The 115,343-nt window shown below is 71.4% G+C and carries 93 protein-coding genes, 1 pseudogene and 1 riboswitch (2 of these 95 running past the window's edge); of the genes and pseudogenes, 35 read left to right on the forward strand and 59 right to left on the reverse strand.

Going from position 1 to position 115,343, the window contains the following annotated elements:
* On the forward strand, nt 1-195 hold the end of the coding sequence (locus OG841_RS18425) for a protein kinase domain-containing protein (protein WP_371566143.1). The gene continues 1,470 nt to the left of window position 1, outside the view; only the last 195 of its 1,665 coding nucleotides appear in the window; its start codon lies beyond the left edge, outside the window; the stop codon is at nt 193-195.
* A 49-nt stretch (nt 196-244) separates the two neighbouring features.
* Here OG841_RS18425 and purH read toward each other — a convergent pair whose 3' ends face one another.
* A complete protein-coding gene (gene purH, locus OG841_RS18430; protein ID WP_328640478.1) occupies nt 245-1,819 on the reverse strand; it encodes a bifunctional phosphoribosylaminoimidazolecarboxamide formyltransferase/IMP cyclohydrolase in 1,575 nt (524 codons plus the stop codon).
* Nucleotides 1,816-2,463 carry a phosphoribosylglycinamide formyltransferase gene (gene purN, locus OG841_RS18435; RefSeq protein WP_328640477.1) on the reverse strand — a complete coding sequence of 216 codons (648 nt, stop codon included), beginning with the start codon at nt 2,461-2,463 and terminating at the stop codon, nt 1,816-1,818. The genes purH and purN overlap by 4 nt, the downstream gene beginning before the upstream one ends.
* Before the next feature lie 286 nt (nt 2,464-2,749).
* On the opposite strand from purN, the gene OG841_RS18440 reads away from it, so the two are divergent.
* The gene (locus OG841_RS18440) at nt 2,750-3,538 is read left to right on the forward strand and encodes a hypothetical protein (RefSeq protein ID WP_328640476.1); all 789 of its coding nucleotides are present in this window, start codon (nt 2,750-2,752) and stop codon (nt 3,536-3,538) included.
* Nucleotides 3,539-3,542: 4 nt separating this feature from the next.
* Here the strand turns inward: OG841_RS18440 and OG841_RS18445 are convergent, their stop codons facing one another.
* A complete protein-coding gene (locus OG841_RS18445; protein WP_371566144.1) occupies nt 3,543-5,330 on the reverse strand; it encodes a cell division protein PerM in 1,788 nt (595 codons plus the stop codon).
* Between OG841_RS18445 and OG841_RS18450 the strand changes: the two genes are divergently transcribed.
* Nucleotides 5,313-6,266 (forward strand): RNA polymerase sigma factor, encoded by a 954-nt coding sequence (locus OG841_RS18450; protein WP_405675211.1) that lies wholly within the window; start codon nt 5,313-5,315, stop codon nt 6,264-6,266. The two genes, OG841_RS18445 and OG841_RS18450, sit on opposite strands and share 18 nt — an antisense overlap.
* Nucleotides 6,267-6,378: 112 nt before the next feature.
* Here the strand turns inward: OG841_RS18450 and sucD are convergent, their stop codons facing one another.
* The 7 genes from sucD to OG841_RS18485 all read right to left on the reverse strand — a co-directional run bounded on the left by sucD (nt 6,379) and on the right by OG841_RS18485 (nt 18,193).
* Nucleotides 6,379-7,263: a succinate--CoA ligase subunit alpha gene (gene sucD, locus OG841_RS18455; RefSeq protein WP_046261564.1), complete on the reverse strand. Its 885-nt coding sequence runs from the start codon at nt 7,261-7,263 to the stop codon at nt 6,379-6,381.
* Nucleotides 7,264-7,284: 21 nt separating this feature from the next.
* Nucleotides 7,285-8,463, reverse strand: coding sequence for an ADP-forming succinate--CoA ligase subunit beta (gene sucC, locus OG841_RS18460; RefSeq protein WP_328640473.1), 1,179 nt, complete (start codon nt 8,461-8,463; stop codon nt 7,285-7,287).
* Between the two features lie 470 nt (nt 8,464-8,933).
* Nucleotides 8,934-10,847: a hypothetical protein gene (locus tag OG841_RS18465; protein WP_371566147.1), complete on the reverse strand. Its 1,914-nt coding sequence runs from the start codon at nt 10,845-10,847 to the stop codon at nt 8,934-8,936.
* Nucleotides 10,848-11,022: 175 nt separating this feature from the next.
* The gene (locus OG841_RS18470) at nt 11,023-12,036 is read right to left on the reverse strand and encodes a hypothetical protein (protein WP_371566148.1); all 1,014 of its coding nucleotides are present in this window, start codon (nt 12,034-12,036) and stop codon (nt 11,023-11,025) included.
* Between the two features lie 230 nt (nt 12,037-12,266).
* The gene (locus OG841_RS18475) at nt 12,267-13,583 is read right to left on the reverse strand and encodes a VWA domain-containing protein (RefSeq protein WP_371566150.1); all 1,317 of its coding nucleotides are present in this window, start codon (nt 13,581-13,583) and stop codon (nt 12,267-12,269) included.
* 241 nt (nt 13,584-13,824) lie between these two features.
* Nucleotides 13,825-16,473: a DUF5682 family protein gene (locus OG841_RS18480; protein WP_365119582.1), complete on the reverse strand. Its 2,649-nt coding sequence runs from the start codon at nt 16,471-16,473 to the stop codon at nt 13,825-13,827.
* Between the two features lie 589 nt (nt 16,474-17,062).
* Nucleotides 17,063-18,193, reverse strand: a complete 1,131-nt coding sequence (locus tag OG841_RS18485; RefSeq protein WP_365119580.1) for an ATP-binding protein — start codon at nt 18,191-18,193, stop codon at nt 17,063-17,065.
* A gap of 145 nt (nt 18,194-18,338) precedes the next feature.
* On the opposite strand from OG841_RS18485, the gene OG841_RS18490 reads away from it, so the two are divergent.
* Both OG841_RS18490 and OG841_RS18495 read left to right on the forward strand, forming a co-directional pair.
* Nucleotides 18,339-19,694: an SWIM zinc finger family protein gene (locus OG841_RS18490; RefSeq protein ID WP_328640467.1), complete on the forward strand. Its 1,356-nt coding sequence runs from the start codon at nt 18,339-18,341 to the stop codon at nt 19,692-19,694.
* Nucleotides 19,695-19,735: 41 nt separating this feature from the next.
* A complete protein-coding gene (locus OG841_RS18495; RefSeq protein WP_328640466.1) occupies nt 19,736-21,346 on the forward strand; it encodes a DUF5691 domain-containing protein in 1,611 nt (536 codons plus the stop codon).
* Between the two features lie 224 nt (nt 21,347-21,570).
* Here OG841_RS18495 and OG841_RS18500 read toward each other — a convergent pair whose 3' ends face one another.
* Nucleotides 21,571-21,987, reverse strand: a complete 417-nt coding sequence (locus OG841_RS18500) for a cobalamin B12-binding domain-containing protein (RefSeq protein ID WP_306977339.1) — start codon at nt 21,985-21,987, stop codon at nt 21,571-21,573.
* A 560-nt stretch (nt 21,988-22,547) separates the two neighbouring features.
* On the opposite strand from OG841_RS18500, the gene OG841_RS18505 reads away from it, so the two are divergent.
* On the forward strand, nt 22,548-23,417 hold the full coding sequence (locus OG841_RS18505) for a lipase family alpha/beta hydrolase (protein WP_328640465.1): 870 nt from the start codon (nt 22,548-22,550) through the stop codon (nt 23,415-23,417).
* 269 nt (nt 23,418-23,686) lie between these two features.
* Nucleotides 23,687-25,213, forward strand: coding sequence for a M23 family metallopeptidase (locus OG841_RS18510; protein ID WP_328643628.1), 1,527 nt, complete (start codon nt 23,687-23,689; stop codon nt 25,211-25,213).
* Between the two features lie 26 nt (nt 25,214-25,239).
* Here the strand turns inward: OG841_RS18510 and pcrA are convergent, their stop codons facing one another.
* Both pcrA and OG841_RS18520 read right to left on the reverse strand, forming a co-directional pair.
* Entirely contained in the window at nt 25,240-27,720 is a 2,481-nt protein-coding gene (gene pcrA, locus OG841_RS18515) for a DNA helicase PcrA (RefSeq protein WP_328640464.1), read from the reverse strand.
* Nucleotides 27,721-27,783: 63 nt separating this feature from the next.
* On the reverse strand, nt 27,784-28,158 hold the full coding sequence (locus OG841_RS18520; RefSeq protein ID WP_328640463.1) for a hypothetical protein: 375 nt from the start codon (nt 28,156-28,158) through the stop codon (nt 27,784-27,786).
* 156 nt (nt 28,159-28,314) lie between these two features.
* Nucleotides 28,315-28,482, forward strand: a riboswitch (cyclic di-AMP (ydaO/yuaA leader).
* A gap of 8 nt (nt 28,483-28,490) precedes the next feature.
* On the opposite strand from OG841_RS18520, the gene OG841_RS18525 reads away from it, so the two are divergent.
* A complete protein-coding gene (locus OG841_RS18525) occupies nt 28,491-29,624 on the forward strand; it encodes a C40 family peptidase (RefSeq protein WP_328640462.1) in 1,134 nt (377 codons plus the stop codon).
* A gap of 119 nt (nt 29,625-29,743) precedes the next feature.
* Nucleotides 29,744-30,727: a tellurite resistance/C4-dicarboxylate transporter family protein gene (locus OG841_RS18530; protein ID WP_371566156.1), complete on the forward strand. Its 984-nt coding sequence runs from the start codon at nt 29,744-29,746 to the stop codon at nt 30,725-30,727.
* Here the strand turns inward: OG841_RS18530 and OG841_RS18535 are convergent.
* Nucleotides 30,705-31,058: a hypothetical protein gene (locus OG841_RS18535; protein WP_326665331.1), complete on the reverse strand. Its 354-nt coding sequence runs from the start codon at nt 31,056-31,058 to the stop codon at nt 30,705-30,707. The two genes, OG841_RS18530 and OG841_RS18535, sit on opposite strands and share 23 nt — an antisense overlap.
* A gap of 458 nt (nt 31,059-31,516) precedes the next feature.
* Between OG841_RS18535 and OG841_RS18540 the strand changes: the two genes are divergently transcribed.
* Nucleotides 31,517-32,578: a C40 family peptidase gene (locus OG841_RS18540; RefSeq protein WP_328643627.1), complete on the forward strand. Its 1,062-nt coding sequence runs from the start codon at nt 31,517-31,519 to the stop codon at nt 32,576-32,578.
* Nucleotides 32,579-32,581: 3 nt separating this feature from the next.
* Here the strand turns inward: OG841_RS18540 and OG841_RS18545 are convergent, their stop codons facing one another.
* Both OG841_RS18545 and OG841_RS18550 read right to left on the reverse strand, forming a co-directional pair.
* Nucleotides 32,582-33,307, reverse strand: a complete 726-nt coding sequence (locus tag OG841_RS18545; RefSeq protein WP_328640460.1) for a response regulator transcription factor — start codon at nt 33,305-33,307, stop codon at nt 32,582-32,584.
* Nucleotides 33,304-34,629, reverse strand: coding sequence for an ATP-binding protein (locus OG841_RS18550; protein WP_371566158.1), 1,326 nt, complete (start codon nt 34,627-34,629; stop codon nt 33,304-33,306). Before OG841_RS18550 ends, OG841_RS18545 begins: the two co-directional genes overlap by 4 nt.
* Before the next feature lie 143 nt (nt 34,630-34,772).
* On the opposite strand from OG841_RS18550, the gene OG841_RS18555 reads away from it, so the two are divergent.
* Together OG841_RS18555 and OG841_RS18560 are read left to right on the forward strand one after the other, a co-directional pair.
* Nucleotides 34,773-36,251 carry a PspC domain-containing protein gene (locus OG841_RS18555; protein ID WP_328640458.1) on the forward strand — a complete coding sequence of 493 codons (1,479 nt, stop codon included), beginning with the start codon at nt 34,773-34,775 and terminating at the stop codon, nt 36,249-36,251.
* Nucleotides 36,238-36,495, forward strand: coding sequence for a hypothetical protein (locus OG841_RS18560; protein WP_328640457.1), 258 nt, complete (start codon nt 36,238-36,240; stop codon nt 36,493-36,495). Before OG841_RS18555 ends, OG841_RS18560 begins: the two co-directional genes overlap by 14 nt.
* 119 nt (nt 36,496-36,614) lie before the next feature.
* On the opposite strand, the gene OG841_RS18565 is transcribed toward OG841_RS18560, so the two are convergent.
* Both OG841_RS18565 and OG841_RS18570 read right to left on the reverse strand, forming a co-directional pair.
* Nucleotides 36,615-37,145 (reverse strand): DoxX family protein, encoded by a 531-nt coding sequence (locus OG841_RS18565; protein WP_328640456.1) that lies wholly within the window; start codon nt 37,143-37,145, stop codon nt 36,615-36,617.
* Between the two features lie 107 nt (nt 37,146-37,252).
* Entirely contained in the window at nt 37,253-38,542 is a 1,290-nt protein-coding gene (locus OG841_RS18570; protein ID WP_326665346.1) for a hypothetical protein, read from the reverse strand.
* A 218-nt stretch (nt 38,543-38,760) separates the two neighbouring features.
* Here OG841_RS18570 and OG841_RS18575 point away from each other — a divergent pair, with 218 nt between their 5' ends.
* Nucleotides 38,761-39,660 (forward strand): DUF4429 domain-containing protein, encoded by a 900-nt coding sequence (locus OG841_RS18575; RefSeq protein ID WP_328640455.1) that lies wholly within the window; start codon nt 38,761-38,763, stop codon nt 39,658-39,660.
* A gap of 14 nt (nt 39,661-39,674) precedes the next feature.
* Here the strand turns inward: OG841_RS18575 and OG841_RS18580 are convergent, their stop codons facing one another.
* Complete coding sequence (locus tag OG841_RS18580) at nt 39,675-40,481, reverse strand: class II aldolase/adducin family protein (RefSeq protein ID WP_328640454.1); 807 nt, start codon at nt 40,479-40,481, stop codon at nt 39,675-39,677.
* A 140-nt stretch (nt 40,482-40,621) separates the two neighbouring features.
* On the opposite strand from OG841_RS18580, the gene OG841_RS18585 reads away from it, so the two are divergent.
* The gene (locus OG841_RS18585; RefSeq protein WP_328640453.1) at nt 40,622-41,089 is read left to right on the forward strand and encodes a pyridoxamine 5'-phosphate oxidase family protein; all 468 of its coding nucleotides are present in this window, start codon (nt 40,622-40,624) and stop codon (nt 41,087-41,089) included.
* Between the two features lie 3 nt (nt 41,090-41,092).
* Here the strand turns inward: OG841_RS18585 and guaA are convergent, their stop codons facing one another.
* Entirely contained in the window at nt 41,093-42,670 is a 1,578-nt protein-coding gene (guaA, locus tag OG841_RS18590) for a glutamine-hydrolyzing GMP synthase (protein WP_328640452.1), read from the reverse strand.
* A gap of 316 nt (nt 42,671-42,986) precedes the next feature.
* Here guaA and OG841_RS18595 point away from each other — a divergent pair, with 316 nt between their 5' ends.
* Nucleotides 42,987-43,241, forward strand: a complete 255-nt coding sequence (locus OG841_RS18595) for a chorismate mutase (RefSeq protein WP_069762883.1) — start codon at nt 42,987-42,989, stop codon at nt 43,239-43,241.
* Nucleotides 43,242-43,817: 576 nt separating this feature from the next.
* Here OG841_RS18595 and OG841_RS18600 read toward each other — a convergent pair.
* A complete protein-coding gene (locus OG841_RS18600) occupies nt 43,818-44,924 on the reverse strand; it encodes a hypothetical protein (protein ID WP_328640451.1) in 1,107 nt (368 codons plus the stop codon).
* A 214-nt stretch (nt 44,925-45,138) separates the two neighbouring features.
* Between OG841_RS18600 and OG841_RS18605 the strand changes: the two genes are divergently transcribed.
* Nucleotides 45,139-46,161 (forward strand): LPXTG cell wall anchor domain-containing protein, encoded by a 1,023-nt coding sequence (locus OG841_RS18605; protein WP_328640450.1) that lies wholly within the window; start codon nt 45,139-45,141, stop codon nt 46,159-46,161.
* 104 nt (nt 46,162-46,265) lie between these two features.
* On the opposite strand, the gene OG841_RS18610 is transcribed toward OG841_RS18605, so the two are convergent.
* From OG841_RS18610 to OG841_RS18645, 8 genes are all read right to left on the reverse strand, one after another.
* Nucleotides 46,266-48,044: a GMC family oxidoreductase gene (locus tag OG841_RS18610; protein ID WP_328640449.1), complete on the reverse strand. Its 1,779-nt coding sequence runs from the start codon at nt 48,042-48,044 to the stop codon at nt 46,266-46,268.
* 28 nt (nt 48,045-48,072) lie between these two features.
* Nucleotides 48,073-49,686: a succinic semialdehyde dehydrogenase gene (locus OG841_RS18615; RefSeq protein ID WP_328640448.1), complete on the reverse strand. Its 1,614-nt coding sequence runs from the start codon at nt 49,684-49,686 to the stop codon at nt 48,073-48,075.
* A gap of 126 nt (nt 49,687-49,812) precedes the next feature.
* Nucleotides 49,813-50,763 carry a serine/threonine-protein kinase gene (locus OG841_RS18620; RefSeq protein ID WP_365119573.1) on the reverse strand — a complete coding sequence of 317 codons (951 nt, stop codon included), beginning with the start codon at nt 50,761-50,763 and terminating at the stop codon, nt 49,813-49,815.
* A gap of 56 nt (nt 50,764-50,819) precedes the next feature.
* The gene (locus OG841_RS18625) at nt 50,820-52,391 is read right to left on the reverse strand and encodes a serine/threonine-protein kinase (RefSeq protein WP_328640446.1); all 1,572 of its coding nucleotides are present in this window, start codon (nt 52,389-52,391) and stop codon (nt 50,820-50,822) included.
* Nucleotides 52,392-52,466: 75 nt separating this feature from the next.
* Nucleotides 52,467-54,050, reverse strand: coding sequence for a serine/threonine-protein kinase (locus tag OG841_RS18630; RefSeq protein WP_328640445.1), 1,584 nt, complete (start codon nt 54,048-54,050; stop codon nt 52,467-52,469).
* A gap of 367 nt (nt 54,051-54,417) precedes the next feature.
* Nucleotides 54,418-56,163, reverse strand: a complete 1,746-nt coding sequence (locus OG841_RS18635) for a serine/threonine-protein kinase (protein ID WP_328643626.1) — start codon at nt 56,161-56,163, stop codon at nt 54,418-54,420.
* A gap of 152 nt (nt 56,164-56,315) precedes the next feature.
* Nucleotides 56,316-59,141 carry a protein kinase gene (locus tag OG841_RS18640; protein WP_371566165.1) on the reverse strand — a complete coding sequence of 942 codons (2,826 nt, stop codon included), beginning with the start codon at nt 59,139-59,141 and terminating at the stop codon, nt 56,316-56,318.
* A gap of 174 nt (nt 59,142-59,315) precedes the next feature.
* Complete coding sequence (locus tag OG841_RS18645) at nt 59,316-61,397, reverse strand: serine/threonine-protein kinase (protein WP_371566167.1); 2,082 nt, start codon at nt 61,395-61,397, stop codon at nt 59,316-59,318.
* Between the two features lie 389 nt (nt 61,398-61,786).
* Between OG841_RS18645 and OG841_RS18650 the strand changes: the two genes are divergently transcribed.
* Nucleotides 61,787-62,830, forward strand: a complete 1,044-nt coding sequence (locus OG841_RS18650; RefSeq protein ID WP_371566169.1) for a serine hydrolase domain-containing protein — start codon at nt 61,787-61,789, stop codon at nt 62,828-62,830.
* 119 nt (nt 62,831-62,949) lie between these two features.
* On the opposite strand, the gene OG841_RS18655 is transcribed toward OG841_RS18650, so the two are convergent.
* A complete protein-coding gene (locus OG841_RS18655) occupies nt 62,950-64,656 on the reverse strand; it encodes a glycerol-3-phosphate dehydrogenase/oxidase (RefSeq protein WP_328640441.1) in 1,707 nt (568 codons plus the stop codon).
* Between the two features lie 285 nt (nt 64,657-64,941).
* Between OG841_RS18655 and OG841_RS18660 the strand changes: the two genes are divergently transcribed.
* Nucleotides 64,942-66,159: a nucleotide sugar dehydrogenase gene (locus OG841_RS18660; protein ID WP_057607855.1), complete on the forward strand. Its 1,218-nt coding sequence runs from the start codon at nt 64,942-64,944 to the stop codon at nt 66,157-66,159.
* Nucleotides 66,160-66,807: 648 nt separating this feature from the next.
* Here the strand turns inward: OG841_RS18660 and OG841_RS18665 are convergent.
* The 4 genes from OG841_RS18665 to OG841_RS18680 form a co-directional block, all read right to left on the reverse strand.
* Nucleotides 66,808-67,932, reverse strand: coding sequence for a GuaB3 family IMP dehydrogenase-related protein (locus OG841_RS18665; RefSeq protein ID WP_059204877.1), 1,125 nt, complete (start codon nt 67,930-67,932; stop codon nt 66,808-66,810).
* Nucleotides 67,933-68,049: 117 nt separating this feature from the next.
* Nucleotides 68,050-69,552, reverse strand: coding sequence for an IMP dehydrogenase (gene guaB / locus OG841_RS18670; protein WP_328640440.1), 1,503 nt, complete (start codon nt 69,550-69,552; stop codon nt 68,050-68,052).
* 149 nt (nt 69,553-69,701) lie between these two features.
* Nucleotides 69,702-70,289: a sigma-70 family RNA polymerase sigma factor gene (locus OG841_RS18675; RefSeq protein WP_007384137.1), complete on the reverse strand. Its 588-nt coding sequence runs from the start codon at nt 70,287-70,289 to the stop codon at nt 69,702-69,704.
* A 286-nt stretch (nt 70,290-70,575) separates the two neighbouring features.
* Nucleotides 70,576-71,187 (reverse strand): response regulator transcription factor, encoded by a 612-nt coding sequence (locus OG841_RS18680; protein WP_003948568.1) that lies wholly within the window; start codon nt 71,185-71,187, stop codon nt 70,576-70,578.
* A gap of 381 nt (nt 71,188-71,568) precedes the next feature.
* Between OG841_RS18680 and OG841_RS18685 the strand changes: the two genes are divergently transcribed.
* Nucleotides 71,569-71,895, forward strand: a complete 327-nt coding sequence (locus OG841_RS18685; RefSeq protein WP_328640439.1) for a WhiB family transcriptional regulator — start codon at nt 71,569-71,571, stop codon at nt 71,893-71,895.
* 52 nt (nt 71,896-71,947) lie between these two features.
* Here OG841_RS18685 and OG841_RS18690 read toward each other — a convergent pair whose 3' ends face one another.
* Nucleotides 71,948-72,844 (reverse strand): LysR family transcriptional regulator, encoded by an 897-nt coding sequence (locus OG841_RS18690; protein WP_365119564.1) that lies wholly within the window; start codon nt 72,842-72,844, stop codon nt 71,948-71,950.
* A gap of 74 nt (nt 72,845-72,918) precedes the next feature.
* Here OG841_RS18690 and OG841_RS18695 point away from each other — a divergent pair.
* The 3 genes and pseudogenes from OG841_RS18695 (at nt 72,919) to OG841_RS18705 (ending at nt 75,015) form a co-directional block, all read left to right on the forward strand.
* Nucleotides 72,919-73,436: pseudogene (locus OG841_RS18695) on the forward strand (MOSC domain-containing protein).
* Between the two features lie 51 nt (nt 73,437-73,487).
* Nucleotides 73,488-74,261 (forward strand): SDR family NAD(P)-dependent oxidoreductase, encoded by a 774-nt coding sequence (locus tag OG841_RS18700; protein ID WP_328640438.1) that lies wholly within the window; start codon nt 73,488-73,490, stop codon nt 74,259-74,261.
* Between the two features lie 64 nt (nt 74,262-74,325).
* Nucleotides 74,326-75,015 carry an ester cyclase gene (locus tag OG841_RS18705; protein ID WP_328640437.1) on the forward strand — a complete coding sequence of 230 codons (690 nt, stop codon included), beginning with the start codon at nt 74,326-74,328 and terminating at the stop codon, nt 75,013-75,015.
* 67 nt (nt 75,016-75,082) lie between these two features.
* Here the strand turns inward: OG841_RS18705 and groL are convergent, their stop codons facing one another.
* The 4 genes from groL to OG841_RS18725 all read right to left on the reverse strand — a co-directional run bounded on the left by groL (nt 75,083) and on the right by OG841_RS18725 (nt 79,025).
* Nucleotides 75,083-76,708: a chaperonin GroEL gene (groL, locus tag OG841_RS18710; protein ID WP_059204883.1), complete on the reverse strand. Its 1,626-nt coding sequence runs from the start codon at nt 76,706-76,708 to the stop codon at nt 75,083-75,085.
* 111 nt (nt 76,709-76,819) lie between these two features.
* Entirely contained in the window at nt 76,820-77,128 is a 309-nt protein-coding gene (gene groES, locus OG841_RS18715) for a co-chaperone GroES (RefSeq protein ID WP_003998759.1), read from the reverse strand.
* Nucleotides 77,129-77,328: 200 nt separating this feature from the next.
* Complete coding sequence (locus OG841_RS18720) at nt 77,329-78,126, reverse strand: polysaccharide deacetylase family protein (RefSeq protein WP_371566174.1); 798 nt, start codon at nt 78,124-78,126, stop codon at nt 77,329-77,331.
* Entirely contained in the window at nt 78,123-79,025 is a 903-nt protein-coding gene (locus tag OG841_RS18725) for a polysaccharide deacetylase family protein (protein ID WP_371566175.1), read from the reverse strand. Before OG841_RS18725 ends, OG841_RS18720 begins: the two co-directional genes overlap by 4 nt.
* A 129-nt stretch (nt 79,026-79,154) precedes the next feature.
* Between OG841_RS18725 and OG841_RS18730 the strand changes: the two genes are divergently transcribed.
* Nucleotides 79,155-80,330, forward strand: coding sequence for a class I SAM-dependent methyltransferase (locus tag OG841_RS18730; protein WP_371566176.1), 1,176 nt, complete (start codon nt 79,155-79,157; stop codon nt 80,328-80,330).
* Between the two features lie 21 nt (nt 80,331-80,351).
* On the opposite strand, the gene OG841_RS18735 is transcribed toward OG841_RS18730, so the two are convergent.
* The 6 genes from OG841_RS18735 to OG841_RS18760 form a co-directional block, all read right to left on the reverse strand.
* Nucleotides 80,352-81,560: an RNA polymerase sigma factor gene (locus OG841_RS18735; protein WP_365119657.1), complete on the reverse strand. Its 1,209-nt coding sequence runs from the start codon at nt 81,558-81,560 to the stop codon at nt 80,352-80,354.
* Nucleotides 81,561-81,688: 128 nt separating this feature from the next.
* The gene (locus tag OG841_RS18740) at nt 81,689-82,045 is read right to left on the reverse strand and encodes a YciI family protein (protein ID WP_037719081.1); all 357 of its coding nucleotides are present in this window, start codon (nt 82,043-82,045) and stop codon (nt 81,689-81,691) included.
* 137 nt (nt 82,046-82,182) lie between these two features.
* Nucleotides 82,183-83,583 (reverse strand): FG-GAP and VCBS repeat-containing protein, encoded by a 1,401-nt coding sequence (locus OG841_RS18745; protein ID WP_371566177.1) that lies wholly within the window; start codon nt 83,581-83,583, stop codon nt 82,183-82,185.
* A gap of 83 nt (nt 83,584-83,666) precedes the next feature.
* Nucleotides 83,667-84,701, reverse strand: coding sequence for an LCP family protein (locus OG841_RS18750; RefSeq protein ID WP_328640432.1), 1,035 nt, complete (start codon nt 84,699-84,701; stop codon nt 83,667-83,669).
* A 73-nt stretch (nt 84,702-84,774) separates the two neighbouring features.
* The gene (locus OG841_RS18755; RefSeq protein WP_328640431.1) at nt 84,775-86,118 is read right to left on the reverse strand and encodes an endo-1,4-beta-xylanase; all 1,344 of its coding nucleotides are present in this window, start codon (nt 86,116-86,118) and stop codon (nt 84,775-84,777) included.
* 82 nt (nt 86,119-86,200) lie between these two features.
* Nucleotides 86,201-87,271: a LacI family DNA-binding transcriptional regulator gene (locus OG841_RS18760; RefSeq protein ID WP_328640430.1), complete on the reverse strand. Its 1,071-nt coding sequence runs from the start codon at nt 87,269-87,271 to the stop codon at nt 86,201-86,203.
* Between the two features lie 129 nt (nt 87,272-87,400).
* Between OG841_RS18760 and OG841_RS18765 the strand changes: the two genes are divergently transcribed.
* Nucleotides 87,401-89,713: a glycoside hydrolase family 3 N-terminal domain-containing protein gene (locus tag OG841_RS18765; RefSeq protein ID WP_371566178.1), complete on the forward strand. Its 2,313-nt coding sequence runs from the start codon at nt 87,401-87,403 to the stop codon at nt 89,711-89,713.
* A 170-nt stretch (nt 89,714-89,883) separates the two neighbouring features.
* Here the strand turns inward: OG841_RS18765 and OG841_RS18770 are convergent, their stop codons facing one another.
* Genes OG841_RS18770 through tsaB form a run of 4 tightly spaced genes read right to left on the reverse strand, consistent with a single transcriptional unit; the run spans nt 89,884 to nt 92,423 of the window.
* Complete coding sequence (locus OG841_RS18770; protein ID WP_328640428.1) at nt 89,884-90,141, reverse strand: hypothetical protein; 258 nt, start codon at nt 90,139-90,141, stop codon at nt 89,884-89,886.
* Nucleotides 90,138-91,223, reverse strand: coding sequence for a tRNA (adenosine(37)-N6)-threonylcarbamoyltransferase complex transferase subunit TsaD (gene tsaD, locus OG841_RS18775; protein ID WP_328640427.1), 1,086 nt, complete (start codon nt 91,221-91,223; stop codon nt 90,138-90,140). Before tsaD ends, OG841_RS18770 begins: the two co-directional genes overlap by 4 nt.
* On the reverse strand, nt 91,216-91,770 hold the full coding sequence (rimI, locus tag OG841_RS18780) for a ribosomal protein S18-alanine N-acetyltransferase (protein ID WP_328640426.1): 555 nt from the start codon (nt 91,768-91,770) through the stop codon (nt 91,216-91,218). The genes tsaD and rimI overlap by 8 nt, the downstream gene beginning before the upstream one ends.
* Nucleotides 91,767-92,423: a tRNA (adenosine(37)-N6)-threonylcarbamoyltransferase complex dimerization subunit type 1 TsaB gene (gene tsaB, locus OG841_RS18785; RefSeq protein WP_328640425.1), complete on the reverse strand. Its 657-nt coding sequence runs from the start codon at nt 92,421-92,423 to the stop codon at nt 91,767-91,769. The genes rimI and tsaB overlap by 4 nt, the downstream gene beginning before the upstream one ends.
* A gap of 180 nt (nt 92,424-92,603) precedes the next feature.
* Between tsaB and OG841_RS18790 the strand changes: the two genes are divergently transcribed.
* Complete coding sequence (locus OG841_RS18790; protein ID WP_328640424.1) at nt 92,604-93,164, forward strand: hypothetical protein; 561 nt, start codon at nt 92,604-92,606, stop codon at nt 93,162-93,164.
* 6 nt (nt 93,165-93,170) lie between these two features.
* Here the strand turns inward: OG841_RS18790 and OG841_RS18795 are convergent, their stop codons facing one another.
* The 6 genes from OG841_RS18795 to OG841_RS18820 all read right to left on the reverse strand — a co-directional run bounded on the left by OG841_RS18795 (nt 93,171) and on the right by OG841_RS18820 (nt 98,767).
* Complete coding sequence (locus OG841_RS18795) at nt 93,171-93,341, reverse strand: hypothetical protein (protein ID WP_328640423.1); 171 nt, start codon at nt 93,339-93,341, stop codon at nt 93,171-93,173.
* A gap of 155 nt (nt 93,342-93,496) precedes the next feature.
* Nucleotides 93,497-94,000 carry a tRNA (adenosine(37)-N6)-threonylcarbamoyltransferase complex ATPase subunit type 1 TsaE gene (gene tsaE, locus OG841_RS18800; protein ID WP_069762847.1) on the reverse strand — a complete coding sequence of 168 codons (504 nt, stop codon included), beginning with the start codon at nt 93,998-94,000 and terminating at the stop codon, nt 93,497-93,499.
* Nucleotides 93,975-95,222: an alpha/beta fold hydrolase gene (locus OG841_RS18805; protein WP_328640422.1), complete on the reverse strand. Its 1,248-nt coding sequence runs from the start codon at nt 95,220-95,222 to the stop codon at nt 93,975-93,977. The genes tsaE and OG841_RS18805 overlap by 26 nt, the downstream gene beginning before the upstream one ends.
* Nucleotides 95,223-95,294: 72 nt before the next feature.
* Nucleotides 95,295-96,464, reverse strand: coding sequence for an alanine racemase (gene alr / locus OG841_RS18810; RefSeq protein WP_371566181.1), 1,170 nt, complete (start codon nt 96,462-96,464; stop codon nt 95,295-95,297).
* Nucleotides 96,465-96,540: 76 nt separating this feature from the next.
* Nucleotides 96,541-97,161 (reverse strand): M23 family metallopeptidase, encoded by a 621-nt coding sequence (locus OG841_RS18815; protein ID WP_328640420.1) that lies wholly within the window; start codon nt 97,159-97,161, stop codon nt 96,541-96,543.
* 130 nt (nt 97,162-97,291) lie between these two features.
* Nucleotides 97,292-98,767, reverse strand: a complete 1,476-nt coding sequence (locus OG841_RS18820; protein WP_328640419.1) for an NAD(P)H-hydrate dehydratase — start codon at nt 98,765-98,767, stop codon at nt 97,292-97,294.
* Between the two features lie 418 nt (nt 98,768-99,185).
* On the opposite strand from OG841_RS18820, the gene OG841_RS18825 reads away from it, so the two are divergent.
* A complete protein-coding gene (locus tag OG841_RS18825; RefSeq protein WP_328640418.1) occupies nt 99,186-100,625 on the forward strand; it encodes a non-reducing end alpha-L-arabinofuranosidase family hydrolase in 1,440 nt (479 codons plus the stop codon).
* Nucleotides 100,626-101,168: 543 nt separating this feature from the next.
* Here the strand turns inward: OG841_RS18825 and OG841_RS18830 are convergent.
* Nucleotides 101,169-101,540 carry a holo-ACP synthase gene (locus tag OG841_RS18830; protein ID WP_057607882.1) on the reverse strand — a complete coding sequence of 124 codons (372 nt, stop codon included), beginning with the start codon at nt 101,538-101,540 and terminating at the stop codon, nt 101,169-101,171.
* Nucleotides 101,541-101,570: 30 nt separating this feature from the next.
* Nucleotides 101,571-101,831, reverse strand: a complete 261-nt coding sequence (locus tag OG841_RS18835; protein WP_371566183.1) for a hypothetical protein — start codon at nt 101,829-101,831, stop codon at nt 101,571-101,573.
* A gap of 117 nt (nt 101,832-101,948) precedes the next feature.
* Here OG841_RS18835 and OG841_RS18840 point away from each other — a divergent pair, with 117 nt between their 5' ends.
* Nucleotides 101,949-102,572, forward strand: a complete 624-nt coding sequence (locus OG841_RS18840) for a histidine phosphatase family protein (RefSeq protein WP_328640416.1) — start codon at nt 101,949-101,951, stop codon at nt 102,570-102,572.
* Nucleotides 102,573-102,583: 11 nt separating this feature from the next.
* On the opposite strand, the gene OG841_RS18845 is transcribed toward OG841_RS18840, so the two are convergent.
* Nucleotides 102,584-102,991: an ATP-binding protein gene (locus OG841_RS18845; protein ID WP_365119551.1), complete on the reverse strand. Its 408-nt coding sequence runs from the start codon at nt 102,989-102,991 to the stop codon at nt 102,584-102,586.
* Between the two features lie 175 nt (nt 102,992-103,166).
* On the opposite strand from OG841_RS18845, the gene OG841_RS18850 reads away from it, so the two are divergent.
* From OG841_RS18850 to OG841_RS18865, 4 genes are all read left to right on the forward strand, one after another.
* Nucleotides 103,167-104,003: a helix-turn-helix domain-containing protein gene (locus tag OG841_RS18850; protein WP_371566185.1), complete on the forward strand. Its 837-nt coding sequence runs from the start codon at nt 103,167-103,169 to the stop codon at nt 104,001-104,003.
* Nucleotides 104,004-104,011: 8 nt separating this feature from the next.
* Nucleotides 104,012-104,200 (forward strand): DUF397 domain-containing protein, encoded by a 189-nt coding sequence (locus tag OG841_RS18855; RefSeq protein WP_371566187.1) that lies wholly within the window; start codon nt 104,012-104,014, stop codon nt 104,198-104,200.
* A 66-nt stretch (nt 104,201-104,266) separates the two neighbouring features.
* Complete coding sequence (locus tag OG841_RS18860) at nt 104,267-105,220, forward strand: hypothetical protein (RefSeq protein ID WP_371566189.1); 954 nt, start codon at nt 104,267-104,269, stop codon at nt 105,218-105,220.
* 14 nt (nt 105,221-105,234) lie between these two features.
* Nucleotides 105,235-107,007, forward strand: coding sequence for a M16 family metallopeptidase (locus OG841_RS18865; RefSeq protein WP_371566191.1), 1,773 nt, complete (start codon nt 105,235-105,237; stop codon nt 107,005-107,007).
* Here OG841_RS18865 and glmS read toward each other — a convergent pair.
* Nucleotides 106,994-108,841, reverse strand: coding sequence for a glutamine--fructose-6-phosphate transaminase (isomerizing) (gene glmS / locus OG841_RS18870; protein ID WP_328640410.1), 1,848 nt, complete (start codon nt 108,839-108,841; stop codon nt 106,994-106,996). The genes OG841_RS18865 and glmS overlap by 14 nt on opposite strands.
* Before the next feature lie 436 nt (nt 108,842-109,277).
* Here glmS and OG841_RS18875 point away from each other — a divergent pair, with 436 nt between their 5' ends.
* The 4 genes from OG841_RS18875 to coaA all read left to right on the forward strand — a co-directional run.
* Nucleotides 109,278-113,858 (forward strand): ricin-type beta-trefoil lectin domain protein, encoded by a 4,581-nt coding sequence (locus OG841_RS18875; RefSeq protein WP_365119543.1) that lies wholly within the window; start codon nt 109,278-109,280, stop codon nt 113,856-113,858.
* A gap of 75 nt (nt 113,859-113,933) precedes the next feature.
* A complete protein-coding gene (locus OG841_RS18880) occupies nt 113,934-114,353 on the forward strand; it encodes a hypothetical protein (RefSeq protein ID WP_328640408.1) in 420 nt (139 codons plus the stop codon).
* A gap of 75 nt (nt 114,354-114,428) precedes the next feature.
* Nucleotides 114,429-114,626 (forward strand): CbrC family protein, encoded by a 198-nt coding sequence (locus OG841_RS18885; protein ID WP_365119541.1) that lies wholly within the window; start codon nt 114,429-114,431, stop codon nt 114,624-114,626.
* Between the two features lie 101 nt (nt 114,627-114,727).
* Nucleotides 114,728-115,343: the 5' portion of a type I pantothenate kinase gene (coaA, locus tag OG841_RS18890; protein WP_328640406.1), read on the forward strand. Its footprint extends 353 nt past the window's final position; the window shows 616 of its 969 coding nt (coding positions 1-616); it begins with the start codon at nt 114,728-114,730; the stop codon falls past the right edge of the window.

Raw genomic sequence — 115,343 nt, forward strand, 5'->3', positions numbered from 1 at the left:
GACAAGGGCCAGCGGGTCGTGCAGGTGCAGTGCATGCTCACCAAGCGCGGCTACAGCGTGGGCGGTTCGGGCGTGGACGGCGAGTTCGGCAAGGACACCCAGTCGGCGGTCAAGCAGTTCCAGAGCGCCAAGGGGCTGGAGGTGGACGGGCAGGTGGGCCCCAACACGTGGGCGGCGCTGCGCAGTTCGACGTAGCGCCGCCCTCGGGTCGGGCCGGTTGTCAGTGTCAGTGTCAGTGTCAGTGTCAGTGGAAGAAGTGCCGCGTCCCCGTGAAGTACATCGTGACGCCGGCCTTCTTCGCGGCCTCGACGACGAGTTCGTCCCGGACCGAGCCGCCCGGCTGGACGACCGCCTTCACACCGGCCTCCAGGAGGACCTCCAGGCCGTCCGGGAACGGGAAGAAGGCGTCCGAGGCCGCGTACGAGCCCTGCGCGCGCTCGGCGCCGGCCCGCTCGACGGCCAGCTTCGCGGAGTCGACCCGGTTGACCTGCCCCATGCCGACGCCGACCGACGCGCCGTCCTTGGCGAGGAGGATGGCGTTGGACTTGACGGCCCGGCAGGCCCGCCAGGCGAACGCGAGCTCACCGAGCTCGTCCGCGCTCAGGGCCTCGCCGGTCGCCAGAGTCCAGTTCGCCGGGTCGTCGCCCTCGGCCTGGAGGCGGTCGGTGACCTGGAGGAGCGCGCCGCCGTCGATGGGCTTGACCTCGGCGGGGTGCGCGGGCGCGGCCGGGGCCTTCAGGACCCGGATGTTCTTCTTCTTGGCGAGGGCTTCGAGGGCACCGTCCTCGTAGTCGGGCGCGACGATGACCTCGGTGAAGATCTCCGCGACCTGCTCCGCCATCTCCTTGCTGACCGGCCGGTTGACGGCGATGACGCCACCGAAGGCCGACAGCGGGTCACACGCGTGTGCCTTGCGGTGCGCCTCGGCGACATCCGAACCGACCGCGATGCCGCAGGGGTTGGCGTGCTTGATGATCGCGACGGCCGGCTCGGTGTGGTCGTACGCGGCACGGCGGGCGGCGTCCGTGTCCGTGTAGTTGTTGTACGACATCTCCTTGCCGTGCAGCTGCTCCGCCTCGGCGAGGCCGACGCCGGTGCCGTCGACGTAGAGCGCGGCGGGCTGGTGCGGGTTCTCGCCGTAGCGCAGGGTGCTCTTGCGCTCCAGGGCCGCGGCGATGAACTCGGGGAACGGGGAGTCGTCCGCGGGGGCGTAGGCGCTCGCGAACCAGCTCGCGACCGCGATGTCGTACTCGGCGGTGTGCCGGAAGGCCTCGGCGGCGAGCCGCTTGCGGGTGGCGAGGTCGAAGCCGCCGTCCTTGACCGCGGCGAGGACGTCCGCGTACCGCTCGGAGCTGGTGACGACGGCGACCGACGGGTGGTTCTTGGCGGCGGCGCGCACCATGGACGGCCCGCCGATGTCGATCTGCTCGACGCACTCGTCGGGGGTGGCCCCCGAGGCGACGGTCTCGCGGAACGGGTAGAGGTTGACGACGACAAGATCGAAGGGCTCGACGCCCAGCTCCGCGAGCTGCTCACGGTGGCTGTCCAGCCGCAGGTCGGCGAGGATGCCGGCGTGCACGCGCGGGTGCAGGGTCTTGACGCGGCCGTCCAGGCACTCGGGGAAGCCGGTGAGCTCCTCGACCTTGGTGACGGGGACGCCGGCGGCGGCGATACGGCCCGCGGTGGACCCGGTGGAGACGAGTTCGACGCCGGCTTCGTGCAGCCCGCGGGCAAGCTCTTCGAGCCCGGTCTTGTCGTAGACGCTGACGAGCGCGCGACGGATGGCCCGCTTGCCGTTCTCGATGCTCTCGGCGGTCACTGGATAACTACCTTTCGTCCCTCAATGCGATAGCCGTTGCGGGCGAGCCGCCCCACGACCTCGACGAGCAGCCTTCGCTCGACTTCCTTGATGCGCTCGTGCAGAGCGCTCTCGTCGTCCTCGTCCCGGATCTCCACCACGCCCTGGGCGATGATCGGTCCGGTGTCGACGCCGTCGTCGACGAAGTGGACGGTGCAGCCGGTGACCCTGGCTCCGTACGCGAGCGCGTCGCGCACTCCGTGGGCCCCCGGAAAACTGGGCAGCAGCGCGGGGTGGGTGTTCACGAACCGCCCGCCGAAGCGCGCGAGGAACTCCTTGCCCACGATCTTCATGAACCCGGCGGACACCACGAGGTCGGGTTCGTACGCGGAGACGGCCTCGGCGAGGGCGGCGTCCCACTCCTCGCGGGTCTCGAAGTCCTTGACCTTGCGGACGAAGGTGGGAATCCGGGCCCGCTCGGCCCGCGCGAGCCCCTCGATGTTCTCGCGGTCCGCCCCGACGGCCACGATCTCGGCACCGTAGGCCGCCGCGCCGCTCGTCTCGATGGCGTCCAGCAGCGCCTGTAGGTTCGTACCGGATCCGGAGACCAGCACGACCAGGCGCTTGACCGGCCTGGCCTGCTCGGCCACGGGCTTGGCGGCCACGGCGGGGCCCTTTCTCGGGGGAGCGTTTGTACGGTCGTACGAATGCTTCGAGCCCCGGGATACGGGGAAGTCTACGAAGCGGCCGAACGTCAGCAACGATACCGGCACACCGGCAGGCCCCCACGGGACGGGGGCGTGGCCGGAAGGTAGCGTCTGGGAGGGACCGGTCCGGGAACGCGGGTGGTGCGCGGTGCGTTCACGGGGTGAGGCTCGCGCCGACGGGCCCACCGAACCGTTCCATCCACACCGTGCAAGTCACATCCTTCAAGGGGAAGACGCTCACTTGATGTCGGACCGCAGCCTGCGACTCCTCACGCTCCCCCCGCAGTCGGTGCAGGGAGGGGAGCGCAGCGGCATGCTGCTGCGGGAGCAGCCCGCCTCGCCGCCGGACGCCCCTTCCTCCGACAAGAAGAACGGCGAGGGACGGGGCGGGGCGGCCGAGGACGACAACCCCTTCGCCCCGCCGCCGGAGGGCACTCCGGACCGCCCGTGGCAGCCGCGCCGCCCCGAGGGCTCGGACGACGGCCAGGGCGACGGCAGTCGAGGCCGCACCCCGTGGGGCAGTCAGTGGAGCGACCGCCAGCCGGGCCGCTCCGACGGCGGCTTCGGCGAGCGCCCGGGCGCCGGCCCCGGCGGCGGCCCGGAGGGCCAGGGCAACGCGGGTCCGGGCCCGCGCTGGGACCCGACGGACCCCGCCCAGCGCCGCGCCCGCTACGCCCTGCTCTCCGGCATGTGGGCCTTCTTCTTCGCCCTCTTCGGCTGGTTGTATCTGGCCCTGCTCCTGGGCGCGCTGGCCCTGTACTGGGGCATCAGCGCGCTGCGCGCCAAGCCCCGCACCCCGGACCCCGACACCCCCGTTCCTCCCCAGTCCGCCCGCCCCCAGACCACGGCGGCGGTGAGCGGCCTGGTCACCGCCTCCCTGGCCATCGCGCTGGTGGCGGGGGTCTTCACCGCGCGGCTCGTCTACGACGACTACTACACCTGCACGAACGACGCCCTCACCAGCCAGGCGAAGCAGTCGTGCACGGATCTGCTCCCGAAGGAATTCCGGGGCCTGCTGGGCGAGAACAGCTGACGCGTCAGTCGGCGGGCGGGAGCTTCTCCGGGGATTCCTCCGGCGGCGTGGACGCCTCCTTCAGGACCGACCAGCGGGTCTCGCGCGACGTCTCGTCGTACCAGGGCGTCGGCGAAGGCACCGGCTCCGTCTGGGGCGCTGCGGGCAGGAAGCCGTACGGCTCGTAGGTGTCGTCCTGGTCGTGGCGGGCGTAGGTGTCGTCCTGGTCGTGGTGGGCGCCCTGGTCGTGGGTGTCGAAGGGGTCGTCCTGCGGGCCACTCGCCTCCACCAAACCAGTCCCGGGGGCAGTCCCAGAGCCGATCCCGGGGGCCGTCCGGGGGGCAGTCCCAGAGCCGATCCCGGGGGCCGTCCGGGGGGCAGTCCCGGAACCGCTCCCGGGGGCGGCCCCAAGGCCAGTCCCATGACCGGCCCCGAGGCCTGTCCCGGCGGCCGTCCCCGGGGCGGGCTCAGCCGCGCCCGTCGCCTTGCGCCGTGAGGGCCTGGGCACCGACGGCACCCACTGCCGCGGTCCGCCTCGCGAGCGGCCCCGCCAGGCCCGTACCGCCAACGCCACCGGAAGCCCCACCCCCGCGATCCAGCCCACCACCGCTCCACCCACCTGCCACCACACCGGCCCGAACCGTGCCAGCGTCCCCACCCCCAGCGGTCCACCGGCCAGCACCGCCAGCACGGCGACCGTCCCGGCGCACAGCACCGCCGCCCAGCACACCGCACCCGCCGCCCGCGCCCGTGACCACCCCGCGGCCGCGGCCCGCCCCACGAACCACCCCACCACCGCCCCGGCCACCACCGGTACCGCCCCCGCCGCCCAGTGCGTCGGCTCCCCGGGCCCCGCCTCCGGCACCGCGGCCAGCAGCGGGAACGACGGCAGCATCGGTGCGGGATCCGAGGCCAGCGGCCCCACCACATGCCCCGCACCGAGGACGAACCCGGGTCCGACGGCGTACCCCACTGCCCACACCACGGCGTTCGGCACCAGCGTCAGACACAGCAGGAGGACGGCGAAGCGACCGGACCAGCCCTCCGTGAGGTGCAGAAAGGAGCCTCGCGTCGCCGCGCCGTGCGCCACCAGCGACACCCCCAGCAGCACCGCCCCGCCCCCGACGAGCACGGAGATCCCGGCCGCCGCGGCTCGTGCCGCCACAGCGAGCCGGTCCCGGGCGTCCGCTCCGAGGACGAGCCGCCGCATCCCCCGGGGCAGCAGCACCAGCACGCCGTCCACGGCGTCGGAGGGACGGCCGTACGCCGTCCACACCCCCGCACCGGCCGCACCCATGACGAGGACCGGCAGGCACACGCAGGTCCACATCCAGGAGGGCCGCAGCGCTCCGCCGGACGCGTAGAGTGCGGCGGCCGCGGCGACCGGAAGGTACCCGAGCACGACCCCTGCCCACGCGGCCCGCCCGGAAGCCGCGGGCGACTCCTCGTCCTCCGAGGCCGCGTCCCGCGCCGCCCGGTGCACCAGCCACAACGGCAGCGCCGGCAACAGCAACGGGGTGACACCCACGGGCGCCGGAAACCCGGAGAGCGTGTCCGTCCGGACCAGCTCGGCCCCGTGCGCGAGCAGCCACAGGGCCGCAGCCACGTGCAGCGCGCCGCCCGGACCGCTGTCGGGATACGGCGAGCTGATCCACAACATGATCACGAGCACGGCGAACGAACCCAGCCCCAGTCCGGCGGCCACCGCGCCACCCAGGAGGCCGGCGGCCAAGCCGGGCGTTCGGTCCCGCAGACGGGCGAGCAGGGGCGGCAACGAGGTCCGGCGAGCGGTCATCTGGATCACGCCCGCCATGCTCCCAACGACACGCGCTTTCCCGTCGTAACAGGCGAACCTCCGATGTGTCGCTCAATATACATCTATGTACTTTTTCGTACGAAGGGGCGCCTTGTGACGGTTCCTCAGCAGGAGCACGAGGAGCTCCCTGCCACCCCCCTGACACCCGCTCAGGCCTTCGACGCGCTGTACGCGTTCTGCGCCCCCGCGCTCGTCCGGCAGGCCTACCTGCTCACCGGCCGCCGTGAGCTCGCCCGTGAGTCGGTCGAGCGGGCCTTCCAACTCGCCTGGCAGCGCTGGCCCGAGGTGGCGGTGGACCGGGACCCGGCGGGCTGGGTACGGATCATGACGTACGAGTACGCCCTCTCTCCCTGGCACCGCTTCCGCCCCCGCTACCGCAACCCCGAGGCACCGGTCACCGACCCGTCCGACCGCGCGCTGATGACCGTACTCATGGAACTCCCACCGGCGCAGCGGCGCACCCTCCTGTTGTACGACGGTGTGGGCCTCGATCTTCCGGAGGCGGCGGCGGAGACGGAGGCGAGCACCCCGGCGACGGCGAACCGGCTGATGAACGCGCGCGCGGCGATCGCGGCACGGCTTCCCGACCTGGCCGACCCGTCCGACCTGCACGACCGCCTGGTCTCGCTGGCCTCCAGGGAACGGTTGCGTGCCGCGCAGCCGCCCGCGGTGAGGAGCGGGAGTGAGCGCCGGGCACGCTTGTGGACCAGTGCCGCGATCGCGTTCACGGTGGCGCTGATCGGCACGACGGCGCTCACGGTGCGGACGGCTCCGACGCATTACGAGCCACCGATCGCGCCGGGGGCGGAGGTGCAGGGGGTGCCGGCGCGGGTGGCGCCGGGGGCGCTGTCGGCGGCGGAGGCGAAACTTCGGGAGAAGCTGCGGAAGGAGACGGCGAGCGGTCCGGAGAGGCTGGTGCCGGTGAGTCGTTGACTGCGGGCCACAACGCACCCGCCCAGCAACCCGACCCGACACCCTCGTGACGCGCCGATGGGCCCGCTCCAACCCACGGAGCGAGCCCATCAAGGTGCAGCTAGGAGCCTGTTCAGCCGGCCAGGATCTCGCGCGCCAGCTTCGCCGTCTCGGTCGGCGTCTTGCCGACCTTGACGCCGGCGGCCTCGAGGGCCTCCTTCTTCGCGGCGGCCGTGCCGGAGGAGCCGGAGACGATGGCACCGGCGTGGCCCATGGTCTTGCCCTCGGGCGCGGTGAAGCCCGCGACGTATCCGACGACCGGCTTCTTCACGTTCTCCGCGATGAACGCGGCCGCACGCTCCTCGGCGTCGCCGCCGATCTCACCGATCATGACGATCAGGTCGGTGTCGGGGTCGGCCTCGAACGCGGCGAGCGCGTCGATGTGCGTCGTACCGATGATCGGGTCGCCACCGATGCCGACGGCCGACGAGAAGCCGATGTCCCGCAGCTCGTACATCATCTGGTACGTCAGCGTGCCGGACTTCGACACCAGGCCGATACGACCCGGCTTGGTGATGTCGCCCGGGATGATGCCGGCGTTCGACTGGCCCGGGGTGATGAGACCGGGGCAGTTCGGGCCGATGATCCGGGTCTTGTTGCCCTGGGACACGGCGTACGCGTAGAACGCGGCCGAGTCGTGGACCGCGATGCCCTCGGTGATGACGACTGCGAGCGGGATCTCGGCGTCGATCGCCTCGACCACGGCGGCCTTGGCGAAGGCCGGCGGCACGAAGAGGACGGACACGTTCGCGCCCGTCTTCTCGATCGCCTCGGCGACCGTGCCGAAGACCGGGATCTCGTTGCCGTCGATGTCGACGGACGTGCCCGCCTTACGGGGGTTCACGCCACCGACGATGTTGGTGCCGTCCGCCAGCATGAGCTTGGTGTGCTTCATGCCCGTGGCACCGGTCATGCCCTGGACGATGACCTTGCTGTCCTTGTTGAGGAAGATAGCCATGGCTGTGTCTGTCCCTCTTCCTTACTTCGCAGCCGCGAGCTCGGCGGCCTTGTCGGCCGCGCCGTCCATGGTGTCCACGCGCTGCACCAGCGGGTGGTTGGCGTCGGAGAGGATCTTGCGACCCAGCTCGGCGTTGTTGCCGTCGAGGCGGACGACGAGGGGCTTGGTGACGTCCTCGCCCTTGTCCGCGAGCAGCTGCAGCGCCTGCACGATGCCGTTGGCGACCTCGTCGCACGCGGTGATGCCGCCGAAGACGTTGACGAAGACCGACTTGACGTCGGGGTCGCCCAGGATGATCTCCAAGCCGTTCGCCATCACGGCCGCGGACGCGCCGCCGCCGATGTCGAGGAAGTTGGCGGGCTTGACGCCACCGTGCGCCTCACCGGCGTACGCGACGACGTCCAGGGTGCTCATGACGAGACCCGCGCCGTTGCCGATGATGCCGACCTCGCCGTCGAGCTTGACGTAGTTGAGGTTCTTCTCCTTGGCGGCGGCCTCGAGGGGGTTGGCCGCGTCCTTGTCCTGGAGGGCCTCGTGCCCCGGCTGACGGAACTCGGCGTTCTCGTCGAGGGAGACCTTGCCGTCCAGGGCGAGGACGTCACCGGAGGCGACCTTGGCCAGCGGGTTGACCTCGACGAGGAGGGCGTCCTCTTCGATGAAGGTCTTCCACAGGGTGACCAGGACGTTCTCGACCTTGTCGGCGACCTCGGCCGGGAAGTTCGCGGCCTGGACGATCTGGCGGGCGACCTCGGGGGTCACACCCACGTTGGCGTCGATCGGCGTCTTGGCCACGGCCTCGGGGCGGGTCTCCGCCACCTCCTCGATCTCCATGCCGCCCTCGACGGACGCGATGGAGAGGAAGGTGCGGTTGGCACGGTCGAGGAGGAAGGAGACGTAGTACTCCTCCACGATCTCCGGAGCCGTCTCGGCGATCATCACCTTGTGGACCGTGTGGCCCTTGATGTCCATGCCGAGGATGTTGGTCGCGTGCTCGACCGCCTCGTCGGCGGAGGCGGCGAGCTTGACGCCGCCGGCCTTGCCACGGCCGCCGACCTTCACCTGGGCCTTGACGACGGACTTGCCACCGAGGCGCTCGGTGGCTGCGCGGGCCGCCTCAGGCGTGTCGATGACTTCACCGGCCAGCACCGGTACATCGTGCTTGGCGAAGAGGTCCCTCGCCTGGTACTCGAACAGGTCCACGCGCTTCCGTCCCTATCAGTGATCTCGCGGTTCGTTGTCTGCGTGGGCGTGCCGCGAGGGCAACGTGACGTCCGACCGTGTCTGTCACAAGGGAGGCGCACACGGTGTCCGAGCGCGCGGCATGTCCGTCTCGCAGGTTATCGCTGCTTGCGGGAGGCCCCTAAATCGAGGGTCACACCTGAGCGGTGATACCTGTCACATGATGCCGCGCTCACTGGCACGGCGTGCCGCGTGTGAGGGCACCGGGACGCTTCCCCGGGGCATGGGGGAGGCATGGGGAAGGGCCTCACCGGGGTGGGGTCGACCCGGTGAGGCCCCTTGTGCGGCCCCTTCCTCAAGGGGGCCCGGGCGGTCGATCCCCACCCCAATGGGGACCGCTTCGCCCCGTCCGTGAGCGTCCGGCAGGACAGACCGACGGCTTTCGGCCGTCCGGGGCCCGTCACCTCACGGAGTCGTTCGGCGGGGGACGGTCAGGCGCGGTACCGCATCTCCTGCGCGTCACCCGGGGTGAGGGACTCGGCCACGCCCTGGACGCCGGTGACGGCGTGCCCGGCGAGCGGTCCGGCGGTGTCCTGGACGGTCCCGGTCAGATCCCCGGCGAAGGGGCCGACCTGCCCGACGACGGGAACGGCCTCGCCGACGACGCCGTACGCGAAGGGCGTGACGTCGCCCGTGACGCCGTACGCCAGCGTCGTGGCACTGTCGGCGACCGGCTCGACCGTCCGGGTCACGGTGTCGACGACCGGCTGGACCGCTCCGGTGACACCGTGCGCGAAGGCCGGGACCTCACCCGTCACGCCGTACGCCAGGTCGGTGGTGTGTCCGGCGACGCCGTACGCGAGCGGCGCGACGTCGCCGACGACGCCGTACGCGAAGGAGTGGACGTCCTCTGTGACGCCGTACGCCAGGGTGGTCGCGTCCGCGACGGCCTGCCCGGCGACCGGCACCACGCCGTGCACGGCGGTGTTCGCGACCGGGGGCAGCACGGCGTCGGTGGTGTCCTGGGCGACCTGCCCGACGAGGCCGGTGGCGTAGGGCGGCACGTCGGCGACGACTCCGTCGACGACCGGAAGCACGCCGGCGACCGTGCCGGTGGCGTACGCGGCCACGCCGTGCTGGATCCCCCCGACTCCGGCGACCGCGCCGCCGACGACGGGCCGCACACCCTGGACGGTGCCGTCCACGACCGGGGACACGTCCCCGACGACTCCGTACGCCAGCGCGGTCGCGGCACCCACGGCGTGCCCGGCGGTCTGCGCGACCCCGCCCACAGCCCCTTCGGCGACGGGCGCCACGCCGCCCACCGCTCCGGTGGCGACCGGGGTCACGCCGCCCACGGTCCGCCCGACGGCGGGTACGACCCCTTCGGCGACCGGCACGACACCGTCCACCGCCTGCGCGGCGACCGGCACCACTCCGTCCACGGCGGCGCTCGCGACGGGCGGCACGACCGCGGCGACCGTCTGGTCGACGACAGGGGTGACAGTCCCGGGGACGCCCGCGACGGTGCCGAGAGCCTCCCGGTGGACGCTGTTCACGGTGCCCGTGATGTGGCTCGGGACGGAGGAGACCGTGGCCTCGGCGGCGGCCGTGACGGCGGTGGCCTCGGCCCCGGCCGTGCCGGAGACGCCGGCGATCCGGCCCTGCGCTCCGGCGAGCGTGGCGTGCGCGGCGCCGGTCGCGCCCGCGACGGTGTGCTGCTTCTTCGTCCGTACGACGCCGTCGACGCCCTGCGCCTGGGAACGGGCCGCCGCCTGGACGCCCTGCAGCTTCGTCTGGGCGCCGGCCAGGGCCCGCTCCACCTCGGGGGCGAAGGCCGAGAGGGGGCCGAAGAGGTAGTCGACGCCGTGCTCGGGGGCGGTGGGTGTGCTCGGCGCGGTGGGCGCGGCGACGTCGGAGGCCTTGACGGCGGCGGCCTGCGCGGCGTTGGACTTCGCCTCGGCCTGCGCGGCCCGGGCCGCCTTCGCGCCCTGGATGGCCGCGGCGCCCTTCACCTTGGACGCCTTGGACTGGGCTGCCTGGGACACCTGCGGGACCGTGACCTTCGTGTCTGCGTGACGGCGAGCCTGCTCGGTGGTGTCGGCGGTCGCCTTCCGCGCGGTGCCGGTGGTGCCGGTGGTGTCGGTGGTGTCGGCGATGGTGGTGGTGACATCGGAGACGACGCCGTCGACCGTGCCGTCGAGGGTGTCGGTGACCGTGGCGAGGGTGTCGGTGACGGTGGTGTTCGTGTCGGTCGCGGTGTCGGACACGGTATCCGTCGCCGTGTCCGTCGCGGAGAGGGAGGTGGCCGGGAGCTCGTCCGCGCTGGCCACGGCGGAACCGAGTGCCCACGCACCGGTGACACCGGCGGCTATGACGATGGAACGGCGGATGTTCTTGTTCATGAGTGCGTCAGATCCCTGGATCTTGGGGTGCCTGGGGAGGCATGGGGACATCCGGAGCCACGAGGCTCCAGGGGGATCCGTCCGGAGATCTGAGGAGATCTGGGGGGTGTCCGAACGGCTGGGGCAGACCTGTTCCGCCCCCGCGCGGCAGGTCGGCGGCGGGGGAAGGCCTGCCCTAGCCGGGGAAGACGGGGATGTCCCGGTGCCTGTCCCGGGTCCCGGCCGCGTCGACGCTCGCGGCGGCACCGGGCACGAGCCGCAGCGGCGCCCGGTTGTCGAGGGTGACGGCATGCGCGTCGCCGTGTCGCGACGAGCCGTTGTCCACGGCCGACTTGCCGCCCAGGGCTCCGCTCTGGTTGTCGGAGGGCACCTGGTGCGCGGGCGCGTGGGCGGTGGAAGGGATGGTGCGGTGGGCGGAGGAGTGTGCGGCGTCCTCGGCCACGGTGCCGTGACCGGCGACCCTCGGCCCGTAGACGGCACCGTCGCCCGCGGAGCCCTCGTCGTCGGCCGGCTTCGTCACCGCGTGATCACCCGGCTGGGGCTGCGGCGCCGAGGTGACCGGCGCCGGCGCGGGCAGCGTCCTGACCGGGATCCCGGGCAGGCCGGGCACCGTCGGGACACCCGGCACCGTGGGCAGGGTCGGCCACGACGGGGACTCCGGGAACGACGGCAGCGTCGGCCACCCCGGCAGGGTGGGCTCCGCCGGTGTCACGACCGTCTCGGTCAACCCCGTGGTCACCGTCTCGACCAGATCTCCGACGGGCCGCACGACGCCGTCGGCCACGGCCCCGACGACGTCCTCGGTCACCGGGCGGAGAACCTTGTCGCCGACCGGGTGGGTGAGGGCGTCGGGGGCGGGGGCGTCGGGGGCGGGGGCGGGGTCGGGGGCAACCGGCTGGGGAGAGCTGCCCTTTGCCGTGTCCGTCAATGCGGGGGTGGCGGTGGGTGCGGCGGTGTCCTCGGGCGTGGCAGTGTGCCTGGCCATCGGCTCTGCCGACGGTTTCACCAGCTGAGCGGCCGCCTTCCCCGGCAACGCCCCGATGCCGTCGGCCGCATGTGCCTGCTCCCCGCAGAGGAAGCCGAGCACGAACAACCCACCCACCAGCAGACCCACTTGCAGCGCACGCCGCCCGACCGCCGCGCGCAGCACGCGCACCGCGGTACCGGGAAAGGCTGCTGACCAGGTCAAGAGGGGCCGGGTCCTTCCGTGCGACGGAACGAAGCGAAACGGAATGGAATGGAACGGAACGAAGGCGAAAGGGAAACGGTGGGGAAGGGTGAAGACTGTGGAGAAGCCGATCCTTGCACGGGGTGCCCGAGGTCGCGCAAGTCCCCTGTTACCGATGCGTAGTCATGTCCGTTTTGGTGGGCGAAGCCGCAGGTCACTGGGTCGACAAATCACCAACGAGCGGCCCGGGTTCACACCGGGTCGGGTATCGGAAGCGGCCGCTTCTCGATGGCCGCCGCCATCACCTCCGGGAACAGGTCGGGGGTGCAGGCGAAGGCCGGTGCGCCCAGCGCGGCGAGCGCGGCCGCGTGCTCCCGGTCGTAGGCGGGCGCCCCCTCGTCCGACAGCGCGAGCAACGTCACGAACTGAACGCCTGAGGCCTTCATCGCCGCGACCCGCTTGAGCATCTCGTTGCGTATGCCGCCCTCGTAGAGGTCGCTGATCAGCACCATCACCGTCTCCGCGGGCCGGGTGATCTGCGACTGGCAGTACGCCAGCGCCCGGTTGATGTCCGTGCCGCCGCCGAGCTGGGTACCGAACAGCACGTCCACCGGGTCGTCGAGCTGGTCGGTGAGGTCGACGACCGCGGTGTCAAAGACGACGAGCCGCGTGTCGATCGACCGCATGGAGGCCAGCACCGCCCCGAACACGGACGCGTAGACCACGGAAGCCGCCATGGACCCCGACTGGTCGATGCAGAGGACGACCTCCTTCTTCACCGACCGGGAGGCGCGGCCGTATCCGATCAGCCGCTCCGGCACGATCGTCCGGTACTCGGGGAGGTAGTGCTTGAGGTTGGCCGAGATCGTGCGGTTCCAGTCGATGTCGTGGTGGCGCGGCCGGCTGATCCGGGCGCTGCGGTCGAGGGCACCGGTGAGCGTGGCGCGGGTGCGGGTGGCGAGCCGCTTCTCCAGGTCCTCGACGACCTTGCGCACGACGGCCCGTGCCGTTTCCTTGGTCGTCTCCGGCATCGCCTTGTTGAGCGACAGAAGGGTGCCGACCAGATGCACGTCGGCCTCCACCGCTTCCAGCATCTCCGGCTCGAGGAGCAGAGTGGACAACCCGAGCCGGTCGATGGCGTCCCGCTGCATGACCTGGACGACGGAGGAGGGGAAGTACGTCCGGATGTCCCCGAGCCACCGGGCCACGGACGGCGCCGAGGCGCCGAGCCCCGCCGAACGGTCCTTCCCCGTCTGCCTCTTCCCGTCCCCCCTGCCGTAGAGCGCGGTCAACGCCCCGTCCATCGCGGCATCCTGCGCACCGAGCGTGCACCCGGTTCCATCAGCCGCCTCCCCACCCAGCACAAGCCGCCAACGCCGCAGCCGCTCGTCTGCGGGGGCTGCGGGGGCTGCGGGGGCTGCGGGGGCTGCGGGGGCTGCGGGGGCTGCGGGGGCTGCGGGGGAGGCTGCCAGGGCATTGACCGGAACCAGCGTCGGGGCCGTGGCCGAATCTTCCGCAGCTTCGGTCGCCTGGTGGTTGCCCATGGGCGGACGCCGTGCTGGATTCATCCGCGGGCGCGGGCTCCTGGCCGGATCCGTCGTCTCCGGCTTCGTCAGGTCGTTCGGCTCGGTTGTCATCCCCGTGCCCCCGTCCGGAACCGGTCCCAGAGCGGGACCACGGCCACGCTGGTCACCGGGCCGTGCTTCGCCCGGGACCCGGTCCCGTGGCCGGCCGTATCTCCGCGCCCGTGCCCGACAGCGCCGGCTGTCCCGTCGCCCCCGCCTCTGGGAGTCCGCGATACCTCGGTCATCATCCCGCCACCCCCGCAAGGTCGTTGTCGTCGGCGTTCGCCATATCGTCGTCGTGGTCGTCGTCCAGGCCGAGCAGCAGCCGCATCACCGGCAGCACGGCGTCCGCCCGGTCGCCGTCGAGGTCGGCCCCGAAACCCGGTATCCCGGCCCCCGCCCCGGCCGCACTCCCCCGCTGTCCCGGCCCCCGACGGACCAGTTCGCCCAGGGTCCGGCGTACTCCCGGCTCGTACGCCGAGAACGTGCGCCGCAGCAGCGGCAGCACATCGGTGAACGCCTCCGCCGGAACTCCGGTCAGCCAGGCGTCGACAAGCCCGAGCAGCCGCTCGTCGTGCACGAGAAGCATTCCGCCGCCGGACCCACCACCGACGAAACCCTCGATCCACGCGGCCGCGTCCCCCGGCGCCGTCCCCGGCGACAGCACGAGACCCATGAGCCGCGCCGCCTCGTCCTGCGCCAACTCCCCGTCGTCCAGCAGCAGCCGCACAGTCCGCCCCCGAAGGACACCGGGCACGGTGTCCCGCAGGGACAACACCCTGAGCACGGCCTGCCAACGGCCACGGAGGCCGCGGTGAGCCGGAACCGGGGCATCTCCTCTGTCGTCCGGCCCGGACACGGCGGTGGCGGCCGGAAGAAGCTGTCCGGGTACGGCCGTTGCGGCGCCCTGGGAGTCCTTCTCCGTTACGGTCGCGGACGGGCCACTCGCGTCGCCGCCGCCACCCTGCCCTGAAGCCCCCGGCGGTTCCTGTGCCGGGGACGCCACCTCATCCAGCAGCCCCACCGACCCGTGGACCGCGTCCACATGACGCCGCATCTCCTCCGCCGCCTCCGCGTCCAGCGCGGCACAGGCCGGAGGCAGGCCGACGAAGATCCGCTCGGCAAGGCCTGCGGCGACCTCCGTCAGCGCGCCGGTGCCGGTGCCGCGCACATCGCCGTAGCGCAGTGAACGGACGAGGGCCGGCAGTGCCTGGGCGAGATGGCCGACGTCCGCGTCCAGCGCGGCACGGTCGGCCAGAATCTGCATCACCGTGGGCAGGGCGTCCGGGAGTTCGGCCAGCAGACAACGCTCGGCGAGAGCGGTGACGTCGGCGAGACCCGACGCGGAGACGGCGTCCGCCTCCGCCTTCGCCGTCGCGGCGGCGAGCACGGTCGTGCCCCATACCCCCGCCTCGGCGACCCGCACCGACAGCTCCGGCTCCCACCGCAACCGCCATGTCTCCCGGAACGTGCCCGTGCTCCCCCGCGAGGCCGCCGGCTCACCCCACGCCACGCCCAGCAGCCGCAACCGGTGCAGCAGCCTGCTGCGCTCGGCGTCGTTCTCCTTGCGCAGATCCAGCTCCAACTCCCGCTCCAGCGCCTCCGGTTTGAGCCGCAGCCGCCGCTGGATCCGGTCGAGGTCGCGCTGCAACGGAACCGCGGGTGCCGCCTGTGGAACCTCCCCCAGGACGTCCCCCACCACCAGCCGGTCGTGCACCAGCGCCAACGGCACGTCCGAGCCCTCGCACATCACCGCCCGCACCGCGTCGGTCGTCTCGCTCAGGCCGGGCAGGGGACGGCCGCGCATGGCCGCCAGAGTCTCCGCCAGCCGTACGGCCTCGATGACGTGTGCCGAGGACACCATCCGGTCCTCTTCCCGCAGCAGTCCCGCCACCTTGGTCAGCCACCGCTCGACGGGCCGGTCCGGTGCCCCGAACAGGTGCCCGTACCAGCCGGGCGAGTCGATCCCCGCGCCGTAGCCGCTGTGCCGTGAGAGCCGGCGGTACGTCCACGGCACCCACGTCATGTCCGCCTTGACCTTGGGGAGGCCCTTCAACAGCGCCTTGTCGGCGGCGACCGTCCTCTTCCGCCGCAGCGCGGGCACGTGCCAGGCCCCGCACACCACGGCCACGTCGTCCCCGAACTCCCGCTGCGCCGACCGCACCTGGAGCCGCATGTACGCCTCGCGCACGAGGTCGCGGTCATGTCCGCCGGTTCCGTACGTCTCCCGCAGCACCCCCATCGCCTCTTCCAGCACGGTGAACGGCTCGAACACGTCCCCCTGCCCCGTCCCCCGGTGCTCCACGACGTCCTCCCACCATCGCTCGGGACCGTCGTATCCGGCGGTCTCGGCGAGCACACCGAGCGGATCGACACGGACGGCGACGTGAACGGCGGGCTCGTCCTTCACAGCGTCCTCGCCGGACGGGCCGGTGCCGTGAGCGTCCGAGGGCGCCCCTGACCGGCTCGCCTCCGGCATCTCGCCGGCTGGATCGTCCGGGCGGGCCGCCGGGCCTTCGTCCCCCTCGTCCCTCCCCCATGCCAAGGTGTGCGTCGCCGGCAGGTCGATGAAACGGGCCGGGACCTGGTGGTCCAGCGCCCAGCGGATCGCCACCCACTCCGGGGAGAACTCGGCAAGCGGCCAGAACGCCGAACGGCCGGGCTCGTCCACGGCATGGGCGAGGAGGGCCACCGGCGGTCGCATGTCCTCCTCGGCGGCCAGCGGAATCAATGGGTCGGCCTCGGGCGGCCCCTCGATCAGCACGATCCGGGGCCGGGCCACGTCCAACGCCGCTTGCACGGACCGCGCCGACCCGGGCCCGTGATGCCGCACCCCGAGCAGCAACGGCCCCGCACCGGCCTCCCGGCTCCCAGGAACACGGATGCCCGTCACACCTGCGCTCCCGGACACACCGCCTCCGTCCACTCCCTCTCCGGCTGACGAGCGAGAGCCCCTCCCCTCTTCACTCCCCGACACACCACCCCGAGCCTCACCCTCACGTCCCGACCCGCCGTCAGACGTCCCCGCACTCCCGAGTCCCCCGGAGCCACTCGCCGACTCCCCACCCCCGAACCTTCCGGGGCTTCCGGCCCCTCCGCTACCGAACCCCCCGGAGCCGCCAGTCCCCCCGCTCCCGACCTCACCCGCGCCCGTCACACCGTCCCCCTCCCTTCCGAGGCCACTTGGAGTCGTCCTCGACGACCGTCCCGATCCCGCCCTTGCCGCCGTCCCGCTCAAGCCCTGTCACACCCGTCCCCCTTGCCTCCGCGACCCCGGCGGTCCGAGGCGACGCCCTCGCGACCATCCCCGGGATCCGAACCGAGGCCCCGCGACCATCCCCGGCCCTCGGCTGTCCGAACCGGAGCCCCGCCACCGTCCCCGACACCCCGTACACCCACGAACGACGAGTCGCCATCCGCCCACACGAGCCCACAGCCCCCGCCTGGATTCCCGCCCGCGAGGCCCCGTCCCAGGTCCTCGGTCACGCGCTCACCTCCCGGCAAGCCCGGTAGAAGTCCTTCCAGCCGTCCCGCTCGCGGACGACCGCCTCCAGGTACTCCTGCCAGATGACGCGGTCGGCCGCCGGATCGCGGACGACGGCGCCGAGGATGCCCGCGGCGACGTCTCCGGCCCGCAGGACGCCGTCGCCGAAGTGGGCGGCGAGGGCGAGACCATTGGTGACGACGGAGATGGCCTCGGCCGTCGACAGCGTGCCGCTGGGCGACTTGAGCTTCGTACGGCCGTCGGACGTCATCCCGTCGCGCAGCTCGCGGAAGACCGTCACGACGCGACGGATCTCCGCGACGCCGTCGGGCGCGGCCGGCAGGTCGAGGGAGCGGCCGATCTGGTCGACGCGGCGCGAGACGATGTCGACCTCGGCCTCGACGCTCTCCGGCAGCGGCAGCACGACCGTGTTGAAACGGCGGCGCAGGGCGCTGGAGAGGTCGTTGACCCCGCGGTCGCGATCGTTGGCCGTGGCGATGAGGTTGAAGCCGCGGACCGCCTGCACCTCCTGGCCCAGCTCCGGTATCGGCAGCGTCTTCTCGGACAGGATGGTGATCAGGGAGTCCTGCACGTCGGCCGGGATACGGGTCAGCTCCTCGACCCGGGCCGTCATCCCCTCCGCCATGGCCCGCATCACGGGGCTGGGCACGAGGGCGTCGCGGCTCGGGCCGTTGGCGAGCAGCTGGGCGTAGTTCCAGCCGTAGCGGATGGCCTCCTCCGGGGTGCCCGCCGTGCCCTGCACGAGCAGGGTCGAGTCGCCGCTGACCGCCGCGGCCAGGTGCTCGGAGACCCAGGTCTTCGCGGTGCCGGGCACGCCCAGCAGGAGCAGGGCGCGGTCGGTGGCGAGGGTGGTGACGGCGACCTCGACGAGCCGGCGCGGCCCCACGTACTTCGGAGTGATCACCGTGCCGTCCGGCAGGGTGCCGCCGAGCAGGTACGTCGCCACCGCCCACGGCGACAGCTTCCAGCGAGCCGGGCGCGGGCGGTCGTCCTGCGCGGCCAGGGCGGCGAGTTCACCGGCGAAGGCGTCCTCGGCATGCGGCCGCAACGCCTCGTCCGACTCCCCCTGCTTCGGTTCCACGGGCGTCGGTTCAACAGACACAGTCATGGCTGAGGCCCCCTCCAGCTCGGCCGGTTCGGATCTGTCACCAACCGTGCACCACGCCACTGACAATGCGATCCGACCTGCGGAAACGTGCTCGCGAGGGTCGGCTCGCGGCCGATTGTCAGTGGGGGGATCTACCTTCGATGTCATGACTCAGCAGGGGGTGCGCTGGACGGCGGATCAGGTGCTGGCACTGGCGCCTGACTCCGCGTCACGCAAAGCGGGAAGCAAACTCGGCGCGGCCGGGCCGTGGTCCGAGGCCGGGAGTTCCGACGAGGGGACGGTGTGGGGGCTGTGCAAGGGCAGTGGCAGCAAGCCGTATCAGACGGTCATCGACATCGCGGACGCCGCGGGGCCCGCGTACAAGTGCAGTTGCCCGAGCCGCAAGTTCCCGTGCAAGCACGCGCTCGGGCTGCTGCTGCTCTGGGCGGGCGGGGAGGGAGCCGTGCCGCCGGGGCCGACGCCGGACTGGGCGGAGCAGTGGATAGAGGGGAGAAGGCAGCGCGCGCAGGAGAAGCGGACGGCGGGCGCGGCCGGTTCCGCCGCCGGGTCCGGTGATCCGGAGGCGGCGCGGCGCAGGGCGGAGCGCCGGGCCGTGCGGATCACGGCGGGTGCGACGGAGCTGGAGCAGCGGCTGGCCGACCTGCTGCGCGGCGGCCTGGCGGGGGCGGAGCAGGCGGGGTACGGCATGTGGGAGGAGACGGCGGCCCGCATGGTCGACGCGCAGGCACCGGGACTCGCCGCCCGGGTGCGCGAGTTGGGCGTGATCCCCTCGTCCGGTCCGGGCTGGCCGGTGCGGCTGCTGGAGGAGTGCGCCCTCATCCACCTCCTCGACCAGGGCTGGCTGCGCCGCGAGCGGCTGCCGGACGGCCTCGCGTCGACGGTCCGTTCCCGGATCGGCCTGCCCGCCTCGGCGGACGGCCCGGCGATACGGGACCGCTGGCTGGTCCTCGCCCAGTACGACACGGCGGACGCCCGTCTGACGACCCGCCGGATCTGGCTGCACGGCACGGACTCGGGCCGCACGGCGCTGCTCCTCTCCTACGGCGCCGCCGGCCGCGCTCCCGAACTGGCGCTGCCGGTGGGGCTCGAGCTCGAGGCGGAGGTGTCCGCCTATCCCGGTACCGGTCAGTTGCGGGCGGCTCTCGGCGAGCAGTTCGCACCGCCGACGCCCACGGCGACCCGCCCGCCGGGAGTGACGACCGAACAAGCGGCCGCCCGCTATGGCGAGGCACTGCGGGACGACCCGTGGCTGGACTCCGTGCCCGTGACCCTGGACCGGGTGATACCGGTCCCGGACGGCGACTTCTGGCAACTGGCGGACGCCGAGGGCGACTCGGCCCTTCCGCTCAGCGCCTCCGCCCGTTCCCGCCCGGGCCTGTGGCGCCTGGTCGCGCTCTCGGGCGGCGCCCCGGTCAAGGTCTTCGGCGAGTGCGGCCACCGCGGTTTCACCCCGCTGACGGCCTGGCCGGAGGGGGCGGGCGAGGCGGTGCCGCTGTGCTGAACGGAACTGACCGGGCACCCGACCGGACGGAAAGGAACCCCATGGACAAGATCTCCGCTCCCGTGCCGGACGCCTGGGAGGAGCTGGTCACCTCGGCACTGCTCGGCACCGCACGCCGTACGCCGCCCGGCCTCGCGCCCGGCGCCGAGGCACCGGTGGCGTTGCTGGACGCGGCGGCCGTGGAGACCGTACGGCGGCGGGCCGGGCTGCGGCCGACGCGCGCGGCACAGCGGCCGCAGCCGGCGCCCGAGGACACACGCCCTCCGCTGCCCGCGGCGGCGGCCCGCAGACTCGCCATGCTGCTCGCCGACCGGCCGGGCACGGGCGGAGGCGGCCGCAGGGGTACGGCACCGGATCTGATGGAGCTGCTGCCGCAGTGGCTCGCGACGGCGAACGCCCGCGGTTACGCGGCGCCCCCGCAGCTGCTGCCCGTCCTGCTGGACGCGGCCAGGGGCCGTACGGATCTGCGGCCGGCGGCGCTGGCGTTCGCGGGTTCGCGTGCCACCTGGCTCGCCCGGCTGAACCCGGACTGGCGGTTCGCCCTGCGAGCGACACCCGGCGGCGGAACAGCCCTGCCGTCCCCGCAGGACACGGAAGGCGTCCGACGGCTCTGGGAGGAAGGGCTGTTCGCCGAGCGGGTGGCCCTCCTCTCGGCGATACGTGCCGGGGAGCCCGCCGCCGCGCGCGAGTTGCTCGCGACGACCTGGGCGACCGAGCGGGCCGAGGACCGGCTGATGTTCCTCGACTCGTTGCGGACGGGTCTGGGGGCGGACGACGAGCCGTTCCTGGAGCAGGCACTGGCCGACCGGAGCCGCAACGTACGGGCCACGGCCGCGGAGTTGCTGTCGGCGCTGCCGGGTTCGGCGCTGGCGGCGCGGATGGCGGTCAGGGCAGGGGCGTGCGTGGCCGTCGACCACACCCAGGACAGGCCGACGATCGTCGTCGAGGCGCCGCACGAGTGCGACTCGGGCATGGAGCGCGACGGCGTCGTAGCGAAGGCCCCCTCGGGGCGGGGGGAACGTTCTTGGTGGTTCGGGCAGTTGGTGGAGGCGGCGCCGCTGGGAGTGTGGCCGGGGCGGCTCGGTGGGCGGACGCCCGAGGAGATCGTGGCGCTGCCGGTGGCGGACGACTGGCGGAACGAACTGCATGCGGCGTGGTGCCGGGCTGCCGTACGGCAGCGGGACGCCGGGTGGGCGCGGGCGCTGCTCGGGACACCCGCGGCGCCGGAGGCCGGGGGCCCGGGGGCGGTGTCCCTGGCGGAGCGCGCCAGGCTGCTGAGCACGTTGGGCTCCGCCGAACGGGCCGAGTGGGTCGCGGCGTTCATCGCGACCCACGGATTGTCCGAGGCGTTTCAGCTGCTCGGGGTGTGCGGGGTGCCGTGGGCCGCGCCGCTCGGGCGGGCGGTGGTCGACGCGCTCAACATCGCACGGGACGCGGGGAGTTATCCGTGGAGTTTCAGCGGGGTGATGGGGCTGGCGGAGCGATGTCTCGATCCGGCCGAGGCGGGGCGGCTGGAGGGCCTGATGGCGGTGCCGGACGAGGGGGAGGACGCGAGCCCCGGGGCGGGAGGCTACTGGGCGGAAGCATTCCAGCGCCTGGTGACGACCTTGCGGCTACGCGCGACGATGGCGCAGGAGCTGGGGGTGGAGTAGCCCGCGCGCGAAGATCGGTTGCCACGCCCACACCCACACCCGCGGGCGGCGGGCGGCGGGCGGCGGGCGGCGGGCGGCGGGCGGCGGGCGGCGGGCGGCGACTACCTAGGGGCGCGGGGAACTGCGCGACCAGCCACAGCGCACCCGCACCCGCACTCGCATCCGCCTCCGCACCCGACAACACCCCCCCGAACCGCTTGCCCCGCTGAGGCCGAGCGCAGCGGCTACGCCCCGGCAGGCTGCCGAACGTTCTCCCGGACCCAGTCCACGATCGACCGAGTCGTCGCCCCCGGCGTGAAGATCTCGGCGACACCCTTCTCCTTCAGCGGAGGGATGTCCGCCTCCGGGATGATCCCGCCGCCGAACACCAGGATGTCCTCCGCCTCCCGCTCCTTGAGAAGGTCGATCACCGCGGCGAACAACGTGTTGTGGGCCCCGGAGAGGATGGACAGGCCGATCGCGTCGGCGTCCTCCTGGATCGCGGTGTCGACGATCTGCTCGGGGGTCTGGTGAAGGCCCGTGTAGATGACCTCCATGCCCGCGTCGCGCAGCGCCCTCGCGATCACCTTGGCTCCGCGATCGTGACCGTCGAGCCCCGGCTTGGCCACCACCACGCGGATCGGACCGGCTGCCACACCCATCACTGCCTCCAAGAAGCGACTGCGTCCATTCCTCTGCCCATTCCTACCGACTAGTACCGCACCGGCCGGGAATGTGAACGAACGTTATCGCCACCATCACGCACCGTGCAGTTTCGCGGCGGACGCCAAGGGGGAAAATCACACGTGGGACACGTTCGGGAGCCGCAACGAGGTCGCCGCACCGCCGCGCCGCAGGCCGCGCGCCACGGTGGTGCGGCGCGCCGGCGACGGCACGAAGGGCACGTAGGACAGGTAAGGCACGACAGCGGGGAGCCTCGTCGCCACACCGACAGGGCGGCTCGTCACGTCACCGGCGCAGCACCATCACCAGCACCACTCACATCAGTGACATCACCAGCACTACCGGTTACACCCGCTCCACCCGTTCCGTCGGCTTCGCCAGCATCCGCAGCCACAGCCACCCCGGAACCCCGCGCCGCCCGCCGCACCCACCCCCCGCGCCCCACTCGCGCCGCGTCGACGACGCCCTCCGCCGCGACTCCCCATGAGCGCACACGGGGGACGGAGCTGTCCTCCCGTGTGCCGACAGGAGGTCGGCCATGAAGGTCACCAAGGCGGCGCTGCCGTTTCTCCCGCTCTGCCAGCGTCTGCTTCCCGGCAGTCTGGCGGGACTCTCCCTGGCCCTCCTGAAGGCGACCGCGCTCGAGCTGGCGATCCTCGCGGGGCATCTCCTCCTCTATCCCTCCGGCATCACGCAGGAGCGCCGCTCCCCCCTTCCCCCGCTCCCCTCGCCCGAGGACGGCGCGGCACAGCTGCCGACGGAGGCGAAGCCCCCGGTCGTGCTGCTGCACGGCTTCATCGACAACCGCTCGGTCTTCGTGCTCCTGCGCCGCAGCCTCGCCCAGCACGGCAGGCAGCAGATCGAGTCGCTCAACTACTCCCCGCTGACCTGCGACATCCGTGCCGCGGCGGAACTGCTCGGCCGTCACATAGAGGGGATCTGCGAGCGCACGGGCAGCGAGCGGGTCGACATCGTCGGGCACAGCCTCGGCGGCCTGATCGCGCGGTACTACGTGCAGCGCCTCGGTGGCGACACCCGGGTCCGCACGCTGGTGACGCTCGGCACCCCGCACTCCGGCACCCGAGTGGTGCCGCTGGCGAACGCGCACCCGATCGTGCGCCAGATGCGCCCCGGCTCGGAGCTGCTCGAGGAGCTCACCCGTCCGGCCCCGGGCTGCCGTACGCACTTCGTCAGTTTCTGGAGCGACCTCGACCACGTGATGGACCCGCTGGAGACCGCCTGCATCGACCATGCGGACCTGATGGCGCAGAACGTCCGGGTGAGCGGGATCGGACATCTCGCCCTGCCCGTGCACCCGGCCGTCGCGACCGGCATACGGCAGGTGCTCGACACCGCGCGGGCCGGAGAGGAGACGGCCGGCCGGACCGGGGGACTGACCGTGGCGTAACGGTCGTATCGACCACCGGGCACAGACCGCCAACAGCTCCTCGACAGCCGTCGGACCGCGAACCGACATCGAACAACCTTCGAACACAAAGCCAAGGTCACGCCCGCAGTCCCCCGAATCACGGTCGAATGCCCGTTTCCTGCGCGCCCGAAACCAGTTGAAGATTGTCGCGCCCGCATACCGCCGGGTACAGTCGCCGCACTGCTCTGGCAGCCCCTGTTGTCGAGGCGAAAGAGAAGTTGGTGAACGACCGTCACCCGTCGGGGACCATGACCACCCCGACTCCGGCTTCCGACGCCGACTCGTCGCACTACGCGTCGTACGGAAACCAGGAAGCCCAGTACGGCGACTTCACCCCGTACGGCGGCTATGACGCCACTGGTTTCGACGCCGCGGGCACCCCTGGCACCGCCGACGCGCACGCCACCGGCACCTTTGAGGCCGACCCGCTCTTCGGCAACATGCCGGGCGACGGCACCGGTTCGTACGACGCCTCGACGTGGACCACGGGCGGTCATCAGACCCTGAACTACGACATGTACGCGGCCCAGCACCACGCCGCCTACGACACCGGCGCGTACGACGCCACGCAGTGGGGCGGCGCGGACCAGCAGCTGCTCTCCGTGATCCCTCCGCAGTCGGGCGGCACCGACCACAGCGGACAGTGGGACGCGAGCACCTGGAACCAGCAGGACCAGTCCGCGGGCCCGGCCGACCAGACCCAGCAATGGGAATGGGGCACGCAGGCCTTCGACACCGGGGCGTACGACGCCACGCAGTGGAACTCCGAGGGCACGACGGCCGACCCGCAGGCGACGGCCGCGTTCGAGCAGGTCGGGTACGGCGAGAACCACACCTACGACGAGACCCACGCGTACGGCGAGGCGAATCCCCACGGCGACGCCTACGCCGAACACGCCCCGCACGACGGCGAGTCGACGGCCACGGGTGAGATGCCCGCCGTCCACGACGCCGACGCCCCGCTCCTCGACGAGCAGGAAGAGGCCGGTCCGGCGCCGATCCCCGCCCAGGGCTCCCGCGTGGCCGCGCGCACCGCCAACCGCTCCCGGCGCCGTATGCCCGCCAAGCGCTCCGCGCTGCTGACCATCGCCGTCCCCTCGGCGTGTGTCATGGGCGTCGCCGGAATCGCCGCCGCCTCGGTCGGCACGCTGACCAGCGACGGCCAGGAGACCTCGACGACCCTGGCGGACACGACCGGCGTCAAACCGGCCGTCGCGAACAACAAGCTGGACAGCCAGCTCGAGAGCCTCTCGGCCGGTGCCGACGACTTCGCCGACCGGGCCAGCCGCACGCAGGAACGCATCGACCTCAAGGCCCAGCAGGTCGCCGAGAAGAAGAAGGCGGCGGAGGAGGCGGCCCGCAAGGAGCGGCTGCGTCCGAAGTTCGCGCTTCCGGTCGCGCAGCGGGGTCTCAGCGCCTACTTCGGCCAGGCCGGCGTCAACTGGATGTCCGTCCACACCGGAATCGACTTCCCGGTGTCGTACGGCACGACGGTGATGGCCGCGACCGACGGCACCGTCCGGACGCAGTGGAACAGCGCGTACGGCAACATGATGGTCGTGACGGCGAAGGACGGCACCGAGACGTGGTACTGCCACCTCTCCAGCTACCGCGTCGCCTCCGGTACGACGGTCAAGGCCGGCGACCCGATCGCGTACTCCGGCAACTCCGGCAACTCGACCGGCCCCCACCTGCACTTCGAGGTGCACCCGGCGGGCGGTTCGGCCATAGACCCGCTGCCGTGGCTGCGCAGCCACGGGCTGGACCCGACGTAGAACCTCGGGCCCAGCCCCCCCCGCGGCTACAGCTTCTCGACCGGCGCGTACCGCAGCAGCAGTCGCTTCGGCTTCGCTTCCCCGAAGTCGATCGTCGCCTCGGCGTTCGCCCCCGTGCCCTTCACTCCGACCACTGTGCCGAGCCCGAACTGGTCGTGGGTGACTCGGTCACCGACGGCCAGCGCCACCACCGGCTTCTCGGAGGTCCTGCGCGTCGCGAAGCCGGACGCGCCCGACGCCGAGGAGCGGGAACGGGAGGACGACAGCGAGGCGGCCACCCCCGAGACCGGTCCCGCGGGAGCGGCGGTCGGACCGGTGCGCTTCCAGTCCACGTGCTGCGCCGGGATCTCCTCCAGGAAACGGGAGGGCGGGTTGTACGACGGCTGCCCCCACGCGCTGCGCAGGGCGGACCGGGTCAGATACAGCCGCTCACGCGCACGCGTGATGCCGACGTAGGCCAGCCGCCGCTCCTCCTCCAGCTCCTTGGTCTGGCCGAGAGCGCGCATGTGCGGGAAGACGCCGTCCTCCATGCCGGTGAGGAAGACGACCGGGAACTCCAGGCCCTTGGCGGTGTGCAGGGTCATCAGGGTGATGACCCCGGAGCCGTCCTCGTCCTCGTCGGGGATCTGGTCGGAGTCGGCGACCAGGGCGACCCGCTCCAGGAAGTCGGAGAGGGAGACGGAGGCCTCGCCCTCGCCGGACTCCTGCTCGAACTCCAGGGCCACGGCGGCCAGTTCCTGGAGGTTCTCGATGCGGGTCTCGTCCTGGGGGTCGGTGGAGGCCTGCAACTCGGCGAGATAGCCGGTGCGTTCGAGGACCGCCTCCAGGACGGTCGCCGGGCCCGCGCCGGACTCGACGACGGTACGGAGCTCCTCCATCAGCACGTTGAACCGCTTCACGGCGTTGGTGGAGCGCGCGGCCATGCCGTACGCCTCGTCGACGCGTTTGAGGGCCTGCGGGAAGCTGATCTTCTCGCGCTGGGAGAGGGCGTCGATCATCGCCTCGGCACGGTCGCCGATGCCGCGCTTGGGGACGTTGAGGATCCGGCGCAGCGGCACGGAGTCCTCCGGGTTGGCGAGGACGCGCAGGTAGGCCAGGACGTCCCGGACCTCCTTGCGCTCGTAGAAGCGGACGCCGCCGACGACCTTGTAGGGCAGGCCGACGCGGATGAAGACCTCTTCGAAGACACGGGACTGGGCGTTCGTACGGTAGAAGACGGCCACGTCGCCGGCCTTCGCGTCGCCCGCGTCGGTGAGACGGTCTATCTCGTCGGCGACGAACTGCGCCTCGTCGTGCTCGGTGTCGGCGACATAACCGGTGATGCGCGCGCCCGCGCCCGCGTTGGTCCACAGGTTCTTGGGGCGGCGGGACTCGTTGCGCTCGATGACGGCGTTGGCGGCGGTGAGGATCGTCTGGGTGGAGCGGTAGTTCTGCTCCAGGAGGATCGTCGTCGCGTCCGGGTAGTCCTCCTCGAACTGGAGGATGTTGCGGATGGTCGCGCCGCGGAAGGCGTAGATCGACTGGTCGGCGTCGCCCACGACGCAGAGCTCGGCGGGCGGCAGGTCGTCCTCACCCGGCGGTACGTCGACGGGGTGCTCGCCGGTACCGACCAGCTCGCGCACGAGCGCGTACTGCGCGTGGTTGGTGTCCTGGTACTCGTCGACCAGGACGTGCCGGAAGCGGCGGCGGTAGTGCTCGGCGACATCGGGGAACGCCCGGAGCAGGTTGACCGTGGTCATGATCAGGTCGTCGAAGTCGAGGGCGTTCGCCTCGCGCAGCCGCGACTGGTACATGGCGTAGGCCTGGGCGAGGGTCTTCTCGAAGCCGTCGGTGGCCTGGGCGGCGAAGTCCTCCTCGTCGATCAGCTCGTTCTTCAGGTTGCTGATCTTGGCGCTGAAGGACTTCGGCGGGAACCGCTTGGGATCGAGGTCCAGGTCGCGGCAGACCAGGGCCATGAGCCGCTTGGAGTCGGCGGCGTCGTAGATCGAGAAGGAGGAGGTGAACCCGAGCTTCTTCGACTCCCTCCGCAGGATCCGCACGCACGCGCTGTGGAAGGTCATCACCCACATCGCGTTCGCGCGCGGACCGACGAGCTGCTCGACGCGCTCCTTCATCTCGCCCGCGGCCTTGTTGGTGAAGGTGATCGCGAGGATCTGACCCGGGTGGACGTGGCGCTCGCCGAGGAGATGGGCGATGCGGTGGGTGAGCACCCGGGTCTTGCCGGAGCCGGCGCCGGCCACGATGAGCAGCGGGGTGCCGGAGTGCACCACGGCCGCGCGCTGGTTCTCGTTCAGCCCGTCCAGGAGCGCGGCCGGGTCCACCACCGGGCGGGGGGCACCGTCGCGGTAGTACGGGTCCCGGTCCGGGGGCACGTCGAACTTCCCACCGAACAGATCGTCCGGAACGGGTTCCGGTACGTGCTCGTCCTCGGGCGGCGGCGGTTCTTCCCCATGGGCCCTAGGGGCCTGGAGGTCCGCCAGGAAGCTGTCGTCAAAGAGGCTGCTCATCGCTCTCCGAGTCTAGGGTGCCCCACTGACACCCCGCCGCCGCCCCGAGAACATCCACTCGGATCAGAGCCCGATGATCTTCCAGACCTGGCCGCCAGGCGCCTGCCCGCCCTTGGTCGTGACGTCGGCGAGGAGCCCGCTGACGTGCATCTCGCCGGCGTCGGGCCGGTCCAGGGGCCGACGCGCAGCAGCCTGCCGACACCCCGCACCCCGGCCTCCGGCCTCCGGCAGGGCGTAGGTCTCGACACCCCAGGCCTCGCCGTACAGCGCCCGAGGGGAGCCCCTGCACCAACCGGCGGTGCTTCCACGCGCCCCGACCCGGTAGATCTTGGTGACGGCAGAGCGGAGTCCGACGCAGGTCCGGCTGGTCCGGCCCGCCTCGGCGACGCCGCGACACGGGTGGGCAATGCCACTCCGAAGAAAATACGCCCAAGCCATGGCAGATCACTCCGGATCGGCCACGCGGAGCGACGCATGAGGCCAAGGTCACGAAAATGTATCGGGCATATCGAACATCAACCTTCACAGGGGCCACACCCGTTGGCTACCGTTCGGGCAGGCCGTACGACCCCCACCGGCGAACGTCGCCGGGCCGCACGGCCTCCGCCGAGTCCGCAGCGCCGCCGCGCGCCCGGAGCCGGGGACCCACCGAACTTGGGGTGAATCGGCCGACTCCCGCTCAGGGAGCGCCGTAGGGCAAACCTTCCGAAGCATCTCGCCCGAACCCGACAGCTAACTCGGCAGGCGGAGCACGGAAGGAGTCGCCTCCCTTGGCGTCGCACCGCAAGTCGCGTCCCGTGGGTACGCGCGTAGCAGGCATACGGACCCCGGCCCTCGCGACGGCCGCCCTCACCTCCGTGGCCCTGCTGTCCCAGTCGGCGAACGCCGCGCCGGCCGATGACAAGCCGAGTCTCGAAGAGGTGGAGAAGAAGGTCGACGACCTCTACCGCCAGGCCGAGTCGGCGACCGACAACTACAACGCGGCCAAGGAGAAGACGGCCACGCAGCGCAAGCAGGTCGACACGCTGCTCGACGACGTCGCCCGGCGCACCGAGAAGCTCAACGAGGCGCGGGAGGAGCTCGGTTCCTTCGCCGCCGCCCAGTACCGCACCGGCGCCGCGGCCCCCGACACGGCCACCTTCCTGCTCGCCGACACCCCTCAGGACTACTTCGACCAGACGCAGTTGATGGGGCGTCTGACGAACCGCCAGAAGGGCGCGGTCGACGACTACGTCTCCGAGCAGTCCGCGACGATGAAGAAGCGTCAGGAGGCCTCCCAGAGCCTTCAGACGCTCACCGAGACGCAGAGCGACCTGAAGACGGCCAAGGCGACCGTCCAGAAGAAGCTCGCCGACGCTCGCGAGATGCTGTCGGAGCTGACGGCCCAGGAGAAGGCGCGGCTCGCGGCGCTCGAGAAGCAGAAGCAGGAGGCGGCGGCCCGCAAGGCCGCCGAGCTGGCGCGGCAGCAGGCGGCCGCGGAGAAGGCCGCGCAGGAGGCCACCGCCCCACAGGAGAGCACGTCGACGGCGACCGACTCCTCGTACGCCACCAAGGCCGCCAAGGCCCTCGCCTTCGTCCGCGCGCAGATCGGCAAGCCGTACGTCTGGGGTGCCACCGGGCCCGACTCCTACGACTGCTCAGGCCTCACCCAGGCCGCCTGGAAGGCCGCCGGAGTCGACCTCCCCCGCGTCACCTACGACCAGGTCAACGCCGGCACCACGGTCTCCCTCGCCGACGCCCAGCCCGGTGACCTGGTCTTCTTCTACGACGACATCAGCCACGTCGGCCTCTACATCGGCAACGGCATGATGATCCACGCCCCCAAGCCGGGCGCGTACGTCCGCGAGGAGTCGATCTACTACGACGGCGAGTCGGCGATCCACAGCGTGGTGCGCCCCGCCTAGGCACCGCCGGTCACCAGCGCGCGGGCGGGACTCCTTCGCCCGCGCGTATTTCCGCGATTTCCGCACGCGCGCGTGCGCGCCCCTCCGGATCGGCAGGCGGAGCTTCCTAGCATCGGCACATGTCCGGTACCTCCCCGCACTCTCCCCTGCGCGTCTGGTGGACGCGGCGCCCGCCCGCGGCCGGGGCCGCCGTGATGGCGACCGGCATCGTGTCGGTCGGGCTGCATCTGGCCGACCACGAGACGCTGTCCCGGGTCGCCCTGGTGATCGGTTGTGCGGCCTGGCTGGGGCTGGCCGCCGATGTCGCCGTACGCCTGCTGCGGGAGCGCGCGCGATGGTTCGCGGACGCCGGGACACCGGGCGCCCTGACGGCCGTGGCGGCGACCACCGTCCTCGGCACCCGCTTCTCCGAGCTCGGCCGTCACACCCTCGCCGAGGCGCTGCTGGCACTGTCCGCGCTGCTGTGGCCGGTACTGATCATGCTCGTCGTCAAGCACGGGAAGCGGCGGATGCCCGGCGGGGTGTTCCTCGGCTGTGTGGCCACCCAGGGCCTCGCGGTCCTCTGCGCCACGCTCGCCGCGGCCGAGTCGGCGGCATGGCTCGCGCACACGGCGCTCGTACTGTTCTGGCTCGGCCTGGTCCTCTACGGCCTCGCGCTCTTCCGCTTCGACCTGCGCCAGGTGCTGGAGGGACCGGGCGACCAGTGGATCGCGGGCGGCGCGCTCGCCATCTCGGCGCTCGCCGGCTCGCAGCTGATCGCCGCCGACAGCGCTCGCCTGTACCTGTGGAACGACGACGACCACGGCGTCCTGCGGGCGGTGACCGTCGCCCTGCTGGTGCTCGACCTGGCCTGGTACGCCGTACTGCTGGTGGCCGAGTTCGTGCGCCCGCGCCCGCGCTACGACGCGCGCCGCTGGGCCACCGTGTTCCCCATGGGCATGACCGCGGCGGCAACCCTGTCGGTCTCCGCCACCCTGGATGTCCCGTGGCTCGAGACTCCGGGTGAGGTGCTGCTGTGGATCTCGGTGGCGGCCTGGGCGGCCGTCGCCGTGGGGGCGGTCGACTCCGCCCGTGCCGCCGTCAGGTCCACAGCACCGCGATGAAGATGTTGGCCGTGGTCAGCGCGCCGACCAGGCCGAACAGGCTTTTGTCCACTGTCTCGTCGTCCCGCTTCACATAGACGAGGCCGAGGATCACGATCAGCAGGGCGAGCTTCACGCCGATCTTGATGTTGTTGACGTGCTGGTCGTCGGCCTGGTTGAGGCCGACCAGGATCACCCCGGTGACCAGCATCGTCGCGGCACCGTGCAGCATCGCGGGGACGAATCGGGCGGTGCCCCGGCCCATCGCCTTCATCTGCGTGAGGAACCCGCCGAGCAGCGCGGCGATGCCGATGATGTGCAGGCCGACGAAGAGATGGATGAGTACGTCCATGAGGCCGGAGCCTATGCCGGGCCGCGAGCCGCACCCGCACCGGCCCCTTGAGAGATCTTGCATATATGCGGCCCATAGCATTCGGCACCCGCCCTGGGTCCCGGAATCCCGACTTCGGTCAGCGCACCGCGCGAAGTCGACGGAGCCGGCCCGCGATCACGGTCACCTTCGGTCAACCGGCGGTCCCCTGGCGGCAGTTCCGCACAACGCGTTACCTCCCCGTCACGGTCAGGTTTAGCGTCCTCCACCAGGTGACCGGCTCCCCACCGCCGCCCGGGCCAGGGGCGGCAGTCGGCCACCACCGCCGAGAAAGGTCCGGCGGCGGCCCGCTCCCCTGTGCAGGCCGCCGCCGGACGCGCACACCGCCCCGGGCGGTCGTACGGCCGCTCCCCCTGGCGTCCGTACGTCCGTGAAGCCCGGGACGGGCGGGCGGTCGAGGAAAGGACGTGCAAGTCCACGTGGCAGCGCACCGCAAGTCCCGCAGGCGCTCGGCCGGCGGCCACACGGTCCGTACGGCAGCGACGATCGCCCTCGCGGGGGCGGCGACGGCGACGGGCTTCGACGGGACCGGACACGCCGAGCCGCAGCTCACACCGACCCAGGTCAAGGCGAAGGTGGACCAGCTGTACCAGGAGGCCGAGGCCGCCACCGAGAAGTACAACGGCGCGAAGGAGAAGGCGGAGGCCGCCGAGACCCGGCTGGGCACCCTGCGGGACGAGGCGGCCCGCAGGACGGAGCAGCTCAACGAGGCACGGGACGCGCTGGGTACGATCGCCGCGGCGCAGTACCGCGGCGGCGGCCTCGACCCCGCGATGCAGCTCGCGTTCACCGACGACCCCGACCGGTACCTGGACAGCGCCGAGTTCGCCGAACGGGCCGGTACCCGTCAGGCCGCCTCCGTGGCGGACGTACGCCGGCAACTGCGGGAGATCGAGCAGTTGCGTGGGGCCGCGCACGTCGAGCTGGCCTCGCTGAAGTCGCGTCAGGCTGAGCTGAAGCGCCACAAGCAGACGATCACCGGAAAACTGGGCGCGGCCCGCCGGCTGATGTCCCAGCTGCCGGCCGGGGAACGGGCGGGGTTGCAGGCGGGCGGGGACCGCGCCTCCCGGGCCGCTTCGGGCGCGCGCGAGGATCTGACGGCCCCCGGCGCGGCCACCGAGGGAGCCCCCAACTCCCGTGCCGCGGAGGCCGTTTCCTACGCCTACTCCAAACTGGGCAGCCCCTATGTCTGGGGCGCCACCGGCCCGGACGCCTTCGACTGCTCGGGCCTCATCCAGGCCGCGTACCGCTCCGCGGGCATCTCCCTGCCCCGCACGACCTACGCGCAGATCGGTGCCGGCCAACGCGTCTCCCGCTCCGAACTCCTCCCGGGCGACCTGGTGTTCTTCTACTCGGGCATCAGTCACGTCGGTCTTTACATCGGCGACGGCCGGATGATCCACGCCCCGAACCCCTCGGCGCCGGTGCGGGTGGCACCGATCGACGAGATGCCGTTCGCGGGGGCGACGCGGGTGGGGTGACCGTCAGACCAGCCGCCGAGCCGTGGCCCACCGGGTCAGCTCGTGCCGGTTGGACAGCTGCAGCTTCCGCAGCACCGCCGAGACATGGGACTCGACCGTCTTCACCGAGATGAACAGCTGCTTGGCGATCTCCTTGTAGGCGTAACCGCGCGCGATGAGCCTCAGCACCTCCCGCTCGCGCTGGGTGAGACGGTCCATGTCCTCGTCGACCGGCGGGGCGTCGGTGGAGGCGAAGGCGTCCAGGACGAACCCGGCCAGGCGGGGCGAGAAGACGGCGTCGCCCTCCTGGACGCGGAAGACGGAGTCGACGAGGTCCGTGCCGGTGATCGTCTTCGTCACATAGCCGCGCGCACCGCCGCGGATCACTCCGATCACGTCCTCGGCCGCATCCGAGACGGACAGGGCGAGGAAGCGGACGGGCTGTTCGGCGTCGGCCATCAACGGGGCGCAGCGACGCAGCACTTCGACCCCGCCGCCGCCCGGCAGGTGGACGTCCAGCAGGACGACCTCGGGGCGGGTCGCGGTGATGACGGTGACGGCCTGGTCGACGTCCGCGGCCTCCCCGACCACCTCGACACCGGTCTCCTCGGTCCGGCCGATCTCGGCCTGGACACCCGTACGGAACATGCGGTGGTCGTCGACGAGGACCACGCGCACGTGCCGCTCGCCCGCGCCGCCGGCCGGCGTCGGTTCTACGGGGTCCGTGTTCGCCCCGGTGGGGTCGCTCATGACGTCTCCGCCCTCTCCATCTCCAGCTCGACCTCCGTGCCGCCGCCCGGCACCGCACGCAGCCGAGCCGTGCCGCCATGGCGCTCCATGCGGCCGATGATCGATTCTCTGACACCCATCCGGTCGGCGGGTATCGAGTCGAGGTCGAAGCCGGGGCCCCGGTCCCGGACGGACACGAAGACCGTCCGGCCCTCGACTTCGGCGTAGACCTGTACGGCGCCGCCCTCGCCACCGTACTTGGCGGCGTTGACCATCGCCTCGCGCGCGGCCTGCATCTGCGCGCCGGTTCTCTCGTCGAGCGGGCAGTCGCCGACGACCACGACCTCTATGGGGACGCCGTGCTTGTCCTCGACCTCGGCGGCATTGCGTCGCACGGCGTCGGCGAGCTCGGTGGGTTCGTCGGCCTCGTCCTTGCCGGTGCCCTCGGGTTTGTACAGCCAGGTGCGCAGGTCGCGCTCCTGGGCGCGGGCGAGGCGGCGCACCTCGTTGGCGTTCTCCGCGTTGCGCTGGATCAGGGTCAGGGTGTGCAGCACCGAGTCGTGCACGTGGGCCGCGACCTCCGCGCGCTCCTGGGCGCGGATGCGCATCAGCCGCTCCTCGGAGAGGTCCTGGGTCATGCGGACGAGATACGGCCCCGCGAGGAGCGTTATCCCGACGAGGACCGCGAGGGCCGCCTGCAGGACGGAGCCGAGGTGGGCGGCGGAGCCCTGCAGGACGAAGACCCCGGAGACACCGGCGGTGACGAGGAGGACACCGCCCGCGGCACGCAGCAGTGTCAGGGTGCGCCGGCGGCGGCCCACCTCCATCCAGCGGGCCCGGCGGGCGTTGTCCGCCTGGCGCCAGACGAGGGCCACCCCGGCGCCGACGAGGACGACCGGCCAGAGGTAGGCCTTGGCACCGTTGCCCACGTTGACGTTGCCGACGAAGACCATGGCCACGACGACCATGAGGAGCAGGGCCACGATCTGGCCCTTGTCGGGGCGGCGGGCGACGAGTCTGCGGCGGCCGTCCGGCGAGGTCTCGGTGGACACCAGGGACGGGGACCGCTGGCCGCCGACCCCGCCCACGCCGAGCGGCACGAAGAACCAGAACGCGGCATACAGCAACGCACCGAGCCCGTCCGCCATGAACAGGCCGACGAAGACGAGCCGCACCCAGATCACGGGCAACCCGAGATGCCCGGCGAGCCCCCGCGCCACACCACCCAGCCAGCGTCCGTCACTGCTGCGGTAGAGCTTGCGCGGCGGCCGCGGTTCGACGAGTGGCGCTGTGGCGGCTTCCGGCATGCCATCGATGGTCACACGGCCGGGATGCGGGGGCATCAGGGTTGGCCCCCGAGACTCCCCTGATCTTCGACCGGCGCGCCGCCCGAACGCTTCCCTCCCCCCTTCTCAGGGCCGATATCAGGGTCCGGCCAGGGTCGTTCCGACTCCCGCCACGCCCCCGCGACCGTCACCATGGACACATGACAGATCACCAGCACGCCGCGGGCGCCGGATCCGGCGGAGGCCCGGACCCGGGCACCGGCCCCGGCGCGGGCACGCGGAAGGAAAAGGAAGGAGGCACACCGGCGGACCCGCACACCGAGACCCTCGGGGGCCGGACAACGACAGACGCCCCCGCCCCGCCCACCACTCCCCAGGGCACGGCCCCCGCCGAGGACGCGCCCTCCGCCCCCCTCCGCTTCCGGCGGGACCGACGGCACAAGTTGCTCGCCGGGGTGTGCGCCGGACTCGGGCGGCAGTGCGACATGGATCCGGTGATCTTCCGGATCACGCTCACCGTGCTGTCGGCGACCGGCGGCATCGGCCTCATCTTCTACGGCTTCGCCTGGCTCCTCGTCCCCTACGACGACGAGGACGAGAACGAGGTGCGCAAGCTGCTCACCGGCCGGGTGGACGGGCAGGCCCTGACCGGCGTGCTGTTCGCCCTGGTCGGCTGCGGGGTGTTCCTCACCATGCTGAGCAACACCAGCGTGCTGACCTTCGCCGTGGTCCTCTCCCTGCTCCTCGCGGGCGCCGGGTACTGGTCGCGCAACCGCGGCACCCCCGACCCCGACCCGCTCTCCGCACAGGCCGTCGCCGACGCCCCGCCGGAGGCCCAGGCCCCGCCGGTGCCCGCCGGCTACCCGTCCTGGTGGCGCGACCCCATCGTCAAGGACGGCACGCATGTCGGCGGCACGGGCTATCTGTGGGGGCCGGGAGACTCCCGCGACCGCGACGTCGCGGCGGCCGTCAACATCGGCCTGGGCGCCCCCTGGAGCCGACGCGAGGACATCCGCGCGGCCCACACCCGCGGGCCGAAGCCGCGCGGCCCCCGCTGGATCGGCGGCTGGGTCTTCCTCCTCGCCCTGCTGGCGGGCGGCCTCGGCACCGGAGCGACGTGGGAGCACCACGCCCTGGGCACCAGCCTGCAGACCGGTCTGTCCTGCGCGCTGATCGTGCTGGGTCTGGGCATAGCGATCAGCTCGTTCCTGGGCCGCACAGGAGCGGGCTCGATCTTCCTGGCGATCGTCACGGCGGGCCTCCTCGCCACCGCCGCCGCTCTTCCGAAGGACATCACCACCCACTGGGTCCGCACGAACTGGACACCGGCAGCCGTGCGGGACATCCGTCCGGAGTACGAACTCGGCACCGGCGTGGGCACCCTGGACCTGTCCCACGTCGATTTCACGAAGGGCCGGACGGTGACCACCCAGGCCGACGTCGGAGTGGGCCGGCTGGTGGTGATCGTGCCACCCGACGTGACCGTGCATGCGGCCTTGGACGTGGGCGTGGGCGACATCCAACTGCCGGGCGACGACCAGGAGGACGTGGACGTGGCACCGGGCAAGCGCAAGGAGGTCACCCTGACACCGGTCTCGGGCGCCAAGAACAGCGGCACCCTCGACCTCGATCTGCGGGTCGGCATCGGCCAGGCGGAGGTGAGCCGTGCTGCGTCATGAGTTCCGACCGGGAAAGCTGGTCGCCGGGTGCTTCCTGACCCTCGCGGGCATCACCTACGCCGGTGACGCGGGCGACGCCTGGGACACCCCGTGGTTCGCGGTGATCCCCATGGTCGTGGGCGGCCTGTGCCTGGCGGGCGTGGTGGGCCTGCTGACCCGGGCCATCCGCAACCGACGTGACAGCCGCCGTCCGACCACGCCCCCGGAGGTCGACCAGTCGCCCCAGCCGCCCGTGCCCCACTGATCACGAGCGGGACGGCTGATCACGAAAGGGACGGCTGACCAAGACGCCTCCCCGGTGCGGAGACGACCCGCACCGGGCAACCGCCCCCTCCCCGCCACCGGTGGCTCCGCCGACCGGAGCTACCGGTACGCTCCCGCCCGCTGCCGTCGTCGGGCCCGCAAGGCGGCATCCACGGAGAACACGGAGGCGCCCGCGAGGACGAGGGGCAGCCAGGCCATCAGGTAGGCGAGGTCGTTGCCGTAGTAGTAGGGATCGGAGCTCCAGCTCACGGTCAGCCACAGGCTGAGCGAGATCAGCGCACCGCCCAGGGCTGCCAGGCGGGCGAGGATGCCGAGCAGGGTGCCGATGCCGACGGCGAGCTCACCGAAGGCGATGGCGTAGCCGAAGCCGACGGGGTTCTTCAGGGACAGGTCGACCAGTGCGGGGATGGCCGAGGAGTCCCGGACGCCGCGCATCATGTCGCCGATGGAGCCCGAGCCTGAGCTCTTCATGAAGGCACTGTCGGTCAGCTTGTCCAGGCCCGCGTAGATGAAGGTGACACCGAGGAAAATGCGCAGCGGCACCAGGGCGTACTGGCTGATGCTGTCCCGCCAGGACCGTTCTTCGCCGTAATAGGGGGCGTGCGTGTCCGTACGAAAACTGTGAGTCATCGCTTCGAGCCGCCTCTCACCAGCATGCCGAGACCCCTCACCAGACGATACGCAGGAAGGAGCCGCGGTGCTCAATGCGACGTCAAGTTTGTGCGTACCCCTGCCGTTCAGTCCGTCACATCGATCGCGTACCGGTTCGTCTCCGCCCCCGCGGCCGTCACCACCTGCACCTCCACCCGTCCCGGCTCCACATCCGCCGGCACCGGCACGGTCAGCACCTCGTCCGTGGGGTTGCTGAAGCCCCCGGCCACCGGTACCAACGGCACGTGTACGTTCACCGGCCCGATCCGTACCACCATCCGGGACAGCCGATCGGCCCGCTGGGCCCCCGGCGGCACGAACCCGGCGCCCCGGATCTCGATGTCGTCGCCGGTACGGATCGGCCCGTCCAGATCCCCGGCCTCCCGCGACCGCACCACGGACAGGATCACCGGCCGCCCGCCCTCCGCGTACTTCCCCGCCACATAGGTGGCCGCGGACACCAGCACCACCACCGCCAGGCCCCACGGCAGATCCGGCAACTGGTCCGGCCGCCGGGCGAGCCGTACACCCGCGAACAGCAGAGCGACCGCGCCGATCACGACGTACTGGATGTCGGCGAAGGTCCCCCGCCCGGAGTCGTCCGTCAGCAGGTCGGCGGCGCGGGGCCGATCCGCCCGTACCTTCTGCAACCGCTGCCCGAGCACCCGCAGCCCGACGACCCGCCGCACCAGAACGGCGATCCCGCAGACCACGGCGAGCACGGTCACCACACCCGCGCCGCGGGCGAGTTCGAGCCCGGAGAGCAGCGCATCCCGCTCACGACCGTCGGAGGCCGCGGCCAGCCGCCCCACCAGCACCAGCACCGCATAGGCGACGAACAGCACCCACGCCACCGCGACGGCACGCGAGGTGGACAGCCGGTTGTCCTCACCGATGACCGGCGCGAGCACCCCGCCCCGCGCCCGGTGGAACCACGACGCCGCGGTCAGCGACCCCGCCACCACGAGCGCCGCGACCAACCCGGCCGTACGCGCCGCGGTCCAGCCCGCTCCGATGGCCGTCAGCGCCTGGACGAGGAGCAGCACCACGACGGAGGCCCACACCGCGTACGCGGTCCGCCGCCACAGCCGCGCGAGCCAGGCGGCCCCCTCCGCCCGTCCCCGCTCGGCCACGGCCTCCGCGGACTGGGTCAGTTCCTCCGAGACCCACTGCCGGGACGCCGACGCGGAGTGCGCCACGGCCGCGGGCAGCCCCTGTCCGGCCGCGAACCCGTCCCGCATCAGGAGGAATTCGGCCACCGCGCGCCGATGTCCGGCCCGTGCCCCGTGCGGACAGTCCCCGCAGGTGCAGCCGCCTTCGTGCGCACCCCAGGGCTCGCCCCCGTCCGCGCCCTGTCTCGCTTCCTGCACCGCCACGCCCGACGCCTGCCTTCCCACGACCCTCGTGACCCACTGACCCCACACGACCTCGCGGCCCGACCGGCCGCACGATCCACAAACCCTCACGAAGAACCCCGGACAACTCCCCGGCGACAGCGAATTGTGCCCTACGGCACACCATCCCCGTCCGGCAGGTCTGGTCAGCGCGGGTGAAGCGGGGCCCGCCGTGTTGACCCGGCTGCGAGAATTTCCGTATGGCCGAGATCATCCAGCGTGACGGGACCTGGGCCTTCGACGGCACAACGGTCAGGATCACGCCGGGACTCCACCGCTCCGTGCCGCTGTTCCGGCAGACGTACGGCGAGGTCGCCGTGCCCCTGGAGGCCATTTCGGGCGTGGCGTTCGAGCCGGAACGCAAGCGCGGCCGCTTGCGGATGCGGCTGCGCGAGGGCGCGGATCCGCTGCTGCACGCGACCGGCGGACGCCTGCCGGACCCGGCGGACCCCTATCGGCTGATCGTGGACGTCGACCGCGCCGGGGTCGCCGAGTACGTGGCCGAGGAGATCCGCCGCGCCCTCCTCCTCGACCAGATCCCCAAGGAGCCGACGAAGACGTATCTGCTGCCCGGCCCACCGGTCCCGGTCTCGGTGCGGTCCTCCGACGGCACGGTCTCCTTCGACGGCACCCAGGTCCGCATCGACTGGGCCGACACCTCCGACCGCGTCAAGCGCGCGACCGGTCCGCGGATCATCGAGGTGGGGGACCTCGTCCAGGTCGAGTGGCTGCCCAACTCCGGTTACGAGGACGGTTTCATGCGGTTCGTGACCCGCGAGACGTCCTTCTCGAAACTGCCGCCGGAGAAGGACCCGTACGCCCTCGACCTGTGGGGCAGCACCCGCCGCGATCTGCTCACCGCCCTCGTCGCGACGGCGGTCACGGCCCGGCTGCCACACCCGTCCACCCGCGGCGACCTCGCGTACGACGACGAACGCACCCACCGTCCCCGGCTCGCCGCGGCCGCCGTTTCCCCGCCGGCCGACCATCACGACGTACTCCTGCGCAGACTGCGGGAGTTGGGTGAGCTGCATCGGGCCGGGGTGCTCACGGACGAGGAGTTCGCGATGACGAAGGCCGCGGTGCTGCGCGGCTTCTAGCTCATGCGGGGTTTCTAGCTCAACAGGTCCGGCTCGCTGCGGCTGATGTCCTGCCACACCGGTTGATAGTTGATCCACGCCACCAGATCTCCGCCCAGTTGCTCCCGGGTCGCCACCGCTGCCCGGTGGTCGATGAGCACCGGCCGTCCCGCCGCCCGGGCGAGCAGTTGCACCTGGCTGGACCGTTCCATCGACAGGAACCACCAGGCCGCCGCGTCCACCGAGTCCCCGACGGTCAGCAGCCCGTGGTTGCGCAGCACCAGCGCCTTCCGGGACCCGAGCGCGTCGGCGATCCGGCGGCCCTCGTCGGCGTCGACGGCGACCCCGGTATAGGCCTCGTACAGCGCGTGGTCCTCGTAGAAGGCGCAGCTCTCCTGGGTGAGGGGATCCAGGAGCTCGCCGAGCGTCGACAACGCCCGCCCGTGCACGGAGTGGCAGTGGGCGACGGCGACGACGTCGGGGCGGGCGGCGTGCACCTGGGAGTGCACGGTGAAGGCCGCCTGGTTGACGTGGTAGCGGCCGTCGAGCACCTGCCCGTCGGAGTTGGCGAGCACCAGGTCGCTCACGGTGACGTGCTTGAAGGGCATGCCGAAGGGATTGACCCAGAAGCAGTCGGTGAACTCCGGGTCGCGTGCGGTGATGTGCCCCGAGACCCCGTCCTCGAAGCCGAGCCGGCCGAAGATCCGCAGCGCACCCGCGAGCCGCTCTTTGCGGTGCCGGCGTTCCTCCTCGACGGAGTCGTGCATCGGCGGCATCGCGAACTGCAGCTTCTCGGTGGGCAGCGGCATCGGCGGAGTGGGCCCGAGGGGCGTCTCGTGCATGTGCTCCTCCAGCACTGGATTGCTTTACGGGGCGGAAGTTACCGTCGGTCAGCGCAAGAGAACAGGGGTGGTTTGTAAAGATGGCGCACACAGCGAATACCTGACAACAGATGTCGGGTATCGACGGAACACTGACCGGTATGAACTGGGCTGCTTTCATCTCCGCGGAACCCGATCTGGCCAAGACCGTCGAAGAACGCTTCGGTGCGTTCACTCACCATGTCCTCGCCACCCTCCGCAAGGACGGCTCCCCCCGCACCACAGGCCTGGAGGTCCGCTTCCTGCACGGCGAACTCTGGCTCGGCATGATGCCGGACTCGCTCAAGGCGCTCGACCTGCGACGGGACCCGCGGTTCGCGCTCCAGGCGAACCCCGGGGAGGGACAGACCATGGGCGGCGGCGATGTACGGCTCTCCGGGCGGGCGATCGAGGTCGAGGACGCCGACGCCAAGGGGGCGTATGTGACAGAGGTGGAACCGCCGGAGCCGTTCCACCTCTTCCGCACCGAGCTGACGGAGGTCGTCAGGACCTCCGTCGAGGACGAGAAGTACCTCGTCCTCCAGGTCTGGAAGCCCGGTCAGCCCTTGCGCACGATCAAGCGCACCTAGGACTTACTCCCACTCGATCGTCCCCGGCGGCTTCGACGTCACGTCGAGCACCACGCGGTTGACGTCGGCCACCTCGTTGGTGATCCGCGTCGAGATCTTCGCGAGGACGTCGTACGGCAGCCTCGACCAGTCGGCGGTCATGGCGTCCTCGCTCGACACCGGGCGAAGGACGATCGGGTGGCCGTAGGTCCGGCCGTCGCCCTGGACGCCGACCGAGCGGACGTCGGCGAGCAGGACCACCGGGCACTGCCAGATGTCGCGGTCGAGGCCGGCCGCGGTCAGCTCCTCGCGGGCGATGGCGTCGGCGTCGCGCAGCAGGTCCAGGCGCTCCTTGGTGACCTCGCCGACGATCCGGATACCGAGGCCGGGACCCGGGAACGGCTGGCGCTGGACGATCTCGTCCGGGAGCCCGAGCTCCTGGCCGACCATCCGCACCTCGTCCTTGAACAGCTTGCGCAGCGGCTCGACGAGCTGGAACTCGAGGTCCTCGGGGAGCCCTCCCACGTTGTGGTGGGACTTGATGTTGGCGGTGCCGGTGCCGCCACCGGACTCGACCACGTCCGGGTAGAGCGTGCCCTGGACGAGGAACTCCACCGCCGGACCCTCGTCCGCGATGATCTCGGCCTGGGCCTGCTCGAAGACCCGGATGAACTCCCGGCCGATGATCTTCCGCTTCTCCTCGGGGTCGGAGACCCCCTTGAGTGCGGTCAGGAAGCGCTCCTCCGCGTCGACGACGACCAGCTTCACGCCGGTCGCGGCCACGAAGTCCTTCTCGACCTGCTCGGTCTCGCCCTTGCGCATCAGACCGTGGTCGACGTACACACAGGTCAGCTGGTCACCGATGGCGCGCGCGACCAGGGCCGCGGCCACCGCGGAGTCCACGCCGCCGGACAGACCGCAGATCGCGCGCTTGTCGCCGACCTGCTCGCGGATCGCGGCGACCTGCTCCTCGATGACATTGCCGGTGGTCCAGTCGGGCTTCAGGCCGGCGCCCCGGTACAGGAAGTGCTCAAGGACCTGCTGGCCGTGCGTGGAGTGCATGACCTCGGGGTGGTACTGGACGCCGTAGAGCTTCTTCTCGTCGTTCTCGAAGGCGGCGACCGGGACGACGTCCGTGGACGCGGTCACGGTGAAGCCCTCGGGGGCGGCGGAGCAGGCGTCGCCGTGGGACATCCACACCGACTGCTCGTCCGGGGTGCCCTCGAAGAGGGTGGAGCCCGACTTGGAGACGTGAAGCGGCGTACGGCCGTACTCGCGCGCGCCGGTGTTGTCGACGGTGCCGCCGAGCGTCGTGGCCATCAGCTGGAAGCCGTAGCACATGCCGAAGACCGGGACGCCGGCCTCGAACAGCTCGCGGTCCAGACGCGGGGCGCCCTCCGCGTACACCGACGAGGGGCCGCCGGAGAGGATGATCGCCGCCGGGTTCTTGGCGAGCATCTCCGCGACCGGCATGGTGCTCGGCACGATCTCGCTGTAGACCCGGGCCTCGCGGACACGACGGGCGATGAGCTGGGCGTACTGCGCACCGAAGTCGACGACCAGGACGGTGTCGGGGGCGGCGGCGGGGTTCGCTGATGACACGGGTTGCCTTCCGGCGGTGAGCGAGGTGTGTGTGGGGCCGAGTCTACCGGGAGCCGCGGGCCCGAACCGGGGCCGAGTTCCGTCTCAGGATGCGAACCGGCTTGGACACTCCCGGGGCGCCCGGCATACTGCTCCCATGCTCCCGCAGACGACCTTCCTGTTTACCTATGGCACCCGGCCCGCCGGCTGCCATGGTCGTGCTGCTTGAGCAACTGACAAGCGACTTCCCAGGCGCCCCGGGCCGACAAGGTCCGGGGCGCCTGGTGTTTTCCGGACCGTGCCGCTCCGGGGCACCCACCCCACCCAGGAGCCCTACGTGACCACCACACCGGAAGCGACCATCGCGGACGCGCGTGAGCGCATCGACGCGCTCGACGACCGGATCATCGGTCTGATCCAGGAACGGATGGCCGTCTCGTCCGTCGTCCAGCAGACCCGTATCGCCTCCGGCGGCCGGCGGGTCCACCTCGCCCGCGAGATGGAGATCCTCGGCCGCTACCGCGAGGCGCTCGGCAGGCCGGGCACCTCCCTCGCCATGACGCTGCTCGAACTGTGCAGGGGTCGCATCTGAGTTCGGTCCCGGTCTCACCCGTACGGCGCGTGACCGGGACCCGAGGCGCTTCGTTGGAGGTGATGTCCGTGCCAGCCAGGGGCGGGCCCGCCAGAACCACGCGTGGCTCGCTGGAGCGATGAGACGTACGGATCTTGCCGTGTGTCGTGGGACCTCGCTCCAGGAAGTGACCGGACGGCAGGGGACAGCAGCCCGGTCACCAAGAGAACGGCCGGCTCCGGGGACGCCCGGGGCCGACCGGCGGGACAAGTACCGGCACAAGGCTGGGTCAAACGGTTGCGGAGGCCGTGTCCATCCAGCACGATGCCTAGAAAGCCCCCAAGTCCCTCCGCAGACAACTGCATTCGCATTGCGTCGACGTACCGCCAAAGGTCCAGACCATTCGTGCGCCCCTTGTGCGCCGGGGCGCCGACCGGGGGCATGGGCAGGCGGCGAGGACGCAGCGCACACCAGCATGGAGAGCAAGCGGCGCAACCCCCCGGCGCCGCTCCCAGGCACCGGCGCAGCCCTGACGTCGGTGCTGACGAAAGAAGGGCCCCACGGATCCGTCCCGTGGGGCCCTTCGCCTGGGTGGACTCAGACGCGGGACACCGTTCCGCAGGCTTCGTCACCGTTCGGGGCGAGGGTCCGGCTGCGGTCGTACGGGTCCGTCGTCGGCCCCGAGGGAGCCGGCCCGGTCGGCTCGGACGACGCGAAGTCCGGGTGCAGATAGCCGTCGTAGACATCGCAGGCCGAGTTGTTGATGTCCTGGTCCCAGTTCACGACCGTGAGCTTGCCCGGGGTCACCCGGTACTTGGCCGGGTCGGAGATCTCGACGTCGAGGACCCGGCGGATGATCGTGCGGGTGACCTCCGTGGAACCGTTGGTCTGGACGACCGGGTAGACGAAGGTGTAGTCGGCGTGCACGGCGACCGAAGCGTGATCACCGGCCTTCAACGTCATCCGGCCGCGCGTTTTCACGACGTCGCCGACCAGCCGGACCTCCTTGGGGTCGAAGCGGCTGAACATCCACAGCGGGTCGTGTTTCTTGTCCGGCTTGATCAGGGCGGTCTCCAGGAGCCCACGGACGTCCTTCTGCACCGGGTCCAGGACGTCGAGCGCCGCCTTCGGGCGTTCGCCGCGCAGGGTGCCCGGGTCGAGGTTGGACTCGACCAGGAGCTTCCTGGTCAGCTCCAGGGCCTGCTCGGCCTTCGCCTTGGACAGGCCGCCGACGGCCTTCGCCTCCGGTACGGCGATTCCGGCGGCACCGTCGGCCCAGCGCTTGGCGGGCGAGCCGGCGAACGGGTCGTCCAGGGTGGGGATCTCGGAGGCCTCGGCGGAGGGCGCGGCGGTCGGCGCCGCCGTCTCCTCGGGCAGCGGGGAGGACGCCGCCTCGGCGGAGGTTCCCCCGCCGAAGGGGTCACCCGGCACCAGCGAGGGCTTCACCGCCACGACGGCCACCACGACCGCGACGGCGACACCGAGGACGCCCCACAGGCCGCGTCGGCTCTTCTTCTGCCGCCAGGCCGGTCCGGTACGCCAGCCCTCCGGCAGTTCACCGCGCGCTTCCTGTCGCCGCAGTCGCTCCGTCACCTCACGGGCCCGCGCGGACGGTTCCTTGGGGGCGGAGTCTCGGATGTCCCGCTCTGAGTCACGGGCGAACCGTTCCCAGACGTCGTCGGGGATCTTGGGGTCTTCTGACACGTGAGTCAGTTGTAGGGCCTGGGAAAGCCCGTTCACAAGGAGAACTCATGTGTGACTCAGCCCACATAAGTTTTCTGTGAATGGCCGCACAACCATTCACAGGTGTCGCGGATCAAACCTCACGAACCACGGGCCCCACCCGCGCCCCACACGCGGAGGCCTCTCCCTGACGCGTGCTGCGGGAAACGCGGCACACCTGAATTCCGAGGTCTTCATGAAGCTTCGCCGTGCACTGGCCGCCGCGGCCGCGACCGCCGCGATAGCGCCGCTGGCCCTGTTCGCCGCGCCGACCGCGTTCGCGGACGAGTCCGAGTCCCCCGCTCCGACCACGACGGAGAGCACGCCCGCCGACACCACCACGACGGCACCCGAGAGCACCCCGACGGACCCGGCGACGACCCCGGCAAGCACGCCCTCAACCGGCGCGCCCTCCACGACTGCCTCCAGCTCGGCCACGGCGAGCACCAGCCCTTCCACGAGCCCGTCCGGCTCGGCCTCCGCCAGCAGCAGCCCCTCGCCGAGCGCGAGCGACGAGCCCGTCGACGAGTGCGAGGTCGACGAGGACGGCGCCCCGGTCATCAACGACAGCGACGCGCTGCACAGCTCGCTGACCGGTCTGCCCGAGAGCATCGTGGCGGGCAGCGGCTGGACGAACTTCAAGTTCAACGTGAAGAACTCCGGTGACGACACGATCAAGGACATCCAGCCCTTCGTCGGTGTCGGGGCGGTCGACTGGGACTTCGAGGAGGACTACAGCGACCTGGTCACCGTGCAGGTGAAGCAGGGCGGCACCTGGGTCGACGTGTCCACGCAGTTCGGCGAGGGCGGCTCGTTCAACGCCTTCGCCCTCGACGGCGGTGACTCCCTGAGCTACCAGCTTCGAGTGAAGGTCGACCGTGAGGTCCCGAGCGCGATCGGCATCGCCATCGGGCTCGCCCAGTACTCGGACGACAAGGGCTGCTGGGTCTCCGACGACGAGAACGCCGGCATCTACTTCTTCGAGGTCCTGCCGGCCGGCTCCGACCCCGGCAAGCCGAACGACGCCAAGCCGCAGACCGGCGGCAAGAGCCCCATCTCCGACGTCAACGACGTCGACGTGGACGGCCAGCTCGCCGAGACCGGTTCCAGCTCGGCCCTGCCGGTCCTCGGTCTCGTCGGCGGCTTCGCCGTCGTCGCCGGTACCGGTGTGGTCTTCGCGGTGAAGCGGCGCAAGGGTGCGACCGGCGCCCACGCCTGAGTCGTAGGGCCGTGAAAGCCGTACACACAGCTTGACCGCAAAAAGAAGAGAAGGACCTGTGCTCGGAGGGGGGTGCAGGTCCTTCTCTTTGGCGTTTTCGGGCTCTACGACTTCTTCGGCACCGCCGGCATCCCCAGGAACGGCAGCTTCAGCGCGCCGAAGGCCTCCGCCGGGACCGCCGGTGACGTGGGCTCGACGGGGTTCAGACGCTCGTACGCCTCGCCCTGCGCCGGACGCGGGTCCTGCTCGCCCTTGTTGGGCCAGTACGACATCGCGCGCTCGGCCTGCGCGGTGATCGTCAGCGAGGGGTTCACGCCGAGGTTGGCGGAGACCGCGGAGCCGTCCACGACCGAGATCCCGGGGTGGCCGTAGAGCCGGTGATACGGGTCGATGACGCCGGTGTCGCGGGAGGAGCCGATGGGGCAGCCGCCGAGGAAGTGGGCGGTGAGCGGGGCGCCCATCAGCTCGCCGACGTTGGAGCCGGCGAAGCCGTTGATGTCGGCGGCGATCGCGGAAGCGGCCTCGGAAGCGGCCCTGATCTGCTTGGGGTTGGGGGCGCCGTGGCCCTGGCGGGCGGTGAGCAGGCCCTTGCCGACGCCGTCCGCTTTCAGGTACGTCGTCAGGGAGTTGTCCAGTGACTGCATGACCAGGCCGATGATGGTCTTCTCCGACCAGCGGCGGTTGGAGAGGGAGCGCAGGACGAGAAGCGGGTGCTTCGCGGCGTTCGCCAGCCAGGCCATGGCCCTCGACGAGCCCTCGGCGTACGGCACCTGGAGGATCGACAGGCCGCCCATCGAGTTGGAGCCCTTGCCGTAGCGGACCGGCTCGATGTGGGTGTTCTCGTCCGGGTGGACGGACGAGGTGATGGCGACGCCCCGGGTGAAGTCGACCTTCTGCGCACCGGTCGCCCTGCGGTAGCGGCGGTTGTCGGTCTGAGCGCCCACCAGGGCCTCGGAGTTGGTGCGGGTGAGCTCGCCCAACCGGTCCGAGATGTACGGCAGTTGGCGGCCCGCCTTCATGCGGTGCAGGAGGGTCTGGGTGCCGTAGGTGCCGGCGGCGATGACGACCTGGCGGGCCTTGAAGGTGCGGCCCTTCGCCCTGCGGCGCTCATCGGTGGGGAGAGTCGCGACCGCGTAGCCGCCCTGGGAGTCGTCGGTGATCGACACGACGGAGGTGAGGGGGTGCACGACCGCGCCCGCCTTCTCGGCGAGGTAGAGGTAGTTCTCGTTCAGGGTGTTCTTCGCGCCGTGCCGGCAGCCGGTCATGCACTCGCCGCACTCGGTGCAGGCCCTGCGGGCGGGGCCCGCGCCACCGAAGTAGGGGTCGTTCACCTGCTCACCGGGGTTGGCCTTGGCGGCGCCGTCCGCGTCCTCGCCGTCCCCGAAGAACACGCCGACGGGGGCCATGTGGAAGGTGTCGCCGACGCCCATCCGCTCGGCGGCCGCCTTGAGGTGGACGTCGGAGGGGGTCATCGTCGGGTTGAGCCGCACGCCCAGCATGCGGCGGGCCTGGTCGTAGTACGGCTTCAACTCCTCCTGCCAGTCCGTGATGTCACGCCACTGCGGGTCCTCGAAGAAGGGCTTCGGGGGGACGTAGAGGGTGTTGGCGTAGTTGAGGGAGCCGCCACCGACGCCCGCCCCCGCGAGGACCATGACGTTGCCCAGGAGGTGGATGCGCTGGATGCCGAACATGCCGAGCTTCGGCGCCCAGAGGTAGTTCTTCAGGTCCCAGGAGTTCCTGGGGAGGGTCTCGCGGGTGAAACGGCGGCCGGCTTCCAGGACACCTACGCGGTAGCCCTTCTCGGTGAGGCGAAGGGCGGTGACGCTGCCGCCGAAGCCTGATCCGACGACGATGACGTCGTAGTCGTAGGTGTCCTGTGGCACGTGCTCTCCTCGTTGAGAACGGACGTTTCTACTTGAAGCGGAAGGCCTTCATCACCTTCAGGCTCCGGCTCATGAACTGCGCGTACTTCTCGTCGTCCATCCCCAGCGAGGGCGCCATCGGCAGCAGCCGCTGCTGGGCGACCGTCTGGGCCTCCGTGTACTTGAGGATGCCCTCGGAGCCGTGGCGGCGGCCGAGGCCGGAGTCCTTCATGCCGCCCATCGGGGACTGGACGCTGCCGTAGGCGGAGGCGTAACCCTCGTTGACGTTGACGGTGCCGGCCCGCACCCGGGAGGCGATCTCGCGGCCGCGCCTGCCGTCCTTCGTCCACACCGACGAATTCAGGCCGTACGGCGTGGAGTTGGCGAGCTCGACCGCCTCGTCCTCGGTCTTGAAACGGTAGAGGGAGACGACCGGGCCGAAGGTCTCCTCGGCGCACACGGCCATCGGCTCGGCGACGCCGTCGAGGATGGTCGGCTCGAAGAAGTAGGGGCCGATGTCCGGGCGGGCGACGCCACCGGCGACGACCTTGGCACCCTTGGACACGGCCTCCTCGACATGCCGGGTGACCGTCTCCAGCTGCCGCTCCCCCACCAGCGAGCCCATGTCGGCGCCGTAGGCGAGGGACGTGCCGAGCCGCATCGCCTTGGTGCGGGCGGCGAAGCGCTCCAGGAAGGCGTCCGCGATCGACTCGTGGACGTACAACCGCTCGATGGAGATGCAGAGTTGGCCGGCCGAGGAGAAGCAGGCGCGGACGGCACCGGCGGCGGCCTTCTCTATGTCGGCGTCCTCCAGGACCAGCATGGCGTTCTTGCCGCCGAGTTCGAGGGAGACGCCGATCAGGCGGGCGGCGGCGCCCTGGGCCACCTCGCGACCGGTGCGGGTGGAGCCGGTGAAGGAGACGTAGTCGGCGTGCCGGACGACCTCGGGGCCGACGACGGGACCGTCGCCGAGGACGACCTGGAAGACCTCGGCGGGCAGGCCGGCCTCGACGAGCAGGTCGCGGGCCCACAGGGCGGTCAGGCAGGTCTCGGTGTCCGGCTTCATGACGACGGCGTTGCCCGCGACGAAGGCGGGGAGCGCGTCGCCGACGGACAGCTCCAGCGGGTAGTTCCAGGGGGCGATCTGGCCGACGACCCCACGCGGGTGGCGCAGCTCGGTGACCTTGGTGAGGGTCGGCACGGCGCCCGTGTGCCGCTTCGGCTTGAGATAGGCGGGCGCCTTACGGCCGTAGTGCCGCGCCGCCACGGCGACCGCCTGCACCTCCTCGTGGGCGTGCAGACGCGCCTTGCCGGTCTCCAGCTGGATGAGGTCGAGGACCTCGGCCTGGCGTTCGAGGATCAGATCGTGGAAGCGGAGCAGAACGGCGGCGCGCTGCCGTACCGGAGTCCGCTCCCACACCGCCTGCGCCTTGCGGGCCGCCTCGAAGGCCTTCGCCACGTCCTCGGGCGTCGACTCGGGAAGGTCGGCCAGCTTCTCGCCGGTGAACGGCGTGTGGTTGGCGGTACGACCGGACCCGGTCACGCCCTTGGTGAGCTGGGCGACCAGCTCCGGGGTGACCACGTCGGCCGCGGTACGGGCGCCCTCCGGGGCGGGGGCGAGGGGGTTCGTGCCGGTCTTGGCCGTGGCCTGCGCGTCCGTCATGAGCCGCAGGGTATTCGGGAGCGGGGGCTTTGGGTACCCGTCGGTAACGGGCGTTCACGACGTACACACACATCGCCAGTGATGACTGGCAGTGAATGTGCTGATCAGGGGGTTGGACGGGGATGATCAGCCGCGTTCGGGTTTTTTCTGGAGCAGGAGGCCGAGGGCGGAGAGCGCTGTGAGACGACGGGGCTCGGGGACGGTCGACGGACCGGCGGCAGGGTCATGGAGGTCGGCCGCGGGGGGCCCGGACTCCATGGCCGCGGCCTCCCTCCCGGACCCCTCTCCCGCCCCCGGTGCGTCCGCGAGCAGGGCCCACTCCGGCGAGCTCGTCCCGGCGACCTCGGCCAGCAGGCGTGCGGCCTCCTCCGCCGACGGCCGCTCCTCCGGCTCGGGGACGAGGAGCCGCTGCAGCAACGGCCCCAGTGGGCCGGCCTGCGCGTCCGCCACCGCCGCCCGGAGCACCGCCCCCAGCGACCACAGATCGGAAGCGGGCCCCGCCCCGGGCCCCGACGCACACTCCGGAGCGACGAACCCGGTGAAGGTCTCCCCGCCGCCGATGTGTCCGGCGCCACCGATCCCGAAGTCGGTCACCACCACCCGTCCGCTCCCCGTTTCGAGAAGCACATTGGTGGGCTTGAGGTGCCGGTGGACGATGCCGACGCCATGGGCGGCGTGGAGGGCACCGAGGACGGCGAGCCCGATCAGGGCGGTCTCGGCGGCCGGTAAAGGTCCCCGCCTGGCGAGCACCACGTCCAGCGACTCCCCCGCCACCAACTCCATGACGACCCACGGAAGGTCGTCGTCGAGCAGTACGCCGTCAAGGGTGACGGCGACCGGATGATCGACCCGCGCGGCGGCACGGGCCTCGTGCGCGAGGCGGTGCATCACCCGCCGCCGTTCCTCGTCCTCGGCGTCCTCGCTCAGCCGGAGTTCCTTGACGGCGACGTGCCGTCCCTCCCGCTCGTCGAGAGCCCGCCACACGGTGCCGTTGGGCCCGGACCCGATCCGCCCGACAAGCCGGTAACGCCCATCGATCAGACGTCCGTCGGGCGAGTGTTCGCCGCCTTCGCTCATGGCACATGACTACCGCGTGCACCACGCCGTTGTCGAAGCAGCAGGCCCGGAGCCACTCAGAGCCTGTCCACGCCCAGATTCGCGATCGCCGTCCGCGCCACCTCCCGCCCCCGCCCGGTGAAGTCCCCCTTGCCGGGATAGCTGACGGTGAGTTTGTACATGTCTCCGGTGGAGGTCCGGTAGTAGAAGATCTGGAGTTCGCGGGGGCGGGGGTTCTGCGTGTCCGTGGTCTTGTAGGTGACGGTGGTCTTGGCGGCCTTCCGGCCCTGGTACGTCTGGTCCTCCGGCCGGGTCTTCGCGGTGTCCGGCATGCTGAGGTCGTAGTCGCCGCTCTCCTTGAACCGACCGTCGTCCTCGTACATCTCGGCGGCCGCGGAACCCGCGATGTCGTGGGCGGTGTCCTCGGCCTTCCGGTCCAGCCTCAGTCCGATCCAGATGCTGCCGCTGTAGTCGGAGTACGTGATCCAGTGGGTCTTGTCCGTCTTCCGGTCGGGCGTGGTGGGCTGGTAGTCCGCGGGCACCGCCAGCGTCGCGGCGACGTCCTTGGTGTGCTTCTTGCTCCAGCCGTCCGGCAACGGCCCCGCGAACGGGTCCGCGATCACCAGATACGCCGCCACCGCGGCCGCGACGACCGCCCCGCCGAGCCCGAGCCATGCCTTGCGGCCCAGCCGGAGGCCGCCGCCCGCCGGGACCTCCACGGTCCGCACGATCTGCGTGGGCTCGGGGACGGGCGGGTGGGCGGTGGCCTCCAGGAGTGCCCTGACCTGCGCGGCGTTCGGGCGGCGCGCCGGGTCCTTCTGGAGGAGGCCGTTGATGGCGTCGGCGAGCGGGCCGTACGCGGCGGCGGGCGGGGCGGGCGTGGCGTTGAGGACGGACTGGAGGGTCGCGGGGGTGTTGCTGCGGCGGAACGGCGAGACGCCCTCCGTCGCCGCGTACAGGACCACGCCGAGAGACCAGAGGTCGGAGGCGGGGCCAGGACGCTGGCCCAGCACCCGCTCGGGGGCGATGAACTCGGGCGAGCCGACGAAGCCACCGGTGTCGGTCAGGTTGGTCTCGCCCTCGATCTGAGCGATGCCGAAGTCGGTGAGGACGACCCGGTCGTACCGGCCGAGCAGGACGTTGTCCGGTTTCACATCCCTGTGCAGGATGCCCGCCGCGTGCGCGGCCTCCAGCGCGCCGAGCACCTCGAGGCCGATTCTCGCCGCTTCCCGCGCCCCGAGGGTGCCCTCCTGCAACGCGTCACCCAGCGAACGGCCCTGCACCAGCTCCATCACGATCCACGGCCGGCCGTCCACGACCGCCACGTCGTGCACGTTCACGACCGAGGGGTGATCGAGCCGGGCCGCGGCGCGCGCCTCCCGCCGCATTCGCTCGAAGGCGTTGCCTCGTTCGCGTTCAGGAAGATGGTCCGGGACACGGGGTTCCTTGACGGCCACCTCGCGGTCCACCGTCTCGTCCTTGGCCCGCCACACCGTACCCATGCCACCGTGCCCGAGCTTGGCGAGCAGCCGGTACCGGCCCGCGACGAGCCGGCCGACGCCCGACTCCGGCTGAGGGGGCCTGGGAGGTTGCAGAACATAACTCGTCGTCTCGTCGGACTCGTGGCCGACTCCCCCGCTGCTGCTCATGGGTTCATCCATATCGCGCCAGACCCGCAGGCATCCAGAGGTGATGCATTCCGGTCACACACCCGTGACGTATCTCTACGGCGTGGTGAAGGTGTCAATCGCCACGTCGAAGTGCTCCTTGGCCTCCCGTACCTTCCCGACCGGCGCCGACACCCACACGTCGTACAGCCGCCCGCCCTCCTCCCAGCACAGGTCGTAGGTGTGCCGGGCGCCCTCGGCCGCGCTGAAGCCGTCCCAGGTGAACTCCCAGAGTGCGGCGGGGTGTCCGCGGTGTGTGAGCGAGGTGACCCGGCCGTCGCGGTAACCGGGGTTGGCCTCCGGGCCCTTGGCGGCCGCGCGCCGCATCACACCCAGCGGGCCGCCGGGTTGGCGATCGGTGACCTTGACGCCGAGACGGAAGGTGTCGCCGGACGACAGGTAGAAGACCCGCTCCCCCTGCGGCTCACGGGTGAACCCGTCGGGCACGGCGAGCGCGAACCCGGCGGGGTCCTCGGCGACGTGGTAGCCGGAGGGTGCGGAGGGCAGGGTCGCGGTGGGTGCGGGCCTCGCCGTTCCGGTCGGGCTGCTCGTGGATGTTCCGGGCACCGGACTACCGGCGGTCGTACGGCCGTCACCGCCGCTCCGGTCCATCAGCAGCACCGCCGCCGACACCCCCGCTCCCGCCGTCACGGCGGCCAGCAGCACCGCCGTGAGCACGCCCCGCCGCCACCGCACCGGCGCCATGAGCCCACCGCGCCCGGCCCGCTCCGGCGCCGGGGAACGCCGTAGCGGAAGATCCCGCTGGGTGGGCGTGTACGCACGCTCGGGTGCCCGGCGCGGCGGCGTGCGGCCCGTCTCGCCGAAGGCCCGCAGCATCCGCTCCGCCTCCACCGCGTCCAGGCGCCGCTCGGGATCGCGCTCCAGCAGTCCCCGTACGACGGGAAGGAGCGGCGCGGCCTGCACGGGCGGCCGGATCTCGTCGATGACGACGGCGTGCAGGATGCCGCCCAAGGAGTCCCGCCTGAACGGCGATTCACCGCTCAGGACCGTGCACAGCAACGCGCCGAGGGACCACAGGTCGGCCTCCGGGCCGGTTCTGACCCCGGACATCCGCTCGGGTGCGGTGTACTCGGGCGAGCCGACGAACGAGCCGGTCTCGGTGAGGGTGGTGGCGCCCGCGACCTGGGCGATGCCGAAGTCGGTGAGCACGACCCGGCCGGTGCCGGACTCGACGAGCACGTTGGCGGGCTTGATGTCCCGGTGCAGCACCCCGGCCGTGTGCGCCGCGCGCAACGCGCTCAACAGGTCGGCGCCGATCCGGGCGGCCTCGGCGGCGTCGACCGGGCCGTGCGCGGAGATCCGGTCGGCGAGGGAGCCGCCGTCGATCAACTCCATGACGATGTACGGCCGTTCGTCCTGCTCGACGACGTCGTGGACCACGATGATGTGCGGGTGGGACAGCCGGGCCACCGCGCCGGCCTCACGCAGGGTCCGGTCGCGCTGGAGCCGGGCGTCCTCGGCGGAGAGTGTCTCGTCGAGGGGGATCTCCTTGACGGCCACCTGCCGGCCGAGCAGTTGGTCGGTCGCCCGCCACACCACGCCCATGCCGCCGCGCCCGATCCTCGCCTCCAGGCGATAACGGCCCGCGATCACACGGAAGGTGTCCCCCTCGGTCCCCATGCGCCCCATCATGCCGCAGCGGACGGATGCCCTCCGGGGCGGTGACCGGCCAAGTATGCCTCCGCCCCGGGACAGCAGGTGCACACTCCACGGAACTCAGGCCCAGGCGCGGACCGTGCTGGACCGGCTCGACGCGGCCACGTCGACACCGCGCCGAGCCCGAACAGTGTCGTGTGGTCGAGCCGGGTGCCGCCTTTTGACGCCCCCTCGGGCGCCTGCACCGCCTGAGTCGCGGCCACCGCAGCCGCAGCCGCGAGGGTCGAGTTGAAGACGGACTACAGGTTCACCGGGGTGGTGCCGCGGCGGAATCGCGGGACGCCGTTCGCGGCCCCGTACTGCACCACGCCGAGCGACTGTTCCACTCGGATCAACCCTCCTGGAAGCCCCGCAGGATCCGGTCGAACTGCTTTCTGGTGGTAGGCCAGTCGTCGGCCGGCGAAGCCGCGTAGATCGCGTACTCGGTGCCGTCACCGTCCACGTACCCGACGTCGATCGCACGGTAGGGCCCCGGGAAGTAGTGCGGCGGGTCTTTGGCCAGTGCGTTCCACGTGTACTCCCACCGGACGCCCGGCAGGTCGCGGAACAGCTCCTCCTTGAGGCTCAGCTGCTTGTAGTGCTGCAGCTTTGAGACCCGCTGTTCCAGGTTGCTCATGTGCTCGTACGCGGTACTGAAGTCCGGCGCGGTGTCGACGGCAATCCGCACGAGGTGGATGCCCTTGTCGGGCGAGTAGTCGACCTGCCGAAGGCCGTCCTGGTCGATGGAGACGGACCGCTTCCACCCCTTGGGCAAGGGGACACTGAACCCCACCGGGTCGTTGCGCCGCTCCCAACCGGCCGGAACCTCACCCGTGGCCGGGCTCGGCGTGGAGCTGGGCGAGGTACTCGACGAGGCCGAGGGGCCGCCGGTGTCCCGTCCCTCGTCCCATTTCTGCAACGCGACCGCAGTCCCGGCGCTGACGACCGCGGCGAGCGCGACCACGAGCACGACGGAACGCAGCCGACGGCGCCTGGGCGGGGCTGCCGGGGCCATGCCGGTGTGGTGCGGCGGCCCGACGACCGTGGAGACGGGGGCCTGGGCGTACGGGGCGCCCGAGTGGTACGTCGGGCCCGAGCCCGAGGAGTACGACGGTCCCGTGGCCGAGGGATACGACGGCCCCGCGGCTGAGGGGTACGACGTTCCGCCGACCGGTGTGCCCATGGTCGGTGTGCCGGGCCCACTGTGGGAGCCGCTGTGCGCCCCCGGCTCATGGCGGGAACCCATGTGCTGCGTCGGCAGATACGCCTGTGCCGTGCCCGGCCGCCGTCCCTCCGCCGCTTCGGCGAGCATGTGCTCGGCCTCGGCCGCGTCGGGCCGCACGGCGGGGTCCTTGTGCAGCAGGGCGGCGATGACGGGCCCGAGCGGACCGGCGTTGCGCGGCTCGGCGGGTTCCTCGTCGACGACGGCCTGCATCGTTGTCAGCGGGGTCGTACGGCGGAACGGCGAGCGTCCCTCGACCGCCGTGTACAGCGTGGCGCCCAGCGCCCACAGGTCGGCGGACGGGCCGGGGTCGGCGCCGCGGACCCGCTCGGGGGCGAGGTAGTCGACCGAGCCGACGACCTCTCCGGTGCGGGTGATGGTGGTGTCGCCCTCGATCTGGGCGATCCCGAAGTCGGTCAGCAGGACGCGGCCGTCCCGCGCGAGAAGGACGTTGCCGGGCTTGATGTCCCGGTGCAGCACCCCGGCGGAGTGCGCGGCCCGCAGGGCCCGCAGCACCCACAGCCCGATCCGGGCCGCCTCGCGCGCCTCGATACGGCCGTCCTCCTTGACGGCGTCCGCCAGCGAGCGGCCCTCGACCAGCTCCATCACGATCCAGGGCCGGCCGTCGTGGTCAAGCACGTCGTGCACGGTGACGACGGCCGAGTGGTTGATCCGGGCGGCCGCGCGCGCCTCGGCGCGGGTCCGGGCGAGCAGCACGGCCTGGTCGCTCTCGGAAACGTAGAGCGCGGCGGTCAACTCCTTGATCGCCACGGCCCGGTGCAGCACCTCGTCATGGGCACGCCAGACCCGGCCCATGCCGCCCTTGCCTATCGGGTCGGCGAGCCGGTAACGCCCCGCGAGGAGCAGGCCCTGCATCTGATTCACGTTTCCCCGCAATGCTCTTGACGCAGTCAGACTAAGGACCGGCCCGCGCCGAGGGGAACCAGGGGGGCGTCAAGGAGACCTCACTGTGACGGTTGTCGCTTCCGCGAAGTACGAGTGAACCCTCGCCGCCGGTACGGCGTCCGTCAGCCGGTCACCTGGTAGGTGGCCGACGCCTGCTCGTACAGCCGGGTCACCTCGTCCCGCTCCGCCTCCGGGCCGCGCACCTGCACGATGTGGTACTTCCCGCCGATCAGGATCGCGACATTGCGCACGTACAACTCGCGCCCGTCGTCGCCGGTCCAGGTGAACTGCCCCTCTGCCATGCTCCGCGTGCCCACCTGGATCGACTTCAGCCCGGTGGCGGTGGCCCAGCTGGAGTCGCGGTACGGCTGGAGCTCTGGCTCCTTCTCCCGCTGGTAGACCATGGGATCGCTGCCGTTCGCGGCCGCGGTGTCCCGCCCGGGGACGACGATCAGCTCGAAGTTGCCCTGCGAGTAGACCACCTGACCGCGGCCGTTCCTCGGGGTGCGGTCCCAGCCGCCCGCCACCGCGACCTTGAAGCCCTCGGGGTCCGTGCGCAGGGTGAAGCCGTCGGCGACCTCGGGCCCGGCGGTCTGGGTCTCGGCGGCCCCGCTGGACCGCGACGGCTCGGGAGTCGTCTGCTCGGGCCGCGGTTCACTGCTGGTCGACGGGGACTGCGCGGGGCCGGCCTGACTGGTGGAACCGGTCTTCTGCCCGGCGCCCTCGTCGTCGGGGTCCGCCTTCGGCATGAAGTACATGGCGTACGCGATCGCCGCGGCCATCACCAGCAGGATGAGCAGCAGCAGAGTGCGGCCCAGGCGGCGCGGCGAAGGAGCGGCCTCCTCCCGGGCTCGCTTGTGCCGTCCGTGCGTCGCGGGCAGCCCGGCGCGCCGCCTGCGCACCAACTCGCCCCGGCGCCGCACGATCGGCAGCCGGCTCCTGTCCACCGGGGGCGCGGCGACGACATGGGCGCCGGCCTCCGGCTCGGGCGCGGACCGCACCAGCGACCGCAGCCAGCCGCGCAGTTCCTCGAAGTCCAGCCGCTCGGTCGGGTCCTGCCGCAGCAGCGACTCCACGACCGGCCTGAGCGGCCCGCACTCCTCCGCGAAGGCGGGCGGCTCGGCGCACACCAACTGCACCAGCTCGGCCGTCGACTCCTCGGGATAGGGCGCATGCCCCTGGACGGCGCGGAACAGCAGCGCCCCGAGAGCCCACAGATCGGTCGCGGGCCCGATGGGCGCGGCGAGCTGCCAGTTCTCATGCACCGGCCCGGCCTGCTCCGGCGCCCAGCGCTCGGTGACCGGTCCCACCACGGCCATCCGGGCCTGCCGCGCCCGCTCGGCGGCGAGCGCGGTGGCAGGACCACGACGGGCGGGGGCATCGGCAGGGGGGAGGTCCTCCCAGCGGGTGGGCGCGGACGCCTGATCAACGGCAGGCACGGCGTCAAGAGCGGGAACGTCACCCACGGGCCCCGCGGCCCCGCCGCGCGGCACGGCACCGTGCCAGGGAGCCGGGCGCGCTCCATAGGGGTCGGCTGTCTGCCCCGGAGCCCCGGCACCGGGCGCCTGCTCGATGCCGTTCACCGCCGGATACGGGGACCGTGCAAGGCCGTTGGCCGAGGGATACGGCGGCTGCGGCACGCCATTGCCCGACGGATAGGGCGGCTGCGCCACCCCGTCGGTCTGTACGGCGGGGTCGGCGCCGGGCGTTCGTGCGCCGGGGTCGGCCTCCGGTGCCGGGCGGGCTCCGGGCAGGGCGGCCCTGCTGTTCTGCGCCTCCTGGACCCGGGCCGCGGCGCGGGCCCCCGCCCGATACGCGGCGATCGCTCCGGCCCGCGCCGCGCGGATGTCCGTATCGCCGTCGGGCTCCCTGCGGACGAGCTCGGCCGAGGGCCCGGTCCCGTTCGCCGCCTCCACCCCGGCGCTGGGCAGCCCACGGGCCTCCCGTGCCTCGATCGCGGCCCGCCGGGCGGCCTCGGGATCACCCCCACCGAAGGTGACCGCACCACCCGGGCCCGGCCCGGCGCTTCGGGCGTCCAGCCCGAAGGCCGCACCCGTGCCACCGTTCCCGAGAGCCGTACGAGCGCCACCCGCCCCGCCGGGCGCCCCGGCACCACCACTTCTGCCCGCGGCGCCGAACCCACCGGCCGGACCCGTCGCCTGCCCGGGAACCCCGTATCCACCGGGTTCCCCACGCCCGTCGGCCCCACCGAGCCCACCACCCGGACCCACGGCAGACTCACGCGGCCCCGCACCCGCACGTCCACCGCCCGGACCGTCATCCGCCCCGGCCCCGGACTCCCCGTCCCCGGCGCCCCACTCACCCGCCTCGACCGGCACCGGGTCGTACCCGCACAGTGCCTCCTCGGCCGCGCCGACCGCGAGGCCGGTCAGCATGACGCGGCCGTCGTCGCAGACGAGGACCGTACGCGCGGTGATGTTGCGGTGCACCCAGCCGTGCGCGTGCAGCACCCGCAGCGCCATGAGCACGTCCGAGGCGACCTCGGCCGCCCGGTACGGCGTCAGCGGCTTCTCGGCGAGCAACGCCGCGAGCGGCCGCGCGGGCACCGACTCGCTGACGATCCACAGCGAACCGCCCTCGGCGAACACGTCGAAGACCTGGTCGAGCCGTGGATGGTCGGGTATCCGGGCGGCGGCCTGCGCCGCCTCGACGGCCCGCCGCACGGCGGGCTCCGTGGGCCGGCGGGTACCGCCCCGCCCCGAGGTCCGCCGCGCGCCCCGGGGATCCCGGGCCGTGAACCCGTCGGGCAGCCCCTCCGCGTCGAGCACCTCCGCCTCGACGACCTCGGGCAACGGCACCTGCCTGACCAGGACTTCCTGCCCGCTGTAGGTGTCGAAGGCGCGTGTCTCGGTGAGTTCGTACTCGTCGGACGGAGGCAGCGGAAGGCGGTAGCGGTCGGCGAGCACCCGACCCGCATAGTCGTCCACGTTGCCTCCCCCGGCCGCCCGGTTGGTCAATTCCGTTCGCCTTGCGGCCCGTTCCGTACCGATACCTGGATGCGGACGGTCCACAAACACTCACGATACGTGCCGGAGGCAACCCGCAAAGAGGGGATTCCATATCTCAGGGTCCAAACACATGACCGTCTACCGCAGAGCGCGTCACGACTTCGGTTCGAAGGTACGAGCGAGCGTGTGCCATGTGTCCTTGCGCAGCTCAGTGCCCCAGTTCGCGGCTTTCGCGGTGTACATCAACGCATATCCGAGATGGCCGTTCACGACGAATCCACGGTCTATCGTCCGGTACTTCGTCCCGCTCTCCACATAGGTGAACTCCCAGTCGGCCGCGTTCCAGCCCCGGTAGCCCACCTTCTCTATGCGGATCTTGGTGTACTGCGAGCGGCGCATGCCCTGCTCCTGGTTCTCCCAGTCCGTCACCGGGTCGCCCTTGGGCGTGGTGGTCCAGGCCACGAGCAGCTTCTGCCCGTCGGGCCCGGTGAACCGGTCACCCGCGGAACTGCTGGTCCGGAACTTCCACCCCTCCGGCAGCCCGATCGAGTACCCCTGACTCCCCTTGTGCGTCGAGGTCACCGCACCGTCGTCGGCGGAACCCCCCGAACCGGAGGACCCTTGCGAACTCCGGCCGCTCTCCTCGGTGCTCGGCGTGTTACCGGCCCCCGCACCGGTCTCCGGCGAGGCGGACCCGGTGGTGGACCCGTCGCTCCGGGTGCCCCCGCTCTCGTCCTCCTTGGTGTCGGCACCGGCGCTCGCGCCCGCCGTCACCTTGGAGCCGCCGCCCTTCGCCCCGTCGTTGTCGTCCCCGCCGAGCGTGAGGGCCAGCACGGTACCGATCACCGCGAGCGCCACGACCACCGCGATGATCACCAGAGTCCGCCGCGGCACCACATCGGTCAGCGGCGCCCTGGGCACCGGCCTCGGCGCCAGGTCCGGCGGTGGCGTCATCACGGGCCATCCCGAACTCCGCCCGTCCGAGACCGCGTTGGTCTGCTGCGTCTTTCCGTCCCGGACCCCGGCCGCCCCGCTCGGGGCCGACGTCGAAGCCGACCCGGACGGCGCACTCGCCGTCCCCTTCCCCTGAGACGCAGACGGAGCCGAGGTGGCCGGAGAGGTCGAGGCAGCGGGAGAGGCCGAGGCAGCCGGTGCCGCCTCGGAAGCCTGGGCCGGTACCTTTCCGCCGCCCGAACCCGCAGTACCGCTGCCGGACTTGGTGCGCGTCGCGGCCGCGGACGTCGCCGCGGCCCCGGCGGCCTTGCGCACGGAACGCAGCGCCCCGCGCAGCCCCTCCCCGCCCGCACGCTCCTGCGGCTGCGCCGGCAACGGCACCACCCGGGTCGCGTCCGCCGCGGGCTCGGGCTCGGCCGGCTTCGGCTCGGGCGCGTGGATCACCGCGGTGAGCATGGCCCGGGCACGGCCGTCGTCGAGCCGCTGGGCAGGGTCCTTGGTGAGCAGGCCGTAGATGACGTCCTTGAGCGGTCCCGCGTTCTTCGGCTCCTCCAGCGACTCGGTCATCACCGCAGTGAGCGTCGCGATCGCGGAGCCCTTGTCGTACGGCGGGGCGCCCTCGACCGCCGCGTACAGCAGCCCGCCGAGCGACCACAGGTCGGCCGCGGGTCCCGGCTTGTGCCCACGGGCCCGCTCCGGGGAGATGTAGGAGGGGGCGCCGACGAGCATGCCGGTGGAGGTGATGGACGGGTCGCCCTCGACCTGGGCGATGCCGAAGTCGGTGAGCACGACCCGGCCGTCCTCGGAGATCAGCACGTTGGACGGCTTCACGTCCCGGTGCAGAATGCCCTCGCGGTGCGCGGACCTGAGCACATCGAGTACCGCGAGGCCCACCTCCGCCGCGCGCTTGGGCTCCAGCAGGCCGTCCTCCCGGATGACCTCGGCGAGCGACTTGCCCTCGACGAGCTCCATCACGATCCAGGGCCGGTCGTCCTCGTCGACCACGTCGTACACGGTCACCGCGCTGGTGTTGCGGATCCGCGCGATCGCCTTGGCCTCACGCAGCGTGCGCGTGATCAGCCGGCGCTTCTCGTCCTCGTCGATGCTGGACGGGAACCGCAGTTCCTTGACGGCCACCGTCCTGCCCAGGGTCTCGTCCTCGGCACGCCACACCGTGCCCATGCCTCCGCGGCCGAGCACTCCTCCCAGCCGGTACCGCCCGGCGAGGAGACGGTGGTTCTCGTCCTGCCGGGATGCTCCCGCCCGCTCCGCGTCCGACATGCGTCCCCTCATGAACCCGCCCTGACAGAGCCTCCATTGTCCCTCACCCGACAAGTGCCCGACGCCCAGGGTGCCCCTGGCTCCACCTCGCCCGCAGCACGGCCCGGGGATGCCGCCACAGAGGCCCCGCCGGCCCGCGTCACCCCTCGGCCCACAGCTCCCGCCCGCCCGGACCGAGCACACGTGCCAGGCGTGGCCGGGGGAGTCCGACGACAGGGCCCAGGGACTCCTCCGCCGCACCGCCACCGCACACCGGTCGCACCCGTCGGCGCCCAGCCGCCACCCGGCCTCCGGTACTCCCCGGCACCGCGGCGGCCACACCCGCGAGGACCGGGTGGAGTCCCTGTTCCGCGACCCTGCATGATGGCTCCGACAAGGAAGGACCCGCCATGCCGTCGCTACGGACACTACTGGTCGTTCCTGTGTCCCTGGCGCTGCTCGCCCTGGCACCGGCAGCCTCCTCGGCGCCCTCGGCCCCGCCCACGGACGCGACGCTCCCGCTGCTGGTCGCGCAGGGCGGCGCCCCCGCCGCGGCGTACCTGGCCCGGGAGCAGAGCGGAACCCGTTACGCCGAGGCGGGACCGGGAATCGCCCGCGCCGACCACTTCCGCGCCGGCAGCATCACCAAGACCTTCATCGCGACGGTCGTCCTCCAACTGGCCGCGGAGCACCGGCTGAAGCTGTCCGACACCGTGGAGCGGCACCTGCCCGGCCTGGTGCGCGGAGCGGGCAACGACGGCCGCGCGCTGACCCTTCGCGCCCTGCTCACCCACACCAGCGGACTGAACGACTTCACCACGGACACCCGGGGCCTGATTCCCCTCACTCCTGCTCAAGCCGTCCGTATCGCCCTCAGCCACCCTCCGGCCGACCCCGGTCGCTACTTCTACTCGAACACCAACTACGTCCTGCTCGGCATGGTGATCCGTCAGGTCACCGGTGACTCCTACGCGGTGGAGGCCGAGCGGCGGATCATCGCCCCGCTGCGTCTGACCGGCACCTCCTTTCCTGGTTCGCGCACCTCTCTCCCCTCTCCACACGGCCGTGCCTACACCGCCGACGGGTCCGACATCACCGCGCTCGACCCGCGGGTGGCCGGGGCCGCGGGCGAGCTGGTGAGCACCCTCGCCGATCTGGACCGCTTCTACGCGGCGCTGCTCGGCGGACGGCTGCTGTCCCCGTACTGGCTGCACGAGATGACGGACACCCGCACCGCACACGGCTTGTACGGCATGGGGCTGTTCCCGGTGAAGCTGCCGTGCGGCACGACGGTGTGGGGACACAACGGCCGCATCACCGGCAGCTACGTGCGCACCGCAGCCACGGTCGGCGGCCGTCGCGTCCTCACCTTCCGCGTGAACACGACGTCGATCGCAGACCCCGACCTCGAACCGGCCCTGCTCGCCGCCGAGTTCTGCCCCCGCACCTCGTAGAACGACCGGGTTCCGAACGAAGATCCCGGCTCACGACACTCGTTCGAGTGATGCTCTCGGTCCAGTGGTGCTCGGTCCATTGACACTCGGTCGAGCTGCGGCCGAACTCACCCGGGGCTTCAGAGCGGCGCGATGTCCGGCGCCCCCAACCGCGCCGCGTCCGCGGTCAGGTCGTCCGGCTGCCGCTGCGACTCGCGCTCCGCCTCGACCCGCTTCTCGTAGTGCTCGACCTCGCGCTCGATCTGGTCCTTGTCCCAGCCGAGCACCGGCGCCATCAGCTCGGCGGCCTCGCGGGCGGAGCGCACACCCCGGTCGAAGGTCTCGATGGAGATACGGGTGCGCCGGGTCAGCACGTCGTCCAGGTGTCGCGCTCCCTCGTGCGAGGCGGCGTAGACGACCTCGGCGCGCAGATAGTCGTCGGCGGCCTGAAGCGGCTCGCCCAGCGTGGTGTCCGAGGCGATGAGGTCGAGGACCTCTTCGGCAAGGGCGCCGTACCGATTCAGCAGATGCTCCACGCGGACGACATGAAGCCCGGTACGCGCCGCGATCCGCGCCCGCGCGTTCCACAGCGCCCGGTAGCCCTCGGCGCCCAGCAGCGGCACGTCCTCCGTGACGCATTCGGCGACCCGGGTGTCGAGTCCGTGCACCGCCTCGTCGACGGCGTCCTTGGCCATCACCCGGTAGGTCGTGTATTTGCCGCCCGCGACCACGACGAGTCCCGGCACCGGGTGCGCCACCGTGTGTTCGCGCGAGAGCTTGCTGGTGGCGTCCGACTCCCCGGCGAGCAGGGGCCTGAGGCCCGCGTACACGCCCTGGACGTCGTCCCGGGTCAGCGGCACCGCGAGCACCGAGTTCACGTGCTCCAGCAGGTAGTCGATGTCCGCGCTGGAGGCGGCCGGGTGGGCCTTGTCGAGGTCCCAGTCGGTGTCCGTGGTGCCGATGATCCAGTGCCGGCCCCAGGGGATGACGAACAGCACGGACTTCTCGGTGCGCAGGATCAGCCCGGTCGAGGAGTGGATGCGGTCCTTCGGCACGACGAGGTGGATGCCCTTGGAGGCGCGGACGTGGAACTGTCCCCGCTCGCCGACCATCGCCTGGGTGTCGTCGGTCCACACCCCGGTCGCGTTGACCACCTGCCTGGCGCGGATCTCGTACTCCCCGCCCGCCTCGACGTCCTGCACCCGGGCCCCGACCACGCGCTCGCCCTCGCGCAGGAACCCGGTCACCCGGGCGCGGTTGGCGGTCTTGGCGCCGTAGGCGGTCGCCGTGCGCACGAGGGTGGCCACGAAGCGGGCGTCGTCCATCTGGGCGTCGTAGTACTGAAGTGCCCCGACCAGCGCGTCCTTCCTCAGGGCGGGCGCGACGCGCAGGGCGTGACGATGGCTCAGGTGCCGGTGCGTGGGCAGACCCCGACCATGCCCGCGGGCCATCGACATGGCATCGTAGAGCGCGACGCCCGAGCCGGCGTACAGGCGCTCCCAGCCCTTGTGCTGCAAGGGGTACAGGAAGGCCACGGGCTTCACGAGATGCGGGGCGAGCCGCTCGAGGAGCAGTCCCCGCTCCTTCAATGCCTCGCGGACGAGGGCAAAGTCGAGCATCTCCAGATAGCGCAGACCGCCGTGGATCAGCTTGCTGGAGCGGCTGGAAGTGCCCGAGGCCCAGTCACGCGCCTCGACCAGTCCCACGGACAGGCCCCGGGTCACCGCGTCGAGCGCGGTACCCGCACCGACCACGCCGGCTCCCACCACCAGGATGTCCAGTTCGCGCTCGGCCATTGATGCGAGTGACTCGGCACGCTGTGCCGGCCCCAGTGTCGCTGTCCTCACCACTGCCTCCCGCTGTCGGTCGCGCCGGTCTCACACGTACCCGCCCGTGCCCAAAGTCTGACCGGCTTGCCCGACTTCGGCCACCAGTCGCCCTCAGCCTGTGGATAACTTTCACCACCGCGTACCCCGAAGGCCACTCGGGCTCACAACCCTGCAGGAAGACACACGGAACCAATGACGTATTTCGGTCATATTTACTCCTAGTCTGACATTGCGCTCGCTCGTCCAGTCCACAGGGCTTGCGCACCTGTCCCGCTTCGGTTACTGGGAAGGACGGCCCACGCCATGCCCGCAGATCTCGCCGTGATCGGACTCGGCCCCTACGGACTGCCCCTGGCCCAGGCCGCTGTCGCCGCCGGCATCTCCACCCTCGGCTACCGCACCGGCCCCGAGGCCGGATCCCTCAGCCCCGCGGAACTGCGCCGGATGCTCTCGGGGGGCTTCCGGACGGCCGCGGGGCCGGCCGAACTCGGCCGCGTCCGTACGGCGGTCATCTGCGCACCGACCCCGCCGGCCCCGGACGGCGGCCTGGACCTGAGCCAGGTGGAGGGGGCCGCCCGCACCCTGAGCACACACCTGCGCCCTCACACCACCGTCATCCTGGAGTCCCCCGTGCCCCCGGGCACCACCGAGGAGTTCCTGCGCCCGCTCCTGGAGAAGGGCTCGGGTCTGCGCGCGGGCCGCGACTTCCACCTCGCCTACTCCCCCAGCCGCGTCGACCCCGGCAACCGCGACTTCACGCCCGCCAACACTCCCAAGGTGATCGGCGGCCTCACGCCCGCGTGCACGGAGTCGGCCGCCGCCTTCTACTCGCGCCTCACCGACAAGGTGGTACGCGCGCGTGGCCCGCGAGAGGCGGAGACCGTCCAGCTCCTGGAGACCAACTTCCGGCACGTCAACATCGCCCTCGTCAACGAGATGGCCGTCCTCTGCCACGACCTCGGCGTCGACCTCTGGGACGTCATCCGCTGCGCGGAGACCAAGCCGTTCGGCTTCCAGGCCTTCCGCCCCGGCCCGGGCGTCGGCGGTCACGCGGTCCCCCGCGACCTGACCGGCGGCAGCCTCGGCGGCGGCCGCACCCTGCGCATGGTCGAGCTCGCCCGGCAGGTCAACGACCAGATGCCCCGTTACGTCGTCCAGCGCGGCGCCGCTCTCCTCAACGAGCACGGCAAGTCCGCGCGGGGTGCCCGCGTCCTCCTGCTGGGCGTCACCTACAAGCCCGACCTCGCCGACCAGCAGGGCACCCCCGCCCAGGAGGTCGCCGTACGCCTGATGGAACTCGGCGCCGCCGTCAGCTACCACGACCCCCACATCCCGTCCTGGAGCGTCCTGGACCGCCCGGTCCCGCGCGCGGACTCCCTCTACGAGGCGGCGGCCGACGCGGACCTGACGATCCTGCTCCAGCAGCACCGGACGTACGACCTGCAAGGCCTGTCGGTGAAGGCCCAGCTGCTGCTGGACACACGGGGGGCCACGCCTACAGGGGCGGCGCACAGGTTGTGAAGGGGGGCGCGCGGATGGACCCGGCTCCGGAGCCGGTGGCATGCGGGACGCGGCGCGGGTACCTTACGGAGACAGGTGGGTCCTCCGCAGTGGCCACTGCGGCAGGCTCCTGGATGGTTCACGGAGTGTGCGCCCCTAGTTGCCATGGGGACGGCCGATCACCAGCCCACCAACAAGGTGGAGCCCACCGCAGTGGCTGCTGCGGCAGGCTCCTGATGGTTCACGGAGTGTCCGCCCCTAGCTTCCTTGGGGGCGGCCGCTCACCATCCGAAAATCCGCAAGATCCACCTCCTCCGGCACTTCACCATCCGCAGACGGATCTGATCCCAGCGAGTGGGCTTGCGGTGACGTCCCATGGACGCCCCCTTCCACGACACCGCCCAGTAGCCCGGTGGACGGTCCGTCGGAAATCGGGCCGGGCCCCGAGGAGCGGGGTCCGGAACCAAATCCTTGGAAGGGGGCGCTCCAGGAACCTGGGGCGCCGACACGGACGTTATCGCCCTCGGCCCGGCTGACCAGCCCGTTTCCACCCCGAACACAACCGCGCGCCGCCGCACCACCCCACGCGCCGCCCGCCTCGCAAAGCCCCGGGCATACGAAAGGGGGCCGGTCACCACCAGGTGACCGGCCCCCTTCCCGCCGTAAGCCCTACCGCTTGTGCTGCGAGTCCGCGACCGTCACCTCGACCCGCTGGAACTCCTTCAGCTCGCTGTACCCGGTCGTGGCCATCGCCCGCCGCAGCGCGCCGAAGAAGTTCATCGAGCCGTCCGGGATGTGCGACGGGCCCGCCAGGACCTCCTCGATGGTGCCGACCGTGCCGAGGTCGACCTTCTTGCCGCGCGGCAGCTCCTCGTTGACGGCCTCCATGCCCCAGTGGTGGCCGCGGCCGGGCGCGTCCGTGGCACGGGCCAGCGGGGAGCCCATCATGACGGCGTCCGCGCCACAGGCGATCGCCTTGGGGAGGTCGCCGGACCAGCCCACACCACCGTCCGCGATGACGTGCACGTACCGGCCGCCGGACTCGTCCATGTAGTCCCGGCGGGCGGCGGCCACGTCGGCCACGGCCGTCGCCATCGGTACCTGGATGCCCAGCACGTTCCGCGTGGTGTGCGCGGCGCCGCCGCCGAAGCCGACCAGGACGCCCGCCGCGCCCGTGCGCATCAGGTGCAGGGCGGCGGTGTACGTGGCGCAGCCGCCGACGATCACCGGAACGTCGAGTTCATAGATGAACTGCTTCAGGTTCAGCGGCTCGTGCGAGCCGGAGACGTGCTCCGCCGAGACCGTCGTGCCGCGGATGACGAAGATGTCCACACCCGCGTCCACCACTGCCTTGGAGAACTGCGCCGTGCGCTGCGGGGAGAGCGCGGCCGCGGTGACCACACCCGAGTCGCGCACCTCCTTGATGCGCGCACCGATCAGCTCCTCCTTGATGGGGGCGGAGTAGATCTCCTGCAGGCGCCGGGTCGCGGCGTCCACGTCCAGCCCGGCGATCTCGTCGAGCAGCGGCTGCGGGTCCTCGTACCGGGTCCACAGGCCCTCGAGGTTCAGGACGCCGAGGCCGCCGAGTTCTCCTATACGGATCGCGGTGGCCGGGGAGACGACCGAGTCCATGGGGGCGGCCAGGAAGGGCAGCTCGAAGCGGTAGGCGTCGATCTGCCAGGCGATCGAGACCTCCTTCGGGTCGCGCGTACGACGGCTGGGGACGACGGCGATGTCGTCGAAGGCGTACGCCCGGCGGCCGCGCTTGCCGCGCCCGATCTCGATCTCAGTCACGATGTGTGGCCTTTCCCTGATGCGTTCAGCGTCTTCCAGTATCGCCGACGGGTACGACAAGGGCGGCCCCGGATGCTCCGGGACCGCCCTCACGCGCGCGTGGCTCTCAGCAAGGGCTCACTTGCGGCTGTAGTTCGGGGCCTCGACCGTCATCTGGATGTCGTGCGGGTGGCTCTCCTTGAGGCCCGCCGAGGTGATCCGCACGAAGCGGCCCTTGGACTCCATCTCGTCGATGGTGGCCGCGCCCACGTAGCCCATGGTCTGACGCAGCCCGCCCACGAGCTGGTGCAGGACGCTGGACAGCGGGCCGCGGTAGGGCACCTGGCCCTCGATGCCCTCGGGCACGAGCTTGTCGTCGGCGGCGACCTCGGCCTGGAAGTAGCGGTCCTTCGAGTACGACTTGCCCTGGCCCCGGGACTGCATGGCACCGAGCGAGCCCATGCCGCGGTACGACTTGAACTGCTTGCCGTTGATGAACTGCAGTTCGCCGGGCGACTCCTCGCAGCCCGCGAGCAGCGAGCCCAGCATCACGGTGTCGGCGCCGGCGGCGAGCGCCTTGCCGATGTCACCGGAGTACTGCAGGCCGCCGTCGCCGATGAGCGGGATGCCCGCGGGACGGGCGGCGAGGGAGGCCTCGTAGATGGCGGTGACCTGCGGGACGCCGATGCCGGCGACCACGCGCGTGGTGCAGATGGAGCCCGGTCCGACTCCGACCTTGATGCCGTCGACACCGGCGTCGATCAGCGCCTGGGCGCCGTCACGCGTGGCGACGTTGCCGCCGATCACGTCGACGCCGACGCTCGACTTGATCTTCGCCATCCAGCTGAGGGCGTTGCTGTTGTGGCCGTGCGAGGTGTCCACGACCAGGAAGTCCACACCGGCCTCGGCGAGCGCCTGGGCGCGCTCCAGGGCCTCGGGGCTGGCGCCGACGGCGGCACCTACGAGGAGGCGGCCTTCGGAGTCCTTGGCGGCGCTCGGGTACTTCTCCGCCTTGACGAAGTCCTTGACGGTGATCAGGCCCTTGAGGACACCGGAGTCGTCGACGAGCGGCAGTTTCTCGATCTTGTGCTTGCGCAGCAGGTCCATGGCGTCGGCGCCGGAGATGCCGACCTGGCCGGTGACCAGCGGCATCGGCGTCATGACCTCGCGCACCTGGCGACTACGGTCGGACTCGAAGGCCATGTCACGGTTGGTGACGATGCCGAGGAGCTTGCCGGCCGGGTCGGTGACCGGGACACCGCTGATGCGGAACTTGGCGCACAGGGCGTCGGCCTCGGCGAGGGTCGCCTCCGGGTGCACGGTGATCGGGTCGGTGACCATGCCGGACTCGGACCGCTTCACCAGGTCGACCTGGTTGACCTGGTCCTCGACGGAGAGGTTGCGGTGCAGCACGCCGACGCCGCCGAGGCGGGCCATCGCGATGGCCATGCGGGACTCGGTCACCTTGTCCATGGCCGCCGAGAGCAGGGGGATGTTCACCCGGACGTTGCGGGAAATGAGGGACGAGGTGTCGACCGCGTTCGGGAGCACTGCGGACGCTCCCGGCAGCAGCAGCACGTCGTCGTAGGTCAGCCCGAGCGTCGCGAATTTGTCGGGCACTCCGTCGACGTTTGCAGTCATGACACCTTCCCCAAATGGCCTTGATCGGTGCGGATGTCCATGCTAACGGGAAGCAAGCGCGTCACATTCCACGGATTCCACGGTTCGGACCCGCTCCGGGCTTCGTATGTTCGTACGGAAGCGGCGCGCCGCCCGTTCAGGAGCGCGCCCTACTGCTCGGCCAGCGCTCGCAACCTGCTCAGCGCCCGGTGCTGCGCCACACGGACCGCACCGGGTGACATTCCCAACATCTGACCCGTCTCCTCCGCCGTCAACCCCACGGCGATGCGCAGCAGCAGCAGTTCGCGCTGGTTCTCGGGGAGGTTGGCCAGCAGCTTCTTGGCCCATTCGGCGTCGCTGCTGAGCAGCGCCCGCTCCTCGGGGCCGAGCGAGTCGTCGGGCCGCTCCGGCATCTCGTCGGACGGAACCGCCGTCGAACCGGGGTGGCGCATGGCCGCGCGCTGCAGGTCGGCGACCTTGTGCGCGGCGATGGCGAAGACGAACGCCTCGAAGGGGCGCCCGGTGTCGCGATAGCGCGGCAGGGCGAGGAGGACGGCTACGCAGACCTCCTGCGCGAGGTCCTCCACGAAGTGCCGGGCGTCACCCGGGAGCCGGGACAGCCGGGTGCGGCAGTAGCGCAGGGCCAGCGGGTGGACATGGGCGAGCAGGTCGTGCGTGGCCTGCTCGTCCCCCTCCACTGCACTGTGGACGAGCGCACCGATCGCCCCATGGGGATGAGCCGCCTCGTCGTCGCGCATCGGTCCATGGTGCCCTGGCGTCGTTGGATCCGTGGCATCGCGCTGGTTGTTGTGCACCGAAGCGTTATGAGCAGGTGCGCCGGAAGCCATACCCTGCGCCCTCCCCTTCCGCTCGACCGACTCGTCCCCGAGAGACTCCACATCTCCAAGGATGCGGCATCCGCCACGAAACAGGCAGCGGGGCATCGAAGGGGCCGCTCGACCGCGCCCCGTCAGGGGCGCGGGGAACTGCGCGACCAGCCACGAACAACCCGCAGCCTTACTACGACCGCACGTGACGCAATGCTCAGCGCACCAGGCCCCAGCGGAAGCCGAGCGCGACCGCATGCGCCCGGTCCGAGGCACCCAGCTTCTTGAACAACCGCCGAGCGTGCGTCTTGACGGTGTCCTCGGAGAGAAAGAGCTCACGCCCGATCTCCGCGTTGGAGCGACCGTGACTCATGCCTTCGAGCACCTGGATCTCACGCGCGGTGAGCGTGGGCGCCGCGCCCATCTCCGCCGACCGCAGCCGACGCGGGGCGAGCCGCCAGGTCGGGTCGGCGAGCGCCTGCGTCACCGTGGCGCGCAACTCCGCGCGTGAGGCGTCCTTGTGAAGGTAGCCCCGGGCACCCGCGGCCACCGCGAGAGCGACCCCGTCGAGGTCCTCCGCGACCGTGAGCATGATGATGCGCGCACCGGGGTCCGCCGACAGCAGCCGCCGCACGGTCTCGACGCCGCCCAGACCGGGCATGCGTACGTCCATCAGAATCAGGTCCGAACGGTCCGCGCCCCAGCGGCGGAGGACTTCCTCGCCGTTGGCCGCGGTCGTCACGCGCTCGACGCCGGGCACGGTCGCGACCGCGCGGCGGAGCGCCTCTCGGGCAAGCGGGGAGTCGTCGCAGACGAGGACGGATGTCATGGCCGTCCTCCGCAGCTGATGCACGTCACCTTGAGCCTCCAGGCTGGTACGAAATCGTCACCTGTGCGGTCGACCGACTCGGACGCCTGTCCGAGCGCTTGTGTTTTCAACCGCCTCCGCACTCTCAACGACGGTCACCCGAAAGAGTTACGGGGCTGCGCACTGTCTTCGGCACTCTACGTGAGGGCGCGGACACGGTGCAGACATGCACGGCGGACCCACAACGTTTCATCACAACCCATGCCCCATTCAGACCCTTTTCTTCCCATTTCCTGGTGTCTGAGGCTAGATTCGCAATGAGTCATATTTTCATCTCCTTAGATCGTAGATGTACGGTCGTGGACACCGTATCCGCCCAGAACGGCTACAAGGGGTCACGCAATGGCAGATTTCTCCCGCCTTCCCGGACCGAACGCGGACCTTTGGGACTGGCAGCTCCTGGCCGCCTGTCGCGGGGTGGACAGCTCGCTCTTCTTCCATCCGGAGGGCGAGCGCGGTGCGGCCCGGAGCGCTCGCGAGAACTCGGCCAAGGAGGTCTGCATGAGGTGCCCGGTACGCGCGCAGTGCGCGGCGCACGCGCTCGCGGTGAGAGAACCGTACGGCGTATGGGGCGGGCTGACCGAGGACGAGCGCGAGGAGCTCATGGGGCGGGCGCGGCACCGGCTGGTGTCCGCGTCGTCCGTGGGGAGCGCCGCATCGAACAACTGAAGGAACGTTTCTCCAGGAAGGGCACGCACGCGTGCCCTTCATTCTTTTCGGCCTACCGGTCGGCCGCGCGCGCCAGTTGCTCCAGCGTCGCCGCCACCGCCGGCACCTGGGCCAGATCGGGCAGCGTGAGCGCGACGATCTCCCGCCGGACCGCCGGTTCCAGTGTCACCGTGCGCGCGCCTCGTGGCCGTACGGACTCGACCGCGAGCTGGGGCAGGACGGCGACGCCGAGGCCCGCGCCCACCAGGCCGACGACCGCCGGATAGTCGTCGGTCGCGAAATCGATGCGGGGCGTGAAGCCGGCTCCCTCGCACACCTCGACCAACTGGCCGCGGCAGCGCGGGCATCCGGCGATCCACGACTCCCCGGCGAGCTCCCCGATGGACACGGCCCCCGCGCGCGCGAGCCGGTGCCGCTCCGGTACGAGGGCGACGAGCCGGTCGGTCAGCAGGGGCCGTACGACGAGGTCGTCCCACTCGTCACCGCCCCCGGCACCCTCGTACCGGAAGGCGAGCGCGATGTCGCAGTCGCCCTCCCGCAGCAGGCCGACGGACTGCGGGGGTTCGGCCTCCTCCAGAAAGACGCGGGTGCCGGGGTGGGCGGCGCGCAGGGCGGCGAGGGCGGTGGGGACGAGGGTGGAGCTGCCGCTGGGGAAGGAGACGAGCCGAACGCGCCCGGCCCGCAGGCCGGCGATGGCGGCGACCTCCTCCTCCGCCGCCGTCAGCCCCGCCAGGATGCCGGCGGCGTGCCGCACCAGCGCCTCGCCCGCCTGCGTCAGCCGCATCTCGCGTCCGCTGCGGATGAGCAACGGCGTGCCCACGGACGTCTCCAGGGCCTTCATCTGCTGGCTGACGGCGGGCTGGGTGCAGCCCAGTTCACGCCCCGCGGCGGAGAAGGAGCCGGTCGCGGCGACGGCACGCAGAACACGGAGATGTCGGGCCTCGATCACGTTTCGAGGATAAGCCCTGCTTTGATACGGCGACGAATAATGCATGGCATCTTTGGGTTCCGGTCCCTTGCCGTATCGACAAGCGGCCGGTCGACGGGCCGGTGCGGGTGGCCGCGCCGGGTCCCCCAGGGCATCCGTGGGAATGGGCTCGCCGGGGACGCGGTGTGCAAGAAGCAGCACCACGGCGGCGACGACCAGGCCGTGTACGCCATGGCGCGCGAGGACCTGGACGCGTGGGAGGGCGAGCTGGGCCGCTCGTTGGCCAACGGCGCCTTCGGTGAGAACCTCACGACGCGGGGCATCGACGTCTCCGGCGCGCTGATCGGCGAGCGCCGGCGCCTCGGGCCCGCGGTGGTGCTCGAGGTCACGAGCGCGCGCATCCCGTGCGGCACCTTTCAGGGCCACATGGACGAGAAGCGGTGGGTGCAGCGGTTCACGCAGAGGGGCGCGCCCGGGGCGTATTCGCGGATGATCCAACCGGGCGATGACCACCGAACGGCCGCTCCAGCCACGGCTGCTGGCGGCGGGTGGGGCACTCCATTCGGAGCTGCGGACGTGGGCGCTCGCGTATGTGGAGCAGAACGGCGCCTGACGGCGTCCTCCGCAGGCGGACGCTGTCGGTCCCGGTCATTAACCTTGCGCCATGACAACGGCATTGATTACGGGATCGACCGCGGGCATCGGTGCCGCGTTCGCACGACGGCTGGCGGCTGACGGGCACAACCTGGTGCTGGTGGCCCGCGACACCAAGCGGCTCCAGGAACAGGCGACCGAACTCCACGACCGCCACGGCATCGAGGCCGAGGTCCTCACCGCCGACCTCGCCACGGACGCGGGCATCGAGGCGGTCGCCGCCCGCCTCTCCGACCGCAGGTCCCCCGTCGACCTCCTCGTCAACAACGCCGGCTTCGGCAACAAGGGCCGTTATCTCGACGTCTCCATGGCCGACGAGCTGAAGATGCTCAAGGTGCACTGCGAGGCGGTGCTGCGCCTGACGTCGGCGGCGACGGAGGCGATGCGGGAGCGGGGGCGCGGGGGTGTGGTGAACGTCGCGTCGGTGGCCGCGTTCGTGCCTCGTGGCACGTATGGCGCCTCGAAGGCGTGGGTCGTGCAGTTCACGCAGGGCGCGGCGAAGGACCTCGCGGGCAGTGGCGTACGGCTCATGGCGCTGTGCCCCGGCTTCGTGCGCACGGAGTTCCACCAGCGGGCCGGGATGGGCACGGACAACATCCCGGGCTGGATGTGGCTCGACGCGGACAAGCTGGTGGCCGCGGCGCTGAGCGACCTGTCCCGCGGGAAGTCGCTGTCTGTCCCGGACCCGCGGTACAAGGCGCTGATGGGGTTGGTGAAGGTGGCGCCGCGGGGTCTGCTGGGCGGGATCTCGTCGCGGACGGGGCGGAAGTACGGGCCGCAGTAAGGCCCGAAAAGGCGGACAATGGTGCTGTTCGAACCGGACCCAGGGGGGCCGGAGGTGATCGCGTATGACGTTCGTACAGCTCATCGACTGCAGGACCAGCCGTTTCGACGAGATGGACCGGCTGATGGACACGTGGGTCGAGCAGACCAAGGGAAAGCGGACCGCGACGCACGCGGTGGTCGGCAAGGACCGGTCCGACACGTCGCACTTCGTCGAGATCGTGGAGTTCCCGTCGTACGAGGAGGCGATGCGGAATTCGGGACTGCCGGAGACCGAACGGATCTTCCAGGGGATGGTCGCGCTGTGCGACGAGATGCCGACCTTCACGGATCTGGACGTGGTGCGGGACGAGCAGCTCAACCCGGCGACGTCACGGGAGTTCTTCGAGCGGGCCGGGCGGTCCGAGACGGACGCCGTGTTCGAACGGTTCTCCGACGACTACCTGGAGCATGACCCGGCCAACCCCGGCGACGTCGGGCTGCAGAGGTCGCGCGAGGTGTATGCCGGGTGGGTGCAGGCCTTCGACCTCGCCTTCCGGGTCGACGACCAGATCGCCCAGGACGACCGGGTGTGCACCCGATGGACCGTGGCCGGCCGGCACAAGGGCGATTTCCTCGGGATCCCGGCCACCGGCCAGAACGTCACCATGAGCGGCACCACCTGGCACCGGTTCCGGGACGGGATGATCTGCGAGGGCTGGTGGCAGTACGACCGGGCCGGGCTGATGGAACAGCTGGGAGTACTCGGGGAGTGACCCGCGAAGGGGAAGGGCCCCGGTCCGGCACGGGTGTGCGGAACGGGGCCCTTTGCGAGCGCTGGGCTCAGTGGGAGTGGCCGTGGCCGTGACCACCGGCGGCCGGCTCCTCCTCTTCCTTCTTCTCGACGACCAGGGTCTCGGTCGTCAGGAGGAGGGAGGCGATGGAGGCGGCGTTCTCCAGGGCGGAGCGGGTGACCTTGACCGGGTCGATGACGCCGGCCTTGACCAGGTCGCCGTACTCGCCGGTCGCGGCGTTGAAGCCCTGGCCCTTGTCGAGCTCGGCGACCTTGGCGGTGATGACGTAGCCCTCGAGGCCGGCGTTCTCCGCGATCCAGCGCAGCGGCTCGACGACGGCCTTGCGGACGACCGCGACACCGGTGGCCTCGTCGCCGGTCTTGCCGAGGCCGCCCTCGAGCACCTTGGCGGCGTGGACCAGAGCGGAGCCACCACCGGAGACGATGCCCTCCTCGACCGCGGCGCGGGTCGCGGAGATGGCGTCCTCCAGACGGTGCTTCTTCTCCTTCAGCTCCACCTCGGTGGCGGCGCCGACCTTGATCACGCACACGCCGCCGGCCAGCTTCGCGAGGCGCTCCTGGAGCTTCTCGCGGTCCCAGTCGGAGTCGGTGTTCTCGATCTCGGCCTTGATCTGGGCGACGCGGCCCGTGACCTCGGAGGAGTCGCCGGCACCGTCGACGACCGTGGTGTCGTCCTTGGTGACGGTGACGCGGCGGGCGGTGCCGAGCACGTCCAGGCCGACCTGGTCGAGCTTGAGGCCGACCTCCTCGGAGATGACCGTGGCGCCGGTGAGGACCGCCAGGTCCTGGAGCATCGCCTTGCGGCGGTCACCGAAGCCGGGAGCCTTGACGGCGACCGCGTTGAACGTGCCGCGGATCTTGTTGACGACCAGGGTCGACAGGGCCTCGCCGTCGACGTCCTCGGCGATGATCAGCAGCGGCTTGGAGGCACCCGACTGGATGACCTTCTCGAGCAGCGGCAGCAGGTCCTGGATCGAGGAGATCTTGCCCTGGTTGATCAGGATGTACGGGTCGTCGAGGACGGCCTCCATACGCTCCTGGTCGGAGACCATGTAGGGCGACAGGTAGCCCTTGTCGAAGGCCATGCCCTCGGTGAAGTCCAGCTCCAGACCGAAGGTGTTGGACTCCTCGACGGTGATGACACCGTCCTTGCCGACCTTGTCCATCGCCTCGGCGATGAGCTCGCCGACCTGGCTGTCCTGGGCGGACAGACCGGCGACGGCGGCGATGTCGGACTTCTCGTCGATCGGGCGGGCGGTCGCGAGGAGCTCCTCGGACACGGCCTTGACCGCGGCGTCGATGCCCTTCTTCAGGGCGGCCGGGGAGGCACCCGCGGCGACGTTCTTCAGGCCCTCGCGGACCAGCGCCTGGGCCAGCACGGTGGCGGTGGTGGTGCCGTCACCCGCGATGTCGTTGGTCTTGGTCGCCACCTCCTTCACCAGCTGGGCGCCGAGGTTCTCGTACGGGTCCTCGATCTCGACCTCACGGGCGATCGTGACACCGTCGTTGGTGATGGTGGGAGCGCCGAACTTCTTGTCGATGACGACGTTGCGACCCTTGGGGCCGATCGTCACCTTGACCGTGTCGGCAAGCTTGTTGACGCCGCGCTCGAGGGCGCGACGGGCGTCCTCGTCGAACTTCAGGATCTTCGCCATGGGAGCGTGAGCCCTCTCGGAAATCTAGGTGAAAAGAGACTGCGCCCCGGGCGCCCGGCTTGTTAGTGGTCGGGGGGCCAGGGGCGCAGCTCAGAGAAATGCTTCGGTGAATTACTTCTCGATGATCGCGAGCACGTCGCGAGCCGAGAGGACGAGGTACTCCTCGCCGTTGTACTTCACCTCGGTGCCGCCGTACTTGCTGTACAGCACGATGTCGCCGGTCTTGACGTCGAGCGGCAGGCGCTCGCCGTTCTCGAAGCGGCCCGGGCCCACGGCCAGGACGACGCCCTCCTGGGGCTTCTCCTTGGCGGTGTCCGGGATGACCAGGCCAGAGGCGGTGGTCTGCTCGGCGTCGAGCGGCTGGACCACAATGCGGTCCTCGAGCGGCTTGATGGCAACCTTGGAGCTGGTGGTCGTCACGATCCGACCTCCCCCTTCGGAGATCACGGGGTTGACTGTCTGAGGTGGCGACCAGGTGGATCCGTCGTCGCGGGTGCCGGACCTGCCCGTCGCTGTGTTGGCACTCTCCAGGGGGGAGTGCCAGACCCGAGACTATGACCGCGATTAGCACTCGGTCAAGCGGAGTGCCAATCGCGTCTCCGGTGGCGTGGCCGGAGCACCTACAGATAGTCCTCCAGCCGCCCCACCGTCAGCCCGCGCCGCTCGATCTCCCGCAGCACCCTCGTCGTCCGTTCCGTCAGCGTCGGTCCCGACGCCTCCCCCGATGCCACCGAGACGATGTCTCCCGCCCGCAGCGGCCGCTGCGGCGCGCCACCCGCCGGCGACACGCTCCACAGCACCACCGCCGAGAGCCCGCAGTCGGCCGCCGCGCGCAGGGTCGTGCGGTCGTACGTGCCATAGGGCGGCCGGAACAGCCGCGGCCGGATCCCGAAGCGGGACCGCACCTTCTCCTGCTGGCCGCAGATCTCGGCGCGCTGGCCGGGGTACGGCAGCCCGCGCAGGGCGGGGTGGTCCAGGGTGTGGTTCTGGATGCTCGCGCCGACCGACTGGAGGCGCGCGAAGTGGCCGTACCCGGGGCCGACGACACTGTCGGTGAGGAACATGCTGACGGGCAGCCGCAGTTCACGGACCATGTCGACGAACCGCGGATCCCTCTCGGCACCGTCGTCATAGGTGAGGAAGACGACCTTGTCGGACGTCCCGACACGTCTGACGACCGGCGGCAGGCCGGCCCGGCGCACCGCCGCGCGCACCGGCACCCGCGGGGGCGTATGCAGCGGGGCCAGGAGGCCCCAGTGGCGGTACGGCCGTCCGTCCGCTCCGTCCCCGCCCGGTCCGTCCGACCCCACCCGCTGCGCCGCCTTCTTGCCCAGCCGTTCGATGGGATCGACGGACTGGGCACAGCCGGTGAGCAGGACGGCGGCCAGCCCGCCGGCGACCAGTGCCCGCGCTCTCACAGGTAGTCCTCGAGGCGGGCCACCGCGTACCCCTCGGCCGTGATCCTGTTCAGGAAGCGGCGGACCATGTCGGGCATCGTGCCCTTCCAGTCCTCCCGGCCCCGGAAGTGGCTGAGCACGATGTCGCCGGGGTGGATGTCCTGGTCCGGCTCGCGGTACTCCCAGTGGTCGACGAAGACCTCTTCGTTCCAGATGGGCGCGTACTTGATGCCGCAGGACCTGGCCGCGCGCAGGGTGTCCTCGTTGTAGTTGCCGTAGGGCGGGCGGAAGAGCGTGGGCCGCTTGCCGAACCGCCTTTCCATGACGTCCTGCATCCCACAGATCTCGCGCTGCTGGCCGGCGTACGACAGCGCGGGCAGGTAGGGGTGGTGGAGCGTGTGGTTGTTCAGCACCACCCCCGTGTCCCGCATCCTCGCGAAGTAGCCGTAGTCGTCCTTGACCAGGTAGTCGCTGAGGAAGGCGGTGTACGGGATCTTCAGCTCGCTCATCATCCGCAGGAATGCGGGGTCCTTCTCGGCGCCGTCGTCGATGGTGAGGAAGACGATCTTCTGCTCGGTGGGGACCGTGGTGAAGACCGGGGGCAGCCCCTTCTCCTCGTGGCCGTCGACCTCGAAGCCGTGGCGGGTGGTGATGCGGGGCTTGGCCACGGGCGCCGGCGGGGCCGTCAGTGGCACCTCCTTCAGGCCCCAGCGCCTGGCGGCGGCGATCCGGATCTGCTCGGCGCGGAGCCGGGCGGCCCGGATACGGGTCTTGTCGGCCTGGAGGTCTCCGGCGGGAGCCGGGGGCGCGTTGAGGGGCTGCTGCGGCCGTACGCCGGTCCCGGCCGGGCCGGCGCAGCCGGAGACCAGGGCGGCCACCGCCAGGAGGACGAGGCCGCCACGGATCGACACCGACACCATCAACGCACCATTTTTATACTTTTGTCCTACTGTTCCCATGAGGCCGGATCCTCGCAGGTCACGGCCTCGCACCCGAGCCGACACCGCCGCTGGAAGCGGACCGTCCACCGACTGGCCCACAATGACCCGGTGAACGACCTCGCCCCCCTCCTCGCCCCCGAGGGCCGTGCCCTCCTCGACGAAGTGCGCGGTACCGCCCCCGCCGACGAACTCGCCGTCGCCACCCGGCTGCGCCGCGAGCATCCCGCCGAACTCGTCTCCGCGGCGCTCGGCCAGGCGCGGTTGCGGCAGCGGGCGGCGGCCAAGTTCGGGGCCGAGGACGCGGAGCGGATGTTCTTCACGCCGAACGGGGTGGAGCAGTCGACCCGGGCGAGCGTGGCGGCATACCGCGCGGAGCGCCTGCGGGCCCTGGGCGCCACCTCCGTCGCCGACCTGTGCTGCGGGATCGGCGGGGACGCGATCGCGCTGGCCCGGGCCGGGATCCGGGTCCTCGCGGTGGACCGGGATCCGCTGACGGCGGCGGCCGCGCGGGCGAACGCGGACGCGCTGGGACTCGCCGGCCTGATCGACGTACGCGAGGCGGACGTCACGGAGGTCGACACAGCCTCCTACGACGCCGTGTTCGTGGATCCGGCGAGGCGGGGCGGGCGTGGCCGCATCTTCGATCCGGAGGCCTACTCGCCGCCCCTGTCGTGGGCGGTCCGGGCGGCTCTGCGGGCCCCACACGCCGCGCTGAAGGTCGCGCCCGGCATCCCGCACGAGGCGGTTCCGGCGCAGGCCGAGGCGGAGTGGATCTCCGACGGCGGGGACGTGAAGGAGGCGGTGCTGTGGTTCGGCACCGCACCGGGAGCCGTCCGGGCCACGCTGCTGCCGGGACCGCGGAGCCTGCTCGGCCGGGGGCTCCCCGACCCCGGAGTCCGTTCCGTGGGGCGGTACTTGTACGAGCCCGACGGCGCCGTCATCCGGGCCCATCTGGTGGCCGAGGCGGCCGAGGAGCTCGACGGCGGGCTGATCGACCCCACCATCGCCTACGTCACCGCGGACGCGTTGCGCGCGACCCCGTACGCCACGGCGTACGAGATCACCGACCGACTCCCCTTCAACGTCAAGAAGTTGAAGGCGCTGCTGCGGGAGCGGGAGGTCGGGATCCTGACCGTGAAGAAGCGCGGGTCGGCCGTCGAGCCGGAGGAACTGCGCCGCAAGGCGCTTCCGAAGCCGCAGGGACCCAACTCGGTGACCGTGTTCCTGACCCGGGTCGCGGGGGCACCGACCATGCTGCTGGGACGGCCGGCGGGACTTACGTGAGCGGCTCCAGGTGACAACGGATCACCGACCGCACTCCCGCGCCCGGTCCAGCAGCAGCTCCCGCTCCCGCTCGTTGCGGGTCAGCGCGGCCGCCCGCTCGAACTCGGCCCGCGCCTCGGTCGTACGTCCGAGGCGGGCGAGGAGGTCGCCGCGCACGCTCGGTAGCAAGTGGTAGTCGAGCAGCGCGGGTTCGTCGGTGAGCGCGTCGACGATCTCCAGGGCCGGGCCCGGGCCCTCGGCCATCGAGACGGCGACCGCGCGGTTGAGTTCGACGACCGGGGAGGGGGCGCGGGCGGCGAGCAGGGCGTAGAGGGTGGCGATGGCCGGCCAGTCGGTCTCGTCGTAGGAGTACGCGTGCGCGTGGCAGGCGGCGATGGCGGCCTGGAGGACGTAGGGGCCGGGGGCGCCCGCGGCCGTGGCCTCCGCGCGGCCCAGGGCCTTGATGCCGCGGGCGATGAGCATGCGGTTCCAGCGGCTGCGGTTCTGGTCCCTGAGCAGGACCGGTTCGCCCCGCGGTCCGGTGCGGGCGGCCGTGCGCGAGGCCTGGAACTCCAACAGGGCGGCGAGGCCGTGCACTTCGGGTTCCTTGGGCATGAGGGCGGACAGCAGGCGGGCCAGCCGCAGGGCGTCCTCGCACAGGGAGGGGCGCAGCCAGTCGTCGCCTGCCGTGGCCGCGTATCCCTCGTTGAAGATCAGGTAGATGACGTCCAGGACGGATCCGAGGCGGGCCTCGCGGTCGGGGCCGTAGGGCACCTCGAAGGCGATGTTCTTCGTGGCGAGGGTCCGCTTGGCGCGCACGATGCGCTGGGCGACCGTCGCCTCCGGGACGAGGAAGGCGCGGGCGATCTCGGGAGTGGTCAGACCGCCGAGCAGCCGCAGGGTGAGGGCGGTGCGGGCCTCGGCGGACAGCACCGGGTGACAGGTGGTGAAGACGAGTCTGAGCAGGTCGTCGTCGATGTCCTCGGGGTCGGACGGTTCCTCCGGCGGGGCGGTCTCCGACAGGTCCCGGCCGATCTCGGCCAGCTTGCGGGCGTAGTTCTCCCGGCGGCGGACCAGGTCCACGGCCCGTCTGCGCGCGATGGCCATGAGCCAGGCGCCGGGGTTGTCGGGGACGCCGTCGCGCGGCCACTGCTCCAGTGCCGCGACCAGGGCGTCCTGGGCGAGCTCCTCGGCGATGCCGACGTCCCGGACGACACGGGTGACACCGGCGATGATGCGCGGCGACTCCATGCGGAAGACGGTCTCGACGGAGGCGCGGGCGTCGGCTTCGGCGGAGGTGCGGGCATCGGCTTCGGGGGGCTGTGAGGTCACAGCCCCCCATTCGACACCCGTACGGCCCCGCAGCCAAGGAAGCGGGCTCAGCCCTCCGCGATCTCCCGCACCTCGCAGGTGACCGTCCAGTGCTCCTCGTGCACCTTCAGGAAGCGCTTGGTCCACTCGATCGCCTCGGCCATGTCCTTGGCCTGGACGATGGCGTACCCCCCGACGACCTCCTTCGCCTCGGTGAAGGGGCCGTCGGTCACCGACAGCTGCCCCTTCTCCCAGCGCACCCGGGCCCCCTGCGCGGTCGGCGTCAGCCCGGCGGTGTCCAGCAGCACTCCGGCCTTCGTCATCTCCTCGATCAGCTCGCCCATCCGCTGCATCAGCGCGTCGCTGGGGCCCTCGGCGGGGGCGGTCTTCTCGTCGATCTGGACCATCGACAGGTAACGCGGCATGGTGACTCCTCGGTCGCTACGGGGCCGGTCCTTCCCGGCCTCTCACCAGTGCGTCGATCGGGAGAGGCCGGGATCGACAGACCCCGCGGATTTCTTCGGAGATTTTTTCCAGGGCCCCGAAACAGGGTCCTGACCTGCTACGACAGCACCCCGCCGAACCACGCCTTGGCGGACGGCGCCCCGATCGTCACCGGGCCGAAGGTGAACGCCGCGTCCGTCACGATGCCGGTCGGACGCCCCCGCAGCGACCAGACCGCGCCGTCGCCGGTGTTCTCGCGGGGCGCCGCCGCAGCGAGGTCCGCGTAGCTGTTGCCGTTGATGTCGAGGAGGCTGACCGAGCCGCCGAAGTTGTCGCTCGACTCCGCGGCACCGGGGACGCCGTCGGTGTCCTGGGTGAAGCCCTGGGCGGCATTGCCGGTCAGGCCGTCGTGGCTGCCGTAGAGGACGTTGACCATGCCCGCCCCGTCCTTGTCGCCGAGCCTCTCGCCGGGCGCGCCCACGGCCACGTCGGCGTAGCCGTCGCCGTTGACGTCACCGGCGGCCACCGCGTCGCCGAAACGGTCCTCCTCCTCCGTGGCGCCGGGGACCCCGTCGGTGTCCTGGCTGTACGACTTCCAGGTCGACGCCGGCTTCAGACCGGAGGTCGAGCCGAGGGCCACGGTGACCGTGGACTCGTTCGGGACGCCCCGGACGACGTCTGCGAAACCGTCGCCGTTGACGTCACCGAAGGCCACCTGACCGCTGCCCTCGGGGCCGGCGGCATAGGTGAAGGCGCCTCCCGAGGCGTTGGCCAGGTAGAGCTGGGAGCCGATGCCGCCGTCGCCGGTGTAGACGGTCAGCGCGAGGTCGTCGCGGCCGTCGCCGTTGACGTCCCCGGCGGCCGCGTACATCACGTCGAAGGGCTCCACCTTGGTCGAGCCGAAGTCCTGCGTGGCGGTCGGCTTCCCGGCCCGGGAGATCGGGCCCCGCCAGACGGTGGCCTCGGTGCCGAGCGGGTCGTCGCCCGGGGAGCGGCCGCCGCGGAACAGGACCAGGTCCTGCTTGCCGTCGCCGTCGAAGTCTCCGGCCTGAGTGGTGGCCGCGGGCACGGACACCCCGCCGGACAGGCCGTCCTGGCCGCCCCAGACGACGACCGCGTCCCGGGTCGAGGAGGCCTGCCCGATGATCAGGTCGGTGCGCCTGTCGCCGTCCAGGTCCCCCGTGGACAGCTGGTAGCCGAAGTTCTCGCCCGCGGCGGGATCGCCCGGGATGCCGCTGGTGGAACGGCTGATGATCGTGCGGTGGTCCTTGGTCAGACCGTGCGGGCCGCCGTACATGACGGTGACGTAGCCCGCCCCCTGCTTGCCGCCGACCGTGGCGATCGGGGCGCCGACGGCGAGGTCCTTGTAGCCGTCGCCGTTGAAGTCGTCCACGACGTCGTGGACGGACTTCGGGGCGGCCGCCGCGGCGGTGCCCGCCAGGGCGGGTATCCCGCCGAGCGCGAGCACGCCGGCGATCAGTGGCACGGACCAGGCTTTGTACGAACGCGAGTTGGACATCGGTGATCCCCCTGATTACTGCAATGTGGTCACCGCAACAGACACCACTGGACGCCCGATGGTTGCAACCGTCGTCCCGCTCTTCAGCGCAGCGACTCCCACAACTCGCTCGCCGCGGGTTCCTTCGCCACCACCCGGTTCGGGTTCGAGGGCGCGGTCACGACCGGCATGGTCACCGTCTTCACGTCGTCGCTCGACAGGCCCTTCAGGCTCTCGCCGAGGCTCATCAGCTCGGTCAGGGAGTCGAGGCCGGTGTCGGTGGTGAGACTGCCGGTGATCGCGTCGGCGACGGAGTACAGCTTGGTGGGGCTGGTCAGCAGGTTCGTCGAGGAGATCTGCTCCAGCAGGGCCTTCACCAGCTTCTGCTGGAGGCCTATGCGGCCCAGGTCGCTGCCGTCGCCTATGCCGTGCCGGGTGCGGGCGAACGCGAGGGCCTGCGTGCCGTTCAGGTGGTGGGTGCCCGCCTTGAGGGTGAGGTGGCTGTCGTCGTCGTCGATGTCCTCGTCCGTGGTCACCGTGACCCCGCCGAGCGCGTCGACCAGCTTCGCGAAGCCCGAGAAGTCGATCTCGACGTAGTGGTCCATGCGGACGTCCGTGATCGACTCGACGGTCTTGACCGCGCACACCGGACCGCCCACCGAGTAGGCGCTGTTGAACATCGCGCCGTACGCCGCCGACGTGGAGCCCCCGCTCTCCAGGGGGCACGACGGGCGGGTGACGAGGGTGTCGCGCGGGATGCTGACGACCGTCGCCGCGGTGCGGCCCGCGTCGATGTGCACGACCATCGCGGTGTCGGACCGGGCGCCGGTGCTGCTGCCGCCCCCGAGCGCCTGGTTCTCCTTGCCGCTGCGCGAGTCGGAGCCCAGGACCAGGATGTTCACCGCTTCCGTGGGCAGCGGCGCCTCCTGCGAGGCCGAAGGGGCCGGCGTCACCTTCGCGGGGCGGTCGTCGCCGAGCGCGCTGTTGATGTCGACGCTCTTGATGTTGCTGTTGAGGTGCCAGTACGCCCAGCCCGCCGCGGCACATCCCAGGACCAGCGTGCCCACGAGCGTGAGGCCGACGGCCTTCAGTACTCTCGGCCGCCGACCCGCTCGTCTGCCCTCGTCGTCTCCCGCCACAGGGAGGAACGTACGTCCGAATTATTACGAGGAAGGCCTCCTGGACGGCTTTCTTCGGAAAATCTCAGACTTCTCATTCCAGCGTCACGGCCGGTACCGGATTGCTGCCGTTCCACGAGGCGTTGAATCCGAAGGTCACCGAACCGCCGTCCGGCACGGTCCCGTTGTAGGCCGCGTTCGAGCAACCGACCGCGGTCCCCGACTGGGTGCAGGTCGCGTTCCAGGCCTGGGTGATCCGCTGCCCGCCGCCGTACGTCCAGCCGGCCTTCCACGACGACAGCGCGGCACCCGAACAGGAGATCTTCACCTGTCCCGTGAAGCCGGTGTCCCACTGACTGGTCACGCTGTACGCCGCGGTGCACGCGCCGGTCGGCGGAGGCGTGGTCGTGCCGCCGAGCGCCGCCGCGATCGCGTGGTACGCGGGTTTCGGCGCGTAGTTCTCGTCGTACGGGGTCGCCGCGCCCTCCCCCGGGAAGGTGCTCGGGATCCAGGAGTCGGAGTCGGTGAAGCCCCAGACGGTGACGCCGGCGCAGCGCGCGACCGCCACGCACGCGTTCATGACGGCCTTGTAGTCGGCGGCCTGCTGCGCGAGCTTCGTGCTGTCGGAGGGCAGCGGCATCCGGATGTCGAGCTCGGTGATCGCCACGTCGACTCCGAGGTCGGCGAAGCGCTGGATGTTCTGCTGGAGGGTGGAGGGCACCTGGCCGACGATCAGATGGGCCTGGAGCCCGACCCCGTCGATCGGGACGCCCTGTTCCTTCAGCGACTTGACCAGGTTGTAGAGGGCCGTGGACTTCGCGTTGACACCCTCGACGTTGTAGTCGTTGATGTAGAGCCTGGCGGCCGGGTCGGCGGCGCGGGCGGCGGTGAGGGCCTGGGCGATGTAGCCGGTGCCGAGGCCGTTGTACCAGAGGGTCTGGCGGTAGGTGCCGTCCTCGTTGAAGGCCTCGTTGACGACGTCCCAGGCGGCCAGCCGGCCCTTGTAGCGGCCGACCTCCAGCGCGATGTGGTCGTTCATCAGCTGACCGAGCTGAGCTGCGGTCCAGGTGCCGTTCGTCAGCCAGCTCGGGTTCTGGTTGTGCCAGAGCAGGGTGTGGCCGCGCACCTGCTGGCCGTGGGCCTCGGCGAAGTTCACGATCTGGTCGGCCTCGGCCCAGTTGTAGCTGCCCCGGGTCGGCTCGACCGAGCCCCACTTCATGGCGTTGCCGGGCGTCAGCGAGTTGAACTGCGCCCCGGCGAGGTCGCCGTAGGTGCCGGTGAGCTTGGAGCCGGTGACGGCCGTGCCCATGACCTTGCCCTTGGCCGCGGCGAGGTCGCGCAGGGGTACGTCGGCGGCGCTCGCCGTGGGGGCCGGGGCGAGCAGCGCGAGGCCGCTCAGGAGGGACACAAGGGATAAGCCGGTTCTCAGAGATCTCATTGCGGGTGCCTCCGAAAGTTTCGGTCATGCAACCGATTGGCTTCGGAGGAGTGTGGGCGCACACACCCCACCCGTCAATGGCTCACCCCTCGGCCTCAGCGGTACTGCTGCGCACCACCAGGCTCGTCGCCAGCTCCACCCGGGTCGCCGCCGGGCTCCCGCCGTCCCGCCCCAGGTCCAGCACCAGCTTCGCCGCGGCCTCGGCCATCTCGGTCAGCGGCTGCCGTACGGTCGTCAGCGGCGGACCCACCCAGGGTGCCACCGGAAGGTCGTCGAACCCGACCACGCTCAGGTCCTCCGGGATGCGCAGCCCCAGCTCGCGGGCCGCCTCGTACAGACCGAGCGCCTGGAGGTCGTTGCCGGCGAAGACCGCGGTGGGCCGGTCGGGACGGCGCAGGAGCGCCAGGCCCTGGCGGTAGCCGGTCTCGTGGTGGAAGTCGCCGGCCATGATCAGCCCGGGGTCGACGGGCAGCCCCGCGGTCTCCAGGGCGGCCCGGTAGCCGTCGATGCGGGCGCGGCTGCACATCATGCGGGAGGGGCCGGAGATCGCCCCGATCCTGCGGTGCCCGAGCTCGACGAGATGCCGGGTCGCGGCGAGCCCGCCCTGCCAGTTGGTCGCGCCGATGGAGGGCACGTCGGCACCCGGATCGCCCGCCGGGTCCATCACCACGAACGGGATCGACCTGCTGCTCAGCAGCGCGCGCTGGGACTCGTCGAGCCCGGAGAGCACGAGGATCACGCCGTAGGGGCGGCGGGCGGCGACCTGGTCGGCCCAGGTGCGCCCGGGGGTGAGCCGGCCCGCGCTCTCGCTCAGCACGACGCTGAGCCCGGCGTCGCGGGCCACGTTCTCCACGCCCCGGATGACCTCCATCGCCCACGCGCTCTCCAGCTCGTGGAAGACCAGGTCGATCAGGGGCGAACGGCTCGCCTCGGCGCGCCGGCGCCGGTAGCCGTGCGCGCGCAGGAGGCCTTCGACGCGGGCGCGGGTCGCGGGAGCGACGTCGGCCCGGCCATTGAGGACCTTCGAAACTGTCGGCGCCGAAACGCCGGCCTCCCGGGCGATCTCGGCGAGCGTGGCGGTCTGCGGCGACCGGCCGGCTGTCGAGGGTGTCGGGGAAGTCGTCCGGGTTTCTGCGGGCTCCGGGGGTGTCATGGCGGCGATCGTATCCCTGCGCGACCTCTTGACGAACCCTTCCGGCGGCCCTAGGTTCCCAAAACATTCGGATTACATATCGAAACATTCGTGAAGGTCGGCCCGACAGTCGAGCCCGACAGGAGTTACATGACCACCGCGCCCTGGCGTGACCCCGCCCTGACCGCCTCCGCCCGCGTCGACGACCTCCTCTCCCGGATGACCCTTCAGGAGAAGACCGCCCAGCTCTACGGCGTGTGGGTGGGCGCCAGCACGGACGGGGACGGAGTCGCCCCCCTCCAGCGCGAGATGACCGCCGCCTACGACTGGGACGAGCTGATCACCCGGGGCCTGGGCCAGCTCACCCGCCCCTTCGGCACCGCCCCCGTGGACCCGGCGCTGGGCGCGCAGGCACTGGCCCGCGCCCAGCGCCGTATCACCGAAGCGGGCCGTTTCGGCATCCCGGCGCTGGCCCACGAGGAGTGCCTGGCCGGCTTCACCACCTGGCGGGCCACCGCCTATCCGGTCCCGCTCGCCTGGGGCGCGAGCTGGGACGCCGATCTCGTCGAGGAGATGGCCGGTGCCATCGGCCGCGACCTGCGCGCGGTCGGTGTCCACCAGGGCCTGGCCCCCGTTCTGGACGTCGTGCGCGACCCGCGCTGGGGGCGGGTCGAGGAGACGATCGGCGAGGACCCGTACCTGGTGGGCACGATCGGCGCGGCGTACGTCCGGGGTCTAGAATCGGCGGGGATCGTCGCCACGCTCAAGCACTTCGCCGGGTACGCCTCCTCGGCCGGCGCCCGCAACCTCGCGCCCGTGCGCGCGGGCGTGCGGGAGTTCGCCGACATCACCCTGCCGCCCTTCGAGTTCGCCCTGCGCGAGGGCGGGGCCCGCTCGGTGATGGCCGCGTACACCGACACGGACGGCGTCCCGGCCTCCGCCGACCCCGGACTGCTGACGGAGCTCCTGCGCGAGGAGTGGGGGTTCACCGGCACGGTGGTCTCCGACTACTTCGGCGTCGGCTTTCTCCAGACCCAGCACCGGATCGCCGGCACCGAGGCGGACGCGGCCCACGCGGCCCTCGCGGCGGGCCTCGACGTCGAACTGCCCACCCTCAAGTGCTACGGCACCCCCCTGATCGATGCCGTCCGCGCGGGTGAGATCCCCGAGTCCCTGATCGACCGGGCGGCCCGCCGGGTCCTGCTCCAGAAGTGCGAGCTGGGCCTCCTGGACGAGGACTGGAGCCCGGAACCCACCGAGCGGATCGACCTGGACTCGACGGCGAACCGCGCCCTGGCCCGCCGCCTCGCCGAGGAGTCGGTGGTACTCCTGGACAACCCGGGCGGCCTGCTCCCATTGGCCCCCGACACCCGGATCGCGGTCGTCGGCCCCCGCGCCGCCGACGCCCTCGCCATGCTGGGCTGCTACTCCTTCCCCTCCCACGTCCTCACCCACCACCCCGACGTCCCGATGGGCATCGAGATCCCCACGGTCCTTCAGGCCCTGCGCACCGAACTCCCCGACGCCAAGGTGACGTTCACCGAGGGCTGCGGGGTCGACGAGCCGGACACCGGGGGCTTCGAGGAGGCGGTGGCCCGGACGGCGGAGGCGGACGTCTGCGTGGCGGTGCTCGGCGACCGGGCGGGCCTCTTCGGCCGGGGCACCTCGGGCGAGGGCTGCGACGTGACGGACCTGCGCCTGCCGGGCGTCCAGGGGGAGTTGCTGGACTCCCTGGTCGCGACCGGTGTCCCGGTCGTGCTGGTCCTGCTGACCGGCCGCCCCTACGCGCTCGGCCGCTGGCACGGCCGGCTCGGTGCGGTCGTCCAGGCGTTCTTCCCCGGCGAGGAGGGCGGCCCGGCCGTCGCCGGAGTACTGTCGGGCCGGGTCAACCCCTCGGGCCGCCTTCCGGTGAGCGTCCCGCAGGTGCCCGGCGGCCAGCCGTGGACCTACCTCCAGCCGCCGCTCGGCCTCGCGGGCGAGGTCAGCAACCTGGACCCGACCCCGCTGTACGCCTTCGGACACGGGGGCTCCTACACGGAGTTCGTGTGGGAGGACTTCACGGGCGGCGGGGCCCGGGAGGAGATCGGCACGGACGGCACCCACGACGTGTCGCTGACCGTGCGCAACGCGGGGGGCCGGGCGGGCGCCGAGGTCGTCCAGTTGTATCTGCACGACCCGGTCGCCTCGGTGACCCGCCCGGACGTCCGCCTGATCGGCTATCGGCGGCTGGAGCTGGAGCCGGGCGAGTCCCGTCGCGTGACCTTCCGCTTCCATGCCGAGCTGTCGGCGTTCACCGACCGCAAGGGCCGCCGCGTCGTCGAACCGGGCGACCTGGAGCTGCGGCTGGCGGCGTCGAGCGCGGAGGTCCGGCACACATCACTGCTGCGTCTCACGGGCCCGGTCCGGGAGGTGGGCACGGACCGCCGGCTGCGCTGCGGGACGGAGGTGTCGCCGACGGAGTGAGCTCAGTCCGCGCCCAACGACTCGAACCGCCACCGATGCACCGACCGAGCGACCAACCCGTCGCCGGACCCGGGGAGTTCGGGAAGCTGGGCGTCGTGGACCGCGTCACCGCAGTGGGGCACGGACCGCCGGCTGCGCTGCGGGACGGAGGTGTCGCCGACGGAGTGAGCTCAGTCCGCGCCCAACGACTCGAACCGCCACCGATGCACCGACCGAGCGACCAACCCACCCTCGGGTTCGGGGAGTTCGGGGAGCTCGGCGTCGTGGACCGCGTCCCACCACGTGAGGACCAGGACGCGGTCCTGCGGTGCCCGGAAGGTCTCGCGCCGCAACGGCCGTAGGGGAAGCTCCTGTCGGCGGGCCCAGGCAAGCAGTTCCTCGCCCCGCCCCTCGGCCGCCCGGGCCTCCCACATCAGCGTGACCGTCACGAGTAGAGGTTCTCCTTGCTGACCTCGTGCACATGGTCGTGGCCCGGCACGTGCGGGTCGGTCACCGGGAGGGAGGAGTCGGCGGAGAGGTCCCAGCTGGAGGCGGCGCGGTTACGGGCGACCATCTCGGCGCCGAGCGCGGCGACCATCGCGCCGTTGTCCGTGCACAGCTTGGGGCGGGGCACCCGCAGTCGGATCCCGGCGGCCTCGCAGCGCTCCAGGGCCAGGGCCCGCAGCCGCGAGTTGGCGGCCACGCCGCCGCCGATCATCAGGTGGTCGACGCCCTCGTCCTTGCAGGCCCGCACGGCCTTGCGGGTCAGCACGTCCACGACCGCCTCCTGGAAGGAGGCCGCCACGTCACGCACCGGCACCTCCTCCCCCGCGGCCCGCTTCGCCTCGATCCAGCGGGCCACCGCCGTCTTGAGGCCGGAGAAGGAGAAGTCGTACGCCGGGTCGCGCGGCCCGGTCAGACCGCGCGGGAACGCGATCGCCGACGGGTCGCCCTCGCGCGCGTACCGGTCGATGACCGGACCGCCGGGGAAGCCGAGGTTCAGCACCCGGGCGATCTTGTCGAAGGCCTCGCCCGCCGCGTCGTCGATGGTCGCGCCCATCGGCCGTACGTCGGAGGTGATGTCGCTCGACAGCAGCAGCGAGGAGTGCCCGCCGGAGACGAGCAGCGCCATCGTCGGCTCGGGCAGCGCACCGTGCTCCAGCTGGTCCACGCAGATGTGGGAGGCGAGGTGATTGACGCCGTAGAGGGGCTTGCCGAGGGCGTAGGCGTACGCCTTCGCCGCGGAGACCCCGACGAGCAGCGCGCCGGCGAGTCCGGGACCGGCGGTGACGGCGATCCCGTCGAGGTCGCGCGCGCTCACCCCGGCTTCCTTCAGGGCGCGCTCGATGGTCGGCACCATCGCCTCGAGGTGCGCCCTGCTGGCCACCTCCGGCACCACGCCGCCGAACCGGGCGTGCTCGTCGACGCTGGACGCGATGGCGTCGGCCAGCAGGGTGGTCCCCCGGACGATGCCGACGCCGGTCTCGTCACAGGAGGTCTCGATGCCCAGGACAAGCGGTTCGTCAGCCATTGATCTCGGTTCCTCGTTCGGATGTCGACACCGCGGCGGAGCCGCTGTCGGATGCTGTGGTCAGTCGCATGACCAGGGCGTCCACATTGCCCGGCTGGTAGTAGCCGCGGCGGAACCCGATGGCCTCGAAGCCGAAGCGCTCGTAGAGCTTCTGGGCGCGGACGTTGTCGATCCGGCACTCCAGCATCACTTCGGCGCACTCGAAGGCGGTCGCGGCCCGCAGCAGCTCGGTCAGCAGCACCGAGCCGAGTCCGGTGCCCCAGTGGTCGCGGGCGACGGCGATCGTCTGGACGTCGGCCCCCGCGGCGGAGTCGCTGTCGGATGCAGTGCCGGCGGAGGCGAGTCCGGCGTATCCGACGAGCCGTTCGCCCTCCTCGGCCACCACGTACCGCCGGGTGGCCTCGGGGCCGCGGGAGTGCGCGAGCTCGGACCAGAACATGCCCCGGGACCAGGCGTCCTCCGGGAAGAGGTCCTTCTCCAGTTCCAGGACGGAATCGATGTCCCACCACCGCATCTCGCGCAGCACAGGAGTCACAGGTGTGGTCACTTGGGGGTGACCACCTTGTAGTTCTTGGGAACCTGGGCGTCGGGCCGGCGCAGATACAGCGGCCGCGGCGCGGGCAGTTCCTCCCCGGCCCCGATCCGCTCGGCCGCCAGGGAGGCGAGTGCGGCGGCGGAGACGTACTCGGGCTCGCGGGCGTCGGGGAAGGTGTCGGGGTAGAGCAGCGCCCCGGCGCCGACGGCGGGCAGCCCCTTGACCTGCTCGGCGATGTCGGCGGGCCGGTCGACGGCGGGTTCACCGGTCCGGGTACGGGAGTTCTCGTACCGCGCCCAGTAGACCTCCTTGCGCCGCGCGTCGGTCGCCACGACGAAGGGTCCCTCGCCGGGGTCGGCCGCGTACGCGAGCCCGTCGAGGGTGCACATCCCGTGCACGGGGATCCCGAGGGCGAGCCCGAAGGTGTCGGCGGTCATGAGCCCGACGCGCAGCCCGGTGTAGGGCCCGGGCCCGGTCCCCACGACGATCGCGGTGACCGCGTCCAGCTTCACCCCCGCGTCCGCGAGCACCCGGTCGACGGCCGGCAACAACAGCTCCCCGTGCCGACGCGCGTCCACCTGGCTGAACGAGGCGACGACGTCACGCCCGTCATGCAGGGCGACGGTCACGGCGGGGGTGGCGGTATCCAGAGCGAGCAAGAGCACGCAAACAGCCTACGGCTCCGGGGAGCCCGAGGCGGCCGCAGTCCGCACAGGGACGGGCGCGGGGCGGGTATCGAGGGGCGGCTCCGGCGCGCGGGCGCGACCGGCCGCAGCGGCGCCGCACCGGCCCGGCGACCTGCTACCGTCACCACAAATGAGGACTAAATACTCAAGAGGTAACCGGTGGCACCCAGCAGCGCAGGCTTCGTAACCGCCCTCACCGCAGCGGCCCTCGCAACGGTCGGCTTCCTCGGCTACCAGGCTTACGCAGCGGCCCCCGGCCACCTCACCAAGGCCCGTACGAACGGCTCCCCGGCGATCACCACGAAGGCCCCGGGGGGCAAGAGGAACGCCACCCTCCTGCCGCCGGGTTCCGGCACGGGCGCCCGCGTCGTGTACTCCCTGAGGGGTCACCGCGTCTGGCTGGTCGGCCTCGGCGACAAGGTGATCCGCACCTTCGAGGTCACCCCGGGAAACATCACCCCCGCCCCCGGCGTCTACGCGGTCACCTCCCGCTCCAACGCCGTGACCGGATCCGATGGCACTCCCATCGAACACGTGGTCCGCTTCACCAGCGTCGACGGCGTGGCGATCGGCTTCAGCGCGGCCGTGCGGGACGCGGCGCCTCCCGCCGACTCCACCACGACCGCCGTGCGCACGGGCGGCATCCGGGAGTCCCGTGCGGACGGCGACGTGATGTGGACCTTCGCGACGATCGGCGCGACGGTCGCGGTGATTCCCTGAGCCCCCTCAGGCCGCTTTCGGACGCTCCGCGGCCGCCCGCACGGTCTCCGGATCGGGCAGCCGCGGCGGTGTCGAGACGGCTTCCGCCGCCGCGCAGGACGCCAGCAGATCACGCATGGACACGCCGCCGACGAGCACGTACGGCTGCGGGCGGGGCCGGTTCTCGGTGGCCGACATGGACGCCTCCTGAAGTTCGGGGGCGGGCGAAGTTAGGTACACCTAACTACGAGCTGGATATCATGTGACCACGCACAAGACGGCGAACGCAATATCTTGCCGACGGTTTGTCGGAACGTTCACAGCAAGCGTCCGCGGGAGGGTGCGGCGGGCTCTCAGGCCGTGAGCACGCTGAGGTCGGCCGCGGTCCACCGCTCCCCGACCGGCGTCAGCGTCACGTGCCGCACCTCGTCGGTCGTGTCACCGACCGCGCGGTGGATCTGCACCTGGAGCCGGTCGTCGGTCAGTTCCTCGACCTTGCCCTCGCCCCACTCCACGACGATCACCGACTCCGGCAGCGACACGTCGAGATCGAGGTCCTCCATCTCGTCGAGCCCGCCGCCCAGGCGGTACGCGTCGACGTGGACGAGCGGCGGCCCGTCCCCCAGGGACGGATGCACCCGGGCGATCACGAAGGTCGGCGAGGTCACGGCCCCCCGCACCCCGAGCCCCTCGCCGAGGCCCCGGGTCAGCGTCGTCTTACCCGCGCCGAGCTCTCCGCTGAGCATCACCAGGTCCCCGGCGCGCAGCAGCTTGGCGAGCTTCAGGCCCAGCTCGCGCATCTGCTCGGGGGAGGTGACGGTCAGCTCGGTCTCAACCGGGTTGCGCGGTGCTTCCATAACCGCCAACGGTAGCCCCTGCGGGCACCGCCCCCGCCCGGGTGAGCAGGTCGGCGAGGCGGTCGGTGACCACTTCCGGGTGCTCCAGCATGACCAGGTGCCCGGCGTCCGGGACCAGCACCAGCTCCGCCTCCGGCAGCAGGGAGGCGATCGCCTCGCTGTGCTCGCTGGGCGTGACCATGTCCCCCACCCCGGCCAGCACCAGCACCGGCTTGTCAGCGAAGTGGGCGAGGGCGGCCGTCTTGTCGTGGTTGTCGAACGCCGGGTAGTACTCGGCGACCACGTCGATCGGGGTGCCCTCGATCATCCGCTCGGCGAACCGGACGACGGCCGGGTCGACGTCCCGGGAGGCGAAGGAGTAGCGCTTGATGATCCCGGCGAACAGGTCGGCGGTGGCCCGCCGCCCCTTCTCCACCAGGTCGGCCCGCTGCCCCAGTGCCTTGAGGACGCCCGGCAGCACCCGCCGTACGACGTTGACGCCGGCGACGGGCAGCCCGAAGTTGACCTCCCCGAGCCGTCCGGACGACGTGCCGACCAGGGCCACCGCCACGACCCGGTCGCGGATCAGCTCGGGGTACTGGTCGGCCAGCGCCATGACGGTCATCCCGCCCATGGAGTGTCCGACGAGCACGATCGGCCCCTCGGGGACGGTCGCGTCGATGACGGCTTTCAGGTCGTGCCCGAGCTGCTCGATGTCGACCGGCACCCCGTCCCGCACCTGCCGCATGCCCCGCCCGGACCGCCCGTGGCTGCGCTGGTCCCAGTGCACGGTTCGCACGACGCCCCTGAGCGCCGCGCGCTGGAAGTGCCAGGAGTCCTGGCTGAGGCAGTAGCCGTGGCTGAAGACGACGGTGACGGGGGCGGGGGCCTTGCGCCCGAACAGCCGGCGCCGGCGCGGCGACAGCGCGGGCACGGCTTCCGGGTCGACGTCGTCGACCTCGTAGTACAGCTCGGTGCCGTCGTCGGCCTCCGCCTTGCCGGGGGTACCGCGCAGCGAGCCGTACGGCCCGGTCGAGTCGAGGGCGAGCCGCGCCTTCTGCCGCATCCCGCGCCCGACGGTGAGCCGCTCGACGGCCACACCGGCCGCGGCGCCCGCGGCGATCACGCCTATCGCGGCGCCGGCGATCCCGGTCGCCCGACGCCAGCCGGCGCCCGCCCCCGCGGAGGCGAGGGCCACCGAAGCGGCGGCGTCGACGACGGCCTCCGCACTGCTCTCGCTCACGTACCGCTCCTGTTCGCTGGGTCGGGTGCTACCGGTGTGGCGGGTCTCGCTGTTCTTGCACGCACTGTGCGGTTACCCCGCTTGTTCGTCATTCACATAGACGCGGGGAACGCGCGTTCCGATGCGGGTCACGATTTCGTACGCGATGGTGCCCGAGGCCTGCGCCCAGTCCTCGGCGGTGGGCTCGCCCCGGTCGCCGGGACCGAAGAGCACGGCCCGGGTGCCGGTGGCGGGCTCGTCGCCGCCGAGGTCCACGACGAACTGGTCCATGGCGATCCGCCCGGCGACCGTCCGCCACTTGCCGTCGACCAGGACCGGTCCGGCGCCGGAGGCGTGCCGCGGGATGCCGTCCGCGTATCCGACGGGCACGAGGCCGAGGGTCGTGGCGCCCGGGGTGATGTAGTGATGGCCGTAACTGACGCCATGGCCGCCCGGAACATGCTTGACCAGCGCGATCGACGCGGACAGCGTCATCACCGGGCGCAGTCCGAAGTCGGCGGGGACGCCGAGCTCGGGACTGGGCGAGATGCCGTAGACCGCGATCCCGGTCCGGACGAGGTCGAAGTGGCTCTCCGGAAGCGTGAGCGTGGCGGGCGAGTTGGCGATGTGCCGCACCTCGGGGTTCACGCCCTGACCCTCGGCGTACGCCAGCATCTCCCGGAAGCGGGTGAGCTGGGCGGCGATGGAGGGGTGCCCGGGCTCGTCGGCGCAGGCGAAGTGCGACCAGAGTCCGGTGACCCGCAGGAGGCCTTCGGACTGGGCGCGCAGGGCCTCGGCGACCAGCTCGGCCCAGTCCTCGCCCGGCTGGCAGCCGCCCCGCCCGAGTCCGGTGTCGGCCTTGAGCTGCACGCGCGCGGGAAGACCGGATTCGCGGGCCGCGGCGACGAGCTCCCGCAGCGCCCACATCCCGCCGACGGACACGTCGAGGTCGGCCTCGATCGCCTCCCGCCAGGGGCCGCCGGGCGTCCACAGCCAGCACATGATCCGCCCCGGCAGTCCCGCCTTCCGCAGCGCGAGAGCCTCCTCCGGCGTGGCGGTCCCGAGCCAGCGCGCGCCCGCCTCGACCGCGGCGCGGGCGCAGGGCACCGCGCCGTGGCCGTACGCGTCGGACTTGACCACGGCCATGACGGCGGCCCCCGACGCGCGGGCACGCAGGGCCCGCACGTTGGCCCGCAGCGCGGCCAGGTCGATCTCGGCGCGGGCCCGCAGTGGTGCGGTCGGGGCAGTTGCTGTCTCGTTCATGGCGCCCCCAGTGTCTCAGAGGCGACTGACACCGCCGATGAGCGCGTCCCCCTCGGGGCGCGCACGCGCACGCGTGTCAGAGGCTCAGACCGTGCCGGGCCAGGTATTTCACCGGGTCGATGTCCGAGCCGTACGGGCGGCGGGAGCGGACCTCGAAGTGCAGATGCGGGCCCGTGGCGCGCCCGGTGGCCCCACTGCTGCCTATGCGGGTGCCGGCCTTGACCTTGGCGCCGCGCGCGACCGAGATGCGCGAGAGATGGGCGTAGAGCACATACCGTGAATCGCTCATCTTGATCGTCACGGCCTTTCCGTACGACCCCGACCAGCTGGCCAGGACGACGACGCCGGTGCCGACCGCGTAGACCGGGGTTCCCTTCGGCACGGCAAGATCGACTCCGGTGTGATAGCCGACCAGCCAGTTTCCCCGCACCCGGTAACGCATCGTCACCCTGGCCCGCTTCCGGATGGGGCGGGTCCACTTGGCGGTGAGGGAGCGGTCGTCGACCTCGACGTCCTCGGCGGCCTCGAACAGTTCCTCGTATTCCGCGTCGTAGTCGCCGCCGCAGTTCCCGCCGGGCTCTTCCTCTGACGGTTCCGGGGTGTCCTCGCGGAAACCGAGAACGGGACTCCCCAGAACGACTGCCGCGCCTCCCAGCAACTCGCGCCGGGTGGTGCCTCGTATATTTGGCTCATCCATGCGGCCAGCGAAACATCGCCCTTTCAGCTCCGCATATTCGGCCGACCGGTATTGGTCCCATCAGGTAGTAGTTCGCGGTTACGCGTCGGTATTCCGGCTCGCCGTCACCCGTACGCCTGCTGATCCGCGGTCAGGCGTCCGTCACGTCCCGCCAGGCCGCCGGTACGGCCTCGGCCACGTCGTGCGCCCCCACCGGTGCCCCGTCCGCCGCGAACCGCCCAGCCAGCCCGTGCAGATACGCGCCCACGCTGCCGGCGTCCAGAGCGCTCAGCCCGGACGCGAGCAGGGACCCGGCGAGACCGGACAGGACGTCCCCGCTGCCGGCGGTGGCCAGCCACGCCGTCCCGGTCGGGTTGACGCGTACGGCCCCGCCGCCGGCGTCGGCGACCAGCGTGGTCGAGCCCTTGAGCAGCACGGTCGCGTCGTAGCGCCCGGCGAGTTCCCGCGCCGAGGCCAGCCGGGCCCCCTCGACCTCCTCGCGCGGCACCCCGAGGAGCGCGGCGGCCTCTCCGGCGTGCGGGGTCATGAGGGTCGGCGCGGTACGCGCGCGTACGGCGTCCCGGTCGGCGAGCCGCAGTCCGTCCGCGTCGATGAGGACCGGCACGTCGGACGCCAGCACCTCTCCGACGGCCGTGGCGTCGTCCCCGGCCCCCGGCCCGACGACCCACGCCTGCACGCGTCCGGCGTGCTTCGGACCCCGGTCGGAGACGAGCGTCTCGGGGAAGCGGGCGATCACGGCGTCCGCGGCGGGCCCGACGTACCGCACGGCCCCGGCACCGCCCCGCAGCGCCCCGTACACGGCGAGTACGGCCGCTCCCGGGTACCGCGCGGACCCGGCGGCGATCCCGACGACTCCTCGCCGGTACTTGTCGCTCTCTCCGGTCGGCACGGGCAACAGGCGCCGTACATCGGCGTGTTGGAGGGCTTCCAGTGCGGCCTCCTCGGGAAGGGCCAGCCCGATGTCGACGAGCCGCACCGACCCGGCGTACTCCCGCGCGGGATCGATCAGCAGGCCGGGCTTGTGCGTCCCGAAGGTGACGGTGAGGTCGGCCCGTACGGCCGCCCCGCGCACCTCACCGGTGTCGGCGTCGACGCCACTGGGCAGATCCACGGCGACGACGGCGGCGCGGGACCGGTCGGCGACCTCGGCCAGCCGGGCCGCCTCGGGGCGGAGCCCGCCCTTGCCGCCGATCCCGACGATGCCGTCGAGGAGGAGGTCGGCCCGCGCGATGAGCCGTTCGGCGCCGTGGGTCTCCGGGGCAGGTCCTCCGGTTCCTACGACCCGTCCGTCGCCGTCCACGGCACGCCCCCCGGCCCGCCGCAGCGCGGCCAGCCCCGCGGAGTGGGCGCGCTCGGGCGCGAGCAGCACGGCGGTGACACCGGCCCCGCGCCTCGCGAGCCGCGCGCCCGCGTAGAGGGCGTCGCCGCCGTTGTCCCCGCTCCCGACGAGCAGCACGACCCGACGGCCGTACACCCGCCCCAGCAGATCCGCGCAGGCGGCGGCAAGTCCAGCCGCGGCCCGCTGCATGAGCGCGCCCTCCGGCAGCCGAGCCATCAGCTCCCGCTCGGCCGCCCTCACCGTGTCCACGCTGTACGCAGTACGCATGCGACCGAGTCTGCCGCAGAGCTGCCGTGAAACGCGAAGGGTCGAAAAGGGCGCGCCCTATTGGCCTCTCGCCGTGGTCACCACATCACTGAGCACTGTGCATCGTGAAGTTGCTGGTCACGGGTCTGGTGTGTGCGAGGTTCGGGACCGAGCCCGTGCCCGCACCGCTACCTGCCCCTCACGCCAAAGACCCGTACAACCAAGGGACTTGAAGCCGCCTGGTTTCAGCCTGCGAACGTTTCTGCCCGCGAGTTTTGCGAGACGTATTGACGCTGATCACCGGAACCCTATGATCCAGTTGCTCGACACTTCGACCCGCGTTCGCCATGTCGAACACTTCTGGGCCGCACCTCACCGCCTCCGGACAGCCCCTGACGGGCCAAACCGGAGTCGCTTGCTCAAGGATGACGAGGTCCTTATGCACCGACGTATCTTCAGCCGCAGACGTCCGCCTGCGGTGCTCGCCGCCGTGGTTGCGGCCCTGGCCGCGTTGGCGGCACTGCTCGTCGCCGGCCCGGCTCAGGCGGCCACCACCAGTGACGTGCGCGGTGTTGATTCCGGCAAGTGTCTCGATGTGTCGGGCTTCAGCCAGGCCGACGGCGCGAACGTGCAGATCTGGGACTGCCACGGCGGAACCAACCAGCAGTGGACATTGACGGACAGCAACCAGCTGACCGTGTACGGCAACAAGTGCCTGGATGTCCGGGGCGGCGCCACCACGTCCGGGACCCCGGTGCAGATCTGGACGTGCACCGGCAGTGACAACCAGCAGTGGCGGGTGAACCCCGACGGCACGATCGTCGGCGTGCGGTCCGGGCTGTGCCTGGAGGCCGCGGGCTGGGGTAAGACCAACGGCACGGCGGTGCAGATCTGGTCGTGCCACGGCGGCACCAACCAGAAGTGGACCGGCCTGGCCGGGGCGAGCAACTCGTGTGCTCTTCCGTCGACGTACCGCTGGACATCGACCGGCCCGTTGGCGCAGCCGAAGGCGGGGTGGTCCGCACTGAAGGACTTCACCAGCGTCGTCTACAACGGCAAGCACGTCGTCTATGCCACGTCGCACAACAACCTCGCCGGTAACGACGGTCGCTGGGGATTGGCGACCTTCAGCCCCTTCACGAACTGGTCCGACATGGCCACCGCCACCCAGACCACGATCCCTTTCGACGGCATCGCGCCGACGCTGTTCTACTTCGCCCCGAAGAACCTCTGGGTGCTTGCCTACAACGGGGCTTGGCCGTACAGCTTCGGCTACCGCACCTCGAGCGACCCCACCGACCCCAACGGCTGGTCCGCGCAGCAGGAGCTGTTCACGGGCACCCTCCCGAAGGGCGGCCCCCTCGACGTGACCCTTATCGGCGACGACACGAACATGTACATGTTTTTCGCCGACGATGAGGGCGGCATCTACCGTGCCGGCATGCCCATCGGCAACTTCCCGGGCACCTTCGGTTCGTTCACGAAGATCATGAGCGAATCGTCGCTCGACCTGTTCGAGGCGCCGGAGGTCTACAAGGTCCAGGGCCAGAACCAGTACCTCATGATGGTCGAGGCCCAGAATTACACGGGGTACGGTCGCTACTTCCGCGCGTTCACGGCCACCAGCCTCAACGGCACGTGGACACCGTCACCGCAGGCCAACACCGTGACCAGCCCCTTCGCCGGCAGTGCCAACAGTGGCGCGACCTGGACCAGGGACATCAGCCACGGCGATCTGGTTCGCACCAACCCCGACCAGACCAAGACCATTGACCCCTGCAACCTGCAGTTCCTCTACCAGGGGCGCGACCCCAACAGCGACGGCGGGGACTACGGCCTCCTGCCGTACCGGCCGGGAGTGCTGACACTGCAGCGCTAGCCGGTGGCGTGACACAGGTCCGGCTCCGGTCCTGACGTTCGCGGGCAACGACGTACGCCGAACCGGGTGAGCGTCACAGCGAGCGATCAGGACCGGGTGGAGTTGGAGCGGCGGGCTCGGTGCAAGGCCGAGCCCGCCCGTACATGTGGAGAACCCGGATGGTGGCGGCCTCGTCCTGGTCGACCACGAGACGCGGAACGTGTCAAGCCTGGTGAGTCGGTCGGTTTCAGGGTTTGTCGAGTGAGCCGGGGTCGCCGGCGTCCGAGGTGATCACTGGGCGGCGGCATGGTCGTCCGTCACAAACCGCGAAGTTTCCCGGTGACCGACGATCTTCACCGAAGTCATCCACCCACGACCAGCACGAGCATCCCGAACCCCGCACACACCAGACCCGTGACCAGCAACTTCACGATGCACAGTGCTCACTGGGCGACGCCCCAGCGCCTGTCTACGTCCAGTGGGACCAGGCCGCCTGAACACGGGCGCCCGCGCCCGCCACGACAACGCGGACTGAGCAAACGCCCACCACCCCGCGCCCGTTCGTCACCCCTCCGCGATCACCACCGCCGACGCCACACCCGCGTCATGACTGAGCGACACGTGCCAGGACCGCACGCCGAGTTCCGCCGCCCGCGCCGCGACCGTCCCGGTCACCCGCAGCCGGGGCTGCCCGCTGTCCTCGACGTAGACCTCGGCGTCCGTCCAGTGCAGGCCCGCGGGGGCCCCGAGCGCCTTCGCCAGGGCCTCCTTGGCGGCGAACCGCGCCGCCAGCGAGGCGACACCCCGCCGCTCCCCGCCGGGCAGCAGCAACTCGTCGTCCCGGAAGAGCCGTTGGGCCAGGCCGGGCGTCCGCTCCAGGGACGCCGCGAACCGGTCGATCTCCGCCACGTCGATACCGACACCGATGATGCTCATCCGGGCACTTTACGACCCGCCCGGCGCCGGTCACGCGATCGGCTCGTCGGCCTTCCCCGCCTCGTCGAACAGGTCCTCGGCCCGCTCGACCGTGCGGGAACGCTTCAGCCAGGTGTCCATGCGGTCGACATCGGCGCAGCTGGTGATGCGCTCGCGCACACTGTCGGTCACGGGGATGCCGCGCACCTCCAGCACGGAGAGGATCCCCTTGGCCTCGCCTTCCGTCCTTCCTTCCAGGTAGGCCGTCTCACGAACCGTCCCCCGGCCGGGGAAGTAGCTGACGAACGACATGATCCGATAAGCGGTCTTTACGAGTCCCACAAGAGCCCACGGTCTTTCCCCAGGCCGAGGTGACCATGATCACGTCAGATATACATGTCGCGGAGATCGCTCACAGAGGAGCCCGCGATGACCGGCACAGCCGCCCGTTACCTCTACCTCGCCCGGCACGGCGAGGCGTTGCCCGACGAGAGCGGGTTGACCCGTGCCGGCCGACAGCAGGCCTCACTGCTCGGCCGACGGCTCCAGGACATCCCCTTCACGGCCGTTCACCATGGCCCGCTTCCGCGGGCCGCACAGACGGCCCGCCTGATCCACGACCAACTGAAGGACGTTCCCCTACTCGTCTCGGAAGTCGCGGGGGACTACGTGCCCTACGTTCCCCAGAAGGACGAACTCCCGCCCGAAGCAGCGGACTTCTACCTCCGCTTCCTCGCCGACACCACCGACGACGAGCGGGAGCAGGGCGCTGCGCTGGCCCGCCAGGCACTCGACCTGTTCACCGGACCGGTGGACGGCGAAGCGGACCGACACGAACTGGTCGTCACCCACAGCTTCCTCGTCGCCTGGCTCGTCCGGGACGCCATGCACGCCCCGAAGTGGCGCTGGCTCGGCCTCAACCACGGCAACGCGGCGCTCACGGTCATCCGTTACGCGCCCGGCCGAGCGGCCTCCGTCCTCGTCTCCAACGACATGCGGCACCTGCCCGCCGAACTGCGCTGGACGGGCTTCCCTCCGGAGTCGCACGTCTGACCCCGCACCGTTCAGGCCGCGGCCAGCTCGCACCACACGTACTTCCCCCGGTTGCCGTGTCTGGCCAGCGGCTGCCACCCCCACAGATCCGCGCAGGCCCGCACCAGCGCCAGCCCCCGCCCCTCCTCCGCCTCCCGCAAAAGGTCCAACTCACCCGGCGGCTGCGGAGGTTCAGGGTCCGCGTCCCACGCCCCGATCCGCAGCACCCCCGCCGACCAACGCACCCGCAGCGCGGCCGGTCCTTTCGTATGGCGTACGGCGTTGGAGACCAACTCCGCCGCGAGGAGCTCCGCGGTGTCGGCCAGGCGGATCAGGCCGTGCATCGTGAGGATGAGCCGGAGGGTGCGGCGGGCGACGGTGACGGCTCGGAGGTCGTTCGGGATGTACAGGGTGTACTCCCAGGGTTCGTTTTCGGGCATACGAAGAACTCCGTTCAGGTGAGGGCTGGTTGGTTGCGGTGGCGGTGCCGCGTTCGTCATGGCAGGACGGAGCGGTGCACTTCCGCAGAGTAAGCGTTGCATCACAGAACGTAGGGCTAACATGTGGACCGGAGCAAGCGGATCACGTGATCCGCCCCCGAACGAGGAGCAACCCATGGTCCTGAGGCGCGAACCCACCGCACGCCAGGTACGGCTGGGGACCGAACTGCGCAGACTCCGCGAGGCGGCAGGACTCACCGCTATCGAGGCCGCAGCGCTACTCGGGGCGAATCGCGCCCAGATGAGCCACATCGAATCCGGGCTCGCAGGCGTGAGCGAGGAACGTCTACGTCGCCTCGCGTCCCACTACGCCTGCACGGACAAGGAGTTCATCGAAGCGTTGGCCGCGATGGCCACCGACCGGACCCGTGGCTGGTGGGAGGACTATCGAGGCTTGTTGCCCACGTCTTTCCTGGACCTGTCCGAGCTGGAGCACCATGCCCGGTTCCAGCACCACGTTGCCGTCCTGTACGTGCCGGGCCTGTTGCAGACGGAGGACTACGCCCGTGCCGTCTTCTCGGACAGGCTGCCCGAACTCACCTACGACGAGATGGAGTTGCGCATCCAGCACCGGAAGGCACGCCAGCAGATCACCATCCCGTACACAGCGGTGATCCATGAGGCCGCGCTTCGGATCAGAGTCAGCGACCGCATCGCCTCAAAGGCCCAACTCGCCCGGCTCCTTGAGCTGTCCGAGGCGAACCACATCACCTTGCGCGCCATCCCCTTCGACCTGGACGGCTTCGCCAGAGCCTCTAGCACGATGTCGTACGTGGGCGGCCCGCTGCCCAAGCTGGACACGGTGGTACGGGACACGCCCCATGGCTCGATCTTTGTCGACGCCGAGGCCCAGCTCCGCAGTTATCGAACGCGCTTCCATATGGTGGAGGCCGTATCACTCGAACCGGACCAGACCCGTGACTTCATTCACCGGCTGGCAGAGGAGTTGTGAGGGACCCCATGGACAACTGGCGGAAGTCGTCCTACTCCGGCGGCGGCGACGGTAACGAATGCGTCGAGATAGCCAACTCCCCCACCCACGTATCCATCCGCGACTCCAAGGCCCCCGCCCGAGCCACCCTCACCCTCCCCGCCCCCACCTTCACGGCCTTCATCGGCGCCCTCAAGACCACCTCCCTATCTCAGTAACCCCGCGTAACCCCTCCTGCTAGCCTGCGCAGCACCGCGTATCGACTCGGCCAGGGGGACCGTCGTATGGGCGAAAGTACTGTCGGCGGGGCCAGACCGCCGGTGACCGATCCCTTCGACGCGGTGTCCGAACTGGCCCCGCTCCGCGCCGCCGCCTGGGACGGAGACTGGGAAGCCACGCAGGCCTTCTTCAAGGAGATCCCCTCCACCGAGGACGTCTCCTTCGCGGCAGCGCTCCTCGCCGGAGTCGAGCGGACCGAGTGGTTCCTGGAGAAGGCCGCGAAGGCCCAGCCCACCGCCCCCCTCCCCCGCACCCTCCTCGCCGAGCGGTACATCCACCTCGGCTGGCGCGCCCGGGGACACGCCCGCGGCGAGGACGTCCCGTGGGACCGGGCCGAGCAGTTCCACGACTGGCTGCGCAAGGCGGAACGGCTGCTGATCGAGGTGTGTGCCGAGCATCCGGCGTACGTCCCGGCGTGGACCGCCCGGCTGGCGACCGCCCGCGGGCTGGCGCTCGGCCAGTCCGAGGCCCGGCGGCGCTACGACCGGCTCGCGGAGCATCACCCGCACCACTTCCGCGCACAGTCGCACCTGCTGCAGCAGCTGTGCCCCAAGTGGGGCGGTTCGTGGGAGGCCGCGCACGGCTTCGCCCAGGAGTGCGCGAGCGCCGCACCGGACGGCTCGCTCGCCGGAGTCCTGGTGGCCCAGGCCCACATCGAACACTGCGTGGATCTCACCAGCGCCAAGGTGACGGAGTACCTCCGGGACGTGGCCGTCCGCAACGATCTGCGCCACGCCGCCCAGATCTCCGTACTGCACCCCCACCACCGCCCCGGCCGGCACCGGATCGAAGGTCACAGCACCTTCGCCCTGGCCTTCTCCCTCGGCGGCCATCTCGAGGACGCCGCCCGGCACTTCACCGCCCTGGGCGACAGCGCCTCCGAGTCCTTCTGGCGGTACCTGCCCGACTGGAAGACCCGGTTCACGGAGTACCGCACCGCCGCGCTGGCGACGCTCTGAGGAAGGAGACGCCCATGACCACGCACGACACTTCCGCGACCGCCCTCGACGCCCTCGGCGTTCTCGACGGCATCGTCCGCCACACCACCGTCCACGGCATCCCCACCCTCTTCGCCCCGCGCCCCGGCGCGATCACCGCCGGTCTCGTCTTCCGGGTGGGCCATGCCGACGAGACCCTGCCCACCTCCGGCATCACCCATCTCGTGGAGCACCTCGCCCTGTACCGCCTGGGCCTGTCCGACCTGCACTACAACGGCGCCACGGCGAGCACGTACACCCTCTTCCACGTCACCGGCGACGAGGACGAGGTCGTCACATACCTCAACAGCGTCTGCGAGGCACTGCGCGACCTGCCGATGGACCGCCTGGAGACGGAGAAGGATCTCCTGCGCACGGAGGCGGGCAGCCGCGGGAAAGGTGCCCTGTCCCAGATGCCGCTCTGGCGTTACGGCGCCCAGGGCTACGGCCTGTCCAGTTACGAGGAACACGGCACCCGCACCCTGACGCCCGACCAGGTGCGCCACTGGGCCGAGACCCGCTTCACCCGGGACAACGCCGTGCTGTTCCTCACCGCGGACCGCGTACCCGACGGCCTGGACCTCACCCTGCCCGCCGGCCGCCGCTTTCCCGCCCCGACCCCGTCCAGCGCGCTGCCCGACACGCCCGCCTACCTCCGCGGCGAGGACGGCCACCTCGTCTTCACCTCCGTCCTGCGCCGCTCCACCGCGGCCGCGGTGTTCGCCGAGGTGCTGGGCCGCGCCCTCTTCCAGGACCTGCGCCAGAAGGGCGGCTACTCGTACTCGGCGGAGGCCGACTACTCCCCGCGCGACACCGACTTCGCCACGCTGACCGCGTACGCCGACGCGCTGCCGCAGAAGCAGGACGCCGCGGTCGGCGGCTTCGTCGACGTCTTCGCCCGGCTGCGCGCGGGCCGCATCGAGCAGGCCGAACTGGACTCCGCGCGCGGGAAGTTGCTCAAGCGCTACGACGTCCCCGATCTCGGCGCGGCCCTGCTGCCGTCGTACGCGCTCAGCCTGCTGACCGGCCACCGGATCCTGACTCCCGAGCAGCACAGGGCCGAACTTGAGGCGGTCGGCGTCGCCGACCTGCGCGAGGTCGCCCGGGAGGCGTGGGACGGCGGGCTGCTCCAGGTGCCGACCCGGGGCGCCGACTGGGCAGGCCTCACCGCGGCCCCCCAATTCTCGCCGTCCGGGGTCTCCGGCACCCTGCACCCGTCCCTGGAGGACGACGACGTCACCCTGATCATCGGGGAGGCGGGCGTGACCCTGTCGACACCGGGTGGGCTGGTCACCGTGCGGTACGACGCCTGCGCCGCGATGACCACCCGCCCCGACGGAGCCCGCTGCCTCACCGGCCTCGACGGCTTCCAGGTGACCGTGGAGCCGACCCTGTTCGGGGACGTCACGGCCGAGCGGATCGCCGTACTGGACAAGGCGGTTCCCGCCGCCGCGCTCGTCCCCCTTCCGGCCCGCCCGGCACAGGAGATCCCTCAGCCGCGCGAACGGACGGCCCCCGCCCCGCGGACCCCGGCGGACGGGTCCCAGCAGACCGAGGGCCGGGGGTCGGCCGGGCGGGTGTCGGGCCACTTCGTCTTCGTGACGGCGCTGGCCACACTGTGGCCCGTGCTCCTCGTCACCCTCCTCGTCAACGGAATCCAGGAACCCTCGATCAGATTGCCCGTGATCGCCGGATGCGTGCTGGAGTTCTGGCTGCTCCACGCCGCCCGCAACCTGTACCGGACCGGACAGCCGACTACTCCACAGTGACCGACTTCGCCAGGTTCCTCGGCTGGTCCACCTCGTTGCCCCGGGCCGTGGCCAGCTCACAGGCGAACACCTGCAGCGGCACGGTCGCCACCAACGGCTGCAGCAGGGTCGGCGTGGCCGGAATCCGGATCAGGTGATCGGCGTACGGCACCACCGCCTCGTCCCCCTCCTCCGCGATCACGATCGTCCGCGCACCCCGGGCCCGGATCTCCTGGATGTTGGACACGATCTTGTCGTGGATCACCGACCGCCCCCGGGGCGAGGGCACGACCACCACGACCGGCAGGTCCTCCTCGATCAGCGCGATCGGCCCGTGCTTCAACTCCCCTGCCGCGAACCCCTCGGCGTGCATGTAGGCGAGCTCCTTGAGCTTCAACGCGCCTTCCAGCGCCACCGGATATCCGACATGGCGCCCGAGGAACAGCACGGTCTTCTTGTCGGCCAGTGACCGCGCCAGCGCTCGCACCGGCTCCATCGTCTCCAGCACGCGCTCGACCTCACCGGAGATGTGCGACAGGTCCCGGACGACGGCGGAGATCTCGTCGCCCCACTTGGTCCCCCGCACCTGCCCCAGGTACAGCGCCACCAGGTAGCACGCCACGAGCTGGGTCAGGAACGCCTTCGTCGACGCCACGGCGACCTCGGGCCCCGCGTGCGTGTACAGCACCGCGTCCGACTCCCGGGGGATCGTGGACCCGTTGGTGTTGCAGATCGCCAGGACCTTGGAACCCTGCTCGCGGGCGTGCCGTAGCGCCATGAGCGTGTCCATGGTCTCCCCGGACTGGGAGATCGCGATCACGAGGGACCGCGGGCCCAGGATCGGGTCCCGGTAGCGGAACTCGCTCGCCAGCTCCACCTCGCAGGGGATGCGGGTCCAGTGCTCGATGGCGTACTTGGCGATGAGCCCCGCATGGAAGGCCGTACCGCAGGCCACGATGACGACCTTGTCCACCTCCCGCAGCTCGGCGGCGGAGATCCGGACCTCGTCCAGCGTCAGGGACCCGGCCGCGTCGATACGACCGAGCAGCGTGTCGGCGACCGCCTTCGGCTGCTCGGCGATCTCCTTGAGCATGAAGTAGTCGTAGCCGCCCTTCTCCGCGGCGGAGGCGTCCCAGTCGACGTGGTACGGCTGGACATCGGCGGGACGGCCGTCGAAGCCCGTCACTGTCACGCCGTCGCGCCGCAGTTCGACGACCTGGTCCTGGCCGAGCTCGATCGCGGAGCGGGTGTGGGAGATGAAGGCCGCCACATCCGACGCCAGAAACGCCTCGCCCTCGCCGACGCCGACCACCAGCGGCGAGTTCCGCCGGGCGCCCACGACGACGTCCGGTTCATCGGCGTGTACGGCCACCAGCGTGAACGCCCCCTCCAGCCGTCGGCACACCAGCCGCATCGCCTCCGCGAGGTCGGCCGTCACCGAGAACTCCTCGGCGAGCAGGTGCGCGACCACCTCCGTGTCCGTCTCCGAGGCCAGCTCGTGTCCGCGGTCCTCCAACTCGGCCCGCAGCAGGGCGAAGTTCTCGATGATGCCGTTGTGGACGACGGAGACCCGGCCCGCGTTGTCCAGATGAGGATGCGCGTTGGCATCCGTCGGCCCGCCGTGTGTGGCCCACCGCGTGTGCCCGATACCGGTGAGCCCCGCCGGCAACGGCCGTTCCACCAGCTCCTTCTCCAGATTGACCAGCTTCCCGGCCTTCTTGGCCGCCGCCAGCCCGCCGTCCGCCAGCACGGCGACGCCTGCCGAGTCGTACCCCCGGTACTCCAGTCGCTTCAGTCCGGCCATCACGACATCGAGCGCCGACTGCGACCCCACGTATCCCACGATTCCGCACATGCGCGGCAGCCTAGGGGGCATGGGGCGTCGAAACACGGCACTTCGTGCCCGATTCCGGATATCGCGGCAGGGGGCGGAATCGAGCCAACTTTGCACTCCTCGACCCCCCGAACCTCACCGATCCGCCACAGAAACACCACAGAACTCCCCTGGAGGCGCAGGAATCACGTCTTCCGTACGGCCACTCGGAGACCACCGGTGACTTCGCGCCACGGCGGGTCCGCTGGCCAAAAGCCCTTGCCCAAACCGCTCGACAGCTGCCTAAAGTAACGCGCGCTTGACCGGATCATGACCAGACCGGTGGCGCTCAGTTCGAGCCAGCGACCGGGGGAACAGCGTCGCCGCGCAACGGGGGTCACGCCGGCATGCCGCAGAGCCTGCACGCGCCGGCCCTCGGGGCGGATCCGCGGTTTTCCCCCCGACAGGGGGTACACACGTGCGCCTGAGACCCAGACCTTCCACAAAGCCGAGACGACTCGCCGTCAAGGCGACCGCCCGGCTCCTCCCGCCCGTCCTCGCCACCGCGCTCCTGGCCGGCATAGCCGTCGGTTCGGGCCCCGTCGTCCAGAACATCGGCCGGGACGCCGTCCCCGCGAGTGACAGCTACCCCTGGTACCAGGACACCGCCGCCGAGCAGCTCCGGCAGGACCAGTGCCTGATGACCGACGTGCTGCGCCTGGGCGGCACGTCCATGGCGACCACCGCGCAGGACGCGCTCAACCAGCCGCAGGACAAGCTGCACGTCCTGGCCGACCGGGCCAACTGGCAGCAGACGCCGCTGGCGACGGCGTATCAGAAGGACCGCGACGCCTCGGCCCGGGAGCTCGACGCCATCAACGCCCTCCGGGACGCCTGGAAGGTGCCCGTCGAGGGGCTGACCACCCCGGCCGGCTTCACCGAGACCGGCTTCCACTGGCCACCCGGCACCAACAACGACGGCCAGCAGAGCTTCTACGGCCAGACCGGCCTGACCAAGTGGATCTCCGACCGGTTCTGGCAGAACGACGGCGACTTCTACGAGGACTCGACGCCCGCCACCGACGAGACGACCCTCAAGGCCGTCGACGCCCTGGGGACTCCGCTCTACGGCTCGGACCCGGACCCGACTCTGCCGTCCGACGAGTGGAACCGCGCGCTCGCCGAACGGAGCGCGTTCGACTGGATGCACGGCGGCCCGGGGACGCACGCGGGCGCCGACGACGCCCGGATCTTCCTGGAGTCCGGCGGCTTCCCCCGCACCGCCCCGGCCCCCGACAGTGCCGAGTACCGGATCGCGGTCGAGAACCTCAAGTCCCGCTTCGCGGGCTGCGCCTGGCGTGACCCCCTCGACCCGAACGGCGTGCTGAGCGACGCCACCGCGACCGCGGCGGCCGAGTGGCAGCAGGAGATCGCCTCCCAGGCCTCCCAGCGCAACCAGATCCTGACGTCCAACAAGGACGCCGTCACGGCTCTCGCCGCCGGTTCCAAGGCGCTCGGCGACCTGCTGGGCCAGTCCTGGGCCGCCGACCGTCTCACCCGCTGGCAGGACTACTGGTCCGAGGGCGGGGTCGGTTGGATCGGTGACGCGCCGACGACGATCGGGGTGACCGGCAAGTCGGGCCTGTGCCTCGACGCGGCGGGCGGCGGCACCGCCAACGGCACGGTCGTCCAGATCTACACCTGCAACGGCTCGGCCGGACAGCAGTGGCGGGTCGAGGGCGACGACAAGGGCCTGCACTTGAGGAACGTCAAGTCCCTCAAGTGCCTCGACGTGGCCGGCAACAACTCGGCGAACGGCACGAAGATCCAGCTGCTGACGTGCAGCAGCTCCCCGGCGCAGACCTGGGAGTACAACGTCCGCGCCGCCACGCCGCTGAAGAACGTCGGCACCGGCAAGTGCCTGGACCTGCCGACGTACGACAGCGGCCAGGACTCCCGGCTGTGGACCTGCTCCGGCGGCACCCCGCAGAAGGTCACGGTCAAGCCGTCCGGGCACACCGGCACGGTGCCGCCGACGGCCCAGTTCACCAAGGCCAAGGCCAATATCGCCAAGGCGCAGGCCGCAGCGGCGAACAAGCTCGCCGCCGTCAAGAGCCAGCTCGCCGCCGCCCAGAAGGCGGGCACCGCCTCCGACACCGCCGAGCAGGCCGCGTACACCATTGCGGACGGCAACGGCGCCCCGCGAGGCCGCGGTCTCCTGGTCGGCCAGCAGAAGGCGCAGGTCACCAAGGGTGCCGTAGCCGCCCTCACGGCGATGGTGAAGGCCGGCGAGACCGCCGAGGCCGCCACCCGTGCCGCCGCCGCGGACAGCGCGACCATCACCCAGCGGGCGCTGGCCCAGGCCGCGCAGGTGAAGGCCGAGTTCCGCAAGCAGGCCGCCGAGAAGGCCGAGCTCCAGGCGAAGGCCGCCGCCGACGCGGCGAAGGTCCACCGCGACAACGCCAAGAAGGACAAGGAAACCGCGGAGGCCAAGCTCACCGAGGCCCTGAACGCCGAGGGCGACGCCAAGGCGGCCGCCGCCGAGGCGCACTCCCGGCGGCTCGCGGCCGAGGCCGAGGAAGCGACGGCGAAGAAGGAGAAGGAGACCGCCGAGGCCAAGCAGGGGGAGGCGAACCAGTACAAGCAGACCGCCCAGGCCGAGGCGTCGAAGGCGAACGACGCCAAGGACAAGGCCGAGTCCGCCGAGAAGACCGCCAACAGCAGGCGGGACGACGCGGTCGCGGCTCGCGACAACGCCAAGGCCAAGCGGGACGACGCCTGGGAGGCCGAACAGAAGGCCGACGCGGCCCGTGCCAAGGCCGACGCCAAGGGCGCCTACGCCGACTCGCTGGACGCGGACGACGCGGCGACCGCCGCCCGGTCCGCCGCCGACGAGGCGGACCGGCAGGCGGACGCCGCCGAGACGGCCGCGCGCAACGCGCGAGCGGCGGCCGACGCCGCCACGCAGGCCGCCGCCGAGGCGGACGCCGCCGCCACCCGTGCCGAGGCCGCCGCCAAGCGGGCCCGCGCCGACTCGGACGCCGCCCAGGCCGCCAAGCTGAAGGCCGACGCCGCCGTACGCACCGCCACGGCGGCCGTCGCCGACGCCATCAAGGCGGCCGCGCACGCCGCCGAGGAGGCGAAGACGGCGGTCAAGCTGGCCGACGAGGCCGAGGCCCACGCCAAGGAGGCCAGGGGTCACGCGAACGAGGCCCTCAAGGAGGCCGCCAACGCCCGTCTCGCCGCGGCCAAGGCCGTCGGCTTCGCCCACGTCACCGCCCAGGCGGCCGTGGACGCGGCGAAGTCCGCCGAACAGGTGGCGGCCCCGGCGAACGACGCGATCCAGCTGGGTTCGCCCTACCTCACCACCGACTCGGCGGCCTCGCTCGTCGTCCTGAGCGGGCAGGCGTCGAAGTCGATCGCCGACCAGCAGCAGGCGGTGGCCGACGCCCACGCGAAGAACGCGCAGGAGGAGGCCGCGGCCGCCCAGGTCCTCGCCGACCAGGCGACGGCCGACGCCAAGGAGGCCCTCCAGCACGCGGCCAAGGCCGCCGGCTACGCGAGGGACGCCCGCGGCTACGCCAAGGAGGCCCTGGGCTACGCGGCCGACGCGGCGGAGGCAGCCGCCAAGGCCACCCAGTCACTGGCCCGCACGGTCGAGTACGACCGCCAGGCCACCGAGGACGCGGCAGCCGCCGACGCGGCAGCCGGCCGCGCCGAGGGCTACGCAGACTCCGCCCGCGCGGCGGCCGACCAGGCCGCCCTCGACGCGGAAGCGGCCCGCGCGGCAGCGTCGGAAGCCGAACAGGCGGCGAAGGACGCCCGATCCGCCGCCGACCGCGCGGACGCGGCGGCGACGGAGGCGGAGGAGGCGGCGAAGGACGCCGACAAGTACGCGAAGGAGGCCCAGGAGGCCGCCGACAGGACCGAGCGGCAGAACAAAGCGAACCAGATCGAGACGGGCACCGTCGTCGACGAGGTCGATGGCTCCATCGGCAACATGTTCTATGTCGTCGACCACTACAACAAGATCGGCGAGCCGGAGACCGTAGAGAAGACGGACGGCTGCGACGGCTGGATCGACAAGCTCTTCTACAAGGGCGACTGCACGATGACCGTGAAGATCCGGTTCACGGCGCTCATCGATGTGTATATGTGCACCGCGGAGGATCTGGACCTGGAGCAGTACAGGTGCCCCTCCGGCGCGACGGTGTACGTGGACGAGGTCCAGACCAAGGAACTCTCCACCAAGGTCACGCACACCATCACGATCGCGGAATACCAGAAGAACATCGACCCGATCGACATCCTCTTCGGCAGCTGGATCAAGTGCGCCCAGAGGCTGGCCCCGGGCGGTGCGGCAGGAGACGGGGTCGGGTGCGCCTGGGCGATCGTGGATGTCGCCAGCCTCTTCGCCGGCAAGATCCTCCGGCCCATCGCGGACGCGGTCAAGGCCGTGGACGCGGCCGCGCGGACGGGCATCGAGTTCGCTGACGCGTGGAAGGCCCTGCGCACCCTGGGCCTGTCCGAGACGGCAGTGGCCGGCATCGGCAACAGGGCGGTCCAGCAACTGGAGAAGGGGTGCGTCGACGGGGTCGCCCGCCGGAGCGTCGCCCGCGCCGCCGCAGTGGGCAACGGCATCACGGTCTGCAAATGGCTGGAACTCGGCGGCCCCGGCCGATGGATGGCGGAGACCGAGAACATGTCCCAGGCCGACCGCGCCTACGAGCAGTTGATGACGAACGGGGTCCCGGCCGGCATCTCCTACAAGGTGCCCGCCTCCTGGCGGAAGTCCGGATACGTGAAGTTCGACGGGTTCCAGAACGGCAAGCTCATCGATGCCAAGAACCAGGCGCTGAACGATCGGATGTTCACCGCCGAGGGCAAGCTCCAGTCGTGGGTCACCGAACCGCTCAAGCAGGCGAAGGACCAGGCCCGAGCGGTGGGCAACGACTGGGAGATCATCTGGTACGTCTCCGACGAGCGGACCGCCACGGCCTTCAGGTACATGATGGCCGACAACGGCATCACCAACATCACGGTCATTTTCAAGCCGTGACCCATTCCCGGGGTGTCTCCTGCCGTCCTCGGTGGGAGACACCCCGGGCCTGACCCCGATGCGGAGAGATCTCCTGTGAGCTACAGCCCGTCGATCTACAAGTTCGTCGAAGGCAGTGACGCGCCCGTTCCCCTGGACAGGGACCTCGTCCGGACGGTTCTCGGTCCCTATGACGTCGGTGACCCGGACCTCACGCTGATGGACGACGGACGTCTTCAGTACATGGTCCGTGCCGCGGACGGCAGTGGAGCCGAGTTCTTCGTCGACGAGACCGGCATCCTGGTGGAACGCCCGCATTCCGGTTCCGGCGTGTTCGCCATCGTGGCCGAGCTCGCCGCACGGCTGGGCGCGGTGATCCTGGAACCGAGCGAAGGCGTGTTCCTCTGCGGCACCGAAGCACACGCGCACCTTCCCGCAGACATGCGGGACGAAGTCGTACTGATCGACATGACGGGCGAGGCCGTGGAAGCGGCCCTGATCGGACGACCGTCCTGAGCCCGATGAGTTACAGCCTGCTACGGCGACGGGACCGAAGACGTCGCGTATCGCGGTCTCGTCCAGGGGGGTGGGTTGTCCGTCGGCGAAACGGCAGAGGTACGGCACCCGGCCGCCGTCGACGATCTCCGCCGGCGATGTGCCGAGTGGACCTGGCCGCCGGACGAGGTCGAGAACTTCCTCGCCTCCCTCGGCAAGGACGACCAGCCCACCGCGTACCTCTTCCGCTGCCGGCTCTGCGCGACCCACCTCGCCTACGCGGACTTCACGTGAGCAGGCCCGCCCAGCGTGACCGCGGCCGGACGTGACCCACCCCACCCCCCACCCCGTTCAAACTCCGTTAACAATGGACTGTGATCTCTCCGGTCTCCCCGATGCCCCGGAGCGCCCACCGGCACAAGCCGGAGGCGACTCCTTACGTCGACCTCACCCGCACCGAGTGGAGCGCGCTGCGCGAAAAGACGCCGCTCCCGCTGAACGCCGAAGAGGTCGAGAAGCTGCGCGGCCTCGGTGACGTCATCGACCTCGACGAGGTGCGGGACATCTACCTCCCGCTGTCCCGGCTGCTGAATCTCTACGTCGGCGCCACGGACGGCCTCAGAGGCGCCCTGAACACCTTCCTCGGCGAGCAGGGCTCCCAGTCCGGCACCCCCTTCGTCATAGGCGTCGCGGGATCGGTCGCCGTGGGCAAGTCGACCGTCGCCCGTCTCCTCCAGGCCCTGCTCTCCCGCTGGCCCGAGCACCCGCGTGTGGAGCTGGTCACGACGGACGGCTTCCTGCTCCCCACCCGGGAGCTGGAGGCCCGCGGGCTCATGTCGCGCAAGGGCTTCCCGGAGTCGTACGACCGCCGCGCGCTGACCCGTTTCGTCGCCGACATCAAGGCGGGCAAGGACGAGGTCACCGCCCCCGTCTACTCCCACCTGATCTACGACATCGTCCCGGACCAGCGGCTCACCGTCCGCCGCCCCGACATCCTGATCGTCGAGGGCC

The organism is Streptomyces canus (assembly GCF_041435015.1).
GTDB lineage: Bacteria > Actinomycetota > Actinomycetes > Streptomycetales > Streptomycetaceae > Streptomyces > Streptomyces canus_G.

Coding starts and splice junctions, on each gene's coding strand:
- tsaD (WP_328640427.1), bottom strand. CDS start 91,223: ATGGCTGACGAACCGCTTGTCCTGGGCATCGAGACCTCCTGTGACGAG.
- OG841_RS18745 (WP_371566177.1), bottom strand. CDS start 83,583: ATGTCCAACTCGCGTTCGTACAAAGCCTGGTCCGTGCCACTGATCGCC.
- guaB (WP_328640440.1), bottom strand. CDS start 69,552: ATGACTGCAAACGTCGACGGAGTGCCCGACAAATTCGCGACGCTCGGG.
- OG841_RS18520 (WP_328640463.1), bottom strand. CDS start 28,158: ATGGCTTGGGCGTATTTTCTTCGGAGTGGCATTGCCCACCCGTGTCGC.
- OG841_RS18675 (WP_007384137.1), bottom strand. CDS start 70,289: ATGCGCGACGACGAGGCGGCTCATCCCCATGGGGCGATCGGTGCGCTC.
- OG841_RS18765 (WP_371566178.1), top strand. CDS start 87,401: ATGACCACCGCGCCCTGGCGTGACCCCGCCCTGACCGCCTCCGCCCGC.
- OG841_RS18845 (WP_365119551.1), bottom strand. CDS start 102,991: ATGCCCGAAAACGAACCCTGGGAGTACACCCTGTACATCCCGAACGAC.
- OG841_RS18605 (WP_328640450.1), top strand. CDS start 45,139: ATGAAGCTTCGCCGTGCACTGGCCGCCGCGGCCGCGACCGCCGCGATA.
- OG841_RS18815 (WP_328640420.1), bottom strand. CDS start 97,161: ATGGATGAGCCAAATATACGAGGCACCACCCGGCGCGAGTTGCTGGGA.
- OG841_RS18505 (WP_328640465.1), top strand. CDS start 22,548: ATGAAGGTCACCAAGGCGGCGCTGCCGTTTCTCCCGCTCTGCCAGCGT.
- OG841_RS18635 (WP_328643626.1), bottom strand. CDS start 56,163: ATGCAGGGCCTGCTCCTCGCGGGGCGTTACCGGCTCGCCGACCCGATA.
- OG841_RS18820 (WP_328640419.1), bottom strand. CDS start 98,767: ATGCGTACTGCGTACAGCGTGGACACGGTGAGGGCGGCCGAGCGGGAG.
- OG841_RS18550 (WP_371566158.1), bottom strand. CDS start 34,629: ATGCCCCCGCATCCCGGCCGTGTGACCATCGATGGCATGCCGGAAGCC.
- OG841_RS18445 (WP_371566144.1), bottom strand. CDS start 5,330: ATGGCGGGCGTGATCCAGATGACCGCTCGCCGGACCTCGTTGCCGCCC.
- OG841_RS18465 (WP_371566147.1), bottom strand. CDS start 10,847: ATGAACAAGAACATCCGCCGTTCCATCGTCATAGCCGCCGGTGTCACC.
- OG841_RS18830 (WP_057607882.1), bottom strand. CDS start 101,540: ATGAGCATCATCGGTGTCGGTATCGACGTGGCGGAGATCGACCGGTTC.
- OG841_RS18475 (WP_371566150.1), bottom strand. CDS start 13,583: ATGAATCCAGCACGGCGTCCGCCCATGGGCAACCACCAGGCGACCGAA.
- OG841_RS18500 (WP_306977339.1), bottom strand. CDS start 21,987: ATGGGTGTGGCAGCCGGTCCGATCCGCGTGGTGGTGGCCAAGCCGGGG.
- OG841_RS18620 (WP_365119573.1), bottom strand. CDS start 50,763: ATGAGCGAAGGCGGCGAACACTCGCCCGACGGACGTCTGATCGATGGG.
- OG841_RS18545 (WP_328640460.1), bottom strand. CDS start 33,307: ATGAGCGACCCCACCGGGGCGAACACGGACCCCGTAGAACCGACGCCG.
- OG841_RS18795 (WP_328640423.1), bottom strand. CDS start 93,341: ATGTCGGCCACCGAGAACCGGCCCCGCCCGCAGCCGTACGTGCTCGTC.
- OG841_RS18615 (WP_328640448.1), bottom strand. CDS start 49,686: ATGACGGACGCGCAGGCCACGGCCAAGACCGGCACGAACCCCCTCGCC.
- sucD (WP_046261564.1), bottom strand. CDS start 7,263: ATGGCTATCTTCCTCAACAAGGACAGCAAGGTCATCGTCCAGGGCATG.
- OG841_RS18700 (WP_328640438.1), top strand. CDS start 73,488: ATGACAACGGCATTGATTACGGGATCGACCGCGGGCATCGGTGCCGCG.
- OG841_RS18495 (WP_328640466.1), top strand. CDS start 19,736: ATGGACAAGATCTCCGCTCCCGTGCCGGACGCCTGGGAGGAGCTGGTC.
- OG841_RS18825 (WP_328640418.1), top strand. CDS start 99,186: ATGCACCGACGTATCTTCAGCCGCAGACGTCCGCCTGCGGTGCTCGCC.
- OG841_RS18530 (WP_371566156.1), top strand. CDS start 29,744: ATGTCCGGTACCTCCCCGCACTCTCCCCTGCGCGTCTGGTGGACGCGG.
- tsaE (WP_069762847.1), bottom strand. CDS start 94,000: ATGGAAGCACCGCGCAACCCGGTTGAGACCGAGCTGACCGTCACCTCC.
- OG841_RS18835 (WP_371566183.1), bottom strand. CDS start 101,831: ATGTCGTTCGTCAGCTACTTCCCCGGCCGGGGGACGGTTCGTGAGACG.
- OG841_RS18535 (WP_326665331.1), bottom strand. CDS start 31,058: ATGGACGTACTCATCCATCTCTTCGTCGGCCTGCACATCATCGGCATC.
- OG841_RS18705 (WP_328640437.1), top strand. CDS start 74,326: ATGACGTTCGTACAGCTCATCGACTGCAGGACCAGCCGTTTCGACGAG.
- OG841_RS18645 (WP_371566167.1), bottom strand. CDS start 61,397: ATGTCGGACGCGGAGCGGGCGGGAGCATCCCGGCAGGACGAGAACCAC.
- OG841_RS18865 (WP_371566191.1), top strand. CDS start 105,235: ATGACCACGCACGACACTTCCGCGACCGCCCTCGACGCCCTCGGCGTT.
- OG841_RS18725 (WP_371566175.1), bottom strand. CDS start 79,025: ATGGTGTCGGTGTCGATCCGTGGCGGCCTCGTCCTCCTGGCGGTGGCC.
- OG841_RS18680 (WP_003948568.1), bottom strand. CDS start 71,187: ATGACATCCGTCCTCGTCTGCGACGACTCCCCGCTTGCCCGAGAGGCG.
- OG841_RS18735 (WP_365119657.1), bottom strand. CDS start 81,560: ATGGAGTCGCCGCGCATCATCGCCGGTGTCACCCGTGTCGTCCGGGAC.
- OG841_RS18660 (WP_057607855.1), top strand. CDS start 64,942: ATGCCCGCAGATCTCGCCGTGATCGGACTCGGCCCCTACGGACTGCCC.
- OG841_RS18440 (WP_328640476.1), top strand. CDS start 2,750: ATGTCGGACCGCAGCCTGCGACTCCTCACGCTCCCCCCGCAGTCGGTG.
- OG841_RS18740 (WP_037719081.1), bottom strand. CDS start 82,045: ATGCCGCGTTACCTGTCGATGGTCCAGATCGACGAGAAGACCGCCCCC.
- OG841_RS18580 (WP_328640454.1), bottom strand. CDS start 40,481: ATGCACGAGACGCCCCTCGGGCCCACTCCGCCGATGCCGCTGCCCACC.
- OG841_RS18840 (WP_328640416.1), top strand. CDS start 101,949: ATGACCGGCACAGCCGCCCGTTACCTCTACCTCGCCCGGCACGGCGAG.
- pcrA (WP_328640464.1), bottom strand. CDS start 27,720: ATGAGCAGCCTCTTTGACGACAGCTTCCTGGCGGACCTCCAGGCCCCT.
- OG841_RS18625 (WP_328640446.1), bottom strand. CDS start 52,391: ATGAGCAGCAGCGGGGGAGTCGGCCACGAGTCCGACGAGACGACGAGT.
- OG841_RS18510 (WP_328643628.1), top strand. CDS start 23,687: ATGACCACCCCGACTCCGGCTTCCGACGCCGACTCGTCGCACTACGCG.
- OG841_RS18855 (WP_371566187.1), top strand. CDS start 104,012: ATGGACAACTGGCGGAAGTCGTCCTACTCCGGCGGCGGCGACGGTAAC.
- OG841_RS18755 (WP_328640431.1), bottom strand. CDS start 86,118: ATGAGATCTCTGAGAACCGGCTTATCCCTTGTGTCCCTCCTGAGCGGC.
- OG841_RS18685 (WP_328640439.1), top strand. CDS start 71,569: ATGGCAGATTTCTCCCGCCTTCCCGGACCGAACGCGGACCTTTGGGAC.
- groL (WP_059204883.1), bottom strand. CDS start 76,708: ATGGCGAAGATCCTGAAGTTCGACGAGGACGCCCGTCGCGCCCTCGAG.
- OG841_RS18565 (WP_328640456.1), bottom strand. CDS start 37,145: ATGACTCACAGTTTTCGTACGGACACGCACGCCCCCTATTACGGCGAA.
- OG841_RS18760 (WP_328640430.1), bottom strand. CDS start 87,271: ATGACACCCCCGGAGCCCGCAGAAACCCGGACGACTTCCCCGACACCC.
- OG841_RS18485 (WP_365119580.1), bottom strand. CDS start 18,193: ATGACTGTGTCTGTTGAACCGACGCCCGTGGAACCGAAGCAGGGGGAG.
- OG841_RS18850 (WP_371566185.1), top strand. CDS start 103,167: ATGGTCCTGAGGCGCGAACCCACCGCACGCCAGGTACGGCTGGGGACC.
- OG841_RS18575 (WP_328640455.1), top strand. CDS start 38,761: ATGGCCGAGATCATCCAGCGTGACGGGACCTGGGCCTTCGACGGCACA.
- glmS (WP_328640410.1), bottom strand. CDS start 108,841: ATGTGCGGAATCGTGGGATACGTGGGGTCGCAGTCGGCGCTCGATGTC.
- OG841_RS18490 (WP_328640467.1), top strand. CDS start 18,339: ATGACTCAGCAGGGGGTGCGCTGGACGGCGGATCAGGTGCTGGCACTG.
- OG841_RS18555 (WP_328640458.1), top strand. CDS start 34,773: ATGACAGATCACCAGCACGCCGCGGGCGCCGGATCCGGCGGAGGCCCG.
- alr (WP_371566181.1), bottom strand. CDS start 96,464: ATGAACGAGACAGCAACTGCCCCGACCGCACCACTGCGGGCCCGCGCC.
- OG841_RS18585 (WP_328640453.1), top strand. CDS start 40,622: ATGAACTGGGCTGCTTTCATCTCCGCGGAACCCGATCTGGCCAAGACC.
- OG841_RS18860 (WP_371566189.1), top strand. CDS start 104,267: ATGGGCGAAAGTACTGTCGGCGGGGCCAGACCGCCGGTGACCGATCCC.
- OG841_RS18630 (WP_328640445.1), bottom strand. CDS start 54,050: ATGGGGACCGAGGGGGACACCTTCCGTGTGATCGCGGGCCGTTATCGC.
- OG841_RS18650 (WP_371566169.1), top strand. CDS start 61,787: ATGCCGTCGCTACGGACACTACTGGTCGTTCCTGTGTCCCTGGCGCTG.